Genomic DNA, 111,155 nt, shown 5'->3' with positions numbered 1-111,155 from the left:
GCGAGCACCGCAGGCGGTCCGCATTACTGCCGCGGGGCCGCGCTCACCGCACGATGAATTCCGCATGCAGCGCGCCGGCCGCCTTGATCGCCTTGAGGATATCGATCATGTCCCGCGGCGCGACGCCCAGCGCATTGAGCCCGGCCACGACCTCGGACAGCGAGGTTCCGTCAGGCACCTCGGCCAGGTTGATCCCCGCTTCCTCTTCGATCGCAGCGCGCGTGCGCGGCACGACAACCGTATCGCCGTCGGAAAAGGGGTTCGGCTGCACCGCGACCGGCGCCTCTTCGATCCGCAGGGTCAGATTGCCCTGAGACACCGCGACCCGGGAAATGCGCACATCCTCGCCCATGACAATCGTGCCCGAGCGCTGATCGACGACCACCCGCGCCTTGCGCTCGGGTTCGACAAGAATGTTCTCGATGCGCCCGAGGGCATGCGCCGGCGACGCCATGCGGGTCGCGATGATATCGAGCCGAACGGTGCCGGAATCGAGCATCACCGCCACCTGGCGGCCAAAGGCCCGGTTGATCGCCGTCTCGATCCGGCCGGCGGTGGTGAAATCCGGCTCCCGCAGGGCCAGCCGCAGGACATCGAGTGACGACAGGTCGAAATCCACCTCGCGTTCGATCCGGGCGCCGGCCGGGATGACGCCGGCGGTGGGCACGCCGAATGTCACCTGGGCGGCATCACCTTCGGCCTTGGCACCACCGGAGATCACCGTGCCCTGGGCCACGGCATAGATCTCGCCGTCGGCGGCATTGAGCGGCGTCATGATCAGCGTCCCGCCCAACAGGCTCTTGGCATCGCCGATGGCAGAGACGGTGACATCGATCATGCTGCCCGAACGGGCAAAGGGCGGCAGGGTCGCCGTGACAAAGACGGCGGCGACATTCTTGGGGCGGAATTGCTCGCCGGTCACATTGACGCCGAGCCGTTCGAGAATATTGCTCATGATCTCTTCTGTGAACGGCGCATTCCGCAGCCCGTCGCCAGAGCCGTCTAGGCCCACCACAAGGCCATAGCCCACCAGATCGTTGCCACGGACGCCGTCGAATTCCACCAGATCCTTGATCCGGATCGGATTGGCGCCGGCGACGGCCGGGGCGATCAGGGCGACAAGAAGCAGAAGCCAGGTTCGCAGCATCGGGCTCATCTCATGTAGTCCAGCAGGCTCATGCGTGCGGCGCGCACGGTGACGGCGTAAAGCGTTTCGATCTGGCTCTGCACCGCTTCGAACCGCGTCGCCGTTTCGTATGGGTCGACCGAGAGCAGCGTATTGCGCGCCAGTTCCAGCGTCAGCCCGGCCGCCTCGTTGCGCGCCCTGCCGTCCTCGATGCGGGCCTGGACGACGCCCAGCCCGGCAATCACATCGAGCACCCCGGGCCGCGCCGCGATCAGCTGCGCACCGGCGCTCTCGATCATCTGCACCTGAACATCCTCGGCAAAACCCAGACTTTCATCGGCGGCAAGCGCAGCCATGGCGGTGGCTTTCAGCGTATCGCGAAACGCCGGATCGTCGGCCCGGACCGACAGGCCGAGGCGCAGATCTTCGGAGAGTTGCAGCGGCGTGCCATCGCGCGTCGCACCGAGGTAGCCGCTTGTTTCAAAGCCGCCGCCGCTGCCGAACCAGCTGTCGAACGCGGCCTCCACGCCGGCAAGCGTGCTCGTGCCGGCAAGCGCGCCGCGCAGCGCGGCAAGCATCTCCTCCGGCGCGGCGAGCGCGGCACTGTCGTAAGCGGCCCCGGAAAACAGCGCGCGACCGGCGCTTCGGCTGTTGAGCTGGCCGACCAGGGCACCAAGAGCCTGTTCGGCATCAGCGGACGCGATGCGCAGATCGAGAGGGGAACCGGCCTGTGCCGCGAGCATCAGCCCGGCGGAAAGATCGGCGGAATGATCCCGCACGGCGCCCAGCGCGGCCTGCATCGTGGCGGTCATCGTGTCACTCTCGGCGATCGCGGATCTGTAGCTCTCGAGCATCGAGAGACCGCGCTCGATATCGCTCAGATGGGCATAATCGCCGCGCAGATGGTTGCGGGTGCCCGCCACCCGGCCGGTGGTCAGCTCGGTTTGCAGCCGCATCGATTCCGATTGCAGCCCGGCCTGACGATGACGCAAGACAAAGCCCCGCGACAGGTCGCCAATCGGTGTCAGTGTCATCAGGTCGCCCCCAGCAATACTTCGATCATCTCATCCACCGTCCTCAGCACCTGGGCATTGGCGGCATAGGCCTTTTCGATCTGCATGAGCTTTTGCAGCTCGGTGTCGGTATCGACGCCGCTCCTCAGCTTCTGCTCTGTCAGTTCGGCGCTGCGGGCGGCGGCATAGCTCAGCCGGTCCTCATTGCCGGTCAGATCCGCGGCCACCCCGGACAGAAGCGTCGCGGTCAACGACGCCGCCGTGCCGGACAGGCCGATCTGGCTGCCGGAGGCGACGGGTCTGGCCTCGGCCAGGCGATCGATCATCGACAGCAAAACCGTGCCATCGCCGGAATTTCCCGGCGCCGCCGCCTGAAGCCCGTCGCGCAGGCGCCAGCTTGCGCCGCCGGCCTCCGGGTCGACTTGGGGATTGAGCGCGATGCGGCGGGCAAGGCCGGTTTCATTCACCGGATCAAAGACCTGGCCAGCATCGGTGAACAGTCCGGCCTCGCCGGCGCCGAGCGTCGGATCGAGCCCGCTGTCCTGGAACCTGTCGACCAGGTTGCGGGCGAGTGCATCGATCTCGGTCTGATATCCGGGCAGGGTCTCGTCGCGCAGGTCGAAGAGCGCCGCAAGGCTGCCGCCCCCGATCCGGCTGGCCGCGCCCGAGGCCGGGATGTCAAATCCGTCGACGCTGAGGCCGGACAGGCCGCCGTTCGCCAAGGTCCTGAATTCGGTGACCGCATTGGTTGCGGAAAAGTCGATCCCCGCCGCCACGCCGTCGAGCAGCACGGTGCCGGCGGTGGACACAAGCGCCACGGCGCCATTGTCGCGCGGAAAGACCCGCAGCGGCACGATTTCAGAGATCTTGTCGATGCCATCCTGGCGCAGATCGTGCAGCGACTGGCTGGGCGCGCCGCTGGTTTCGGCGCTGATGATCCGGCTGTTGAGGTCGGCCAGCCTGGCGAGATGCGCGTTGAGGTCCGTGACGGTCTGGCCGATCCTGCCGTCGATCTCGGTGCGCAGCGCCTGAAGCTCCGACGATGTGGCCCGCAGCGCGCCAGCCACCGCGCCGGCCGACGAGACCGCGGCATCGAGCCGGATGGAGAGATCGGGCCGCGCCGCCGCCGAGACCAGCGCGGCCTCGAACCGGGTCATCAGATCCGCGAGCGAGCCGGGGGTTTCCGGCGTGCCAAAGACCTGCTCCACCCGGGCGAGATAGCCGTTGCCGGTGCTCAGTTCCGCCGTGCTGGCCCGGGCCCGGCGCCATTCGCCCAGCAGCGTCGGATCGACCGACCGGGTGACCCCGACCACCCCGACCCCGCCAGCGGCGCCGCTGGCTCGCACCGAGATTTCGAGATCGCGCGTGGCATAGGCCGCGTTGGTGGCATTGGCCAGGTTGGACGAGACAATCTCGGCCGCCAGCGACGACACACGCAAACCCGACAGGGCGTTGGACAGGGATCCAGAGAAGGACATGGCTCACCTCGGTTCCGGCGACAGCGCCTTAGCGTTTGATATTGGTGGTTTCCTGAAGCATCTCATCCACCGTCTGAATGACCTTGGCATTCGACGAATAGGCCCGCTGGGTCTGGATCATCGAAGTCAGCTCGGTCGCCACATCGGTGGTGGATTCCTCCCGCGAAAACGACTTGATGTCGCCGGTCGGGCCTTCACCGGAATCCCAGAGAAAGAACGAGCCGCTTTCCGGCGAGACGCGATAGGTCTGCTGGTCGAGCGCCTGCAAGCCATTGGGGTTGGGCATGTCGACCAGCGGGATCTGATAGAGCAGCTGGGTCACGCCACTGTCGAACAAGGCATGGACATAGCCGTTCTCATCGACTTCGACCGAGTTCATGTTGCCCACCGGCGAGCCGTCCTTGGTGATCGAGATCGGCGCGAAACTGTCGGAGAGCTGCGACAGGCCGCGGGTGTCGCCAACGGCGCCGATGTTGATGTCGATCGGGCCACCCGCGACCGTCACCGGGATCACCCCGGTCACCGGATCATAGGCGCCGCCGGAAATATCGACGACCGAGGCGATGGTGCCGCCGGTCTGGCGGCTGTTGTCAAAGGTGATGGTATATTCACCGACAACCGCGCCGGCCTGGGCGGAATCCGACATCACCACTGTCCATTCGTTCGACGCGCCGCTGGCCGGCACCGTCGGGGTGAAGGTGATGTTGATGCTCTGCGACGTGCCGAGGTTGTCGTAATATTCGACCGAGAGACTGTAGGGATCGCCATTGGCACCGGTCAGGGTGGCAGTGGCCGGCAGGTTGAGATTCATGTCGACCTGGGTTGTCGGGTCGCCGGTCAGGTTCTGGGAAAACTGGATCGGCTCGAGCCCGTCAGCGGTATCGCGCGAAAACGAGGGGATGGTGCCGTCGACGCTGGCCGGCCAGCCCATCACCACCAGGCCGGAGGGCGTGCTGAGATAACCGTCCTCGTCCAGCCGGAACGAACCTGTGGTGGTGAGCAGCATCTCGGCGTCGGGGCCATTGGTGCGCACGTCGCTGCCGGTGGCCACCGGCAGCATGCCCCGCCCCCGCACGGCAAGATCGGTCGGGTTCGACGTGGTGATCAGCGAGCCGCTCTGATCGATCAGCCGCTGCGTGCTGGTCCGCACGCCGCCGGCGGTATAGGAGCGCGAGGATTGCGTCAGCACCAGCGAATGAAACTCGGTATCGACCCGTTTGTACCCATAGGTCGAGGAATTGGCGATATTGTCGGATATGCCGGCAAGTCGCGTGGCATTCGCGGCCAACCCCGCCACACCGGCATTGAGGGAAGAAGAGATCGTCATGGACACGCCTTTCTGCTGCATCGATTGCTTGACGCAACAGATAGACGCCTCCGGCTTAACAGCGCGCTAACAGCTAAAATCCTACGGGCTTTGCTGCCTGAGAAAGATCACCTCGAGCCGGCTGTTGCGCAGTGCCAGCGGATTGTCATCGACGCGGTCGCGGTCGGCGTGGCCGGTCACCCGCGCCACATCTCCGGGCGGAAGCCCTTCGAATTCCAGCATGTTGCGAAACAACTGCGCGCGCTGGACCGAGCGGTCCCAGGCCAGGTTCCGGCGCAGCACGATGGGGCTGGTCGGCACATGGCCCTCGATCGCCAGCGGGTTGTCCACCGTCCTTGCCGCCTCGGCCAGGGCATCGGCCAGCACCGCCAGAACCTCGGTCGGATTGCCAAACGCGTCGAACAAGCGGCTGTCAGGCAGCTCGAAAAGCTCGAGCACCAGGCCCTCGTCGGTGGTCTTCATCACGACGTGCCTGAGCGCGTTTTCGGCCACCATGCTTTCGCCGCCCCTTCCGTAAAGCGCCTCCTTGATGGTGTTGGCCTGCGCTTCGAAAGCCGTGTCGCCGGCGTTCTCGCCAGAGGGATCGATGCCGGTGTCGCCGCGCGCCTTGTCGCCATTCGTCGGATGTTTGTTCGAGGCGCCGGTGCCGTTCTGTGGCAGGGTCTCTTCCGAGAACACGCTGTCGCCGCCAAAGGCGCCGCTGCCGCCGCCCGACACCCGGTTGATCGGAATGGTCGGCGCAAAGTAATCCGCCAGCCCCTTGCGTTGTTTTTCCGTTGTCGCGTTCAACAGCCACATCAAAAGGAAAAATGCCATCATCGCGGTCACGAAATCCGCGTAGGCGACCTTCCAGGCACCGCCATGGTGCCCGTCCCCGCCAACAACCTTTTTCCTTTTGATGATGACCGGCGCGACGTTTCCGTCAGCACTCATGGTCTCACCACCCTGTTTCACCCGGGGACAGGAATAGCAGAGCAGGTGTTACCGCTGACTTAACGTCTACAATTCGCGGGGTTTGCCGGCGCCGGGGCGCAAGCGTTCGTATTTTGTCACAACCGCCAGCAATCGCCCCTGCCCTCATGGACTTGCGGGCCATTGCCGCCTATCACGAAGGCAAGACTATTGGGACGGGGCGATTTCATGCCAAATTCGTTGAAAGCCACCCTGCGGGGAAGCGTCGCCGCGACGCTGGCGGGCCTGACGGCGCTTGCCGCACCCACCGCCACCGCCGAGGGCATTCCATCCTACAACCTCTACGGCCTGCCCGGCCTGATCGACATGCCGACCGCGCGGGTCGCGCCCGATGCCACGCTCTCGACGACGATCGGTGGCGGCGGCACACAGGGCCGTGGGACCCTCAGCTTTCAGATCACGCCGCGGCTGTCGGGTTCGTTCCGCTATTCGCGGATCTCGGATTTCTCGGCCGCCGGCTCGGTCGACGGGGTGTTCTATGACCGCAGCTTCGACCTGCGCTACCAGCTTCTCGACGAGGGCGATCTCCTGCCCGGCGTCGTTGTCGGGCTTCAGGATTTCATCGGCACCGGGCTTTACGGCGGCGAATATCTGGTGGCCACCAAGGAAATCATCCCCGGTCTCGATGTGACCGGCGGCGTCGGCTGGGGCCGCCTCGGCTCTCGCAACCCCTTTGCCGAAACCGGCAATCGGCCCGAAGAGCTGCTGGGCGAAGGCGGGCTGCCAACCTATGACCGGTGGTTCCGGGGCGATGTGGCGGGTTTTGCCGGGATGAGCTACGCGCTGACCGAGCGGCTGGCCTTTTCGGCGGAATATTCCTCGGACACCTACGAAAGCGAGCGGACCCGGGGCGAGCATGACGACGATTCGCCGTGGAATTTCGGCGTCGACTACCGTTTTGACAATGGCGCGCAGCTCTCGCTCTACCATCTTTATGGCAATACCATCGGCGCGCAGGTCACCGTCCACACCAATCCCAAGGACGCCGCCGTTCCCGGTGGCGCCGAAAGCGCGCCTGTCCCGGTGTCACCACGTGCGCCCGGGGCCGCCAGCGATTTGGGCTGGGTCACCGCCGACACCTCGGACTATCGCAGCGCGCTCAATACCGCGATGACGAATGACGGCCTCGTGCTCGAGGGGCTCAAGCTCGAGCCGCGCCGCGCCGTGGTCCGCCTGCGCAACCCGCGGTATGGCCAGGTTCCGCAGGCCATCGGACGCACCGCCCGCGCCATGACCCGGGTGTTGCCCGCCTCGATCGAGAGTTTTGTGATCGTGCCGGTCGTCAACGGCATGGCACTGTCCGCGGTAACCCTCCAGCGTTCGGATCTCGAGGCGCTGGAACACCGCGACAACGCCGAAATCCTGGCCCGCACCGCCATTTCTGACGGGTTCGGCCGGGCGCCCTCGGCGTTTGATGACGAATATCCGCGCTTTGGCTGGGCGATCTCGCCTTATACCGAGTTCTCGTTCTTCGACCCCGAGAGCCCGCTGCGCGGCGATTTCGGGGTGCGTGCCAAGGCAAGCTATCGGCCCACCGCCAACCTGGTGCTTTCGGGCTCGGTCACCAAGCGCCTGGCGGGCAACCTCACCGACATCGATCGTCAGGACGACGATGCGCTGCCGCTGGTGCGGACGGAAAAGGCCCGCTACGCCAAGGAAGGCGACCCGGCGATCGAGCAGCTGACGCTGGCGCACTACGGCCGCGTCGCGCCCAACGTCTACAGCCGCGTCACCGCCGGCTATCTCGAAGACATGTATGCCGGGGTCTCCGGCGAGATGCTGTGGAAACCGGTCGACAGCCGTCTCGCCCTGGGCGTCGAGCTGAACTACGTCAAACCGCGCGATTTCGATCAGCTCTTCGGCCTGCGCTCGTCCGAGACCCGCACCGGCACGATCCCCGATTTCAACGGCCATGTCTCGGCCTACTACGATTTCGGCAACGGCTTTCACGGCCAGCTTGACGTCGGCAGCTATCTGGCCGGCGATCTGGGCGCCACCGTCACCCTTGACCGCGAGTTCGTGAACGGCTGGCGCGTCGGCGCCTATGCCACGGTGACGGACACGAAGTTCGAAGATTTCGGCGAAGGTTCCTTCGACAAGGGCATCCGCATCACCATTCCGCTGGGTGCGGTGTCGGCACAGCCCTCGACCGAGCGCAGCACCTTCGCGATCCAGTCGCTCACCCGCGACGGCGGCGCACGGCTCAAGGTCGACGGACGGCTCTATGAGCAGGTGCGTGATTATCACCAGCCCGAAATGGCCAAGAGCTGGGGCAAGTTCTGGAGATGAGCGTGACAGAGGTGCAAAAACACTCCCGCCGCCTTGGTCTTGGCACGCTGGTGGCGCTTGGCTGCGCCACCCTTCTGGCGGCCTGTTCCGGCGGCGAAAAGCTGGGCAGCGACACCGGTACCCTGGTGCGCAACACCCTGAGCAGCAAGCTAACCGGACAGCAAAGCGCAGGCCCGACCCGGGTCACCGCGGAACAGGCCAGCCAGGCGGCGGCGCAAGCGACGCAACCGCTGGTACTGATCGATTTTCCGCGCATCGAATCCAACGCGCTGATCGCCAAGATCGGCGCCAACGGCCCGATCGACACCTATGCCACCGCCTCGCGCCAGACCGTGAGCTTGCAGAACGGTCTGGCCCGCGGCAGCCGCGGCCTTGGTGGCGATCTGATGTCGGTAAGTTTTGGCGCCCTGCCCAGCCTCATAGCAAATCGTCGCGCCGGCACGATCGCGCGCGAGATGCGATTTCTCAATGGCGAAGACATCACCGTGCGCTACCGCTTTACCTGCGAGGTGCAGGTTGATGGGCCATCGGCCAGCGTCAAAGGCACCACGGCAATGATCGAAACCTGTCGTGAGAACGACACCTGGTTCATCTTCAACAACAAATACCACGTCGATGGCCGGGGCCGGATCGTCCGGTCAGAGCAATGGTTCGGCAATCGGCTCGGGATGGCCAAGCTGCAACAGCTTAGGTTCTGACGGAAAAGTCACACGCCCGGCGCCGGGTCAGCCCGCGCCGAGGCTGCCTTCGGTGGCGGTCTTGTCCCGAACGCTCTTGCCTTCGTGTTCAACCCAGCGGTCGGCAATCAGGCTCGCGGCCTCTGTGTCGTGGGTTTCGACGGCGCGGCGCAGCTCTTGCAGGACATTGGCCATTTCCAGTTCCGACAGATGGGTTTCCTGAGCGCGCAGGATCTTGGGGTGCGGCGTGGTCAGCATGTCGGTGCCGATCAGCAGCTCTTCGCAGAGTTTCTCGCCGGGGCGCAGCCCGGTGAACAGGATCTCGATATCGCCATCGGGATTGGCAGCATCGCGCACGGTATAGCCGGCGTTCTCGATCAACTTGCGCGCCACCTGCCAGATCGAGATCGGCTTGCCCATGTCGAGCACGAAGACATCTCCACCGCGCGCGAAAGAGCCGGCCAGCAACACCAGCCGCACCGCTTCGCTTACCGTCATGAAATAGCGTGTCACATCGGTATGGGTCACCGTCACCGGGCCGCCGTTGGCAATCTGATCCTCGAACAGCGGGATGACCGAACCGGAGGAGCCCAGCACATTGCCGAAGCGCACCATCGAATACATCGTGCGGCCCGGACGCGTGGCGAGATCCTGCACCAGCATCTCGGCCAGCCGTTTCGACACGCCCAGCACGCTTTTCGGCCGCACCGCCTTGTCGCTGGAGATCAGGATAAATCGTTCGGCCCCGTGGCGGCGGGCGGCATCGGCCACGACCTTTGTTCCGATCACATTGTTGCGCAATCCCTCGATGGTGTTGAGCTCGAGCAGCGGCAGATGCTTGTAGGCGGCGGCATGCAGCACCACGTCGATCTCGTTCTCGGCAAAGATCCGATCGACAAGGCCCGGCTCGCAGATCGACCCGAGGACCGGCACGATCTCGACATCGTTCTGAAAGGCGTTCAATTTGCGCTGGATCTTGTAGAGCAGCAGCTCGGAATGATCGAGCAGGATCAGCTTGGCCGGCTGGCACATGGCGATCTGCCGGCTCAGCTCGGAGCCGATCGACCCGCCGGCCCCGGTGACCAACACGCATTTGCCCTCATAGGCATCGCTCACCCCCGGCAATTCCGCCTCGAGATGGTTGCGCCCCAGCAGCTTGGAAAAATCCAGCGGCTTGGTGCTGGTGCGGTTGCCGTGATCCAGCAGCATCTGCGCAAACGACGGCATGATGTGAACTTCGCAGGCCAGATGGCTGAGGCGGCGGGCGATGCGCGCCTTGTCAGCCTCGCTGGCGGCGGGCATGGCCAGGATGATCCGGTCGATCCGCAGCTTTTCGACAAGTGATTCGATTTTGTTCGGGGAATAGACCTTGAAGCCCGAGACGGTCATCCCGTGGGTTCCGGGGTTGTCGTCGATAAAACCGTGCAGCTGCAATTCGATGTCGGAATAGAGCGCGGAGGCAAGCTGTTGTCCGGTGCGCCCGGCGCCGTAGATCAGCACCCGCTTGAGCGCCTTGCCGCGCAGATAGGCCCGGACAACCAACTCGCGCAGCAAGAGCCTGAGCCCCGCGGACGCGATCAGCAGGATCATCGACGCGATGACAAAAAGCTGCACCGAGATGTAGGTGCCGATGGCAATGCTGGTGGCGACACCCGAAAGACCTACCGTCACTGCCATGAAACCGGACTGCAAAACGCCCTTGAGCTCATAGGTGATGAGCTTTTTCCGGTGCAATCCGAGGTAAAGGATGACCGCAAGACCGACCGGGAGCATCACCGAAAGATAGGGCAGGCTGGCCCGCAGAACCTGCAACGTGGGCATCCGGCCGATCAGAAGAGAATTGGCGCCGACAAATGAAAAGACGATCAGCGCGAGGTCGATGCTGGCGATGACGAAGCCCTTCTGGCCCCGGCTCATCCGAACCAAAAGACTGTACAGCATCAATCGACCTCCGGAAAAATTCCGTCTTCGTAATTCTTTACCAGCGGGTTCCGCGCCGACCCGTGGTTAGCATAATAACCGTGACAGGATATATCGTTGATTTCGCTGGCGCCACTCTGCCCGCGGATCCCGCCCCAAGGGCGGCCCGACCGGCGGATTCCCGCCAATCGCCGTTCAGGCACCGCGGGACCGGCCCCTGTGCAGGCTGATCCGGCGAAACACCGTCGCGAACATCAGCCGCAGGTCGAAACAGACGCTCTGCCGGCGGGCATAGATCATGTCCAGCCGCGCCTTTTGCGGCACGCAGCGGCGGGAATAGGCAGCGTCGGTTTCGGCCGAGGTGGCGCAATCTTCCAGAATGCGCGCTTCGTGCCGGTGATAGACCAGCGTCGCCAGACCGGTGATACCGGGACGGCAACTCAGCACCTCGGCATAGATCTCGGGAAACCGTTCGACATACATCCGCAGCGGCGGACGCGGGCCGACAAAGCTCAGATCGCCTTTAAGAACGTTGAACAATTGCGGCAACTCGTCCAGCCGCTTGGCACGCAGAAACCGGCCGATCGGCGTGATCCGCCGGCTCTTGTCGCCGCCGGACACACCGGAATCGGCGCCGGAAACCGTCATCGTTCGAAACTTGAACAGCCGGAACGGCTCGGTCGGCGATTTCATCCGCTCGGACAGGTACAGAACGGGCCGGCCATCCTGTATCAGGATCGCCAGCGCAACGCCCAAGATCAACGGGCTGAGCACGATCAGCAGGAAAAGCGCGCTGACCAGATCGAGGAGACGTTTCTGCGGGGTCATGGCATTTGTCCGATCCTGCGCCATTCGCCGACGATTTCGGCAGCATCGGTGCTGGGCGGGTCCAGCGTCATCAGCGAGGTCAGCCGCCCGACATCCAGCGCCATCACCGGCAGCGCGCCCCGTGGCGCCGGTCGCCAGTCCAATCCGCAGCCGGTGGCCCGCACCAGCTCTTCCATCGCCACCGGCGCGGTCCCGGCCACGTTCAGGATATCGGGCATGCCGGAGACCGGGAGCCGCACCAGCCCATCGACCACACGCGCCATGGTCGCAAGCTGCAAATAGCTGCGCACCGGGCCGCGCCCGTCGGGAAACCGGATCAGCGTCACCGACGGGTTGTCGGCGATCGCCGACAGCAATCCATCCGCCCCGGCCACATTGCCGATGCGCAGGCAGACGGCCTTGGGCTCGGCCCCCAGCAAGGCCTGTTCCATCCGCAATTTCGCGGCGCCATAGGCATTGCGAGGCGCGCATTCCGCGGTCTCGTCGATCGGCGAGAGCGAGGGCGCATAGACCGCCGCCGAAGAGGCATGCAGAACCCGGTCGGCGCCGCAGGCGCGGGCGATGCGCTGTGCCTCGCAGGCAAGCGAGATATTGCCGTTCAGCGCCTCTTCGCCCCCAGATACAGCGCCCCACAGCGCAAGAACGGCATTGCACTGTGGCAAATAGTCAACATCGTCGCCCACTTCGAAAACCTGATCGACGCCCGGCACCATTCGCCGGGATATCCAGAAAAACTCCGTGTTTTCAATCGGCTTCACGTCAAGTTGCCGCCGCAGCAGCCGCGCCACGCGCCCGGTCGCGCCGAGGACGAGGACTTTTTTCTTCTGCTTGCAGCCTGACACGTTGGCGAACCGTTGATTTTCTTGAATTCACGGACTGTTTATCACCCTAAAGTGTCGCTAGAAAGCTGACGATAACAAGCATCGATGTTCGGGGGACGTCTACGTGCACAAGGTATTGCGCTTTTTCGTTGTTGCATTGCTTCTGGGTGTCGCGGCCTGCGGTCCGCTGCCGCGCGGGGCGGCGCTCGAACGCGAGGTCACCCGCCAGACCAAATCCGAAGGCGCCCCGTTCGATCTTGTGCCCGTCACCCGGCTCAACGCTGCCCTGATCTCGAAATGGCCGGTCACCGGCTGGAGCGGCAGTTTCCACTGGATCGCGGCCAGCCGCGGCCCGCAAAGCCAGGTGCTGCGGCCCGGTGATCAGGTGAACATCCAGATCTGGGACAGCCAGGTCAATTCGCTGATCACCCAGGCCGGTTCGAACATCGCGGTGATGGAAGGGCTGGTTGTCTCGCCCAGCGGCGCGCTCTTTATCCCCTATGTCGGCAACGTGGTGGTCAATGGCCTGACCGCCGATGGCGCCCGCGCCCGCATTCAGGACTCGCTTGTGGCCATCGCCCCTGACGCACAGGTGCAGCTCACCGCCGCGCCCGGCGTGGCCCATGCGGTCAGCGTGGTCGGTGGCGTCGCCAGCCCGGGCAATTATCCGCTGCCCGATCGCAACACCTCGATCCTGAGCATCCTGGCCACCGCCGGCGGCATCAACCCGGCTCTGCGCAATCCGATCATCACGCTCAACCGGGGCGCATCCAATTATTCGATCCCCGCCAAGGACCTGTTCGACAGCCCGTCCAAGAACACCCGGCTGCACGGCAATGACAAGGTGATCGTGCAACAGGACGAACGCGCCTTCAGCGCCCTCGGTGCCTCCGGCTCGGAAGAGCTGATCTATTTCCCCAAGGAATATGTCACCGCGCTTGAAGCCGTCTCGCTCATGGGCGGCATCAACGACCAGCGGGCAAACCCCAAGGGCGTGCTGATCCTGCGGGAATATGCCGCGCGGCACATCGTGCTCGAGCCGGCCAATGGCCCGAAACGCCAGCACGTGATCTTTTCGCTCGATCTGACGACGGCCGACGGGTTGTTTGCGGCGCGAAATTTCCTGATAAACCCTAACGATACCGTGTTGGCCACTGAATCGCCTGTCGTTGCGGTGCGCACCGTGCTCTCGCTCTTCGGTGCCGCGCTCGGAACGGCGTCGGATGTGACCACGACCACTCAGACTCTGTCAAACTGAACCTCAAGCACCGGCTCCCGCACGGGTCCCGTGCGGCAAGGAGCCATCGCTGTGCGTGAACGATCCTTTCTGTTGCAAAATGCTCCCTGGCTGGCCGCCGGGGCGCTTCTGGCCTTTCTTTCCAGTTTCGGCCAGACCTTCTTCATCTCGGTCTTTGCCGGCGAAATCCGCGCCGAATTCGGCCTGTCCCATGGCGCCTGGGGCGGGATCTATTCGCTCGGCACCACGCTGTCGGCCGCCGTCATGGTCTGGGCCGGCGGTCTGACCGACCGGTTTCGCGCCCGCGTTTTGGGCTCGGGCGTGCTGGTGCTTCTGGCGCTGGCCTGCCTGTCGATGGCGTTTTCCACCGTCTGGCTGCTGCCACTGGTGATCTTTGCGCTGCGGCTGACCGGGCAAGGCATGACAAGCCATATCTCGGCGGTCGCGATGGCGCGCTGGTTCGTGGCGATGCGGGGCAGGGCGCTGTCGATCGCGGCGCTCGGGTTCTCCTTTGGCGAGGCCTTGCTGCCGATCGTCTTTGTCGCCCTGCTCGGAATGTTCGACTGGCGTCTGCTCTGGCTCGTCGCGGCGATGATCGCTGCCGCCGGCATTCCGCTGCTCCTGCTGCTCCTGCGCCGCGAACGTACCCCGCAAAGCCTTGCCACCAGCGAACAATCCACCGGCATGCAGGCGCGGCAATGGACCCGGGGCGAGGCGCTGCGGCATCGGCTGTTCTGGTTCATGGTGCCGGCGCTTCTGGGGCCGCCGGCCTTCAACACGGCGTTCTTTTTCCAGCAGGTGCATTACGCCGAGGTCAAGGGCTGGGCGCATCTCGATCTGGTGGCGCTGTTTCCGGTCTATACCGCGATCAGCGTCGGCGCGATGATTGTCTCGGGCTGGCTGCTCGACAAGCTCGGCACCGCGCGGCTGATGCCGTTTTACCAGGTGCCGATGGTCGCGGCTTTCGTGTTCTTCGCCTATGCCACAAGCCCGGCCTCGGCGCTGTTCGGCTTTTTCTTTCTGGCCTTGTCCACCGGCGCCAACATGACCCTGCCCAATGCGTTCTGGGCCGAATTCTACGGCACCGCGCATCTGGGATCGATCAAGGCGATGGCGGCGGCGGTCATGGTGCTGGGCTCGGCGCTGGGGCCGGGGCTGACCGGTGTCCTGATCGACGCCGGTGTCGGGATCGAGGCGCAATACATGGGCGTTGCCGGGTATTTCGTCTTTGCCAGCGCGATGATGGCCATCGGCGTGACGCAGGCGCGGCCGGGGCTCAGCGTCGCCGTCTGAGATAGACGTAAAAGGCGCCGCCGCCGCCATGGCGGATATGCGCCTCGCTGATTTGCAGCACCAGCGGCCCTAGCGGCGCCATCCGCAGCCATTGCGGCACCTGATGGCGCAACACGCCGCGGCGTTGCGGGATCGGGCCGTCGTCGGGCCGCGTCTTGCCTTTGCCGGTGATCACCAGAACCAGCCGCATGTCCCGGGCCGAGGCGCGCTGGACGAAGCCCACCAGCGCCGGATGCGCACGCTCGAGCGTCATGCCGTGCAGGTCGATCCGGGCTTCGGGCTTGAGCTTGCCGCGCTTGAGCCGGGTAAAGGCCTTCTTGTCCATCGCCAGCGGATCGGCCGCCAGCGAAGCCGAGATCGACGGCGCCAGCGCATTCCCGGCGGGCGTGGCGCGGGCGTTCTGGCCGACCCGGAACGGCTCGATCCGGGGTTTGGCCTCTTTCGGCGCCGGTTCGGGCTTTTTCGGGGCAGGACGGGTGCTGTCGAGCCCGCGCGCCCGATCGAGCGGCGTGGTCGAACGTGCAACCTGACCCCAAAGCTCCGCTTCTTCCGGTCGCAGCTTGCGCTTGCGAGTCATTGCACCGATTCCGGCAGCAGGGCATAGGCCCGCTGGATCGGCATCAACACCGCCATCCGCCCCGGATCACGCAGACGCCCGGCCCTGCGTCCGGCCTCGTCGCCGGTGCCGACAAAGATATCGGCCCGCTGCGCGCCCTTGATCGCCGATCCGGTGTCCTGGGCGATCATCAGCCGCCGCATCGGCCCCTTGCCATCCTTTTCGATCCAGACCGGCGAGCCCAGCCGCACGATATCCGGATCGACGGCCACCGAGCGCATCGGTGTGATCGACCGGTTCATCGCCCCAAGAGGCCCCAATTCGGCCGGCACTTCCGAGACTTCGCGGAAAAAGACGTAAGACGGATTGTGAAACAAAAGCTCCTGGCCATCGACCGGATTGCGCCGCACCCAGTTCTTGATGACCTGGGCCGAGACCTGATGCGACTGATAGACGCCGCGCCGCACCAGCTCTTGCCCGACCGAACGGTATTCATGGCCGTTCTTGCCGGCATAACCCACCCGCACCACCGATCCGTCATCCAGACGGATGCGGCCTGAACCCTGGATTTGCAGGAAAAACAGTTCGACCGGATCATCGACCCAGGCGATCTCGAGCCCGCGACCATCCATCACCCCAGAGGTCAGGATTTCGCGTCGTGACAGCCAGGGGCGGTTTTGCGCCTCGCCGGGCATGCGGTAGACAGGCCAACGGAATCGCCCGCCGGGATAGCGCGACCCTTCGAGTTCGGGTTCGAAATAGCCGGTAAAGAGCATCTCCTGGCCGTCTTCCATCAGCACCGGCCGGAACATCAGCTCGAAAAAGGCGCGCCCGTCGTCCATGTCATGCGCCAGGGCACAGAGCGCATTCCAGTCCGGGCCATACATATCGATGCAGGTGTTGCGAAAGACGCGCAGCGCCGCATCGTGGTCGTCCTTGTCCCAGCCATCGAGCTGGTCGAAGGACAGAACCTGATAAGAGATCTCAGAAGAGGCGGGAGAGCTTCCCATCGTCAGGCCGATCAAGCCGAGAAGAGACAGCAACCTCCGCATGGCACCGGCTCACTCATCCGTTGCCACGAGCACCCAGTTCGGGTCGTCGGCGCCCATGTTGCGGGCAAAGGTCCAGATGTCTTTCTGTTTCTTGACCTGGGTCTGGCTGCCTTCGATGATCTCGCCAGAATTGTCGCGCACCACCTGGGTCAGCTCGCCGATGAATTTCATGGTGATCTCGGCCCGGTCGGTCGCCTTGTCAAAGGTCGCATCCTGAAGCGTCAACTCGCGCACGCCGACGAACTCGGCCTCGATGGTCAGCCCCTGTTCTTCGCGCGCCTCGACGACTTCGGCAAAGGTTTCATAGACATCCTCTGCGAGGAACGGCTTGATCTCGGCCAGATCGCCACGTTCGAAGCCCATCAGGATCATCTCATAGGCGCCGCGCGCACCACCCATGAATTCCGACACGTTGAACGACGGTTCGACCCGCTTCATCTCGGTCAGCGCCCGCGCCGCCGAAGAACCTTCGGGGACATGATCGGTGATATCGTGGTCCGGCCCGCCTTCGATCACTTCGAAATCGCGTTTGGCGTCTTGTGACGCACCCCCACGAGGCACCGGCGGCTTTTCATAGCCGTCTCGCGTGCCCAGCACGGATTTGAGCCGCAGAATGAGAAATACGGCAATCCCAGCAAGGACAAGAAGCTGGAGCAGGGGCGAATTCATCAGAACCTCATGAGTGACACACTTTGAAAGCGGATGCTGTTGCACTTATGTAAGGCCAAGGTGGGTGCAAGTCCACCACACCATCTTTCACCTTCGGGGTATCGCTACATGTATCTTCTGCTGGCCTTTCTTCTCGTTCCGTTGATCGAGATTGCGCTGTTCATTCAGGTTGGTGGCGCGATCGGTCTGTGGCCGACGCTGGCCATCGTGATCCTGACCGCGATCCTCGGCACAATCATGGTGCGCCAGCAAGGGCGGCATGCGATTGCCAACCTCCAGCGATCGTTTTCCGAATTGCAGAACCCCACAAAACCGCTGGCCGATGGCGCGATGATCCTGTTTTCCGGCGCCTTGCTGCTGACCCCGGGGTTTTTCACCGATGCGCTGGGCTTTGCGCTGCTGATGCCGCCGGTGCGGGCGGTTGTCTTTGACTTCATCAGCAAACGGGTGAAGGTGCAGCGTTTCGAAATGGGCCAGCGCCCTGATCCGCGCCGGCCGCAGCCACGCGACACGGTGATCGACGGCGATTATTCCGAGGTTTCCGAGGAAAACGGCAAGCCCGGCGGCCCTTCGGGATGGAGCAGCCATTGAGCCTGTAGGGCCGGGCTGGTAAAGCACCTCAAACGCATTTGGGGAGACAATCCATGGCCGAAAACGAAACCGAGAACGGCGCAGCCGCGCAGCCGCAACAACAGCAGCAGGCGCAGCAGCCCAAGATGAACGTGCTGGCGCAATATGTGCGCGACCTGTCGTTCGAAAACATCCTGTCGCAAAAGGGCACCACCGGCGAGGTGCAGCCCGACATCCAGGTCGAAGTGAACCTCGATGCCAAGAAGCGGCAGCAGGACAACCAGTTCGAAGTCGCGCTCAAGCTCAAGATCACCTCGAAATCCAAGGCCACCAGCGACGTGCTCTTCCTGCTGGAAATGGATTACGCCGGTGTCTTCCAGATCGAGAACGTGCCCGAGGATCAGCTGCATCCCTATCTGCTGATCGAATGTCCGCGAATGATCTTCCCCTTCGCGCGCCGCATCGTCTCGGATGTGACCCGCGATGGCGGCTTCCCGCCGCTCAATCTGGAAACGATTGATTTTGTTGCACTTTATCGCAACGAAATTATGCGCCGCCAGGCCGCACAGCAGGCCCAGGCGAAAGCCACACCCGACGCATGAGACCGCGGCCGGGCAGCAGCCCGGCCTGCCGCGTCAATACCGGTTCCAGAGCGCGTTTTCGCCCATGCCCTCGACCAAGGCGGCATGGGCGGCGCGCTCTTCTTCTGTCAGCCGCGCGGGCAGGGGGGTTGGCCGGGGATGCGGCTTCCAGACCCCGCCGCCGCTGGCGACATTGGTCTTTTCCACACTGGCCAGCACCAGCCCGGGCTGCCGTCCGCCGATCAGTTCCAGATAGACCTCGGCCAGGATTTCGCTGTCGAGCAGCGCGCCGTGCAGCGTTCGCGCGGAATTGTCGATGCTGAACCGCCGGCACAGCGCATCGAGCGAGGCCGGCGAGCCGGGAAATTTCTTGCGCGCCATGGCAACGGTGTCGATGGCGCGATCCATGGCGATCTGCGGCAGATTGAGCCAGCGCAGCTCGGCATTGAGGAATTTCATGTCGAAGCTGGCGTTGTGGATTACCAGTTTGGCGTCATCGGCGACAAAATCGAGGAAATCCTGCGCAATCAGCTTGAACACCGGCTGGCCGGCCAGAAATTCGTCGCCCAGACCGTGCACCTCGAAGGCCTCTTGCGGCATGCCGCGCTCGGGGTTGATGTATTGGTGGTAGGTGCGGCCCGTGGGCATGTGGTTATAGAGCTCGACGGCGCCGATCTCGACGATGCGGTCGCCGGTTTCGGGGTCGAACCCGGTGGTTTCGGTGTCCAGAACGATCTCACGCATCGGCCAGCCTCACTTTGATATCCCTCAGCACCTCCTGAACCTGCGCGCGGGCATGGCTCAGGGTATCGGTCTCGATCTCGTAATCCGCGCGGCGGCGCTTTTCCGCGATTGGCATCTGATTGGCAAGGATCTGCGCAAATTGCGCCTCGGTCATCGTGCCGCGCGCCAGAACCCGCGCCCGTTGCACCTCTGGCGCCACGAAGACACAGACAACGGCATCCATCTGTGCCGTGCCGCCGGTCTCGTAGAGCAGCGGAATGTCGAAAACCGTGATTTCCGCCACGCTTTGACGGCCGAAATCCGCCCGATCCTGCGCCACCAGAGGATGCACGATAGCCTCGATCCGGGGTAGGGCGCCGGCGTCCTGCGCGATGATCTCTTTCAACGCCGGCCGAGCGACCGCGCCGCCGGAAATCGCCTCGGGCCAGAGCGCACCGATCGGTGCCACCGCCGCGCCGCCGGGGCCGTAAAGCTTGTGCACCGCCGCATCGGCATCCCAGACCGCGCAGCCCTGTTCGGCAAAAAGTGCCGCAGTGGTCGATTTGCCCATGCCGATCGAGCCGGTCAGACCGAGGCGAAAGCTCATCCCAGAACGACCCGCCGCAGCTCCGCGTCCACCTCGGGGCGACGGCCGAACCAGCGCTCGAACCCCGGCACACCCTGATGCAGCAACATGCCAAGGCCATCGACGGTCGGGCAGCCGCGGTCTTCGGCCACCGCCAGAAGATGCGTGCGCAGCGGGTTGTAGACCAGATCGGTCACCACCGTGCCGGGCTGCAACCCGTCGAGCGGCACGCGCAGCTCCGGCTGGCCGGTCATGCCGAGCGAGGTGGTGTTGACCACAAGCCCCGCATCCTCGAGCACATTGCCGGCCTGAACCCATTCCACCACCTGAACCCGCTTGCCGAATTCATATTGCAGCTGTTCGGCCTTGATCCGGGTGCGGTTCGACAACAACACCTTTTCCACCCCGGCGTCGAGCAGGGCTGAGACAACGGCGCGACAGGCGCCGCCGGCACCAAAGACAACCGCCGGCCCGGCCTTGGGATCCCAGCCCGGCGCATTCTGGCGCAAATTCTCAATGAACCCGTAGCCATCGGTGTTGTCCGCCATGATCTTGCCGTCATGGCGCACGATCAGCGTATTGGCGGCGCCGATGATGGTGGCGCGGTCGGTGATGCTGTCGACCAGGTCGAGCACGTTGATCTTGTGCGGGATCGTCACGTTGACGCCGACAAAGCCCATGCGGGGCAGCACCCGGATCACATCGGCCAGATCGCCGGGCGCCACGTCCATCGGAATGTAATGGCCGCGAATGCCGTAGCGGCGCAGCCAGTGGCCATGAAGCTGTGGCGATTTCGATTGGTAGATCGGATGTCCGATCACCCCCGCCAGCGGCACGTTTTCCGTCATGTCGCAATCTCTCCTCGAATCGCCAGCCAATTCAACAGAGGCAGCAGCGGAAGTCCAAGTACGGTGAAATAATCGCCCGAGATCGTGGTGAAAAGGCGGCTGCCTTCCTCCTCGAGCTTGTAGGCGCCCACGGAATGGCGGATCGACGGCCAGTTCCGGGCGACGTAATCCTCTATATAGTCTGGGCTCAGCACCCGCATGCTCAGGGTAACAACACCGACATGGCGCCAGACCGGTTTGCCGTCGTCAAAGGCGACGCAGGCCGAGAGCAGTTTGTGCCGCTTGCCGCTCATTTCCGAGAGCTGCGCGACCGCCGCTTCCGGGGATTCGGGCTTGGACAGCAGCGCGCCCTCGAAATCCAGAACCTGATCGCAGCCCAGAACCAGCGCATCGGGGCGTTTGCCGGCGACCTTGGCGGCCTTCATCTCGGCCAGGAGGTCGGCGATGTCGCGCGGCGCGGCGTCTTCGGCCAGCATCCCCTGTTTCACCGAATCCTCATCCAGCCTTGCCGGCATCACCGCGACCGAGAGCCCGGCGCGGCGCAGCATTTCGGCGCGGATCTCGGACCCCGAGGCCAGAACGAGCGGTTTCGGCATGTGGATGACTCCGTGGAAGGGCGGCGGATGACAGGAGGAATACATGTGTGGGATTCCGAGGTCGAGCGTTCCGGCGCCGGATCCGGGCGATTTTCACCGGATTGACCGGCAAGCGGACACAGAGGGAAAAGGACAAGTGCCGGGCTGTGAAGAGCCGGAACGCCGCCACGCCTGTCCCGCCGGTTATCCCCAAGATTGGCCGTTAACTTTTTGGACACAAGTCGATGATAAAAAACGATTTTTTCACGATTTTTTTCCATCTTTCAAGAAGTTCTCCACCCCCTGGGACCACAGTCCTGCACAGTGTTGATAAATGCTTGGATGACAGCGTAATCCACAGAAAAGCCACGCCCTACACACCACATCAAACCTTCTTTCTTTAATTTCTTGGGAGAGGAGCCGCACCGGAGCCAGCCTGGGGACAAGCGCCTGACGCGCGTCTCGAGCGAGGGCGATTGACTCTAGGGCCGCTCAAAGCTACCTAGGGGCTCCATACCGTCCGGTATGCGATTTTCCCTTTCAGACGATGCCATGGCGCCGACACCGGCGCAGGCCCCGGATTTGCCATGACAGAAGACCACCTGAACCTTGCCGATCTCAAGGCGAAAAGCCCCAAAGACCTTCTTGCGATGGCAGAAGAGCTCGAGATCGAGAACGCCTCGACCATGCGCAAGGGCGAGATCATGTTCCAGATCCTGCGCGAACGCGCGGACGAAGGCTGGAAGGTGTCCGGCGATGGCGTGCTCGAGGTGCTGCAAGACGGGTTCGGCTTCCTACGCTCGCCGGAAGCCAACTATCTGCCGGGGCCGGACGACATCTATGTCTCTCCGACGATGATCCGCAAATTCTCGCTGCGCACCGGCGATTCCATCGAAGGCGAGATCTCGGCCCCGGATGACAATGAACGCTATTTCGCGCTGGTGAATGTCACCGCGATCAACTTTGAAGATCCCGAGCGGGCGAAACACAAGATCGCCTTTGACAACCTGACGCCGCTCTATCCCGACGAGCGGCTGAAGATGGAGATCGAGGATCCGACCATCAAGGACCGTTCGGCCCGGGTGATCGATCTGGTTGCGCCGATCGGCAAGGGCCAGCGTTCGCTGATCGTGGCGCCGCCGCGGACCGGCAAGACCGTGCTGTTGCAGAACATCGCCAGCAGCATCGAAAAGAACCATCCGGAATGCTATCTGATCGTCCTGCTGATCGACGAGCGGCCGGAAGAGGTGACCGACATGCAGCGTTCGGTCAAGGGCGAGGTGATCTCCTCGACCTTTGACGAACCGGCTCAGCGCCACGTGGCGGTGTCGGAAATGGTGATCGAAAAGGCCAAACGGCTGGTCGAACACAAGCGCGACGTGGTGATCCTGCTCGATTCCATCACCCGCCTCGGCCGCGCCTACAACACCGTCGTACCGTCCTCCGGCAAGGTGCTGACCGGCGGTGTCGACGCCAACGCGCTGCAACGGCCGAAACGCTTCTTTGGTGCCGCGCGCAACATCGAAGAGGGCGGCTCGCTGACCATCATCTCGACCGCGCTGATCGACACCGGCAGCCGGATGGACGAGGTGATCTTTGAAGAATTCAAGGGCACCGGCAACTCCGAGATCGTGCTCGACCGCAAGGTGGCGGACAAACGCGTCTTCCCGGCGATCGACATCCTGAAATCCGGCACCCGCAAAGAGGACCTGCTGATCGAGAAACTCGATCTTCAGAAGACCTTCGTGCTGCGGCGGATCCTCAACCCGATGGGGACGACGGATGCGGTGGAATTCCTGCTGTCGAAGCTGAAGCAGACCAAGACCAATTCGGAATTCTTCGATTCCATGAACACCTGAGCCGGAGGCAGATATGGACACGATCTTTGCCCTGGCCTCGGCCCAGGGGAAGGCCGGTGTTTCGGTCATTCGGATTTCCGGCCCGCAGGCATTTGCCGCGGGCCGCTTGCTTTGTGGCACTTTGCCCAGATTGCGGCAGGCCGGGCTGCGGCTGTTGCGCGATGGCGCCGGCGTGCGGATCGACGAGGCGCTTGTGCTGTGTTTTGCCGAAGGCGCGAGCTTTACCGGCGAGGATGTCGTCGAATTGCAGGTCCATGGATCGGTGGCCGTGGTGCGCAAGATCCTGGCCGAATTGGGCGGCGTCGATGGCCTGCGGCTGGCCGAAGCCGGGGAATTCACCCGCCGCGCCTTCGAGAACGAATGTCTCGATCTGGCGCAGACCGAGGGGCTGGCCGATCTGATCGATGCCGAGACCGAGGCGCAACGGCGGCAGGCCCTGCGGGTGCTCTCCGGCGATCTCGGAAAACTGGTGGCGCGGTGGCGCGAGGATCTGGTGCGGGCTGCGGCGCTTCTGGAGGCGACAATCGATTTCGCCGACGAGGAAGTGCCCGTCGATGTCTCGCCCGAAGTCGATGCGCTTCTGGCCGGGGTCGAAACCAGCATCACCCGCCAGGTTGAGGGCGTGGCGGTCTCCGAGCGGATCCGCAGCGGTTTCGAGGTTGCCATTGTCGGCAAGCCGAATGTCGGAAAATCGACCCTGCTGAACGCGCTGGCCGGACGCGAGGCGGCGATAACCTCGGAGATTGCCGGCACCACGCGCGACGTGATCGAGGTGCGGATGGATCTGCGCGGATTGCCGGTGACACTGCTCGACACCGCCGGTCTGCGCGAGACCGAAGACAGGATCGAGGCGCTTGGCGTGGCTCTGGCACGGGGCAGGGCGGAGACGGCGGATTTGCGGCTGTTCCTTCTGGCGCCGGGTGATACACCGGAGCTAGAGGTGCGGCCGGGCGATATCCTGGCGTATTCCAAGGCGGATCTACATCAAGTGGGAGACCACAGGATCTCCGCGATTTCTGGGGAGGGCCTGGATCATCTTGTGGATCGGGTGGCTTCGGTGTTGACGGAACGCAGCGCAGAGGCCGGATTGGCCACCCATCTGCGGCATCGGCAGGGGATGGAGCGGTCGCTCTCGCATCTTTCGACGGCCAAGGTTTGGGTTCGAAATGGACCGGACGGCTATGATATAGGGGCAGAGGAATTGCGCATCGCGATTCGAGCGTTGAGCAGCCTCTTGGGCAGGGTCGACGTCGAAGACCTTTTGGATGAAATCTTCTCGCGGTTTTGCGTCGGTAAATAGGAGTGTTTCACGTGAAACATTTTGACGTCATCGTAGTGGGCGGCGGCCATGCCGGATGTGATGCGGCGCATGCTGCCGCCCGCATGGGGGCCGAGACGGCTCTTGTGACACTGAAGGCGGAGGGTATTGGCGTGCTCTCCTGCAATCCGGCGGTCGGCGGGCTCGGCAAGGGGCATCTTGTGCGCGAAGTCGATGCCCTTGACGGTGTGATCGGGCGCATCGCGGATCGGGCCGGCATTCAGTTCCGGCTGCTCAACAGGCGGAAGGGCGCGGCGGTGCAGGGGCCTCGGGCCCAGGTGGATCGCAAGGTCTATCGCGAAACGATGCTGGCCGAGATGCAGGCCTGCCCCGGGCTGACGATTGTCGAAGGCGAGGTGACCGATCTTGTGATGTCGGGTGAGATCGTGCGCGGCGTCACCCTGGCCGACGGCAGTGAGTTGGCGGCCAAGGCGGTGATCCTGACCACCGGCACCTTTCTGCGCGGGGTCATCCATATCGGAGACGTCTCGTACTCTGGCGGCCGGATGGGCGACGAGGCCTCGAACAAACTGGCCGAGCGGCTGTATGCGATGGAACTTCCCATCGGACGTCTCAAGACCGGCACGCCGCCGCGGCTCGATACCAAGACGATCGACTGGGACAGTCTGGATATTCAACCCGGCGACGAAGATCCGGTGCTGTTTTCCTTTCTGTCAAAGGCGCCGCATCTGCGCCAGGTGCCCTGTGGCATCACCCATACCAATGCACGCACGCATGACATCATTCGCGACAATCTCGATCGGTCGGCCATGTACGGCGGCCATATCGATGGCATCGGCCCGCGCTATTGCCCCTCGATCGAAGACAAGATCGTGCGGTTTGCCGACAAGGAAAGCCACCAGATTTTCCTCGAGCCCGAAGGGCTCGACAGTCAGACGGTCTATCCCAACGGGATTTCGACCAGCCTGCCGGTCGAGGTTCAAGAGGCCTATGTTCGCTCCATCGCCGGGCTTGAGAAGGTCGAGATCCTGCAACCGGGCTATGCGATCGAGTATGATTACATCGATCCGCGGGCGCTTAACTCCCGGCTCGGATTGAAGGGTGTCGAGGGCTTTTTCCTCGCCGGTCAGATCAATGGCACCACGGGATATGAAGAAGCCGCCGCCCAGGGGCTGGTGGCCGGGCTGAATGCGGCAGCATTCGCGCTTGGCAAAGAGCCGGTGTTTCTGAGCCGGTCCGAGAGCTATATCGGCGTGATGATTGATGATCTTATCACCCGCGGCGTATCTGAGCCCTATCGCATGTTCACATCGCGCGCGGAATTCCGGCTGTCCTTGCGGGCGGACAACGCCGATCAGAGACTCACGCCGCTCGGGCTCGATATCGGCTGCGTCGGGGTCGCCCGGCGCGCCGCGTTCGAAGCGAAATCGGAAAAGCTGGACAAGGGGCGCGATCTGCTGCAATCCGCCACCTTCACCCCGCGCGAAGCGGCGGTTGCCGGGATCGGTTTGACCAATGATGGCGCGCGCCGCACCGGCTTTCAATTGCTGGCCTTTCCGGATGTAACCATCGATCAGCTGACGCCGCTTTTGCCGGAAATCGGCGATATGGATCCAGATATTGCGGAACAGCTGTCCAGGGACGCGCTATATGCCAATTACGTCGAACGGCAGCGGCGGGATGTCGAGGCGCTTAAACGCGATGAGAAGATGCAGATTCCTGCGGATTTCTCTTATGATGCGGTCGAAGGCCTGTCGAATGAGCTGAAGTCCAAGCTCATGGCCGCACGGCCGGAAAACATTCTTCAGGCCTCTCGCGTCGAGGGAATGACCCCGGCGGCGCTGACCCTACTGCTCGCAAGGCTGCGGAAATTCGAACAGCGCAGGTCCGCATGAACCCTGCGCTGGCGTCGAGCCTCAATGTTTCACGTGAAACATTCGAGCGGTTGGAGCACTACGTTGCGCTCCTGCACAAGTGGAACCCGAAGATCAATCTGGTCTCCCGCGGGACGTTGCAGGATGTCTGGGAGCGTCATATCCGCGATTCCCTTCAAGTTTTCGAGGCGGCCGAGGGTCTCACCGGCGCCTGGGTCGATCTCGGCTCCGGTGGTGGGCTTCCGGGTTTGGTGGTTGCCCTGGCGCAGCGTCCGGGGTTTTCGGTCACGCTGGTGGAATCCGATCAGCGCAAGGCGGCGTTCCTGCGCACGGTCCTGCGCGAAACCGGGTCCACCGGCACGGTGATCGCAGAGCGCATCGAAGCGACCGAGCCGCAATCCGCCGCCGTGCTCTCGGCCCGCGCTCTGGCGGCCCTGCCGCAGCTTCTTGGGTTTTGCGAGCGTCATCTCGCTCAGGAGGGGGTCGCGCTCTTGCCCAAAGGCATCACTTGGAAAAACGAAGTTGCCGAGGCGCAGAAGTCATTTTCATTTCACTGTGAGGCGATTAAAAGCTGTACCCAAGAAGGCGCCGTCATCCTACGCATAAGAGAGATTTCCCGTGTCTGATCCGATCCGTCCCATCGGCCCGAAAATCATCGCTGTCGCCAACCAGAAAGGCGGCGTCGGCAAGACAACCACCACAATCAACCTTGGCGCCGCCCTGGCGGAGCAGGGCTACAATGTCCTGATCGTCGATCTTGATCCCCAGGGCAATGCCTCGACCGGTATCGGCGTCGTCCCGCAGGATCGCGATCTCACAACCTATGAGCTTCTGCTCGAAGATGTTGCCCTGTCCGAGGCGATCCGGCCGACCGCGGTGGAAAAGCTGGCGATCATCCCGGCGACAGTTGATCTCTCTTCTGCCGATATCGAGCTGATTTCCAACGAAAAACGCAGCTTTCTGCTGCATGACGCCCTGCGCCAGACCGCGATCGATCAATTCGGCTTCGATTTTGTGCTGATCGATTGCCCGCCGTCGCTCAACCTGCTGACTGTCAATGCCATGGTCGCCGCGCATTCCGTTCTGGTGCCGCTGCAAAGCGAATTCTTCGCGCTGGAAGGTCTGTCGCAGCTCATGCTGACGATCCGCGAAGTCCGGCAAAGCGCCAATCCGAGCCTGCGGATCGAAGGCGTGGTGCTGACGATGTATGATGCGCGCAACAACCTCTCGCAACAGGTCGAGATAGACGCGCGCGACAACCTTGGCGATCTTGTGTTCCAGACGCTGATCCCGCGCAATGTCCGCGTCAGCGAAGCGCCGTCCTATTCGGTGCCGGTGCTTGAATATGATACGAACTCCAAGGGTGCGATGGCCTACCGCGCCCTGGCCCAAGAACTGGTAGGGAAAAACGCCCGCCGCGCTGCATAGGGAGAGAGCAGATGAAACAGGAAAAACGTCGCGGTCTGGGCCGCGGATTGTCGGCGTTGATGGCGGATGTCGAGCAGACGCCCGGCGAAACCGGCGAGGCGCCGCGCCGCGCCGACAGGATGATCCCGGTCGAGCGGATTTTCCCCAACCCCGATCAGCCGCGCCGCCAATTCACCCAGGACGCGCTTCAGGAGCTGGCGAATTCGATCGCGGAAAAGGGCGTGATCCAGCCGTTGATTGTCCGCCCGCAAGGCGAAGACCGCTATGAAATCGTTGCCGGCGAACGCCGCTGGCGGGCGTCGCAGATGGCGCAGCTGCACGAGATCCCGGTCATCATCCGCGATTTCACTGACACCGAAGTGCTCGAAGTCGCCATTATCGAGAACATTCAGCGCGCCGATCTCAACCCGGTGGAAGAGGCGATGGGCTTTCGCCAGCTGATGGACCGCTTCGGCCATACCCAGGAAAAACTGGCCAAGGCGCTTGGCAAGAGCCGCAGCCACATCGCCAATCTGCTGCGCCTGCTGACGCTGCCCGACGAGGTGCGCGAAATGTTGCAGCAGGGCGAGCTCTCGGCCGGCCATGCCCGCGCGCTGGTAACCTGCGATGATCCGGTCGGGCTGGCAAAACGGGTGGTGGCCCAGGGTCTCTCGGTGCGCGAAACCGAAAAGGCGGCCAAGCAGGGCGACGCGCCCGAGCCGAAAGCGCCGACAACCGGGTTTCTTGCAGAGCCGAAAGGCAAGGATGCCGACACCCGGGCGCTCGAAGGCGATCTTTCGGCGCATCTCGGCCTCAAGGTCTCGGTCGAGCACAAACCGGGCAGCGAAGGCGGCAAACTGGTGCTGAATTACAGCTCGCTCGAGCAGCTCGACGATCTCTGCCGCAGACTGGCCGGCGAATAGCGCTCAGTCAAAGTCGCGGATCAGCTCGGAAATCACCGCATTGAGGATCGGTCGCCCCGCCGGGGTGACCGAAACCAGCGCGTCACGCCGCTCGATCATGCCAAGCTCTTGCAAATGGGCAAGCCGGGCCGCCGGAATCTCGGCGCCGGTGCGCGCTTTCAGGCGCGCCAGATCAAGCGGTTCTGATGTTCTCAGCCCCATCATGATGTATTCCAACACAATATCTGTGGTGTTCAGCGTACTGCGCATTTCCGCATCGCCCTGCGCCACGGCCGAGAGCCAGACGCCGGGATTGCGCCGCGCCTCGGTGGCAATCCGCGCGCCGTCGAGTGTCAGCCGCCCATGCGCGCCGGGCCCGATGCCGGCATAATCGCCGCCGCGCCAATAAATCAGGTTGTGCCGCGATTGCCGGTCTTCGCGGGCATGGTTCGACACCTCATAGGCCGGCAGGCCGGCGGCCTCGCAAATCTCTTGGGTGAGCGCATACATATCCGCCGAAAGCTCTTCCTGCGGCAGACCGCGCAGCTTGCCGGCCTTGAAACGATCGCCAAAGGCGGTGCCATCCTCGATCGTCAGCTGGTAGAGCGACAGGTGGTCGACGCCCATGTCGAGCGCCCGGCGCAATTCGCTGTCCCACTCGGCAAGGCTCTGATCCTGCCGGGCATAGATCAGGTCGAAACTCATCCGCTCGAAGGTCTCTTGCGCAATGGCAATTGCCGCTTCCGCCTGCGCCACGTCGTGCAGCCGCCCGAGCCGCCGCAGATCGGTGTCATTCAGCGCTTGCACGCCCAGCGAGACGCGATTGACCCCGGCGGCGCGATAGCCGCGAAAACGGCCGGCCTCGACCGACGAGGGGTTGGCCTCCAGGGTGATTTCCACGTCATTCGCCAGGGTCCAGCGCTGCGCCACGCGGTTCAGCACCGCCTCGACCGTCTCGACCTGCATCAGCGATGGCGTGCCGCCGCCGAAATAGACCGAGCGCAGCACGCGGCCCGGTGTCTGCGCGGCGATCCGGTCTATCTCGCTCAGATAGGCCTCGCGCCAGGCGTCATGGTCGATGCGCCGGGTAACATGGGAATTGAAGTCGCAATACGGGCATTTGGCCTCGCAGAACGGCCAGTGGACATAAAGCCCGAAGCCGCCGACCTGCCAGTCCTCAGTCAAAGCAGCCGGCCACGAGTTTGGCGAAGGCATCGGCGCGGTGCGAAATCCTGTTTTTCTCCCAGCGCGCCATTTCGCCAAAGGTGATGTCATAGCCATCTGGCACGAAGATCGGGTCATAGCCATGCCCCTGATCGCCGCGCATCGGCCAGACCACCTTGCCCGGCATCACCCCGGGGAACACTTCGTCATGGCCATCGGGCCAGGCCAGCACCAGGGTGCAGCAGAACTGCGCCAGCCGGGGGTGGGGGGCCTCTATCGCCTCGAGCTCCTCATGCGTGCGGCGCATCGCCATCTCGAAATCGCGGCCATTCGGGGTTTCGGCCCAATCGGCGGTATAGACGCCGGGGGCGTTGCCCAGTGCGGTGATCTCGATGCCGCTGTCATCGGCAAGGGCGGGCAGGCCGGTGGCCCTGGCCGCCGCATGCGCCTTGATCCGGGCATTGCCGACGAATGTGGTTTCGGTCTCCTCGGGCTCATCCAGCCCCAATGTCGCCGCGCCCACAACCTCGACGCCATACGGCGCGAGCAATGCCTGAATTTCTTCTAGCTTGCCCTGGTTGTGGGTCGCGATGACCAGCTTGTCGCCCGAGAATTTCCGGCTCATGCCACCGCCGCTTTCTGCGCCGCAGCAAGTTCCTCGACGCCTTTTTCGGCCAGGTCCATCAGCGCGTTCATCTGATCGCGGGAAAACACAGAGCCTTCGGCCGACATCTGCACTTCGATCAGCTGCTTGCTGCCGAGCATGATGAAGTTGCCATCGACGCCGGCTTCGCTGTCTTCGGGATAGTCGAGGTCGAGCACCGGCTGGCCGGCATAGATGCCACAGCTCACCGCGGCCACAGGATCGGTCAACGGATCCGAGACCACATCGCCGGTCTTCATCAGTTTGTTGACCGCCAGTTTCAGCGCCACCCAGCCGCCGGTGATCGAGGCGCAGCGGGTGCCGCCATCGGCCTGGATCACATCGCAGTCGACAGTGATCTGACGTTCCCCCAGTGCCACCCGGTCGACACCGGCGCGCAGGCTGCGGCCGATCAGCCGCTGGATTTCCACCGTGCGGCCGCCTTGCTTGCCGGCCGAGGCCTCGCGCCGCATGCGGGTGTTGGTGGCGCGCGGCAGCATGCCGTATTCCGCCGTCACCCAGCCCAGGCCCGAGCCTTTGATGAAGGGTGGCACCCGGTCCTCGATGGTGGCGGTGCAGAGCACATGGGTGTCGCCGATCCTGATCATGCAGGAGCCTTCTGCATGTTTCGTGACACCGGTTTCGATTGAAACGGCGCGCATTTCGCTTAAGTTCCGTCCAGACGGTCGCATGATCTTGTCCTTGCTGGTTTCTCCGCCGGGATACGGGCGGGCGGCCTGTTGCGCAACCCTGTCGTGGCGTGGTCCGATGGCAGGAAAGGAAGGGGTCAGAGCCCGATGAGCGACGGCTCGAGAATACTCGAAGAGATGAACGACCGCTCGCGCGAAGTGTTTCGCCGGGTGGTCGAAGGCTATCTGAGCACGGGCGAGCCGGTGGGCTCGCGCACGCTCACCCGCACCCTGTCACAAAAGGTCAGCGCCGCGACGGTGCGAAACGTGATGCAGGATCTGGAATACCTCGGCCTGCTCGACAGCCCGCATGTCAGCGCCGGACGGATTCCCACCCAGCAGGGGCTGCGGATGTTCGTCGACGGGCTGCTCGAGGTCGACGAGCTGGCGATGGAAGATCGCGCCGCGCTCGATCAGACATTGGGCGACAATGCCAGTGATGTGTCGAACCTGCTCGATCGGGTGGGATCGGCGCTCTCGGGGGTGACCCATGGCGCCTCGCTGGTGCTGACGCCGAAACACGAGGCGCCGATCCGCCATATCGAATTTGTCTCGCTGGCGCAGGACCGGGCGCTGGTGGTGCTGGTCTTTGCCGATGGTCACGTCGAAAACCGGATCTTCACTCCGCCGCCCGGCCAGACGCCGAGCTCGATGCGCGAGGCGGCGAATTTCCTCAATGCGCTGATCGAAGGCCGCACCCTCAGCGAGCTGCGCAGCGAGTTCACCAAGGAGATCAAGAAACGCCGGCAGGAAATCGACAGCCTGTCACAGGAACTGGTCGAAAGCGGGCTGGCGATCTGGTCGGACGATGCGGCCGATTCCGCCCGGCTGATCGTGCGCGGACGGTCGAATCTTCTGGGCGAGCAAGGGGCCGAGGAAGACCTGGAACGGATTCGCGTGCTGTTTGACGATCTCGAACGTAAGCGGGACATTGCCGAATTCCTCGAATTGACCGAAACCGGCGATGGTGTGCGGATTTTTATCGGCTCAGAGAACAAACTTTTCTCTCTTTCGGGTTCCTCTTTGGTGGTCTCTCCATATATGAACGCGGATCGAAAGATCATCGGTGCGGTCGGTGTGATCGGCCCCACGCGGCTGAACTACGGGCGCATCGTTCCGATCGTGGATTATACGGCACAGCTGGTCGGCAAGCTGATTTCCGACCGAAGTTAGAGGTGAAGAATGGCAGAGCCGGAGAAAGAATTCCTCGACGATATTGACGAGGCAGAAGCCGAAGAACTTGCAGGCGAGATGGAAGAGATGGACGACGCAGCGATCGAGCTGGACACGCTGCGCGCCGAGCGCGACGCGCTTCAGGACAAATTCATGCGCGCCCTGGCCGATGCCGAGAATTCGCGCAAGCGGGCGCAAAAGGAACGGCATGACGCCGAGCGGTATGGCGGCTCGCGTCTGGCGCGCGACCTGCTGCCGGTCTACGACAACATGAAACGGGCGGTCGAGGCGACCCCGGAAGACCAGAAAGAGGTCGCCGCCGCGCTGATCGAGGGTGTCGAGCTGACCATGCGCGAGCTGGTGTCGGTGCTGAAGAAACACGGCATCGATCCGATCACGCCGCAGGTTGGCGACAAATTCGATCCGCAGCATCATGAGGCGATGTTCGAAGCCCCGGTGCCCGGCACCAAGGCCGGCGAGATCATCCAGGTTTCGGCCGACGGATTCATCATGCACGACCGTCTCTTGCGCCCGGCGCAGGTCGGGGTCTCGTCGAACACCGGCGGGTAAGTTTGAAAGCGCCGCCCCTCGGGGCGGCGTTTTTACGTTCCGGCCTTGATCTGGCGCGGCTCCCGAAAACGAGACCGCCTAGACCAAGCCCTTCAGCTCATAGATCACCTGCAATGCCTCGCGCGGGGACAGCTCGTCGGGATGCAACTCGCGCAGCCGCGCCTCCGCTTCCGATGGCTCGGCCGCAGCCACCGGCGCCGGCGCGGCCGCCATCGCCGAGAACAGCGGCAGATCGTCGATCACCGCCTTCTGCTTGCCGCCCTCACGCTCGCCTTGTTCCAGCGCATCGAGGATCTCGCGCGCGCGGCCGACAACCACCTTGGGCAGCCCCGCCAGTTGCGCCACCTGCACCCCATAAGACCGATCCGCCGCGCCTTTCTTGACCTCGTGCAGAAAGATCACCTCGTTCTGCCATTCCTTCACCGCGACGGTGGCATTCTCGACTCCGGCCATCCGTCCGGCAAGCGAGGTCATCTCGTGGTAATGCGTGGCAAAGAGGCCGCGGCAGCGGTTGACGTCATGCAGATGTTCCAGCGTTGCCCAGGCGATCGACAGCCCGTCATAGGTTGCCGTGCCGCGGCCGATCTCGTCGAGGATCACCAGTGCGCGGTCGTCGGCCTGGTTGAGAATGGCGGCGGTCTCGACCATTTCCACCATGAAGGTCGACCGACCGCGTGCCAGATCGTCCGAGGCGCCGACGCGGCTGAACAATTGCGACACCAGCCCGATATGCGCCTTTTCGGCGGGGACAAAGGCGCCCATCTGCGCCAGCACGGCGATCAGCGCATTCTGCCGCAGGAAGGTCGATTTGCCGGCCATGTTCGGCCCGGTCAGAAGCCAGATCGCCGAGGCGCCATCGGCATCGTTCAGATCGCAATCATTGGCGACAAAGGGATCGCCTTCGCGTTTCAGCGCCGCCTCGACAACCGGGTGCCGCCCGGTTTCCACGTGAAACATCCGGCTGTTGTCCACCACCGGCCGCGTCCAATCCTCCTGCGCCGCCAGTTCGGCCAGCGCGCTGCTGACGTCAAGCTCGCTCAACGCCCGCGCCAGGTCACCCAACGGGCCGGCCGCGTCGAGCACCGCCTGGCGCAGCGCGGCGAACAGCCGTTTCTCGATCTCCAACGCCCGGTTGCCGGCATTGAGGATGCGGGTCTCCAGTTCCGACAGCTCCACCGTGGTGAAGCGCACCTGGTTGGCGGTGGTCTGGCGGTGGATGAAGCGCTCTGACAGGGCGTGCATCTTGTCCGCATGGGTGGCGGTGCATTCGATGAAATAGCCCAGTACGTTGTTGTGCTTGATTTTCAGAGAGTTGATGCCGGTCTCGGTGACATAGTCCTGCTGCATCCTGGCGATCACGCCGCGCCCCTCGTCGCGCAGCGTGCGCGCCTCGTCGAGGTCTTCGTCATAGCCCGGCGCGATAAAGCCGCCATCCCGCGCCAGCAGCGGCGGTTCCGCCACCAGCGCCTGGTCGAGCAGGTCGAGCAGCGCGTCATGCCCCGAGAGCCGCGCCACCGCGTCGTGCAGCCGCGCTGGCAGCGCGGTATCGTCATGGCGCGCGCCGATTTCGGCGGCCTGTTCCAGCGCGTTGCGCACGGCAGTCAGATCGCGCGGGCCACCTCGGTCGAGCGACAGCCGCGACAGCGCCCGGTCGATGTCGGGAACCTTGCGCAGGGCCTCGCGCAGCGCAGAACGAAATTCCGTTTCGTCCAGTGAAAAACCCACCGCCTCGAGCCGCGCGTTGATCTCCGCCAGATCGCGCGACGGGCTGGACAAGCGGCGCTCCAGCAGCCGCGCGCCGCCGGCGGTCACCGTGCGGTCGATACAGGCGAGCAGCGATCCGGCCCGCCCGCCGGAAAGTGCCGCGGTCAGTTCCAGATTGCGCCGGGTCGCGGCGTCGATCTGCATCACCCCGCCGCTGGCCTCTTTCTGCGGCGGGCGCAGCAGCGGCAGTTTGCCTTTCTGAGTGATCTTCAGATAGTCGACCAGCGCGCCCATTGCCGAAAGCTCGGCCCGTTCGAACGTCCCGAAAGCATCGAGCGAGGCCACGCCAAAGACCTCGGCCACCCGGTCCGCTGCCAGTGAGCTGTCGAAGGAGCCGCGCCCCAGCGCGGTCAGCGCCGCGCCGGCGTCGGCCACCACATTCGCCAGCTCGATCTCCTGTGCTTCGGACACCAGCACTTCGGACGGGGCCAGCCGCGCCAGCTCCGGCCCCAGGCGTACCTGCGGCAACGCCATCACGTGAAACGCCCCGGTCGAGATATCCACCCAGGCCAGCGCCGCCGCGTCGCGCACCAGCGCATAGGCGGCGAGGAAATTGTGCCGCCGCGCCTCGAGCAGGCTCTCTTCGGTCAGCGTGCCGGGGGTGACAAGCCGCACCACGTCGCGTTTCACAACCGATTTCGCGCCGCGTTTCTTGGCCTCGGCCGGGCTCTCCATCTGTTCGCAGACCGCGACGCGAAAGCCCTTGCGGATCAGCGTCAGCAGATAACCCTCGGCGGCATGCACCGGCACGCCGCACATCGGGATGTCACCGCCATCATGCTTGCCGCGCTTGGTCAGCGCGATGTCGAGCGCCTCGGCCGCCGCCTTGGCATCGTCAAAGAACAGCTCGTAGAAATCTCCCATCCGGTAAAACAGAAGTGCATCTTCATAACCGGATTTGATCTCGAGATACTGCGCCATCATCGGCGTCACGGTGGATTTGCCGCTGCTCATTCTGCCCCCTTCGGTGTTGCCGCAGACCATAAACTTCCGCGATTGTCGGGAAAAGCCGAAAGGCCCCTTCGGGAATTGCGGCAAAGCTTGCGCTTTGCTTCGCTTCGGGGCTTGGTTACAACCCGCCAGACGGAAACAGGGAGGCCAGTGAATGCCCAAAGCCAAGATCACCCGCGAAGAGGCCCTTGCCTTCCATCTCGAGCCCGCACCGGGCAAATTCGAGATCACCCCCTCGGTGCCGATGACCACCCAGCGCGACCTGTCGCTGGCCTATTCGCCTGGCGTCGCCGTGCCCTGCGAGGAAATCGCCGCCAAGCCGGAAACTGCCTATGACTACACCAATAAGGGCAACCTGGTTGCAGTGATCTCGAACGGCACCGCGGTTCTGGGGCTGGGCAACCTTGGCGCGCTGGGCTCGAAACCGGTGATGGAAGGCAAGGCGGTGCTCTTCAAACGCTTCGCCGACGTCAATTCGATCGATATCGAGCTGGATACCGAAGACCCCGACGCCTTCTGCAACGCGGTGCGGCTGATGGGGCCGACCTTTGGCGGCATCAACCTCGAGGACATCAAGGCACCCGAGTGTTTCATCATCGAGCAGCGGCTCAAGGAAGAGATGGACATCCCGGTCTTTCACGACGACCAGCACGGCACCGCGGTGATCTGTGCCGCCGGGCTGATCAACGCGCTGCATCTGTCGGGTAAGAAGATCGAGGACTGCCGCATCGTGCTGAACGGCGCCGGGGCGGCGGGGATCGCCTGTCTCGAACTGGTGAAATCCATGGGCGCGCAGCAGGACAACTGCATCATGTGCGACACCAAGGGAGTGATCTACCAGGGCCGCACCGAGGGCATGAACCAGTGGAAATCGGCGCATGCCGCCAACACCGATCTACGCACGCTGGAAGAGGCGATGAAGGGGGCGGATGTCTTCCTTGGCGTGTCGGCCAAGGGCGCGGTGACCCAGGAGATGGTGATGAGCATGGCCGAGGATCCGGTGATCTTTGCCATGGCCAACCCCGATCCCGAAATCACCCCGGAAGAGGCGCATGAGGTGCGCGCGGACGCCATCGTCGCCACCGGCCGCTCGGATTACCCGAACCAGGTCAACAACGTGCTGGGCTTTCCCTATCTCTTTCGCGGCGCGCTTGACGTGCATGCCCGCGCAATCAACGACGAGATGAAGATCGCCTGCGCCGAAGCGCTGGCGGAGCTGGCGCGCGAGGATGTGCCCGACGAGGTGGCGCTGGCCTATGGCAAGAACCTGACCTTCGGCCGCGATTACATCATCCCGACGCCGTTCGACCCGCGTCTGATCCACCGCATTCCGCCCGCCGTCGCCAAGGCCGGCATGGACACCGGCGCGGCGCGGCGGCCGATTGTCGACATGGAAGCCTATGAGCTGTCGCTGAAGTCGCGGCTCGATCCCACCGCCTCGATCCTGCGCGGCATCAATGCGCGTGCGCGCGCCAATCAGGCGCGGATGATCTTTGCCGAAGGCGACGATCCCCGGGTGCTGCGCGCCGCGGTGATGTATCAGCGCAACGGGCTGGGCAAGGCGCTGGTGGTCGGCCGTGACGACGATGTAAGGGCCAAGCTTCAGGCCGCTGGCATGGGCGATGCGGCCCGCGAGCTGGAAATCGTCAACGCTGCCAATACCCGCTATCTCGAGACTTACAAAGATTTCCTGTACAGCCGCCTGCAACGCAAGGGTCACGACGAGAAGGATATCCATCGCCTCGCCGCGCGCGACCGGCATGTCTTTGCCGCGCTGATGCTGGCGCATGGCCATGGCGACGGGCTGATCACCGGCGCGACGCGCAAATCGGCGCATGTGCTGGAGCGGATGAACTACGTCTTCGACGCCGATGCCGAGCATGGCGCCGTCGGCGTGACGGCGCTGTTGCACAAGGGACGGATCGTGCTGATCGGCGATACGCTGGTACAGGAATGGCCCGACGAAGAGGATCTCGCCACCATCGCCGAACGCTCGGCCGATGTGGCGCGGCATCTGGGGCTGGAACCCCGGGTCGCCTTTGTCAGCTTTTCGACCTTTGGCTACCCGGTGTCGGAACGGGCGACCAAGATGCTGCTCGCGCCCAAGGTGCTGGACCGGCGCGGCGTGAGCTTTGAATACGAAGGCGAAATGACCGTCGACGTGGCGCTGAACGCCCAGGCGCAAAAGGCCTATCCGTTCTCGCGGCTGACCGGTCCGGCCAATATCCTCGTGGTGCCGGCGCGGCATTCGGCCTCGATCTCGACCAAGCTGATGCAGGAAATGGCAGGCGCCACGGTGATCGGGCCGATCCTCGCCGGCGTCGACAAGTCGATCCAGATATGTTCGTCTGTCTCGACCGCCAATGACATCCTGAACATGGCGATACTGGCCGCCTGCAAGGTGGGGTGAGCGGGCATACGGAAACCCTCCGGTGGAGGGTTTCGCCCGTGACCGGGCGCAGCAGGCAAGGTGAAAGGGGAGCGGCGTGACCATCTTCAACCTCGGCTCGATCAATGCCGATCTCTTCTATCACCTGCCGCATCTGCCGGCGCCGGGCGAGACCCTGGCCTCGACCGAATTTCGCCGCGGGCTGGGCGGCAAGGGCGCCAACATGTCAGTGGCGGCGGCGCGGGCGGCCGGGCATGTGGTGCATATCGGCGCGGTCGGCACGGATGGGCGCTGGGCGGTCGAGCGCCTGTTGGAATATGGCGTCGACACCCGCCATATCGCCGAGCTGGGGGACACCACCGGCCATGCGATCATCCTGATCGACGCGGCGGGCGAAAACCAGATCGTGCTTTACCCCGGTGCCAATGTCGCGCTGGGGCAGGGGCAGGTGACGGCGGCGCTGGCCGGGGCGACCCCGTCGGACAGCCTGATGTTCCAGAACGAAACCAACCTTCAGAGCTTTGCCGCCGGCCTCGGACAGCAGAAAGGCATGCGTGTGGTCTATGCCGCGGCGCCTTTCGATGCCGAAGCGGTGCACGGCGTGATCGACCGGATCGATCTCCTTGTGCTCAATCAGGTCGAGGCGGCGCAGCTGGAGGCAGCGTTGGGGCGGGGGCTGGGCGATCTCGGGATTTCCGATATCGTGGTCACCCTCGGGGCCGAGGGCTGTCGGCATCTGGAGTGCCAGAGCGGCAGCGACCGGCATTATCCCGGGATCAAGGTCGCGGCGGTCGATACCACCGGGGCCGGCGACACCTTTACCGGCTATCTTGTGGCCGGGCTCGACCGGGGCATGCCGATGGAACAGGCAATCGGCCGGGCCCAGCGCGCCGGGGCGCTGATGGTGACCCGGCAGGGCACGGCGGATGTCATCCCCGATCTCAGGGATCTGGAAGACTTCCGCCCCTGATCAACCGCCGACAAAAGGCGCGTCTTCGCCCCAGAGCGCGCGCACGCGATCATCGCGGCCACAGGCCTCGCGGTAACGCTTGTAGGCATCGGCCCGCGAGATATAGCCGAAGCGGGTGAGCGTGGATTTGCTCGATTTGTAGTAATTCTGGTGAAAGTCTTCGGCCAGATAGAAGGGTTTGGCGTCGAGCACCGGGGTCACGATCTCCTGTCCAAGCGCTGCCTGCGCCTCGGCCTTGGCGCGGCTGGCTTCGGCTCTGGCCTGGGCATTTTCGACAAAGACGGCGGTGCGGTAGCTGTTGCCCCGGTCACAGAACTGGCCGCCCGCGTCGGTCGGGTCGATCGAGCGGAAGAACAGGCCGAGCAGCTGCGCGCGGCTGACCTGATCGGGATCATAGCGGATCTGCACCGCCTCGTAATGGCCGGTGCCGCCGCGGGTCACCTGTTTGTAGCTGGGGTTTTCCACGTTGCCGCCGGTATAGCCGCTGACCACCTCTGCCACGCCTCTGACCTTTTCGAAATCAGCCTCGACGCACCAGAAACAGCCGCCGGCGACCGTCAGTACCTCGGTCTCCGCGGCGCGGGCCTTTCCGGAATGCACGATCAGTCCGAGGGCGATCAGGGCTGCCAGCAGCGCTGGCTTGAGCGATGAGAAACGGGACATGGGTGATACCTCCTGCGCCAAGCCTGTTGCAAAAGCGGCACGTCAGGCAAGCCGCCACCGCCCCCTGTCACGCAGAGGTGAGACGGTGTGACCGACCGCATTCGCCAAACATTCCCAGACAACATGAAACTATTGCCGGACCGGCCACGTAGCTGTGAACGCCGGACGCGATCCGGACGTGAAAACAGATTTCCAAGGAGACTTGACGATGACCCGTTTTACACTGAGCCTTGCCGCCGCCACCCTGTCCGCCACCGCTGCCTTTGCCGGCGGTCACGGCATGACCCCCGCCGTCGAGGCGGTTGATCAGGACCTTTCCAATGGCGTCGTGTCGGCCGACAAGGTCACTGCGTCCGAGAACGGCTGGCTGGTGGTGCACCGCACCGACACCGACATGAAGCCGGGCCCGGTTGTCGCTTATGCGCCGATCCGCATGGGGGAAACCATGGATGTCGCCGCCATTCTGCAAGAAGACGTGGCCTCGGGCGACATGCTGATGCTGATGGTTCACAGCGAAGCCGGCGGGATGGAAACCGGCGTTTTCGAATACACGCTCGGCGCCAAGGAAGACGGCCCGATCCGCGTGGATGACAAGCTCGTGATGGGAACCATTACCGCACAGTAGAGTTGGCTTGGCACGCTCGGCAGGGACCGTGAGCCCTGCCGAAGCGTTTTAACGAGTAAGGTGCGGGGCCGTCAGCCCTTCAATCGGCGGTCCCGTGCTGCAAGAAGCTTCAGCCGCAGCGCATTGAGCTGGATGAAGCCCGCCGCATCCTTCTGGTCATAGGCGCCGGCGTCGTCCTCGAAGGTGACATGCGCCTCGGAATAAAGCGAATGATCCGACCAGCGGCCGACGGTGCGCGCCATGCCCTTGAACAGCATCACCCTGACCGTGCCCGAGACATGCTCCTGGCTCTTGTCGATCAGCGCTTGCAGCATCTCGCGCTCGGGCGAGAACCAGAACCCGTTGTAGATCAACTCGGCATAGCGCGGCATGATCGAATCCTTGAGGTGACCAGCGCCGGAATCCAGCGTGATCTGTTCGATGCCGCGGTGCGCCTCGAGCAGGATGGTGCCGCCGGGGGTCTCGTAGATGCCGCGCGACTTCATGCCGACAAAGCGGTTCTCGACGAAATCCAGACGGCCGATGCCATGTTTGCGGCCGTATTCGTTCAGCTCGGTCAGGATCGTTGCCGGGCTCTTGGCGGTGCCGTTGATCGCCACGGCGTCACCTTTTTCAAAGGTGATCTCGATGTATTCCGGCTGGTCCGGCCCGCCGACGGGATCGTCGGTGCGTTGATAGACATAATCCGGTGCCATTTCGGCGGGGTCTTCCAGCACCTTGCCCTCGGACGAGGTGTGCAGCAGGTTGGCATCGACCGAAAACGGCGCTTCGCCGCGCTTGTCCTTGGCGACGGGGATCTGATGCGCCTCGGCAAACTCCAGCAGACGGGTGCGCGAGGTCAGATCCCATTCGCGCCAGGGCGCGATCACCTTGATATCGGGGTTGAGCGCATAGCAGGCCAGCTCGAAGCGCACCTGATCATTGCCCTTGCCGGTGGCGCCGTGGGCCACGGCATCGGCGCCGGTGGCTTCGGCGATCTCGACCAGTCGCTTGGAGATCAGCGGGCGGGCGATCGAGGTGCCGAGCAGGTAGAGCCCTTCGTAAACCGCATTGGCGCGGAACATCGGAAACACGAAGTCGGACACGAATTCCTCGCGTAGATCCTCGATGTGGATCTCCTTGACGCCCATCATCTCGGCCTTCTTGCGCGCCGGTTCGAGCTCTTCGCCCTGGCCCAGATCGGCGGTGAAGGTCACGACCTCACAGCCATACTCGGTTTCAAGCCATTTCAGGATGATCGAGGTATCGAGGCCACCGGAATAGGCCAGGACAACTTTCTTGGGCGCGGACATGGGCGTTTCCTTCTTGAAAGACGCAAGCGCGATACCGGGTTTTCGGGCGCGGGGCAAGGTGGCGGCGTTGACCTTGGTTCGGCTTACGCCCAATGTGCGCCCGAAACCGGTGTCCGAGGAGCGACAGATGAAAGCCTGGTCGATGTTCGTCCATTCCCTGCGGCTTGTGATCAACAATCTCGATGTGGCGCTCAGGGTCTCGCTGGTGCTTTATTCGGTGCAGGCGATCTCGCAGATCTACACCTTTTCGGCCAATAGCGGCGAAATGGTGCAGGGCCCCGACGGAATCCCCTATCCCGACATTTCCGCCGGCGAAGGGTTTGTCATGTTGCTGCTGGGCATTGCCGCGCTTCTGGCGTCGCTCTGGATCGCGGTGGCCTGGCATCGCTATGTGCTTCTGGGCGAAGAGCCGGCGGGCTGGCTTCCGAACTGGCCCGGCGCAGCGATCCCCGGCTATCTCTGGCGCTCGGTGCTCCTGGGGTTGGTGGTGGCGCTGGCGGCGGTGCCGGTGGGCGCGATCAGCGCGGTGATCCTGCCGCCGGTGCTGATGCTGGCGGTCACCGTGGGGGTGGCCTCTTTCGTGTTCTTCCGCCTTTCGCCGATCCTGCCGGCCATCGCGCTGGGCAACAGCCTGGGCTTTCGCGAAGCCTGGGAGGCGACGCGTGGAGAGGCCGGCACCATCGTCGGGCTGGCCGGGCTGATGATCCTCGGCTCGCTGGCGTTGCAGATCCCGACGATGCTGTCCGGCGACCCGAATTCGCTGCTCAGCCTGGTCTATTCCATCGTCGTCGGCTGGTTTGCCACGATGATCGGGATCTCGCTCTTGACCACGGTCTATGGCCATTGCGTCGAGGGGCGCGGCGTCGACTAGGCTTGCCTCGCGGCGAATTCGCCCCATTTTCGCCCGGTATTCACGGTATATGGCGGAGCATGCTTTACCGTGGAGCCCGTGAATGCGAAGAGCCTATGAAAGCCCTGTCTGGACCATGCCCATGCTGACACCCATCCCGTTCCGGCCCGATGAGGCGCACCGGCGGCTCTACCGCAGCGCGCTGGGCCAGTACGCGACAGGGGTCACCGTCATCACCACGATGACCGACGACGGCCCCACCGGGATGACGGTGAATTCCTTCACCTCGGTGTCGCTCGATCCGCCGCTGGTGCTCTGGTGCCTGGCCGACAATTCGCAGCGCTATGACGTGTTCAGCGGCGCCAGGACCTATGCGATCAACGTACTGCATTCCGGGCAATACGAACTGGCGATGGTGTTTGCCAAGGATGGCGGGCATTTCACCGAGGCCAATTCCTTTGCCGGGGCGCTGGGCGCACCGGTGTTGCGCGATGCGCTGGCGGTGTTCGAATGCCGGCTCGAACAGACGGTGGCGGTGGGCGATCATTCGGTGATCGTCGGCCGCGTCGACCAGCTGAGCTATCGCGAGGGCGATCCGCTGATCTTTCAGGGCGGGCATTTTGGCACCTTTTCCGGATAAGCTGCCGGATTTCCTCTCCGAGCCCGAGCTGTGGCCGCAGGGCGCCGGGCGCTGCCTGCTGTTCGCGCAATACGACATCGCCCGTTATCGCGACAGCGATTATGCCGTTGCCGGGCTGGCCCTGCCCGATTTCCTGTCGCGTGCCGTGCCGAAGCGGCGGGCCGAATTCCTCGCGGGGCGGGCGCTGGCGGGGCAGGCGCTGGCGCGGTTGGGGGCGACCGGTGCGGTAGGCCGCGATTCCCATGGTGCGCCGGTCTGGCCCCGGGGCATTCAGGGCTCGATTTCGCACAGTCACGGCATGGTCGGCGTCTGGCTGGGGCAGGGGGCGGCGACCCTTGGTCTTGATCTCGAGGCGCTGGCCGATCCACGCGCCGTGCGCGCGATCTGTCATTCGGTGCTGACGCCGGGCGACAGGGTGCATCTGGGAGCGACGCCGGATGCCGCCGGTGCCACCGCAGTGTTTTCCGCCAAGGAGGCGCTCTACAAGGCGCTGTTTCCGCGCGTCGGGCGGTTTTTCGGCTTCGATCACGCCGAAATCGCCGAAATTCGACCGGATGGACTGGCCTTGCGCCTGACAAAACCCCTATCAACGGGCTGGCCGGCAGGCTGCGTTTTCGAGATTGCGCAGCACTGGCGGGCCGGCACTGTTATCAGCCAATGCGAGATTGCTTCATGACGTCCGATTTGCGCCAATGCGCCCTGCACCTGTTCGACAAGGCGGTCGAGGCCGCCGATCCGGCGATTGCCCTGCGCCGCGCCCTGGCCGCGCATCCGCTGCCGCAACCGGACGGGCAGCTGCATGTCATCGCCATCGGCAAGGCCGCCCCGGCGATGCTGCGCGAGGCGCTGGCGCATCTGGATGGCGCGGTTCCCGCGCTGGCGATCACGCATTACGAAAACGACATGGACGTGCCCGGGGCCGAGGTGATCCGCGCCGCGCATCCGGTGCCAGATGCCGCCGGACTGAGGGCCGGACAAGAGCTTATCTCGCGGTTGTCGTCGCTGGGGCCACAGGATGCCGTGGCTGTGCTGGTCTCTGGTGGCGGGTCGGCGCTGGTGCCCGCCCCGGTCGAGGGCGTGACGCTGGAAGACAAGGCCGAGGTCAACCGCCTGTTGCTGGGCGCCGGGCTCGATATCGTGCGGATGAACCTGGTGCGGCAGCAATTGTCCCGGCTCAAGGGGGGCGGATTGTCGCGCCAGGCCGCGCCGGCGCCGGTGACCGCCTATATCCTGTCGGATGTGATCGGCGACGATCTGCGCGCCATTGCCTCGGGCCCCACCGTCGGCCCGATCGGCACCCGTGCCGAAGCCAGGGCGGTGCTGCAAGAGGCCGGCGTCTGGGAGGCCTGCCCGGCCTCGGTGCGGGCACATCTTTCGGCCGAGGCCCCGACGCCGGAGACGCCGGCGGCGCAAAACCATCTGATCGGTTCGAACCGCAAGAGCCTCGAGGCGATGCTTGCGGCGGCCGAGGGGGGGACGGCGCGGATCGTGTCGGACGCGCTCGAAGGCGATGTGGACGATGCCGCCCAGCAGGTGCTGCGCGCCGCGGCGGCTGCTCCGAAAGGCACGCCGCAGGCGCTGATCTTTGGCGGCGAGACCACGGTCACCCTGCGCGGCGACGGACGTGGCGGCCGCAACCAGGAGCTGGCGCTGCGGGTCGCGCTCTCGGCGGGGAATTTCGATCTGCCGGCCAATTGGCTGTTTCTCTCCGGCGGCACCGACGGGCGCGACGGCCCGACCGATGCCGCCGGCGGTATTGTCGGCCCCGGCACCGCTGCGGCGATCGGCGCCGAGGCGCAGGCGCTGCTGGCCAACAACGACAGCTTCGAGGCGTTGCGCCGGGCCGATGCCCTGCTGATGACCGGGGCGACCGGCACCAACGTGGCCGATGTCCAGGTCTTTCTGATCGGCGCCGACTAACCGGCGCGGCGGGTGGTCAGCCCGCTGGCGAATTCGCTGCGCGCACGGGCATAGGCGTCGCGGATAGCGGCGACGTCCACCCGCTCGCCCTGGCCGGCATTCGCCGCGGTTTCGCCCGCTTGGCACAGCGCCGCAAAGGCCGCGAACCCGAGGTTCAGCGCGCTGCCCTTGAGGAAATGCAGCTGCGCCTCGAGATCGGCCGTTTCGGGGGCAAGCGTGCCGATCACGCCGTCGACCTCGTCGAGGAACAGCTCGACCACTTCGGCAAAATCCTCTTCTCCCACTTCCTCGCGGAGCTCGGAGACCCGGGACCAGTCAATCATTATACACTTCTCCTGGTTACTGGTCAGGGTTCTACGCGCACGAGGCTAAGATTTGGTTGCCGAATCCGCGCGGATTTTCGGAAATTTCCGGCCTTCATTCCGGGTTAAGGCCGACAGGTCATACCGGGGGAAAGGAACACGCAGGACGGAATCAGCGACCATTGGATTTGGCAGCCAGACATACCCTTTCGGCCGGGGTCAGCGCCCGGCGCCCGCGCATTCTGGTTGTCGATGACAGCAAGATGCAGCGCAAGATCCTCTCGGCTTCGTTGCTTCGGCAGGGCTATATCGTCGATGTGGCCGCCGGAGGGCAGGAGGCGCTGGCGCTGTGCGAGGCCAATCCGCCCGATCTGGTGCTCAGCGACTGGATGATGCCGGGCATGGACGGGCTGGAATTCTGCAAGCGGTTTCGCGCGATGGAGCGGGACGGCTATGGCTATTTCATCCTGCTCACGTCTAAGAGCGAGAAAGGCGCGGTGGCGCGCGGGCTCGACAATGGCGCCGATGATTTCCTGACGAAACCGGTCTATGTCGACGAGCTGCGCGCCCGGATCACCGCCGGCGAGCGCATTCTCGAGATGCAGCGCCAGCTGAGCGAGCAGAACCGGGTGATCTCGCGCACGCTGACCGAATTGCAGGGGCTTTACGATGCGCTCGACAATGATCTGATCGAGGCCAAGAAGCTTCAGCAATCGCTGGTGCGCGACCGGTATCGCCGGTTCGGCAATGCCGATCTGTCGCTGCTGCTGCGGCCTTCGGGCCATGTCGGCGGCGATCTGGTGGGGTTCTTCCCGGTCGGCAAGACGCGGCTGGGCATCTATGCGATCGACGTTTCGGGCCATGGCATTTCCTCGGCGCTGATGACGGCCCGGCTGGCCGGCTATCTCTCGGCCACGACCCCGGATCAGAACGTCGCTCTGTATGAGACCGAGGAGGGCGCCTATGCGATGCATCCGCCCGACCAGGTGATCGGGCGGCTCAACCGACTGGTGCTCGAGGAGATGGAGACCGAGCATTACTTCACCATGTTGCTGGCCGATGTCGATCTTGCCTCGGGACGGGTGCGGTTGGCCCAGGCCGGGCATCCGCATCCGCTGGTGCAACGGGCCGACAACAGGATCGAGCTGATCGGTGCTGGCGGCCTGCCGGTCGGGCTGATCGAAGACGCGGCGTTTGACCGGTTCGAGATCGATCTGAACAAGGGCGACCGGCTGCTGCTGTATTCCGACGGCATCACCGAATGCCCCGACGCCGGCGGCGGGTTCTTCGAGGAGGAGGGGCTGATCCGGCTGGCCGGCGATCTGCACCACCTGCCGGGGCGCGAGTTTCTCGAGGCGATGGTCTGGACCCTGGCGGAAAGCACCGGCAGCGAGGATTTCCCGGACGATATCTCTGCCGCCCTGCTGGAGTTCTAGCCCAACAGGCCCGGCGTCGCTCTGACACGGCGGAGCGCGGCGCGGTCCACCGGGTTCGACAGCCAGTGCCCGGCGTCGGCCATCGGCACGACCCGCACCCTGTGACCGGCTTCCTCGGGTGGGCCCAGGCGATGCACCGGGCGGGCAAGGTAGATGGTGCAGAGCTTTTCGGCCCAGAGGTCGTATTCCGACATGAAGACAAATCGCCGCCAGGCCCCGATCCGGCGCGGCGCAGCGATCTTCCAGCCGGTTTCCTCGCGCACTTCGCGATGCAGCGCCGCGACCGGCGCCTCGCCGGGATCGATGCCGCCGCCGGGCAATTGCAGCGGCTCGTCCGATCCGCTCTGCCAAGTCAGCAGCAGCCGGTTCCCGATCGGCAGCAGCGCATAGACCCCGGGGCGCAGCCGGTGGCGCTTGTCCCGGGCTGGTGCGGTGCCGACGCGGCGGATCATGGCATACCCCTTTAATGCTGCGCTTTCACGGCTATATAGAGGCGATATGCCAAATCTGGGCAACAAGGAACTCCCATGATCTCTGTGAATGCCATCGCCTGGGACGATACCGTCCTGCCGTTTCAGCTTGACCGCTCGGACATCCGCGGCCGCGTCGCGCGGCTGGACGGGGTGCTGGAAGGCATCCTGAAACAACACGATTACCCCCCGGTGGTCGAGGCGCTGGTGGCCGAAATGGCGCTGCTGACCGCGCTGATCGGCCAGACCGTCAAGCTGCGCTGGAAACTGTCGTTGCAGGTGCAGTCGAACGGCCCGGTGCGGATGATCGCCACCGATTATTACGGCCCAAGCAAAGAGGGCGAACCGGCGCGCATCCGCGCCTATGCCAGCTATGATGCGGCGCGGCTGTCGGGCAACAACCCCTTTGACCAGCTCGGCGAGGGCTATTTCGCCATCATGATCGATCAGGGGCAGGGGATGCAGCCTTACAAGGGCATCACGCCGCTGGCCGGGGGCACCCTGCGCGCCTGTGCCGAAAGCTATTTCGCCCAGTCGGAACAGCTTCCGACGCGGTTCAACCTGAGCTTTGGCCGCTCGACCGAGCCCGGCGAGGCCGAGCGCTGGCGCGCCGGCGGCATCATGTTGCAACATATGCCCAAGGCCTCGCCCTTTGCCAGCGGCGAAGGCGGCTCCGGCGAGGGCGGGTTGCTCACCGTCGATGATCTTCTGGATGACGAAGAAACGGCAGAGAACTGGAACCGCGCCAATATCCTGCTCGATTCGGTCGAGCTGATGGAGCTGATCGGGCCGCAGGTGCCGCCGACCGATCTTCTGGTGCGGCTGTTTCACGAGGAACAGCCGCGGGTCTATCCGACCCAGCCGGTGCATTTCGGCTGCACCTGTTCCGAGGATCGGGTGCGGCAGAGCCTGTCGATCTATTCCGCCAAGGACATCGAAAAGATGACCACGGAAGACGGCCGGGTGACCGCCGACTGCCAGTTCTGCGGTGCGCATTACGATCTCGACCCCGCCACCGTGGGTTTCGAGGCGAATGACGATTGATCCGCTCGATCCGCTCGTCGCCGCGCTGTCCCGGGATGGCGCGGCCTCGTCGGATTTCGATCTGAACCCGGATTTCAAGCTTCCGCAATCCCGCAAGCTGCGCCCCGCCGGCGTGCTTGCGGGTTTTGTCATGCAGGACGGCGTGCCGCAGGTGATCCTGACCAAACGCTCCTCGGCGCTCAAGCATCACCCCGGCCAGATCGCCTTTCCCGGTGGCAAGCAGGATGAGGGCGACGCCGATGTCACCGCTGCCGCCCTGCGCGAGGCGCAGGAGGAGGTGGGGCTCGATCCGGCGCAGGTCGAGGTGTTGGGCCTCTTGCCGACGCATGAGACGGTGACCAGCTTTCTGGTGACGCCGGTGGTGGCGCGGGTCCGAGGCGATTTCACCCCGCGGCCGGAACCGGGCGAAGTGGCCGAGGTGTTCACCGTGCCGCTCACCCATTTCGCCGATCCGGCGCGGTTTTCCGTGCAATCAAGGCGCTGGCGCGGGCTACGGCGGTCCTATTACACTGTGCCCTACGGCCCCTATTACATCTGGGGTGCGACGGCCCGTATCCTGCGCGGGCTGGCAGACAGGATGGTGGCATGAGGATAACAGGCGACTGGCTGATCACCCCGGCGACCCAAGCGGTCTGCGCGATGCTGACCGAGGCCGGTCATTCGGCCTATTTCGTCGGCGGTTGCGTGCGTAACGCACTGATGGGCGAACCGGTGGCGGACATCGACATCAGCACCGACGCGCGCCCCGAACGGGTGATGGAGCTGGCCCGCGCAGCCGGTTTGCAGGCAGTACCCACCGGCATCGATCATGGCACGGTCACCGTGATCTCGCACAAGGTGCCGCATGAGATCACAACCTATCGCCGGGATGTCGAAACCGATGGCCGCCGTGCCGTGGTGGCCTTTGCCGATAGCATCGAAGAGGACGCCCGGCGCCGCGATTTCACCATGAACGCGCTTTATGCCGATGCCTCGGGCGCGGTGCGCGATCCGGTGGGCGGGCTCGACGATCTCAAGGCGCATCACGTGCGGTTCATTGACGATCCTGCGGCGCGCATCCGGGAGGATTACCTGCGCATCCTGCGGTTTTTCCGCTTCAACGCCTGGTATGGTCGCGCAAAGGGCGGGTTCGACCGCGAGGCGCTGGCGGCGATTGCCGACAACCTCGACGGGCTGGAAACCCTGTCGCGCGAACGTGTCGGCGCCGAGATGATCAAGCTGCTCTCGGCCCCCGATCCGACCCGCGCGGTGGCGGCGATGGACAAGGCCGGCGTGCTGCTGCGCATCCTGCCGGGCGCCGTCATTTCCGCGCTGGGGCCGCTGGTCTATGTCGAGGACGAGGCCGGCCTTGCCCCCGACCCGGTGTTGCGGCTGGCGGCGCTGGGCGGCGAGGATGTGGCCGAGCGGCTGCGGCTGTCGAAGGCCCAGGCCAAGGCGCTTGCCTTCTTTCGCCACGAGGTCGGCGCCGCCACGCCGCCGGCCGAGATCGGCTATCGCCATGGCGCGGAGGAATCGGAGAAGCTGCTCGCCCTGCGCGCCGCGCTCTTGCAGGAACATATCGACCGCAAGGCCTTTGCCGAGATGGAAGAGGGCGCCAACGCGGTGTTTCCGATCCGGGCCGCCGATCTTATGCCGGAGTACGAAGGCCCGGCGCTGGGCGAAAGACTGCGGCTGCTCGAAACGCTCTGGATCACCTCCGGCTTCGAACTGACGCGCGACGAACTGCTGCGGAAGGACTGACCCGCCCCCCCCGGGGGGTGACAAACCGTCACAGTCGGGGTATGAAAGGCGCATCTGAACAGGAGAGTGCAGCATGGAAACAGAGATCAGCTTCCGCCACGGCTAAGCCACGTTCTCTGTTTGCGTGGATGTTCCACGCCATGTCCATCAGTTGCTCAGTTGCTCATTTGCTCGCAGGAGCGCTCCATGTTCAAATTTTTCGAAAATCTTGTCGATCCCTATTGTGCCTACCCCGCCTCGGATCATCCGCCCCAGCGGCTTTGGCCGTTTCTCCTGGCCTATGCGCAGCCGTTCAAACGGGTCTTTGCCGTCGCCGCCGTGATGTCGGTGGTGGTGGCGGTGATCGAGATCGGGCTGATCTGGGCGATGGGCTGGGTGGTCGACATCCTCGCGGGGTCACCAGAGCAGGTGTGGCAGGACTACGGCGGCTGGCTGATTGCGCTGGCGGTCTTCCTGCTGGTGCTGCGGCCGGTGTTGCAGGCGGTGGATGTGGCGCTGCTCAATAATACCATCCTGCCGAATTTCGGCACGCTGATCCGGTTTCGTGCCCATGCCCATGTGTTGCGCCAGTCGGTCGGCTGGTTCGAGAACGATTTTGCCGGCCGCATTGCCAACCGCATCATGCAGACGCCACCCGCCGCCGGCGAGGCGGTGTTCCAGGTCTTTGACGCAATCACCTTTTCGCTGGCCTATGCGGTGGGCGCCGTGGTGCTGCTGGGGCAGGCCGACTGGCGGCTGTCCTTGCCGCTGCTGGCCTGGCTCGGGTTGTACGGTCTGCTGATCCGCTGGACGATCAGGCGCGTCGGTCCCGCCTCGCAGGCGGCAAGCGACGCCCGCAGCGAGGTGACAGGCCGGGTGGTGGATGCCTACAGCAACATCCATTCGGTCAAGATGTTTGCCCACCATGGCCGCGAGATGGACTTTGCCAAAGAGGCGATCGAGCGCGCGCGCGGGACCTTTCAGGCCGAAATGCGGATCTTTACCATCATGGATGTGGTGCTGACCCTGCTGAACGGCTTTCTGATCGTCGGGGTGGTCGGCTGGGCGCTCTGGCTCTGGATGCAGGGGCTGGCCAGTGTCGGCGCGGTGGCCGCCGCCACGGCGCTGACCCTGCGGCTCAATGCCATGACCGGCTGGATCATGTGGGCGCTGACCTCGTTCTTTCGCGAGCTGGGCGTGGTGAGGGAAGGCATGGAAACCATCGCCCAGCCGATCGCCCTGCGCGACGGGCCGGAGGCCACGCCCTTGCAGCTCGGCGACGGGCGGATCGAGCTGGACCGGCTGTCGCATCATTACGGACGCGGGCGCGGCGGGCTGGACCGGATCAGCCTGAGCATCGCGCCGGGCGAAAAGATCGGGCTGGTCGGCCGGTCGGGCGCCGGAAAATCGACGTTGGTGAAGCTGCTGCTGCGGTTCTATGACGCCGAAAGCGGCCGCATCCTGATCGACGGGCAGGACATCTCGCAGGTCACCCAGGACAGCCTGCGGCGACAGATCGGCATGGTGCAACAGGACAGTTCGCTGCTGCACCGCTCGATCCGCGACAACCTGCTGTATGGCCGCCCCGACGCCACCGAAGCCGAGATGATCGCCGCCGCCAAACAGGCCGAGGCCCATGCGTTCATCCTCGATCTCGAAGACCAGAAAGGCCGGCGCGGCTATGACGCGCAGGTCGGCGAACGCGGCGTCAAGCTGTCCGGCGGGCAACGGCAGCGGATCACCCTGGCGCGGGTGATCCTGAAAGACGCGCCGATCCTGCTCCTGGACGAGGCGACAAGCGCGCTCGACAGCGAGGTCGAGGCGGCGATCCAGTCGACGCTTTACGGCATGATGGCCGGCAAGACGGTGATTGCCATCGCGCACCGGCTTTCGACGATTGCCCAGCTCGACCGGATCCTGGTGATGGATGACGGCCGCATCGTCGAACAGGGCAGCCATGACGACCTTTTGGCCCGCGGCGGGCTATATGCCGGGTTCTGGGCGCGCCAGTCCGGCGGGTTCCTGGCGGTCGAAGACCAGAGCAAGACGGAAGAAACGGAGGCAGCGGAATGACGGCACCATCCTGGATCGATCCCTTTGCCGAGGCGGATACGCCGCCGCCGCGCAGCCTTGGCGCCTTTTTGCGCTGGGCGCTCAGGGGCAGCTTCGGCGTGATCGGCATCGCCGGCGCGACCTCGGCCTTTGCCGGGGTGCTCGAGGTGCTGGCGGCGATGACCCTGGGGCTGGTGGTGGACGCGGCGCTGAACGGCACGGCCGAGAGCGTCTTTGCTGAAAACCTCTGGTTGCTGATCGGTGTCACGCTGTTTTTCCTGCTGCTGCGACCGCTGGTTCTGATGGCCTCGGCCTGGCTGCAATCGATCGTGTTGCAGCCCAATCTGCTCAGCCTCGTGCTGTCGCGGCTGCATCGCTTCACGCTGGGGCAGGATGTCACCTTTTTCGACAATGATTTTGCCGGCCGGATCGCGCAAAAGGAGATGCAGACCGCCCGCGCCATCACCGATGTGGTCGTCGAGGTGGTGCATACGGTGCTCTTTGCCCTGGCTTCGGTGGTGGGCTCGATCCTGCTGCTGGGCACCGTCGATGCGCGGATCGCCCTTGGGCTCCTGCTGTGGATCGCCGGCTACCTGCTGATGATCCGCTATTTCATGCCGCGGATCCGCCTGCGCTCCAAGGCGCGGGCCTCGGCGCGGGCAATGGTGACCGGCCAGGTCGTCGATACGGTGACCAACATCAAGACGGTCAAGCTGTTCGCCCACGCCGATCACGAGGATCAGGCGGCGCTGGGCGCGATGGCGCGGTTTCGCGACCGACAGCTCGATTTCGGCCAGGTCTCGGTGCAGTTCCGGTTCTGGCTGATGGCGCTGGCCGGCGTTCTGCCGGTGCTGCTGGTGGGCGGCGCGCTCTGGTACTGGTCGCGCGGGCTGGTCAGCGCGGGCGATATTGCCGCTACCGGCGCGGTCAGCCTGCGGCTGGCGCAGATGACCGGCTGGGTCTCGTTCACGCTGATGGGCCTCTATGCCAATGTCGGCGAGGTCGAGGACGGCATGCGCACGCTGACCCCGCCGCATGGGCTGACCGATGTTGCCAATGCCACGCAGCTAAAGGTGACCGACGGTAGGATCGCCTTTCGCGACGTGGATTTTGCCTATGGCCGCGATATCGGCGGGGTCGAGCACATCCGCCTTGAAATCGCGCCGGGGGAAAAGCTTGGCATCGTCGGCGCCTCGGGGGCCGGCAAATCGACGCTGGTGGCGCTGCTCCTGCGGCTCTACGACGCCGAAAAGGGCGAGGTCTGCATCGACGGGCAGGACATTGCCGGCGTCACTCAGGAGAGCCTGCGGCGCCAGATTGGCATGGTCACCCAGGAAACCGCCATGTTCAACCGGTCGGCGCGCGACAACATCGCCTATGGTCGGCCCGACGCCACCGAGGAAGACATCATCGCGGCGGCGGAACGCGCCGAGGCGCATGATTTCATCCTCGATCTCGAGGACCACGAGCATCGCACCGGCTATGACGCGCATCTGGGCGAACGCGGGGTCAAGCTGTCGGGCGGCCAGCGGCAGCGGATCGCGCTGGCCCGGGCCATCCTCAAGGACGCGCCGATCCTGGTGCTGGACGAGGCGACAAGCGCGCTGGACAGCGAGGTCGAAGCGGCGATCCAATCGGCGCTGGAACGGGTGATGGAGGGCAAGACCGTGCTGGCCATCGCCCACCGTCTCTCGACGATCGCGCGGATGGACCGCATCGTCGTGCTCGACAAGGGCCGGATCGTCGAAGAGGGGAGCCACGAGGTGCTGCTCGACAAGGGCGGGCTCTACGCGCGCTACTGGGAGCGGCAGTCGGGCGGGTTCCTCAACCTGGTCGAAGCCGCGGAATGAAGCGGATCACGATCGTCGGCCAGCCGGGCGGCGGCAAATCCATCCTGGCCCGGCTGATCGGTGTGCGTCCGGGCCTGCCGGGGCATGTGTTGCGCTCGCCGCGGGCGGTGCGGGCCTTTCTCGCCTCTCTCGACAGCGCCGGCGATTGCAGGCAAAAGCCCGGGCATGACCCAGCATGACATACTCCGCCTCGGCCATCAGGGCGACGGCATCGCCGAAGGCCCGCTGTTTGCGCCCCTGACCCTGCCCGGCGAGACCGTCAGCGGCACCGTTGAGGGGGACCGGCTGCGCGACGTCAGAATCCTCGCACCCTCGGAGCATCGCGTGGCGCCGCCCTGCCGCCATTTCAAGGCCTGCGGCGGCTGTCAGCTGATGCATGCCTCGGATGACTTCGTCGCCGGCTGGAAACAGGACATCGTCATCCGCGCGCTGTCGGCCCAGGGCATCGAGGCCGCTTTTCGCCCCATCGCCACCTCGCCGGCGCAGAGCCGCCGGCGGGCGACCTTTTCCGCCCGGCGCACCAAGAAAGGCGCGATGGCGGGTTTTCACGGCCGTGCCTCGGGTGTGATCGTCGAGATCCCCGATTGCCACCTGCTGCATCCCGATCTGCTGGCCGCACGCCCGCTGGCCGAAGCGCTGGCGGCCTTGGGTGGCAGTCGCAAGGGCGAAGTGTCGGTACAGATCACCCTGTCAGAGGACGGGCTGGACGTGCTGGCCCGGGGCGGCAAACCGCTGGATCGCGCGCTCGAGGTGGCGCTGGCGGAGCTGGCCGGCCAGCAGCGGATCGCCCGGTTGGTCTGGGAGGACGAGCCGATCGCCATGCGCACCCCTCCGGGCCAGCGCTTTGACGGCATCCGTGTCGTCCCGCCGCCCGGCGCCTTTCTTCAGGCCACCGCCCATGGCCAGGCGGTGCTGACGGCGGCGATGATCGAAGCGGTGGGCGGGGCCGGCCATATCGCCGATCTCTTTGCCGGCTGCGGCACGTTCGCCCTGCCGCTGGCGCGCGGCGCCGAGGTGCATGCGGTCGAGGGCGAGGCCGCGATGCTGCGGGCGCTCGACGGGGGCTGGCGCAAGGCCGAGGGGCTGAAGAAGGTCACCACCGAAGCCCGCGACCTGTTTCGCAACCCGCTGCTGCCGCAGGAGCTGGAGCGGTACGACGCGCTGGTGCTCGATCCGCCGCGCGCCGGGGCCGAGGCGCAGGTGCGCCAGATCGCGGAAAGCAAGGTGCCGGTGCTGGGCTTTGTCTCCTGCAACCCGGTCACTTTCGCGCGCGATGCGGCGGTGCTGCGGGCCGGCGGCTATCTGCTCGACTGGGTGCAGGTGGTGGACCAATTCCGCTGGTCCAGCCATATCGAGCTTGCAGCGCGGTTTTCGCGCGCACATATCTGACGCCGGACAAAAGGGGCAGGCAGATGCGGGACAGACTGGCGGCATGGCTGGAACAGGCATGGGTGCGCAACACGATCATCGGGGTGATCCTGTTCAACGCGATGATCCTCGGGCTCGAGACCTCGGATCCGCTGATGGCGCAGGCCGGCCCGCTGATCGTGGCGCTCGACATGGCCTGCCTAGCGGTCTTCGTGGTGGAACTGGCGCTCAAGATGTACGCCCAGGGCCTCGGCTTCTTTCGCCGGCCGTGGAACATTTTCGATTTCGTGATCGTCGGCATTTCGCTGGTGCCTGCGGCGCAGGGCCTTTCGGTGCTGCGCGCCCTGCGCATCCTGCGGGTGCTGCGCCTGCTGACCGTGGCGCCGCGCCTGCGCCGGGTGGTCGAGGGGTTTCTGACCGCGCTGCCCGGGATGGCCAGTGTCTTCCTTCTGATGGCGCTGATCTTCTATATCGCGGCGGTGATGGCGACCAAGCTCTTTGGCGACAGCTTCCCCGACTGGTTCGGCGATCTTGGCGCCTCGGCCTATTCGCTGTTCCAGATCATGACGCTGGAAAGCTGGTCGATGGGCATCGTGCGCCCGGTGATGGAGGTCTATCCCTACGCCTGGGCGTTCTTCGTGCCCTTCATCATGGTCACCACCTTCGCGGTGGTGAACCTTCTGGTCGGCCTGATCGTCAACTCGATGCAGGACGCCCACAGCGAAGAGGATACCGCCGCCACCAACACCTATCGCGACGAGGTTCTGGTGCGGCTTGAGGCGATCGAGAAACGGCTGGAAGACGCTCAGCGCCGATAAAGTCTCTTCGCGGCTGATTTGCCCCATGGTATAAGGGGAAAAAATCAAAACCGGGGCAGTGCAGATGCGGGTTCTTCGAGCAATCCTGTTGGTATCCTTGGCCCTCACGGCCACGGCGTGCAGCAAGTTCTATACATATACCGGCCCCGAGGTCACCCGCGTGGTCGTCGACAAGGGTGCGCGCAAGATGTATCTGCTGCATGACACCCAGGTGCTCGAACAATATGACGTGGGCTTGGGATTTGCGCCCGCCGGCCACAAGGCGCAGGAGGGCGACGGCCGCACCCCCGAGGGCGAATACCGCATCGACCGGCGCAATCCCAACAGCAGCTTCTATCTCTCGATCGGCATCGATTACCCGAATGAAGAGGACATCCGCCGCGCGCGGGACGCCGGGGTCAGCCCCGGCGGCGACATCTTCATCCACGGCCGACCGTGGAAGAACCGCAAGGGCGGGCGCGACTGGACGGCGGGCTGTATCGCGGTGAGCAATGCCGAAATGCGCGACATCTATGCCATGGTGCGCAATGGCACGCCGATCACCATCCGGCCCTGATCAGGCGGGTTCGCTCTGGCTGGCCTGGATCTCTTCCCAGGCCTTGTTGATGTCGATCAGGCGCTTTTCGCTCATCCGCACCGCCTCTTCGGGTACGCCGCGTGCGATCATCCGGTCGGGGTGGCTGTCGCGGACCGCCTTACGCCAGATCCGGCGGATCTCGGCCAGCGGCATGTCGGGGCTGACGCCGAGCACCGAATAGGGATCCTTGTCGGCATCCGGGACAAAGCGGGTGCGCAGGGCCAGAAACTGGCGATCATCCAGCCCGAAAATCGCGGCCACATTGCGCAGGAATTCATCCTCGGCCGGATGATAGCTGCCATCGGAGACGGCGATGTGAAACAGCCCCTCGAGCAGGTCGGTCAGCGGCGCGCGGGTGTCATCGAACATCGCGCGCACGCGGCGGGCGTAATCCTCATAGCCGGCGACGTCCTGCCGCGCGAGGTTGAAGACACGGGCGGCCTGCGCCTCGTCCTCGGGGGCGATGAAAAACACCTCACGAAAGGCCGTGACCTCGACCTTTTTGACCAGCCCGTCGGCCTTGGCCATCTTGGCGCCCAGGGCGATGACGGCGATGGTAAAGGCCACGCTGCGTTCCGGCGGGGTGCGCAGGCGGTCAAAGACGTCGCTCAGCGGTTCCCCGCTGGCAAGCGCGGAAAGGGCGGCGGATATGCGAGACCAGATCGACATGCGACAAGCCTATACCGCAGCGCGGCATAAGTCAGTGTGACAATCATAACATTTTTTGCAGCAGAACCAGGTCCATCCAGCGGCCAAACTTGTGTCCGACCTCCGGCAGCCGCGCCACCTCGGCAAAGCCGATCGCCTTGTGAAAGGCGACGCCATCGGGATTTTCGCCGCTAACGCCGGCAAAAAGCGAATGCACCTCGCGGGCGCGTGCGTGGTCCTCGAGCAGTGCCATCAGCCGCCGCCCGACGCCGGTGCCGCGCGCCTCGGGCAGAAGGGCGATGGAATGCTCTTTGGTATGGCGATAGCCCGGCCCGCTGCGAAACGGGAAGTAACAGGCATAGCCGATGATCCGGTCGCCGTCGCAGGCCACGAAATAGGCGCCACCATCGCGGATCGCGGTGACGATATCGCGGGTGGATTTCTCGGCGGTGGTAAAGGTGATGGCGGTGTCGCGGATCACCGGATTGACCAGATCGACAATGCCGCGGGCGTCGCGCGGCGTAGCCGGACGGACGATCATCGCAAGGTTACCGGGCCGGCCGGGCCCGTCAGGCGCGCCTCAAGATGCGCCGATCCGGGCTGAAACTGCACGCGGGCGTCCATCAGATAGGGCGCCAGCCGCTGGTGCAACCGGTCGGCCTCGGGATGCGCGACCGTGAGCGTTTCGAGCGTGCAGCCCGAGGATGGCAGGGTCTCGCCCGGCGGGGTCGGGCTGTCCCACTGGATCAGGGCCGGAAAGCAGCCATCGAAGGGCAGGTGCCCGTCCGGCGGCACCGCCATGCGCCATTTCAGATCGCCGCGCTCCAGGGCCACGATCTCGCCCGCCTCGGGCAGGTCGCGCACCAGCGTCGACAGGTCTTCGGTGCGGCAAATCCAGGTTGTCAGCCGCGGCGCGCCGACAAAGTCATCGAGGCCGAACCAGCGCGGATAGGCCGGCACCCGGGCCGCGGGGTCGATCGAAATCGCCTCCAGATAGAGCCCCTCGGCCAGCCCCAGCAGGTGGTTGTGGGTGCCGAAATATCGGTGCGCGCCCCCCGGCCGCAATGCCATGCCCAAGGCCGCCTGCACATGGGCCGCGGCGGCATCGCGGGTTTCACCGGAGATTGCGATGTGATCGAGTTTCATGTCTGCGCCCCCGGCGGGGATCATGGCAGAACGGCCCGAGGTTGCCAGAGGCAAACGGCGCCCGGACATGAAAAAGCCCCCCGGAAAAACCGAGGGGCTCGAAACACGGGCCGAAGTGCGTTAGTTGACGGCCTTGGCGTCAACCACGTCTTTCTCGATCGCCTTGGTGCCATTGGCAATCTCGATCCGGCGCGGTTTCAGCGCCTCGGGGATCTCGCGCTCGAGGTCGATGTGCAGCATGCCGTTTTCATGGCTGGCGCCCACCACCTTGACGTGATCGGCCAGATGGAACCGGCGTTCAAAGGCACGGGTGGCGATGCCGCGGTGCAGATAGCTGCGCTCTTCGTCCTCTTCGGCCTTGCGGGCCGAAACTACAAGCGCCTTTTCCTTCACCTCGACGTTCAGGTCCTGATCGGCAAAGCCTGCGACGGCGATCGAGATGCGATAGGCATCTTCGGCGGTCTTTTCGATGTTGTAGGGGGGATAGGTCTGCGACTGGACATCATTGGCCAGAACGCGATCCATCAGGTCGGCCATTTGGTCAAAACCGACGGTTGCACGGTAAAGCGGTGCAAAATCAAAGCTACGCATGGGTCATCCTCCATTGAGCGATACCATTATGTTGCGCCTTCCCTTGGGGACAGGCGCGTCAGGCGTCCAGACCCGTTGTGGCGTCCGGACAGGGCTGATTTGGGGATGGATTTCGCGGTTTCAAGAGGGTCGGAACCCCGCCTCGAACGAAAGATCACGCAAGCGTGATCGCAGTCGGCATCGGCTCAGGGGCGGATGAACTTGGCCCCGCCCGGCCGCGTTCTGTCAGAGGCCTGCCGGAACAGCGACTGGGCCTTGAGCTCGACCATCAGCACCGCCAGCGGCTCCGCCAGCGAGGTGCCGAGCGAGACCGGCGTGCCGTTCGATTCCGCCTTGGCCGAGATCAGCGACACGATCTGCGGCTCGCCGCTGGCCAGCGAAAATACCGGCGCGCCCGAGGCCCCGAAATCGGCATCGCAGGACATCACCAGCACGCCGCGCCGCCGGTCGACCACTTCGCAGGCCTCTTGCAGCGAGGGCGCCTCGGCGCGGTCATGGGCATAGCTCACCACGCTGATCCGCGCGCCCGGCCCGGGCCGGCCGGCGGTGTCGAACGGCGCCACCTCGGTGGTGCGGATCGGCCGGGCCAGTTGCAGTAACGCCACGTCGTTCCTGACCTGGGCGGCATCGGTGTTGCGCGAGAACCGATAGCGCGGGTGCAGCACCGCGTGTTTCACCGCCCGATAGGCCGAGGCGCGACCATTGCGCAGCCCGGCGCTGAAGCGGATTTCCGACGCGGTGAATTTGCGGCCGGTGGTCTTGTCATAAAGGCAATGCCCGGCGGTCAGCACCAGGTCGGGGGCCACCAGCACCCCGGTGCAGAACCCGGAGGTGTCAAAGTCGATCCGGCCCACGGCCTCCCATCCCCGGCTTTCGTCGCCGGTGTTGAGCTGTCGCAGGCGATGGATGTCAGCCCAGGCCGCCGTCGCCGAAAGCAGCGCGGCGAAAAGCAGGAAAAGGATGCGCACGGTCTGCCTCCCGATGGTCTTTTCACCGGGCTATCAAGCACTTTGGGCGAAAATGCGGCATTTTCGGTGTATCATTCCGGCGCGAGCGCGGGCGGCGTCGGCCCACCGGTGGCCCAATCCAGAAGCTCGACCGTATGCACCACCGGCACACCGGTGCCGCTGCCAATCTGCATCATGCAGCCGATGTTGCCGGCGGCGATCACATCCGGGCTGACCGCCTCGAGTGTCGTGACCTTGCGCGCCTTGAGCTGGCCGGAAATCTCCGGCTGCATCAGGTTGTAGGTGCCGGCCGAGCCGCAGCACAGATGGCTGTCGGCCGGTTCGGCGACTGTGAAACCGGCGCGTTTCAGCAAGGTCTTGGGATGGGTCTTGATCTTTTGCCCGTGTTGCAGCGAACAGGCGGCGTGATAGGCCACGCAGAGCCCCTTGTCGGCGCTTTCCGGCAGGTCGAGCGTCATCAAGAGCTCGCTGATATCCATCGCGAGCTCTGACACCCGTGCCGCCTCTGCCGCCAGCGGATCGTTGCGGAACATATGGCCGTAATCCTTGACCGTGGTGCCGCAGCCGCTGGTGTTGATGACAATGGCATCCAGGCCCGCGCCGTCGATCTCGGCCGTCCAGGCGCGGATGTTCTTTGCCGCCGCGGCATGGCTCTCGCCGGTTTTGCCCATGTGATGGGTCAGCGCACCGCAACAGCCGGCGCCGCGGGCCACCACCACTTCGCAGCCCAGTCGGGTCAGCAGGCGGATGGTGGCGTCGTTGATATCGGTGTTGAGCGCCTTCTGCGCACAGCCGGTCATCAGCGCCACCCGCGTCTTGCGCGGCACCTCGGGCGCAAAGCTCTGCGGATCGTCGTTGCGGCTGACCGGCGGAATGCGCTTCGGCGCCATCTCCAGCATGGCGCGCAGCCGCGGATCGGGCAGCAAGCGCGCAAAGGGCCGGCCGATTTTGGCGCCCAGCAACGCCAGCCGGAACCGCCCCGGATAAGGCAGGATCCGCGCCAGCAGCCAGCGCAGCGCCCGGTCACCCCAGGGCCGGTCGTAGTGTTCCTCGATATAGGCCCGCGCGTGATCGACCAGGTGCATGTAATGCACGCCCGACGGGCAGGTCGTCATGCAGGCCAGGCAGGACAGGCAGCGGTCGATGTGCTTGACCGTCGTCGGGTCGGGCACCCGCTCGTTCTCCAGCATGTCCTTGATCAGGTAGATGCGGCCGCGCGGGCTGTCCAACTCGTCACCCAGCACCTGGTAGGTGGGACAGGTGGCAGTGCAAAAGCCGCAATGCACGCAGGCGCGCAGGATCTCGTTGGCGCGCGCGGTGCCGGGATCCTGCAACTGCTCTTCGGTGAATGTCGTCTGCATCTGTTACCCCATCAGCCCCGGATTGAGGATGCCCTTCGGATCGAATTTCGCCCGCAGCCCGGCCTCGAGCGCGGCCAGCGGCGCGGGCTGCGGCTGGAACACCCCGGCCTCGGCCCGCCGTGCCGCCGAGGCCCGGAACAGCGTCGCATGGCCGCCGGTCAGGGCCGCGCGCACCGGCGTCCCGTCGGGCACCAGCACCCAGACCAGCCCGCCGCCCCAGTCGTATACCGCCTCGGCCCCGTCCAGCCGCGCGACGATCTCCGGCGCCTGGCTCGGCGTGACCGAAAGCCGCCAGACCTCGCCGGCGCGCCCGTGAAACGGCGCCACGTCGCGAATATACCGCCAGCCGGCCGCGGTCCGCTCGGGATCGCGCTCCACGGTGAAATCGCCGATATCGGCCAGCAGCTTCTGCAATTCTCCGCAGCGATAGGCGACCGAATCCGCCAGCCCCTCGACCCGGATCATCGTCACCGGCGCCCCGTCGAGACCGCGCTGCAAATGCGCCGCGCCGCTGACCTCCCAAGGTGCGCCAAGGGCGCGCGACAGGGCCGAAACCGCCTGCACGTCGCTCAGCCCTTCGCACAGCAGCACCCCCCTGGCCTCGGCCTCGGGCAGCACCTTGAAAGAGACCTCGCTCAGCACGCCCAAGGTGCCCCAGGACCCGCTCATCAGCTTCACCAGGTCGTAACCGGTGACATTCTTCATCACCCGCCCGCCGTTCTTGACGATGCGCCCGGCGCCATCGACAAAGCGCACTCCCAGCATGAAATCCCGACAGGCCCCCGCCGTCACCCGCCGCGGCCCGCTGACATTGGCCGCCACGACGCCGCCGATGGTGCTTTCGCCCTCGGTGCCCAGAAGCCCGCGCCAGTCGCCCGGTTCAAAGGCCAGCCGCTGGCCTTCCGCCGCCAGCGCCGCCTCGATCTCGGCAAGCGGCGTTCCGGCCCCGGCCACCATGGTCAGCGCGCCGGGTTCGTAAAGCCGGATGCCCGACAGCCCGCCGGTCTCCAGCATGTCACCCGCAATCGCGCGCCCCACATCCCGCGTCCCGCCGCCGCCTATCCGCAGCGGCGCTTCGGCCGCCGCAATCATCTCCGCCAGTTCGGCCTCGCTGTCAGGTCGCATGATCCGTCTTCTTCTGTTTGAGATTGCCTTCGGGCAGGCCCGAGGCCGCATTCACGCCGCCGCCGGCCGCCCGCGCCGCGCCTCGGAGGCATCAAGCGGAAACACCTTGGCCGGGTTGAGCAGCCAGGCCGGATCAAACACATCCTTCACCGCCATCTGCGCTTCGAGATCCGCCGCCTCGTACTGGTGCCACATCAGGTCGCGTTTCTCGATGCCGACCCCGTGCTCGCCGGTCAGACAGCCGCCGACCTCGACACAGAGCTTCAGGATATCCGCCCCGAAGCGCTCGCAAAGCTCGAGATCGCCGGGCTTGTTGGCGTCATAGAGGATCAGCGGATGCATGTTGCCATCGCCGGCGTGAAACACATTGGCCACCTCCAGCCCGTAGTCGCGGCTCATCTCGCCAATCCGCTGCAACACCTGCGGCAGCGCCGACACCGGGATCGTACCGTCGAGACACATGTAGTCGTTGATCTGCCCCATGGCGCCAAAGGCGCTCTTGCGCCCGAGCCAGATGCGCCCGGCCTCATCGGCATCGCGCGCCTCGCGCAGCTCCAGCGGGTCATGGCGCCGGGCAATCGCCTTGATCCGGGTCAGCTGGTCGTCGATCTCGGCCTCCGAGCCCTCGACCTCGACGATCAGCAGCGCCTCGCAATCGGGATAGCCGGCCTGGGCGAAATCCTCGCAGGCGCGGATGCAGGGCCGGTCCATGAATTCGATCGCCACCGGCAGGATCCCGGCCTTGATGATATCCGAGACACAGGCCCCGGCCACGGCATTGCTGTCAAAGGCCATCAGCACCGGGCGCGCGCCCTCGGGCTTGGGCAGGATGCGCAAGCTGGCCTCGGTCACCACGCCCAATTGCCCCTCGCTGCCGCAGATCACCCCCAGAAGGTCGAGCCCGCCGGCGTCCATATGCGCGCCGCCGATCTCGACCACGCTGCCATCCATCAGCACCATGGTGACGCCGAGCAGGTTGTTGGTGGTCACCCCGTATTTCAGGCAATGCGCCCCGCCGGAATTCATCGCGATATTGCCGGCAATGGCGCAGGCGAGCTGGCTCGAGGGATCGGGGGCGTAAAAGAACCCGTCCTCCTCCACCGCGCCGGTCACGCTCAGGTTGGTGCGCCCGGTCTGCACCCGGATCACCCGGTTGGCAAAATCGGTCTCCAGCACCGCATTCATCCGCGCCACGCCCAGGATGACGCAATCCGCCGTCGGCAGCGCGCCCCCGGCCAGCGAGGTGCCGGCGCCGCGCGGCACCACCGGCACCGACATCCGGTGGCAGATGCGCAGCACGGCGGCCACTTCGGCGGTGTCCCGCGGCAGCACCGCCGCCATCGGCGGGCAGCGATAGGCCGAAAGCGCATCGCATTCATAGGCCCGCAGTTCCGCCAGCTGATGAATCACGCCCGTCGGCCCCAAGGCCTCGGTCAGCCGCGCCACAAGCTCGGTTTTCAGCGCCAGCCGCTCTGGCCGGGGAGGGGGCATATCCATGGTGCTCTCCTGATATTGGTAAGAAAATATAACCAATTAACCCAAAGTGCAACCCGCTTGTCGCGCAGCCCCTCTTTCGCTTGCGCGCGGCCGCGGCTACGGTGCTGCGATGACCTGGACCGACCGCCTCTTTTTCTTCACCGCCTGGGACTACGCCGCGCTGACGCTGCTCTTCGTTGCCTGGATCGGCATCGGTTTCGTGATCGAAAACCCCGGCAAGCGCGGCTCGGTCTCGCATCTCACCGCCGAATACCGCCGCGTCTGGATGGAGCAGATGGTCACCCGCGATCCGCGCATCTTCGACAGCCAGATCCTCGGCATCCTGCGGCAGGGCACGGCGTTTTTTGCCTCGGCCTGCATGATCGCCATTGGCGGCATGCTGGCGCTGATCGGCAATGCCGAACGCCTGGCCGGCGTGGCCCAGGATCTCACCCTCGACACCGCGCCGATCATCGTCTGGGAACTCAAGCTCCTGGTGGTGATCCTGCTGGCGGTCAACGGCTTCCTGAAATTCGTCTGGTCGCACCGGCTGTTCGGCTACTGCGCGGTGATCATGGCGGCGGTGCCCAATGATCCGGCCGATCCGGCGGCCTACCCCCGGGCGCGCAAGGCGGCGGCGCTCAACATCACCGCCGCACGAAGTTATAACAAGGGATTACGATCAATTTACTTCGCCATGGCCGCGACGGCATGGCTATTGGGCGCGGTTCCTCTCATACTGGCGGTGCTCTTCACGCTGGCCGTGGTCTACCGCCGGGAATTTGCCTCGCAATCGCGCGAGGCGCTGCTTGCCGACGAAGGTCAGACCGCGCAAACACCGGAGATCCGATGATCCGCGCCGCCATTGCCGCCCTGCTTCTCATGCTGCCACTCACCGCCCGGGCCGCCGAACCCGAGATTGTCAAGGTCCAGGTCAGCAAGCCCGACATGGGCTGGCTCTTCGAGGTCACCCTGCGCCATGCCGACACCGGCTGGGATCACTATGCCGATGGCTGGGAGGTGCTCGACCGCCACGGCAACCGGCTGGGCTTCCGCAGGCTGACCCATCCGCATGTCAACGAACAGCCCTTCACCCGCTCGCTGCGCGGCGTGATGATCCCCGATGGCATCCGCATGGTGATGATCCGGGTGCATTGCACCGAGGATGGCTGGTCGTCCCGCCCGATCAAGGTCAAGCTCTCGCCGGCGGGCCGCGGCACCTACTGATATCTTCCTCTTGCCGAAAATACCCTCGGGGGAGTCCCGCAGGGACGGGGGCAGCGCCCCCCCCGGTCCTAGCGGCGCCCCTCGCGCAGCCAGGCGCCGACGATCAGCCCCGAGGCCAGCAGCAGCACCAGCCAGGGCGGCAGCAGGGCAACCTGGGTCACGTCGCGGGTCTCGAAGGCGCCGCGCGGGGTCAGCCCGATCCAGCCACGCCCCGCCGCCGGCCGGCCTTCGCGCACGTTGCGAATCCGCGGCAGACCGTCGTCGAGCGGCATCACCCCGCCGCGCAGGCTGTCGATTTGCGGCGCCAGCACCGCGCCGGTGGCGATCGTCTGCTCGAATTCCTTCGGTGCCGCCGGCCCCAGGCCGATCACGCTCTCGAGATCGCCGTCGCGCAGCCGGTAGAGCCCGATCTCCGGGCCTTCGTAGACCGCTTCGAAGCGGCCCGGGCTGACCTCCTCCAGCTCGAGCACCACCTCGGCGCCGTCCGGCCCGGTCACCGTCACCGGCCCGGCCGCTTCGTCCAGCGTGCGGCGGATGATCCGCATGGTCTGGCCGCTGGCCTCGGCATAAAGCGTCTCTTCCTCGAGTTCGGGCTCCTTCATCATCCAATGCGCCAGCCGCCGCAGCAATTCGAGCTGCGGCCCGCCGCCCTCGAAACCGCGGCTCCAGAGCCAGGCATGGTCCGAGGCCAGAAGCGCCACGCGGCCCTCGCCGACCCGGTCCAGCACCAGCAGCGGCCGGTCCTCGACGCCGGACATCAGGATATCGCCGCGTTCCGGCTCGACTTCGATCTGGCGCAGCCAGCGGCCCCAGGTCTCGGGATCGCCCAGCCCCACGGTGACCGGGTGGCGCGCGCCCTGTTCGGTGACCCTGGGCGCATAGCCCTGTTCGATCACCCGTGCCGTGGGTGCGGCCGGCACCACCTCCGACAGCGGCGAACGATAAAGCGAATCGGCGCTGGCGAAATCCGGGCCCGAGGCGATCAGCACCGCGCCGCCCTCTTCGACATAACGCGCCACGTTGTCGAGGTAGATCGCCGGCAGGATGCCGCGCCGCTTGTAGCGGTCAAAGATGATCAGGTCGAAGTCGTCGATCTTCTCCAGAAACAGCTCGCGGGTGGGAAAGGCGATCAGCGACAGCTCGCGCACCGGCACGCCATCCTGCTTTTCCGGCGGGCGCAGGATGGTGAAATGCACCAGGTCGACCGAACTGTCGGATTTCAGAAGGTTGCGCCAGGTCCGGCCGCCGGGATGCGGCTCGCCCGAGACCAGCAGCACCCGCAGCCGGTCGCGCACGCCGTTGATCTGGATCAGCGCGGTATTGTTGCGCCCGGTCAGCTCGCCCTCGGCCTCCGGCACGGTGAATTGCAGCACGTTGCGCCCGCCATGCGGCAGGGTGACCGGGATCTCGATATCCTCGCCCAGCGGCACGTCGAATTCCATCGGTTCGCCGCCATCGACCGAGACATGCAGCGGCGTCCGGGCCGCCTCGGGCGCGGCGCCGCTGTCCTCGACCCGCAGAGTCAGGGTGACCGGCTCGCCGAGGATGGCAAAGGCCGGGGCGTTCGACACGATCAGCCGCCGGTCCCAATCGTCGTCATGGCCGGTCATCAGCAGGTGCATCGGCGCCGGAAGCTGCGTCGCGCGGGCCATGTCATGCACCCGGCCGTCAGAGAGCGCGATCACCCCGGCGATCCGCCCGCGCGGCTCTTCGGCCAGGGCCGAATTGAGCGTGGTCATCATCTGGGTGCCGAGATCGCCCTCGCCATCGCCGACGCGCACCCGCCGCACCTCGGTATTGTCGCGGGCCGAAAGCTGCGCCTCAAGCGTTTCGGCGGCCTGCGCCGTCACCTCGGCGCGGTCGTCGAGCTGCTGCGAGGCGCTCTGATCCTCGACCAGCATGACGATATCGGTCAGTGGCGCGCGGTCTTCCTCCTGATAGGCCGGCTGCGCCAGCGCGGCGAGCACCACCAGGCCGCCGAGAAGCCTGGGGCCCCAGCCGGAAAGTCCGCGCCAGAGCGCCAGCCCGGCGGCAAAGAGCACCAGCAGGCCGACGCCCGCCAGCACCGGCCAGGGCAGCATCGGGTCGAAGATGAGCGTTCCGGTCATTGGCCCAACCTGTCGAGCAGAGCAGGCACATGCACCTGGTCGGATTTGTAGTTGCCGGTCAGCACATGCATGATCAGGTTGACGCCGAAGCGATAGGCCAGCTCGCGCTGGCGTTCGCCGGAATAGCCCCGGCCGACCGGATAGATCGGGTTGCCGCTCTCGTCCATCGCCCAGGCCGCCGCCCAGTCGTTGCCGCCGATCACCACCGGCGTCACCCCGTCATTGAGATTGCGGAACGGCATGCCCTCGATCCGTTCGGCATCCGGCGGCGCGGCCTCGACCCAGACGTCGCGGCCGACATGACGGCCGGGGAAATCCTGCAAAAGATAGAAGGTGCGGGTCAGCACGTGATCTTCCGGCACCGGCTCCAGCGGCGGAATGTCGAGCGGCTGTGCCAGCCGTTGCAGCCGCTGGCCGTTGGGCGAGGCGGCGCCAAAGCCGGCGATATCGGCATCGCGGGTGTCGAACAGGATCATCCCGCCGGAGCGCAGGTATTCGTTCAGCTTGGCATAGGCCTCATCCGAGGGGATCGGCTGATCCGCCGCCACCGGCCAGTAGAGAAAGGGAAAGAACGCCAGTTCGTCGGTCTCGAGATCGACGCCGATCGGCTCTGCCGGTTCGACCGAGGTGCGGAAGAACAGCGTTTCGCTCAACCCCGTCAGCCCCTCATAGGCCATCTGGTCGAGCTGCGGATCGCCGGTCAGCACATGGCCCAGCACCACCTCCGAGGTGACCGCCAGGGCGAAATCGTCGGTGCTCTGGGCGGCGGCCGGGGGCGGGCTTGCGCCCAACGCCAGAAGCACCACGGCGGCGGTTCTCATCCCGCCGGTGAGCCGTCCGGCCAACGCCAGCGAGGCCACCACATCCACCGCCAGCAGCGCCAGGGCGAGGCTCAGCAACAGTCCCGCCAGCGGGGTTTCCCGCGGCCGGCTCAGCCCTTCGACCGGGATGCGCGCCGGCCAACTGGCGGCGGCAAGCTCGGTTTCGGCGGTGATCACGTTGCGCGCCAGCCGGCGGTCTTCGCTCTGATAGAGACCGGGCAAGAGATCGGGACCAAGCCGGGCGGCCACCAGCTCCGGCCAGTCGACACCGGGCCGGGTGCCGGCATCTTCCAGCGCGCCGAAGGCATCCATCACCTGCAACGGCTCCCATGTGGTGCCTTCGAGGCTTTCGGCATCTGGGGTCGTGGCCGAGGAGGAGACCGCCAGCCGGTCGAGCATCTGCACGAAGAGCCCCGACAGCGGCAGCGTCGACCATTCGGCATTGGCAGTGACATGCACCAGCACCACCTGCCCCTGATCGATCCGCTTGCGGGTCACCAGCGGCGTGCCGTCGGCCAGTTGCGCGATCACCCGGTCGGCCAGCACCGGATCGGGCTGCGCCATGACCTGAGCGCTGACCCGCACGTCCTCCGGCACCGGCAGCCCGGCAAAGGGGCTGTCCTCGGCAAAGGGCGCCAGCGCTTTGGGCTCGCCCCAGGACATGGCGCCGCCGACGGTGCGGCCGCCTGCGCGCAGGCGCACCGGCATCAGCGCATCTTCCTCGGCGCGGCTCACGTCAGAGGCGGCAAGCCGGGGCCCGGCAAAGCGCAGCAGCAGCCCGCCCTTTTCCACCCAGGCGAGCAGCGCCTCTTCCTCGGCCGGGGCGAGGGTCGCCACATCTGCCAGTACCACCACATCGGGGTTGGCCGGCAGGATGTCACCCAGCGCGCCCTGCAACAGGTCGGCATTGGGTTCCAGCGCCTTTTCGAGATAATGCAGCGGCGAGAGCAGCTCGAGCCCCTCGCGGTCGTCCCGGCCGGCGATCAGCGCCACCTCGCGCCGCCTGAGGGAATCGTCGGACAGCGCCACCGCGCCGGCCGAACGCTGGCCCTCGACCTCGAAGTGGGTGATCCTTCCACGCAGCTCGGCGGGCAGCGACAGCGAGACCTGCGCCTCGGCGGCGCCATCGGCAAATTCCGCCCCGGCGCGGGCCAGCACGGCGGCATTGCCCGAGGGATCGCGGCCATGGGCGGCAATATGCGCGGCATAGCTGCCGGCGGTCTCGACCCGCCACAGCGTCAGCTCGATCGCCCCGTCGGCAAAGCCCGGCGGCGCCATCACCACCAGCGGCCGGGCCGATTGCACCACCCGCACCGCGCCACGCGATTCCAGCGCCGCGAGGAAATCGGCGCGTCCGTCATGCGCCAGCCCGTCAGACAGCCAGAGCGTGTCAAAGGCGCCGTCATCCAAGGCCGCTTCCGCCTCGGCATAGAGGTCTTGACCGGGCAGCCAGGGCTCCGGCGCCAGCCCCGGCAGGCGCGACCGCCAGGTCTCGGCGGCCTGGAACTGCAACGGCTCGGGGTCGCTGACCCGGAGCATCGCCACCGTCCGCCCGTCGCGCTGCGCCTCGAGCAGCAGCGCCTCCAGAGCCTCCTGCTGCGCCGCCCAGTCGCCGGCGCTGGCCCAGCTTGCATCCATTGCGATGAGCAGCGGCCCGGAGCCGCGTTCGCCGGCCTCGCGCGGGTTGAGGATCGGCCCGGCAAGGCCGAGGATCACCGCCGCCACCGCCAGGATGCGCAGCAGAAGCAGCCACCAGGGGGTGCGGTCGGTGACCTGATCGTCGTCTTTCAGGCCCAGAAGCAGGACCACCGCCGGAAACATCCGCCGGATCGGTGCCGGCGGCACCGCGCGCAGGATGATCCAGAGGATCGGCAGCGCCAGAAGCCCCAAAAGCAACCAGGGGGACAGGAACCCTATACCAAACAAAGTCATCGCACGCCTTCCATCGCCCGATAGAGCCAGAGCAGCGCCTCATGCGCCGAGCGGTCGGTGTGGTGCACCGCATATTGCCAGCCGGTCGCCCGCGACACCTGCGTCAGCCAATCCTTGCGGTCCGCCAGCCGCTGCAAATACCGGGCGCGCAGTTCGCCCGCCTTCAACGTCTCATGCTGCACCGTCTTGCCGACGCTTTCGAATATGGTGCGGCCCCGGAAGGGAAAGGCCTCTTCGCTGGGGTCGAGCACTTGCAGGATCACGCCGCGCACCCCGCGGTCGGCCGCCTTGGTCAACGCCGCCTCGACCGGGGCGCTGTCGGCAAGGAAATCCGAGATGAAAATCGCCCGGGCGTGCGGCAGCATCAGCCGGGCTTCCGGTTCGGCGTAATCCTCGGGCTGGTCGGTGGAAAACGCCTGCGCCAGCCGCAACAGCTGGGGCTCGCCGCGACGCGGCGGCAGCACGCCACCGGTCAGGCCGACCCGTTCGCCGCCGCGGATCAGCAGCACGGCGGTGGCCATGGCAATGAGCCGTGCCCGGTCGCCCTTTTCCGGCAAGGCCGTGTCAGAGGCAAACCGCATCGAGGCCGCCTGATCGACCCAGAGCATGACGCTCTGGGCGATCTGCCATTCGCGTTCGCGCACATAGGTGCCATCGGACCGGGCCGAGCGGCGCCAGTCGATGCTGCGCCGCCGGTCGCCGGGTTGCGCCGGCCGGTATTGCCAGAAATCGTCGCCCATGCCGGCGCGCCGCCGGCCGTGTTCACCCAGGAGCACCGTGCCGGCCAGATGCTCGGCCTTGGCCAGAAGCGGCGGCAGGGTGGCCGCCTCGGCCTCGGATCTTGCGCGCAGATGGGCGGGGCTGTGGCTCACGCAGCCGCCTCGGCCCGCATCAAGCCTGTTGCGGTCTCGTCGATCAGGTCGCTTAGCGACATTCCGCGTGCCCGCGCTGCGAAATTGAGCGCCATGCGGTGGGTGAGCACCGGCCGCGCCATGTCGAGCACATCCTCGACCGAAGGCGCCAGCCGGCCATCGATCAACGCCCTGGCGCGCACCGTCAGCATCAACGCCTGCGCGGCCCGCGGGCCGGGGCCCCAGGCGACGTTTTCGCGCACCTTGTCAGAGGCTTCCGGCTCATCCGGCCGGAAGGCCCGCACCAGGTCGAGGATCATCTCGACCACGCTTTCGCCCACCGGCATGCGCCGCAGCAGGGCCTGCGCCGCGATCAGCTCTTCGGCGGTAAAGACCTCATGCGCCGCTTCCTCGGTGGCGCCGGTGGTGGCCAGCAGAATGTCGCGCTCGGTGTCGCGGTCGGGGTAAAGCACGTCGATCTGCACCAGAAAGCGGTCGAGCTGCGCCTCGGGCAGCGGATAGGTGCCTTCCTGCTCGATCGGGTTCTGCGTGGCCAGCACGTGGAACGGCGCCGCCAAGGTGCGGTTTTCGCCCGCCACCGTCACCTGTTTCTCCTGCATCGCCTGCAACAGCGCCGACTGCGTGCGCGGGCTGGCGCGGTTGATCTCGTCGGCCATCAGGAGCTGGCAGAACACCGGGCCCTCGATGAACTTGAAGGCCCGGCTGCCGTCCGACGAGGTTTCCAGAACCTCGGAGCCGAGGATGTCGGCAGGCATCAGGTCGGGGGTGAACTGAATGCGGTTGCCATCGAGGCCCATGACGGTCGACAGGGTTTCGACCAGCCGGGTCTTGCCCAGGCCGGGCAGGCCGATCAGCAGCGCATGGCCGCCACAGAGCAGCGCCGAAAGCGTCAGGTCGACCACCCGCTCCTGGCCGATGAACCGCTTGGTGATCGAGGCGCGTGCAAGGGCGAGCTTGTCTTCCAGCGCCTCGATTTCGGCGACGAGATCGGGGACGTCATTCATGAAAAAGGCTCCTTGCACACTTTGTCCTTGGCTGTGAGTGTATCGTTGAAACGGGAAATGGCAAAAGCAATGACGTCACAAAATCGCGTGCAGCCCTCGGCCGAGGGGATCGCCGCTTCGGCCAAGGCGGCGTCGCAGGGCAAGGGCCTGCCGCCGGTGCATCTGTGGAATCCGCCGGATTGCGGCGATCTCGACATGCGGATCGCGCGGGATGGCACCTGGTTCTATCTCGGGACGCCGATCGGCAGAAAAGAGCTGGTGCGGCTGTTTTCCACCATCCTGCGCAAGGACGGCGCGCGCTACGTGCTGGTGACGCCGGTCGAAAAGGTCGGAATCACCGTCGACGATGCGCCGTTTGTGGCGGTGGATTTCGAGGTTGCCGGAGAGGGCCGCGACCAGGTGCTGACCTTCGAGACCAATGTCGGCGATTTCACGGTGGCGGGGCCGGAGGCGCCGATCCGGGTGGAGCGCGATGCCGAGACCGGCGAGCCTTCGCCTTATGTGTTGGTGCGGGCCGAGCTGGAGGCGCTGATCGACCGGAAGAGTTTCTACCGGCTGGTCGAGATCGGCGCGCATCACGAGGTCGAGGGCGAGCGCTGGTTCGGGCTGTGGTCTTCTGGCACTTTCTTCCCAGTGATTCCGTCTGCCGAGCTTCCCTGACCCCGTCCCGGACGTGATCCGGGACCTCTTGGCGCGGGAGGCCCCGGATCAGGTCCGGGGCGCGCCCGCCAAAGTCGCCCCGATCAATGCGCCTCCGCCCAGTTGGCCCCTTGCCCGGCATCCGCCACCAGCGGCACGTCGAGCTTCACCACCGGGTCTGCCGCGCCTTCCATCACCGCGCGCGCCACCGAAATCAGCTCTTCGGCCGCCGCCGCATCCACCTCGAACAAGAGTTCGTCGTGCACCTGCAACAACATCCGGGCCGGCAGCCCCGCAATCGCCTCGGGCATGCGGATCATCGCCCGGCGGATGATATCCGCCGCCGTGCCCTGGATCGGCGCGTTGATCGCCGCGCGTTTGGCGAATCCGGCGTGCGGCCCCTTGGCGCCGATCTCGGGTGTGTGTATCTGCCGCCCAAAGAGCGTTTCGACGCGCTTGTGTTCCTTGGCGAAGGCCACGGTCTGATCCATGTATTCCTTGATCCCCGGGAACCGCTCGAAATAGCGGTCGATGAAGCCCTGGGCATCGGCGCGCGGGATCCGCAGGTTGCGCGCGAGGCCGAAGCCGGAAATGCCGTAGATGACGCCAAAGTTGATCGCCTTGGCCTGCCGCCGCACCTCGGGTGTCATCTCGTCCAGCGGCACGCCGAACATCTCGGACGCGGTGGCGGCGTGGATGTCCTGGCCCTCGCGGAAGGCCTCTTTCAGCGCGTCGATGCCGGCGATATGCGCCAGGATGCGCAGTTCGATCTGGCTGTAGTCGAGCGAGACCAGCACATTGCCCGGCTCGGCCACGAAAGCCTCGCGGATGCGGCGGCCTTCCTCGGTGCGGATCGGGATGTTTTGCAGGTTCGGGTCGGTCGAGGCGAGACGCCCGGTGTTGGCCCCGGCAATCGAATAACAGGTGTGCACCCGCCCGGTGTCGGGATGGATATGCTCTTGCAGCGCGTCGGTATAGGTGGATTTCAGCTTCGACAACTGCCGCCAGTCCAGCACCCGCGCCGGCAGGTCGTGCAGCGTCGCCAGATCCTCGAGGATATCGGCGCCGGTGCCATAGGCGCCGGTCTTGCCCTTCTTGCCGCCTTCGATGCCCATCTCGTCGAACAGGATCTCGCCCAGCTGCTTGGGCGAGCCGACGTTGAACTTGCGCCCCGCCAGCTCGTGGATCTCGTCCTCCAGCGCCGCCATCTTCTGGGAAAAGGCGTTCGACATGCGCGAGAGCGTGTCGCGGTCGACCTTGATGCCATGCATCTCCATCTCCGCCAGCACCGGCACCAGCGGCCGTTCCATCCGTTCATAAACCCGGGTCACGCTCTTGCGGTGCAGTTGCGGCTTGAAGGCTTGCCAGAGCCGCAGCGTGATGTCGGCATCCTCGGCCGCATAGCCGACGGCCTTGTCGATCGCGACCCTGTCAAAGGTGATCTGGGCCTTGCCGGTGCCCAGCAGCTCCTTGATCGGGATCGGGCTGTGCGACAGGTAGCGTTCCGAGAGCGCGTCCATGCCATGATTGTGCAGCCCGGCGTTCATCGCATAAGACATCAGCATGGTGTCGTCGATCGGCGCCACGTTGATGCCGTTGCGGGCCAGAATCTTGGCGTCATACTTCATGTTCTGGCCGATCTTGAGCACCGCCGGATCCTCGAACACCGGCTTCAGCAGCGCCAGGCATTCCTCGAGGTCCATCTGCCCCTCGGCCAGATCGTCCGAGCCGAAGAGATCGTCGGTGCCGGCGGCGCGATGGGCCAGCGGGATGTAGCAGGCCTGTCCCGGCGTGACACAGAGCGAGAGGCCCACCAGATCGGCGCGCATCTCGTTGAGCCCGGTGGTCTCGGTGTCCACCGCCACATAGCCCCGGTCGTTGATCCGGTCGATCCAGAGCTGAAGCGCCGCGGCGTCGCGCACGCATTCATAGGTCTCCGGGGCGATAGGCACCTGCTCGGCCTGCGCCTCCGGCGCCTCTTGCACCGGCTCCGGGATCGCCGGCGCCTCGACGCCCAGCTTGTCGGAAATGCGCTTGGTCAGGGTGCGGAATTCCATCTCGGACAGAAAGGCCAGCAGCGTCTCGGCATGCGGGTCGCGCACTTCCAGATCGTCCAGCGTGAAGGGCAGAACCATGTCGCAATCAAGCTGCACCAGCTTCTTGGAAATCTCGATCTGTTCGCGTTTCTCGATCAGGGTCTGGCGGCGTTTCGGCTGCTTGATCTCGGCGGCGCGGTCGAGCAGATCCTCGAGCGAGCCGTATTCGTTGATCAAGAGCGCGGCGGTCTTGATGCCGATGCCGGGCGCGCCGGGCACGTTGTCGACGCTGTCGCCGGCCAGGGCCTGCACATCCACCACCCGCTCCGGCCCGACGCCGAATTTCTCCATCACGCCCTCGCGGTCGATGCGCTTGTTCTTCATCGGGTCGAGCATGTCGACGCCGTCGCCCACGAGCTGCATCAGATCCTTGTCAGATGACAATATGGTCACCCGCCCCCCGGCCGCGCGCGCCTGACAGGCGAGGGTGGCGATGATGTCATCGGCCTCAAAGCCTTCCAGCTCCTTGCAGGCGATGTTGAAGGCCTCGGTGGCGCGGCGGGTCAGCGGGATTTGCGGCCGCAGATCCTCGGGCATGGCCTCGCGATTGGCCTTGTAAAGATCGTAGAGGTCGTTGCGGAAGGTATGGCTGCCCTTGTCGAAGATCACCGCCACATGGGTCGGCGCATTGGGGCCGGCGTTGTCCTCGACGAACTTCTGCAACATGTTGCAGAACCCCGAGACCGCGCCGATCGGCAGCCCGTCGGACTTGCGCGTCAGCGGCGGCAGCGCGTGATAGGCACGAAAGATATAGGCCGATCCGTCGATCAGATGCAGATGGCATCCCTTGCCGAATTGTTGCGACATTGCGCATCCCTCCACTGGCGTCGGCCCGTTTCATGCCACGCCCGGCCGGGCAAGGCCAGCCGCCCTCTGCGTCTCTTTTTCGGTTCCGCGGTTTCCGGCCTCAGCCGTGCTGCGCCAGCTGCCGGACCGAGAGCATGCGCGCCACTAGCAGGATGATGCCGCCGAGCACCGCGAAGGCGGCAATCAGCCCGGCGATGTTGATCAGCACCTGCACCAGCCCCTGTTCGGGGATGTCGAGGAAGAAATAGGGATAGACCCCGTCGAACGCGGCGCGGCCCAGCGCATAGAAGCAATAGACCGCCGGAAAGGCCAGCCAGGCGGGCAGGGCCGCCGGGCGGGCGCGTTCTTTCGGTTCAAAGGCCAGCCAGTGCAGCACGAACCAGATCGGCACCACGGTATGCAGCATCTCGTCGAGCAGCAGCTCCAGCCCGGCATAATCGCTGAGATGGGCCAGCAGCGCGTGATAGACGAGGCCGACGGCGGCAATCGCCATCACCAGCCCGCCGCTGATCCGCCCGTCAAGCCGACCGCGCAGGGCGATCAGCCCGGCGGCCAGGGCCACGGCGGTATTGGTCCAGATGGTGAAATAGCGATAGATCCCCCAGAGCGCCTCGGGCAGCGTGGTGCCATTGGCTTCCATGTTGAGCGCGATGCGGGTGGCGAGCGTTGCCACCACCGCCAGTGCCAGAAGCCCCGCCGAGACGCGACGCAGCGTCATTTTTCCGCCGCCTCGGCGAAATCGCGGTGCACGTATTTGGTGTCGCAATAGGGGCATTCGACCCAGCCGGTCTTGGCCGGGATCATCAGCCAGACGCGGGGATGGCCCAGCGCGGATTCGCCGCCGTCGCAGGCAACCCGGTTGGCGGCAACGATCTTGGTTTCGGGCGGGGCGATGGTCATGTCAGTCTCGCTTGTTTCCGGTCGGCGCGGCGGGCCGCGCAATCGGGCTGCATGATAGCGATCCATGGCGCTTCGGCAAGAGCTTCGGCCCGGCCCGCTTGACCTCGCAGGCGGCCGCGCCATGTCCTTGGCCACGTGCAGCACGAAAGGCGGGACAGGATGGAGCAGGACGAAACCGGGATCGAACAGGTTGACGCGGACGTCGGCAACATCTTTGAAAAGATCGATACTTGGCTCGACGGCTTCTTTCGCCTGCTGCCGAACCTCGCGGTCGGCCTTGTCGTGCTCTTGCTGTTCTGGTTTGCTGCCGGCTGGATCGGCCGCCTTCTGGCGCGCGCGGGCCACAAGCACGACCGCCCGAGCCTGGGCGACGTCGGCGGCGCGCTGGTGCGCTGGGCGATCATCATCGTCGGCGTCATGCTGGCGATCACCATCATCGCGCCCTCGGTGACGCCGGGCGATCTCTTTGCCGGCCTCGGCATCTCTTCGGTGGCCATCGGTTTTGCCTTCAAGGACATCCTGCAAAACATGCTGGCCGGCATCCTGATCCTGCTGCGCCAGCCCTTCGAAGTCGGCGATCAGATCGTCTCGGGCGGTTTCGAAGGCACGGTCGAGCGGATCGAGACCCGGGCGACGCTGATCAAGACCTATGACGGCCGCCGCGTCGTCATCCCCAATGCCGACATCTATACCGATGCGGTCACCGTCAATACCGCCTATGACACCCGGCGCTCGCAATATGACATCCAGATCGGCTGTTCCGACGATTTCGACCGCGCCTGCAAGATCATGGTCGAGACCTGCACCCAGGTCGACGGCGTGCTGGGCGATCCGGCCCCCGAGGCGCTGCCCTGGTCGATGGATGCCGACGGCAACACGGTCCGGCTGCGCTGGTGGACGAAATCGCCGCGCGCCGACGTGGTGCAAGTCTTTGCGCGGGTGATCAAGGAGGTCTACAACGCGCTCGATGCCAAGGGGGTCGACATGCCCTATCCGACGCGGATGGTGCTGTTTCACGACCAGACCGAAGAGACCGACGGCGACCGCAACGCGCAGCGCGAAGGCTGGCCGGCCAATGCCGATGGCAAAAATCCCCGTGCGGCGCGGATCGAAACCGCGCTGTCGCGGCGGGGCGACGCCGGCGACAAAGCGGAGACGCCGGCCTGATTGCCGGTTTAAGCCGGGCCTCAGGCACGGTATCCCAAGGGCGTCACGATCAAACGGAACTCTGCATGACCCAGTCAGCCATCGAGATTCGCGGCTTGAAAAAGACCTATGCCGCGCAAAAGAATGCCCCTGCCAAGGAGGCGCTGAAAGGGATCGATCTCGATATCCCCGAGGGCTCGGTCTTTGGCCTGCTCGGCCCCAATGGCGCGGGCAAGTCGACGCTGATCAACATCCTCGCCGGGCTGGTGATCAAGACCGCGGGCTCGGTCAAGATCTGGGGCTTCGACCAGGATGTGAACCCGCGCCAGTCGCGCGCCGCCATCGGCGTGATGCCGCAGGAGCTGAACCTCGATCCGTTCTTTGCCCCGCGCGCCGCGCTCGAGGTGCAGGCCGGGCTCTACGGCGTGCCGAAATCGGAACGGCGCAGCGACGAGATCCTTGCCATGGTCGGGCTCGAGGACAAGGCCAATGCCTATGCCCGAACCCTGTCGGGCGGGATGCGGCGGCGGCTGCTGTTGGGCAAGGCGCTGGTGCATCATCCACGCATACTCGTGCTCGATGAACCGACCGCTGGGGTCGACATCGAGCTGCGGCAGATGCTTTGGGACAACGTGCGCAAGCTCAACCGCGAGCGAGGCATGACGATCATACTGACGACGCATTACCTCGAAGAGGCCGAGGAAATGTGCGACGAGATCGCCATCGTCAACCACGGCGAGGTGGCGGCACGGGATTCCACCGCCAACCTGCTGGGGCGGCTGGATGCCAAGGCGATGGTCATTCACCCCGAAGGCGCGGTCGAGACCCTGCCCGAGGCGCCGGGGCTGGATGTCAGCCGCAAGGGCGATGCGATCTTCGTGCAGTACCGCAGCCAGGACACCAGCGCCGAGGACGTTTTGGGCGCGGTGCGGGCCGCGGGTATCCGCATTCGCGACGTCAAGACCCAGGAGGCCGATCTCGAAGACGTCTTCCTGTCGCTCACCCGGTCGCGGGCGGCGGTTTGACGGCGTTCAGGAGCCGTCTTCGGACAGGTTGATCGCGGCGGCGGCGATATCCTCGATCGGTTGCAGGCCGGCCGGGCCGGTGGCGATCGCGGCATCTGGCCGATAGCCCGGCGCGCCGGGGGCACCCAGAACCATGGTCCACCAGATCTTGCCGTTGGATTCCTGGAAGTAGGCAAAGCCCATGTCGCGGGCATCGGGCGCGAGGATCACGTCGCGCGTGCCCGGCTCTTCCATCCAGGCGGCCAGGGTTTCCAGCTCGGTCTCATAGGTTTCCGAGATCGCCTCGCCCAGCATCCGGCCGCGATAGCCGACCCGCGCCACCCGGTCGATCGGCGAAGAGCCGTCAGAGCCGAAGTGCCAGGGCCGGTTCTGCACCGACATGTCGCGCGCATGGGTGGCGGCGGCGGCGTTGAGCTGGGCGTTGAGCTGCACGTTTGCCAGCCCGCGCGCTTCGCGCAGAGCGTTGACCGCGTCGAGCATGCGGAACTGCACCCGGCCTTCGTCGCCGGCGCCGAGGCGATAGACCTTGGGCAGCGGCTTGCCGTCGGGGCCAAGCTGCGGCGGGCCCGAGGGCGTCGTGGTGCAGGCCGCAACCAGAAAGACCAGAGGCAGAAGCAGGACTGCGAAACGTTTCATGACTGGATCCACCCGAAATTCGTTTTGTCCGACTTATCCGGAAAGCAGTGGCCTTTCAAACCCACCTCGGCGGCGATCCGCGCGCTGACGGCGGTTTGATTTGCGACTGAGGCTTTCGCGCACTAAAATTGTCGTGATCATGACGGCGTTTGCGAGGAACGGGATTATGACCAAGACTTCAGCGACTCAGTTGAATCGCCGCGCCTTCGTGGCCGGTTCCGCCGCACTGATCGGCGCGCCCGCACTGGCGCAGACCCAGGGCAGCATCGAGATCGAGCAGGATATCTCCCCGGCGGTGCGGCGCAATATCTCGAGCTTTCGATCGCTCGACTGGCGGCCCTATTTCAATTCGCTCTCCAACGGCGCGATCCTCGTCGACATCACCAGCCGGGCGCTGCACTACTGGTCGCAGAACGGCGAGACCTACCGGCTTTATCCCACCTCGGTGCCGCTGACCGAAGATCTGACGCGACGCGGCCGCACCTCGGTGATCCGCAAGGTCGAGGGGCCGGAATGGCGCCCCACGCCGTCGATGAAAAAGCGCAATCCCGAGTGGCCGGATTACGTCGGTCCGGGGCCTGACAATCCGCTTGGAACCCATGCGCTCTATCTGAGTTGGACCTACTACCGTATCCACGGCACACATGACACGCGCAAGATCGGCCGTCGCTCGTCGAACGGCTGTATTGGCCTTTATAATCAGCACATTGCGGAACTTTTCAGCCGGGCCAAAGTGGGCACACAAGTGTTGCTAATTTGACGACAAATCGGCGCTCTGCGAGAGCCCACAACAAAGATGAGTTTGCAATCCCCCAGATAAGCTGCTTAGAAAAAAACCACGAGGTAAGTCTTGGGTGCTTGCCGCAACCAGTATGGTTAAAGAGCGGTAAGTGAATATCTGGAGGATATGATATGAAGAAACTCGCACTCGCAGCGGCCCTGTCCGCAGCAGCTTCGACCGCATTCGCCGGTTCGTATGCAAAAGACGACGTCATCATCGAAGCACCGGTGATCGTTGAAGAAACCACGCAAGCATCCACGTCGGCCGGTATCCTGGTTCCGCTGATCCTGCTTGCCCTGGTTGTTGCTGTCGCTTCGGCTGACTAAGCACGACCTGATCGAAAAAAGAGAAAGCGGCGTCCTCGGGCGCCGCTTTTTCTATTCTGCATCGGGCCGGTTCGGCGCCGGCCGCCCGGTCAGTCGAGCCAGCCGCCGAGGTTCTCGCGGATCACCGTGCTCAGCGCCGCGATATGCGCCGGATCGTCGTTCAGGCAGGGCACATAGGTAAAGCGCGCGCCGCCGGCTTCTTCAAAGCTCTCGCGGATCTCTTCGTTGATCTCTTCCAGCGTCTCGATGCAATCGGCGGAAAATGCCGGCGCGATCACCGCGATGTTCTTTTTGCCGTCCTCGCGGGCCAGCCGCGCCACCTCGTCCACCGTGTAAGGCCGGAGCCAGTCCTCGGGGCCGAACTGCGACTGAAAGGTGGTGGTGATCTCGGTATCCGCCCAGCCCAACCGTTCCTTCAGCAGGCGCGTCGTCTTCTGGCATTGGCAGTGGTAGGGGTCGCCTTCCATCAGATAGCGCTTGGGCACCCCGTGGTAGGAACACACCAGGATATCCGGCCGCGTCTCGAGATCGGCGTAGCGCCGCTCGACCGATTGCGCCAGGGCGTCGATATAGGCGGGATGTTCGAAATAAGGATCGACGATGCGCGCCGTGGGTTGCCATTTCTCCTGCATCAGCGCCCGAAAGAACTGATCGTTGGCGGTGGCCGAAGTGGCCCCGGCATATTGCGGATAAAGCGGGAAAAACACGATCTTGGTGCAGCCGGCGGCGACCATCTCGCGCACCTTGGACCGGGTCGAGGGGTTGCCGTAGCGCATGCAGAATTCGACCATCACCCGGTCGCCGTACTGGTCGGTCAGGGTCTCGCGGATCGCGGCGGTCTGGGCCTTGGTGATCGTCATCAGCGGGCTTTCGTCGGCCTCGGTGTTCCAGATCGTGCGATAAGCCGCGCCCGAGGTGAAAGGCCGCTTGCTCAGGATGATGAGCTGCAACAGCGGCTGCCATTTCCACGCCGGATAGTCGATCACCCGCTTGTCTGACAGGAATTCGCCCAGATAGCGGCGCATCGACCAGTAATCGGTGCCGTCCGGCGTGCCGAGGTTGGCCAGAAGGATGCCCACTTTCTGCGCCGGGATCGCGGGGTGGTCTTTCGGGGCATGGGCCGGGCAGGTGGCTCCGGGCTGGCTGGTGTCGCGCATCAGGGTCTCCGCTGGCATAGGATCGGGAGACAGATAACGACTGTCCCCCCGCCGTCAATCATTCAGCTTGGTTTCGCGCGTTGCCAATGCGTCAGCCAGCCGCGCCTTGGCCGATCCCGGCCGCAACGGCTGCGGCTGGCTCTCGTCGGGCGCCCAGCCGGTGAGCACGATGATTTCGAAGGTGGCGGGGATACGGCCGCCGGCATCGGCATGGGCCTCGGCATAGATCTCGGCGGCGCGGAGCAGCACCGCGCGGCGGGTCGGATGGCGCAGCCGCGCGTCCAGCGCATTGGCCTCGCCCATCGCCCGCAGATCGCGCATCAGGTGCAGCGCCGAGGCATAGGTCACGGTGAGCGCAAAGGCATCGGCCACCGGCAGGGCAAAGCCCGCGCGCTGCAACAGCCCGCCCATGTCGCGGATCTCGGCCATCGGCGCGATGCGCGGCGACAACCCTCCGGTGACCTCGGCCTCGGCGGTGGCAAGGCAGGCGCGCAGCTCTTGCAGGGTGCGGCCGCCGAACAGCGAGGCAAGAAAGAAGCCATCGGGCCGCAGTGCGCGGCGACATTGGATCAACTGGCCGACCGGGTCTTCGGCCCAGTGCAGCGCATGGCTGTGCAGGATCAGGTCATGCGCCTGCTGATCAAGCGCCAGGGTGTCGCTGTCGGCCACCAATCGCGCCCCGGGCAGCGTGCCCCGCCAGATCTGCGGCTGGCCGGTGACGATCGCCGGCGCCGTAAAGGTTCTGTTAACCAATGTCAGCCGATCCTGAAGGTCGTCGCGCGCGGTCTGAAACAGGAACAGCGCCTCCTGACGGGCGCGCTGGCGGTTGCGGGCGAGGGCCGCGGTATCGGTGAGGCGTGGCTGCATGTGGGGTAGATAGAGCCATGGGAGAGATTGTTCAAACCGCTCTGCGGATGATCTATCCGCCGCAATGTCTGATCTGCCGCGAGATGGTCGAAAGCGATTTCGGTCTCTGCGGGGCCTGCTGGCGCGACACGCCGTTTCTGGGCGGGCTGGTCTGTGACGGCTGCGGCACGCCCCTGCCGGGCAGCAACCCCGACGAGATCGCCCACTGCGATGCCTGTCTGGCCTATCCGCGCGGCTGGGATCGGGCCCGCGCGGCGCTGCTCTATCATGATAATGGCCGGCGGCTGGTGTTGGGGATGAAACACAATGACCGCAATGACATCGCCCGCATCGGCGCGCTCTGGCTGGCCCGCGTGCTGCGGCCGCTGATCCTGCCGCAGATGCTGGTGGCGCCGGTGCCGCTGCACTGGCTGCGGCTGATGTCGCGCCGCTACAATCAATCCGCGCGGCTGGCCAGGGCGCTGGCGGGCGAGCTGGGTCTGTCCTACTGCCCCGATCTGCTGCAACGGGTGCGGCGCACCCGCAGTCTTGGCCGGATGACGGGGGAGGAGCGGCGCGCCGTGCTGGCGGGCGCGATCCGGCTGCACCCCGGACGGCGGCATCGGGTGGCGGCGCACCGCCCGGTGCTGCTGATCGACGATGTTCTGACCACCGGCGCGACGCTCTCGGCCTGTGGCGCGGCGCTGCGTGCGGCGGGCGCCGGGCCGATATGCGCCGGTGTACTGGCAAGAGCGGTGCGGGAGGACTAGGTAAGGGGCAACAGCAAAGGAAAGCCAGAATGCCCCGGATTGAAATCTACACCTCGCCGCTCTGCGGCTTCTGTCACGCCGCCAAACGGCTGCTGGACCAGAAGGGCGTTGCCTATGACGAGATCGACGTGCTGCAAAACCCCGACCGCAAGCCCGAGATGATCCAGCGCGCCAATGGCGGCCGCACCGTGCCGCAGATCTTCGTGGGCGAAACCCATGTCGGCGGCTGTGACGACCTGTTTGCGCTGGAACGCTCCGGCAAGCTTGACCCGCTGCTCGACGCCGCCTGATGCGCAGCGCGCTGCTGCAACTGTCGTCCACCGACGATCCGGCGGAAAACCTCGCCATCACGGCGGCGCGGATCGAAGCCGCGGTGGCCGAGGGCGCGGGGTTCGTTCTGACGCCCGAGGTGACGAATTGCGTCTCGGCCAGCCGGACCCGGCAGCAGGCGGTGCTGCAACAGGAGAAAGACGACATCACCCTCGCCGGATTGCGCGATCTGGCGGCGCGGCGGGGGATCTGGCTCTCGATCGGGTCGCTGGCGTTGAAAACCGGCGCGGCCGACGGGCGTTTCGCCAACCGCTCCTTCCTGATCGGACCGGCGGGCGACATCGTCGCGCGTTATGACAAGATCCACATGTTCGACGTGCAGGTCAGCGAGACCGAGACCTATCGCGAAAGCGCGGGCTTCCGCCCCGGCACCGCGGCGGTGGTGGTCGAGACGCCCTTTGCCACCCTCGGCCTGAGCATCTGCTACGATCTGCGGTTCCCGCAGCTTTACCGCGCGCTGGCCCATGCCGGGGCCGAGGTGCTGCTGGTGCCATCGGCCTTTTCGCCGGTCACTGGCGCCGCCCATTGGCAACCGCTGCTGCGTGCTCGGGCGATCGAGAGCGGGGCCTGGGTGCTGGCGGCGGCGCAATGCGGCACGCATGATGCGGTGCGTGGCAAACAGCGCACAACATATGGGCATTCCATGGCAGTGGCGCCCTGGGGTGAGATCCTGGCCGAGGCCGGCGAGGCGCCGGAGGTGCTTTGGGTTGACCTGAGCCGGGAAGCGGTGGACAAAGCCCGCGAGCGGGTGCCCTCGCTCACCGATGACCGTGACTTCACAGGACCCTGATGGCCGATCAGACTGCCAATGGCCTCGCGGTGGCGCTGTTCTCGGAGCTGTTTACCGCCGATCAGATGTTGCGCAACCGGCTCAGCCGGATGCTGCCCAAAGGCATGGAATTGTCGCATTTTTCGGTGCTCAACCACCTGGCGCGCTTCAAGCAGGAGCGGACGCCGGCGCAGCTTGCCCGGTCGTTTCACGTGACCCGGGGGGCGATGACCAACACGCTGAGCAAGCTCGAGGCGGCCGGGTTCATCCATATCCGGCCCGATTGGGACGACGCCCGGTCGAAGCTGGTGACGATCTCGCCGGCCGGGGTGCAGGCGCGGGATGCGGCGCTGGATGCGATCACGCCGCTGATCACCGATCTGGTGGGCGAACTGGGGCAGGAGCGGGTCCGGGCGGCGCTGCCGATCCTGCGCGACCTGCGGCTGAAGCTGGAAGACGAAGGCTGAGCGGGCGTCCTTGGGCCGGTGGCGGAGCGAGGGGCCAGCCCCTCGCGCTCCCCGCGGTATTTGAAGCAAGAGGACAGGGCGGGGGTATCAGGCCGGTTTCAGGCTGGTGGTGACATAGTTCACGCTCAGGTCGCGCGACGAGATCGACCAGCCCCAGGTGACCGGGTTGAAGACGAAGCCCTTGCGGTCGACCGGGTTCATGCCGGATTTCTTGAGCAGTTCGAACAGCTCTTCGGGGGTGATGAATTTCGACCATTCATGGGTGCCCCTGGGCAGCCAGCGCATCACCCATTCGGCGCCGAGGATGGCCATGGCAAAGCTCTTGGGGTTGCGGTTTATGGTCGAACAGATCTGCATGCCGCCGGGTTTCAGCAGGCGCTGGCAGGCGGTGAGATAGGCCGGCGGATCGGCGACATGTTCCACCACCTCCATGTTGAGCACCACGTCGAATTGTTCGCCCTGCTCCACCATCGCCTCGGCGGTGACATGCCGGTAGTCGATCTCGAGCCCCTGCTGTTCGGCGTGCAGCCGCGCCACCGGGATATTGCCGGCGGCGGCATCGGCGCCGACCACGGTGGCCCCGAGCCGCGCCATCGGTTCGCAGAGCAGCCCGCCGCCGCAGCCGATGTCGAGCAGGCGCAGCCCCTCGAAGGGGCGCGGCGCGCTCAGGTCGCGCGAGAACTCGCCGGCGATCTGGCTGGTGATATAGTCCAGCCGGCAGGGATTGAGCATGTGCAGCGGCTTGAACTTGCCGGCGGGATCCCACCATTCGGCGGCCATCGCCTCGAATTTCGAGATTTCCGACGGATCGACTGTGGTCTGGGCGGTTTGCATGGCATGCTCCCTATGGTCTTTCGGTCCCTCGGTCTCATATAGGATGATTATGGACAAGTTCTCAGGCCAAAAGCGCGCAGTGCAATATCTCTATCCGCAGATCGATCCCTTCGATCAGCGCATGCTCGACGTCGGAGATGGCCACAAGGTCTATGTCGAGCAGTCCGGCCGGCCCGACGGCCTCCCGGTGGTGGTGCTGCATGGCGGCCCGGGCGGCGGATGCAGCCCGGCGATGCGGCGCTATTTCGACCCCCGGGTCTATCGTGTCGTGCTTTTCGATCAGCGCGGCTGTGGCCGGTCGCGGCCGCATGCCAGCGTCGAACACAACACCACCTGGCATCTGGTGGCGGATATCGAACGCATCCGCGAGGTGCTTGGCATCGGCCGGTGGACGGTCTTCGGCGGCAGCTGGGGCGCCACCCTGGCGCTGATCTATGCCGAGACCCACCCGGAGGCGGTGCGGGCGCTGGTGCTGCGCGGCGTTTTCATGATGACCCAGGCCGAGCTCCGCTGGTTCTATGGCGGCGGCGCCGGGCAGTTCTGGCCCGAAACCTGGCAGCGCTTTGCCGACCTGATCCCCGAGGACGAGCAGGACGACATGATCGCCGCCTATCACAAGCGGTTGTTTTCCGGCAATCTTCCCGAGGAAACCCGTTATGCCAAGGCCTGGTCGGCCTGGGAGAATGCGCTGGCCTCGGTCTATTCCTCGGGCCATGGCGGCGAGACGCCGGGGGAGTATGCCCGCGCCTTTGCCCGGCTCGAGAATCACTATTTCATCAATGGCGGTTTCCTGGATTACGACGGCCAGATCCTCGACCAGGTGGACCGCATCGCGCAGATCCCCGGCGTCATCGTGCAAGGCCGTTATGACATGATCTGCCCGCCGCGCCGCGCCTGGGAGCTGTCGCGCCGCTGGCCCAATTCCGAGCTGCGGATGATCCGCAATGCCGGCCATGCGCTGTCGGAGCCGGGCATCTCGGCGGAACTGGTGCGGGCGATGGACCATCTGGCCGAGCGCTGATTTATCAAACCGGTTTACATTTGAGAGGGGATCGCTAGGCTTTCCCAACCACTCACCATACCGGGATGACCTGCCACGTGCCTGGCGTCTTGAAAATCGTACTTCAGCGGCTCGCTCTGGGCCTTGTCACGCTCTTTGTGGTTTCCATCGTCATTTTCGTCGCCGTCAACGCGCTTCCGGGGGATTTCGCCCAGGTGATTCTGGGTCAGGGCGCCACGCCCGAGGCGGTGGCGGCGATCCGGCGCGACCTGGCGCTGGACGAACCCCTGGTGACGCGTTACGTCGGCTGGCTGGGGGCCATCCTGACCGGCGATCTGGGCACCTCCTTCGCGCAGCTCAACTTCCAGTCCTCGCTCGGCGGTGGCGAGATGAAGACCGTGGCTTCGCAGATCGCGCCACGCTTTGCCAATACGATCTTTCTGGCCGGGGTGACGGCGGCGATCGCGGTGCCGGTGGCGGTGGCGCTGGGGGTGCTGGCGGCGCTCTATCGCGGCTCGGTGTTCGACCGGTTCACCAATATCTTCACGCTCTCTTCGGTCTCCAGCCCCGAATTCTTTCTGGCCTACATGCTGATCCTGTTCCTGGCGGTGCTCAATCCGATGCTGCCGTCGCTGTCGAACATCTATGACGGCATGGCGTTTTCCGAACGGCTCCGGGCGACCATGCTGCCGGCGCTGACGCTGACGCTGATCGTGCTGGCGCAGATGATGCGGATGACGCGGGCGGCGATCATCAACCTGCTGGCCTCGCCCTATATCGAGATGGCGCGGCTCAAGGGCATCAGCCCGATGCGGGTCATCGTGCGCCACGCGCTGCCCAATGCGCTGGCGCCGATCATCAACGTCATCGCGCTGAACCTGGCCTATCTGATCACCGGGGTGGTCGTGGTCGAGGTGGTCTTTGTCTATCCCGGCATCGGCCAGCTGTTCGTCGATGCGGTGAAAATCCGCGATATCCCGGTGGTGCAGGCCTGCTGCCTGATCTTTGCCGCCGCCTATATCCTGCTGAACCTGACGGCGGATATCCTGTCGATTTTGTCCAACCCGCGTCTGAGGCATCCGAAATGACCGCTCTGCTTTACGTTTCGGGCGCGCTGCTGGCCTGTCTGGCTCTGGGCTGGCTGGGCCGCCGGATTGCACAGACAACCACCGGCAATGCGCCACGCTATCGCGACATGCCGTTGGCGGTGGCCTTCGGGTATGCGTTTTCGGCGCTGCTTCTGGGGCTTGGCGTCTGGTTCTACTTTCAGCCCACGGCGACCGAGGCGGGCATTCCGCGCGCCAGCGTGATGTTCTTTCGCTGGGCGGTGCAGGGCTTTGTGATCTTCGCGCTGGCGGCCTTTGTCTTTCGCCTGGCGGGCCGGCATGTCGGCCCGGCGGGCAGCCGCAAGATGTTCCGCAACATGCCGCTGACCGCCGCCTTCGGCATCCTGATGATCCTGATCTATGCCGTGGTGGCGATCTTTGCCGGCCAGATCGCGCCGCATGGCCAGGCCGAGGTGTTCAACGCCGTCAACGTTCTGCCCGGCGGCAACCCGGCCACCGGCGGCAACCCGGAGTTTCCGCTGGGCACCGACCAGATCGGCCGCGATCTGCTGTCGCGACTGATCTATGGCGCGCAGAACACCGTCGGCATCGCTTTCATCACCACCTTGCTGGCCTTTTTCATCGGCGGCAGCCTCGGCTTTCTGGCGGCGACGCTGCAAGGCTGGCTCGACCAGTTGCTGAGCCGCGGCGTCGATGTGTTGATGGCGATCCCCTCGCTGATCTTTGCGCTGCTGCTGATGACCATCGCCAGCGCCTGGGCGGGATCGGAGAAATGGCTGCTGACGGTCTATATGGTGATCATCATCGCGGTGATCGATTCGACGCGGGTGTTTCGTCTGGCGCGCGCGGTGGGTCTGAACATCGTGGTCATGGATTACATCGAGGCCGCCAAGCTGCGCGGCGAGGGGCTGCGCTATCTGATCTTTGACGAGATCCTGCCCAACGCCCTCGCGCCGCTGCTGGCCGAGTTCGGCCTGCGCTTCTGCTTTGTCTTCCTGACCATCGCCTCGCTGTCGTTCCTTGGCGTCGGCATCCAGCCGCCGCTGGCGGATTGGGGCACCATGGTGCGCGATCTGGCGCAGTTCATCAATTTCGCCGCCTTTTCGCCGCTGACCGCGACGCTGCCGCTGCTGGCCGCCGGGGCGATTGCGCTGCTGACCGTGGCGGTGAATTTCGTGGTCGACTGGATGCTGCACAAGTCCTCGGGGTTGAAGGAATGAGCCGCCTGCTGACGATCAACGACCTCGTGCTCGAGGGCCGCAGCGACGAAAGCTGGAGCCGGATCGTCAATGGCGTGAGCCTGACGCTCGACAAGGGCGAGGTGCTGGGATTGATCGGCGAAAGCGGGGCCGGCAAATCCACCGTCGGGCTGGCCGCCATGGGCTTTACCCGCGACGGGGTGCGGATTGCCGGCGGCTCGGTCGAGTTCGACGGCATCGACCTGGTCAATGCCTCGGCCAATACCAAGCGCAACCTGCTGGGCAAACGCATCGCCTATGTGGCGCAATCCGCCGCCGCCAGCTTCAACCCGGCGCATCGGCTGATCGACCAGCACACCGAAGGACCGGTGGTGCATGGCGTCATGGGCCGGGGCGAGAGCGCCGAGGACGGTATCGAGCTTTACCGCCGGCTGCGCCTGCCCAACCCCGAGGAAATCGGCTTTCGCTATCCGCATCAGGTCTCGGGCGGGCAGTTGCAGCGGGCAATGACGGCGATGGCGATGTCCTGCCGGCCGGATCTCATCATCTTTGACGAGCCGACCACCGCGCTCGACGTGACCACCCAGATCGAGGTGCTGGCGGCGATCCGCAAGATCGTCGAGGATTTCGACACCGCTGCGATCTACATCACCCACGATCTGGCGGTGGTGGCGCAGATGGCCGATCGGATCAAGGTGCTGCTCAAGGGGGACGAGGTGGAAGAGGCCACGACCCGCGAGATGCTCGACCATCCGCAGGAGGATTACACCAAGAGCCTCTGGGCGGTGCGCGAGTTCCAGCATGCGGAAAAGCCGCTGGCGCCCAAGGGGGCAGTGCCGGTGATCTCGGTCAGGAATGTCACCGCCGGCTATGGCAAGATCGACGTTCTGCAAGACGTCAGCTTCGACATTCACGAGGCCCGCACCGTCGCTGTGGTGGGCGAGAGCGGATCGGGCAAATCCACGACCGCGCGCTGCATCACCGGGTTGCTGCCGCCCCGTCAGGGGCAGATCCTGCTCGATGGCGAGGCGCTGCCGCCGGACTATCGCAAACGCTCCAAGATGCAGCTTCGCCAAGTACAGATGATCTATCAGATGGCCGATACCGCGCTCAATCCGCGCAAGACCATCGCCCAGATCATCGGCCGGCCGGTGCAATTCTACCTCGGCCTGCGCGGCAAGGAGAAGCGTCGCCGGGTGAACGAGCTGCTCGAGCATATCGAGCTCGACCCGGCGCAATTCGCCGGCCGGCTGCCGGGCGAGCTGTCCGGCGGCCAGAAACAGCGCGTCGGCATTGCCCGCGCCCTTGCGGCGGAACCCAAGTTCATTATCTGTGACGAGGTGACATCGGCGCTCGATCAGCTTGTGGCCGAGGGCATCCTGCGGTTGCTGGCGCGGCTTCAGGACGAACTGCAGCTCAGCTACATGTTCATCACCCATGACCTCGCCACCGTGCGGTCGATCGCCGACGAGGTGGTGGTGATGAAGGATGGCGTGGTGGTGGAACAGGGGCCCAAGACCGAGATGTTCACCCCGCCGCATCATGCCTACACCGATCTTCTGCTGTCTTCGGTGCCCGAGATGGATCCGGACTGGCTCGACAAACTGCTGGCAGAACGTGGAGTTGATAACATCGGCGATGCCGCTGTTGATAAGATGTAGGGCGAATCGCGCACGAGGGGCGGGATTTCAAATAACAAAAACAGGGAGACGACAATGACAAGATTGACACGACGCGGGCTTCTGCGCACCGGTGCCGCTGCCGGTGTTCTGGCCGCCTCGGGCCTGCCGCTGAAGGCCCAGATGAAGCGTGGCGGACGGCTGCGCGCGGGCCTTGCCGGGGCCAATACCTCGGACAACTGGGATGCACGCACCCATACCGACGCCTTCATGCAGAACGCCTCTCAGGGGGCGGTGTTCGATGCGCTGACCGAAGTGGCCGCCGATGGCACGCTTGTGGGCGAACTGGCCGAAAGCTGGGAGGCCAGCCCCGACGCCAAGACCTGGACTTTCAACCTGCGCCAGGGCGTGACCTTCCACAACGGCAAGGCCTTTGGCGCCGACGACGTGATCGAATCGCTGCAAATGCACGTCGCCGAGGATTCGAAATCCGCCGCCAAGCCGATTGTCTCGGCGATCACCGAAATGAAGAAACTGGGCGAGCACCAGGTGCAGCTTGTGCTGGCGGCGGGCAATGCCGATCTGCCGTATCTGCTGTCGGATTATCACCTGATGATGTACCCGGCCGGCCAGATCGACGAGGCGATCTCCAAGGGTATCGGCACCGGCCTTTATCAGGTGGTCAGCTTCGATCCCGGCGTGCGGTTCGTCGGCAAGCGGGTCGACAGCCACTACAAAGGCGATGCCGCCGGTTTCTTCGACGAGATCGAGTTCATCGCGATCAACGATCCCACGGCGCGGATGAACGCGCTGCTGACCGGCCAGGTCGAGACGATCAACCGCGTCGACGTCAAGACCGAGGCGCTGCTCAATGCCAACCCGCTGGTCAGTATCCAGGAGGTGACCGGCAATCGGCATTTCACCTTCCCGATGCTCACCAATGTCGCGCCGTTCGATGACGTCAACGTGCGCCGCGCGCTCAAGCACGGCATCAACCGCCAGGAGATGGTCGACAAGATCCTGCTCGGCCACGGCAGCATCGCCTATGACACGCCGATCGGCCCCGCCAACCAGTATTACGCCGCCGATATGGAGCCGATCCCCTATGACCCCGACAAGGCCGCCTTTTATCTGAAAGAGGCCGGCATGGATCAGCTCAATATCGATCTGTCGGCCTCTTCGGCGGCCTTTGCCGGCGCGGTGGATGCCTCGCAGCTCTATCAATCCTCGGCGAAACCGGCGGGCATCAACATCAACGTCGTGCAGGAACCGGCGGATGGCTACTGGTCGAACGTCTGGCTGAAGAAACCCTTCAGCGCCGCCTTCTGGTCGGGTCGCGCCACCGAGGACTGGATGTTCTCTTCCGCCTACGAGGACGGCGTGCCGTGGAACGACAGCCAATGGGGCACCGAGGACAGCGAGCGCTTCCAGGAACTGCTGGTGACGGCGCGCGCCGAACTCGACAGCGACAAGCGCCGCGAAATGTACACCGAGATGCAGATGATCCTGCGCGACGACGGCGGGGTGATCATCCCGATGTTCGCCAACTGGGTGCAGGCGGTGTCGAACAAGCTGTCGGTGCCGGGCACGGTGGGCAACCTCTGGGGCATGGACAACGCAAGGATGGCCGAGCGCTGGGCAATGGCCTGAGAGGTGTGAAGCGCCCGCCCGCGGGTTTCGCGGGCGGGGTCTCGGCCCCTCCGGCCGGGCATTGTCCCCGCCGCGCATCGCCGGACCGCAGCCCCGGAGATGCGCGGCTCATCTTGAGGCCGCGCACCCGCGCCCCGGGCCTGACCCGGGGCCTCACGCCCTGATCATAGCACGTAGCGGCTCACATCGGTCGAACGGGTCAGCTCGCCGAGGTTCTTCTCGACAAAGTCCGCATCCACCGTCACCGACTGCCCGGCGCGGTCGGGCGCATGGAAGCTCAGCTCTTCGAACACCCGCTCCATCACCGTGTAGAGCCGCCGCGCGCCGATGTTCTCGACGCTGTCGTTGACCTCGAAGGCGATCTTCGCGAGCTGCGCGATACCCTCTTCGGTGAAATCCACCGCCACCTCTTCGGTGCCCATCAGCGCCGTATACTGCCGCGTCAGCGCATTGTCGGTCTCGGTCAGGATGCGGACGAAATCGTCTTCGGTCAGCGCCCGCAGGTTGACCCGGATCGGCAGACGGCCCTGCAATTCCGGCAGCAAATCCGAAGGCTTGGCGATGTGGAAGGCGCCGGAGGCGATAAAGAGGATGTGGTCGGTCTTGACCGCACCATGTTTGGTGCTGACGGTGGTGCCCTCGATCAGCGGCAGCAGGTCGCGCTGCACGCCTTCGCGGCTGACATCGCCGCCGCGCGCGTCCTTGCGGGCGCAGACCTTGTCGATCTCGTCGAGAAAGACGATGCCGTTCTGTTCCACCGCTTCCAGCGCCGCCTTGTTGACCGTCTCGTCGTCGAGCAGCTTGTCGGCCTCTTCGGAAATCAGCACGTCATAGCTCTCGCGTACGCTCATCCGCTTGCGCACGGTCCGGCCGCCAAAGGCCTTGCCGAAGATATCGCCGAGGTTCATCATCCCCATCTGGCTGCCGGGCTGGCCGGGGATGTCCATCATGCCCATCGGGTTGGAATGGTCGGTCAGCTCCAGCTCGATCATCGTGTCGTCGAGCAGCCCGTCCTTGAGCTTCTTGCGGAACATGTCGCGGGTGCCTTCGCGGGCGTCCTCGCCGGCGATTGCAGCGATTACCCGGTCCTCGGCGGCCTGATGCGCCTTGGCCTTGACGTCCTCGCGCATCCAGTCGCGGGTCTGGATGATGGCGGCATCGACGAGATCGCGGATGATCTGCTCGACGTCGCGGCCGACGTACCCCACTTCGGTGAATTTGGTGGCCTCGACCTTGATGAAGGGCGCCTTGGCCAGCTTGGCGAGGCGGCGGGAGATCTCGGTCTTGCCGACGCCGGTGGGGCCGATCATCAGGATGTTCTTGGGATAGACTTCGTCGCGCAGGTCATCGGCCAGCTGCTTGCGCCGCCAGCGGTTGCGCAGCGCCACGGCCACGGCGCGTTTGGCATCGGCCTGACCGATGATGAACCGGTCGAGTTCCGAGACGATTTCGCGGGGAGTGAGGTCTGTCATGTTGTTGGGTCGTCGAGGATCCAGGCCTCGACCTCCTGATTGTTTTCTTCGATCAATCCGCCGCGCGCGCCAATCTCGATCAGCAAGGTGCGGCAGTCTTCTGCTTCCATTCCGGTTTCAAGGCAAAGCCGCGAAATCGTGCGCCATCCTGTCGGGGCGACCTTTCGGTCCTTCAGCATGGCTTCCAGCCGCGTCCGCCGGGGTTTGGCCCAGGTCTTGCAGTGTTTCCAGTCCCGGTATTCCTGAAGAAGGATGGGGCCGATTACACCGCCGACAAGACCGCCAAGAATTGCGGCAAGAAGCTCGGTCATGCCGAAATCGTCTCCACCGTCAGGTTGCCATTGGTATAGACGCAGATGTCGGCGGCGATTGCCATCGCCTTGCGCGCCACCTCTTCCGCCGAAAGGTCGGTCTCGATCAGCCCGCGTGCCGCCGCCAGGGCGTAGTTGCCGCCCGATCCGATGGCGGTAACGTCATGCTCGGGCTCGAGCACATCGCCGGCGCCGGTGATCACGAACATCTGGGCACCGTCCGAGACGATCAGCATCGCTTCGAGCTTTTGCAGGTATTTGTCGGTGCGCCAGTCCTTGGCCAGCTCGACACAGCCGCGCGCCAACTGGCCCGGCGTGCTCTCCAGCTTGGCCTCGAGCCGTTCGAGCAGCGTGAAGGCATCGGCGGTCGAGCCGGCAAAGCCGCAGACCACATCCGAGCCGCCGGGGCTGATGCGGCGCACCTTGCGGGCGGTGCCCTTGATCACGGTCTGGCCAAGGCTGACCTGTCCGTCGCCGGCAATCACCACCTGGCCGCCCTTCTTGACGCCAATGATCGTCGTGCCGTGCCAGCCGGGGAATTCTTCGCTCATGGGGCCTCCTGGGGGGCTTGCTTCGGGTTTCGGCCTATATGGAACCCGGGGACAGCCCATGCAAGGGGCCGGGCCGGTCGCGCCCCATGCAAAAGGGCCGCCGGATGGGCGACCCTTTCACGTGCGAACCTGGGGCTGATCTCAGCCGATGTTCTCTTCGATCCAGCCTTGCAGCGCGGCCTTGGGCGCGGCGCCGGTCTTGTTGGACACCGGCTCGCCGCCCTTGAAGATGAACAGGGCGGGAATGCCGCGAATGCCCAGCTTGGCAGCGGTGTCGGGGTTGCTGTCGACGTCGACCTTGGCGATCTTCACCTTGCCGTCGTACTGCGCCGAAAGCTCCTCGAGCGCCGGGCCGATCTGTTTACAGGGGCCGCACCACTCGGCCCAGAAATCCACCACGACGGGGATGTCGGAATTGCGGACTTCGGCGTCGAATGTCTCGTCGGTTACGGCAACGGTGGCCATGGGCTTTCTCCTGATGAGTCGTATGGGTCGCTTGGAGGGCGAAAGTAAGTACGCCCCCCGGTGGCGTCAAGGCGATGTAGTGCGCGCCAGCGCGGCCGTCACAAGATCGTGTGGCAGGGTCATCAGCGCGGCCGACCGGGTCCAGAGAATGGCGGTTTCGATTTCGTGCTTTGGATAGAGATGCTTAAGCATTTCGGCATAAGCGCCCATCTGCCGCAGCAGCGCCTCCGGCGTGGCGTCGGGGCGGTCGGGCACGGTGGCGTTGGTCTTGAAATCCACCGCCAGAACGCGGGTCTCGTCCAGGATCAGCCGGTCGATCACCCCATGCATCCGGCCGAGCCCGGGCACATCGGCGCTCACCGCCACCTCGGACAGGGTGCCGGGGGCAAAGAGCGCGGCCAGACCGGGGTTCGCCAGAACCGCGCAGGCCTCGTCATGCGCCAGGGCGCGCAGCGCGTCCCCGGGCCGCCGGTCGCGGGCGGCCTCGGGCAGATCGGACAGCCGTTCGAGCGCCAGATGCACCAGCGTGCCGTGGCGCTTTGCCGCCTCTTCGTCCTGGCCCAGCATGCCCGCCAGCGCATGGGCGCCGCCGAGATCGGAGGGCGCGCGGGTTTCTGCTGGCGCAGGCAGCGCCGCGGCCGGGCAGGTGGCCCAGGCCGGCAGGACAACGGCGGCAGGGTCTTCCGGCGGCTCGGGCACTGCGGCGACGCGCGGCCAGTCGCCACTTTCATACCGCAGCCCTGCGCCAAAGGCGAAGGTCTGCGGTGCGGCATTGGCGGCGCTCATCGCCGTTTCGACGCCGGCGTACCAGCTCTCGCCATCCTTGCCGAGATCGCCCGCCGCCGCCACGATCAGCCAGGTTTCCGCCCGGGTCATCGCCACATACAACAGCCGGTCGCGTTCCTGCCTTTGCCGCTCCTTGGCCGCTTCCAGCGCGTTCGACATGGCGCGGGGGCAGTCGGTGGCGGCGCTTTTCCACACCGCCGTTTCGCCCATCGGCAGCAGGGCGTCGCGCAGCTGCACGGTCCGCTTGGCGGTGTCCGGCAGGATCACGATTGGCGCTTCCAGCCCCTTGGAGCCATGCACCGTCATCACCCGGATGCGGTCGCCGGCGGCGTCCATCTGGCGCTTGATCTCGAGATCGTCGGTCTCCATCCAGATCAGGAAGCCGGTGAGGCTGGGGATCTCGGTCTTCTCGTAGGCCAGCGCCTGGCTGAGCAGAGCGTTGATGCCATCCTCGGCCTCGGTGCCGAGCCGCGCCAGCAGCTTCTGCCGGCCGTCATGCCGCGTCAGGATGCGCTCGATCAGATCATACGGCCGCATGAAATCGGCGGCGTTCTGAAGATCGGTGAGCATTGCCCAGAGTTCGGGGAAGTCCGCCTGCCGCGCCGCCAGCTCGCGCCAGAGGTATTTCTGTTCGCGGCCCTGGGCCAGCTGGTAAAGCTGCCCCTCGTCCCAGCCGCCCAACGGCGATTTCAGCACCGTGGCGAGGCTCAGATCGTCCTCCGGCAGTGCCAGCCAGTTCAGGAGCGCCGCCAGATCGCGCACGGCCAGCTCGGCCCCGACCTTGAGCCGGTCGGCCCCGGCAATCGGCAGCGCCTCTTCCTTGCAGGCGCGGATGATCTCGGCAAAGAGATCCGAGCGGCGTTGAACCAGGATCAGGAAGTCGCCCGGGGTCACGGTGCGCCCGGCCCAGCCATGCGGCTCCTTTTTCCACGGGATCGGGGTGTTTTCGGCAAGCATCCGTTTGATCTCGCCGGCAATCCTTCGGGCGAGGGTGACATTGTGGTGGGTGTCGGCGGGCAGGTCGACGGGATCGTCCCAGTCGCCCTGTTCGGCATCGCTGGATTTTTCGACCAGCGGCCAGAGATCGACCCGCCCGCCCATGTCGGATTTGAACGCGCGGTGGGTTTCCTCGCGCGAAAAGCCCGAGCGGGCGCGGGCTTCGAACAGGGTATCGACCAGCCGCAGGATCGCCTCGGCCGAGCGGAAGGAAAATTGCAGCGTGGTGTCCTGCAACGGTTGATCGGCGGCGCGCAGGCGGGTGGCGAATTCGGCCTTCATCCGGTCGAACTCGGCTGGATCGGCGCCCTGGAAGGAATAGATCGATTGCTTCTTGTCGCCGACCACAAATATCGTGCGCGGCGTCTCGGCCCGGGCGCCTTCGCCGCTGGTGAACTCGCGTGCCAGCTCTTCGATCACCCGCCATTGCACCGGGCTGGTGTCCTGAGCCTCGTCGACGAGGATGTGATCGATGCCGCCATCAAGCCGGTAGAGCACCCATTGCGCCACCTTGCGATCGGTCAGAAGCGCCAGCGTCTTGTGGATCAGGTCGTCGAAGTCGAGCCAGCCGCGGGCCAGCTTGGCGGCTTCGTAGCGCGGCAGGAATTCGGCGGCAAAGGCTTGCAGGGCCTGGGTTTTCCCGACCGCCGCCAGGGCGCAACGGGCATCGCGCGCCGCCTCGACCCGGCGCATCAGGTCTTCGAGCCGGTCCATGACGTCGGCCAGCGCGCCCTCGCGCGGCCCCTTGGTGGGAAAGCCGCCGATCTTGGCGCTGTAGGGCCCGGCCTTGGCGCTGGCACCATTGAGTAGCACGCCCTCCAGCACCGCCAGCGCGCCCAGGTCGGGCGCGGTGATCGTCCGCAGTTTCGCCGCCGCCTTCTGATCGTTGGCGCCGCTGCCGGCCAGAACATCCGCGATCTGATGCAGCATCTCGAGCTCGCCGCCCAGAAAGACCTGATCCAGCAGCCAGTCCTCGCCAGCCGTCTCCGGCAGGCCGAAAAGCGCATGCAACTCGGTCCGCGGCAGGCGCCGGAACAGCAATTGCCGGTGGCGCACCACCTCGGTGGTGATCTCGGCGAAATCGGCGGCGGTGAGATGCGCGGCCAGCGCCTCGACCGTTCCGGCGGCCGCGCCGTCGGCCATCTCGTCGACGATCTCGGCCTGGAGCAGCGCGGCGGCGCGGTCCTCCATCTCCTTGAATTGCGGCGAAACCCCGGCCTCGAGCGGAAACCGTCGCAGGATGGCGGCGCAGAACGAGTGGATGGTCTGGATCTTGAGCCCGCCCGGCGTTTCGATGGCGCGGGCAAACAGCGTGCGGGCGCGGCGCAGCGCATCCTCGGAAATATGCCCCTCGATCCCCAGATCGTGCAGCGCGTGATGCAGCGCCGCGTCGTCCTTCATCGCCCAGTCACCCAGGCGCTGGAACAGCCGGTTCTGCATCTCGCTGGCGGCGGCCTTGGTGTAGGTCAGGCAGAGGATGTGTTCGGGCAGCACGCCCTGCAACAACAGCCGCGCCACCCGGTCGGTGAGCACCCGGGTCTTGCCCGAGCCGGCATTGGCGGCCAGCCAGGTGGAACGGTCGGGGTGCGCCGCCTCGATCTGGCGCTGGGTGGCCTCGTCGCGTTGGGTCATGGCACGGGCCTCGCATCGGGCAGGTCGGTCAGCTCCCATTCGCCAAAGCGCGCAAGCTGGTCGTAATCGCCGACGTCACCGGCCTTTTGCATGGCGCGGCGCGCGGTAAAGCCCTGGATCTCGTCCATGTAGCGCGCGATCAGCGTCTCGAACTGTGCCCAGACGGCGGCGGGCGGCGCCTCGGCCAGCGGCGCCTCGCGGTTTTCCGGGCTGGAGCCGAGGCCGAGATAGACCGCGCGCGCGACCTGTGCCGGCGCCAGCCCCTCGAAGCCGCCGGCCTCGGCCACCGCCGCCTCGAGCAGCAGTTGCTTGTCGAAATGTTTCTGTTCGGCCGGGCCGGGGGGCTTGCCGGTCTTGTAATCATAGAGCAGCAGCCGCCCGTCCTCGCGCGCCCGATCGATGCGGTCGGCCTCGCAGGTCAGACGGAAGCCCAGGCGCGGAATGTCGCGGCCGCCCTTGACTTCGAAGCGGATCGGCAGCGCCTCGGCCTGCCTTTCGGTCTCGTCCGCGATGAAGCCATCGGCCACCCGCGCCATTCGCGCCTGCCACATCGCCCGCGCCGAAGGCCAGGGCACCTGCGCGCCCAGAATCTGGGCGGTGGTCGCCAAAAGCTCGGCCCGGCTGAGCCTGTCCGGGTGTTTCACGCTGGCGTCGACGAAATCTTCCAGCACCTTGTGCGCGATGATACCGCGCAACAGCGCGTCGGGCGCCTTGGCCAGACTGTCGAGCGGGCGCAGGCGCAGCACATGTTTAGCATAGATCGCATAGGGATCGCGGATCAGCCGCTTGATCTCGGTCACCGAGAGCTGTTTCGGTCGCGCCTCGGCGGGCGGCTTCGGCGAGGGGCGCGTCGCCGGGGCGGCGGGGGTGACCTTTTCGACGGCATGGGCCAGCGCCAGCCACGACTGGCCGCGCGCCTGCATGCCGGCATGGGCCTCGCGCCCGGTATTGCCCAGCCCGCGCAGCAGGTTGGTCAGCCGGTTGAGCCAGCGCGAGGGCACGGTTTCGGCATCGTCAGAGCGTACCGCGCGGGTTAGCCAGACCTCGCGTGCGCCGACCGCCTGTTGGAAATCATGCGCTGAAAGGCCGATCCGCCGCTCGGGCAGCAAGAGCCCCGCCTTGTCGCGCAGCACCCGGTTGAGCCAGGGGTCGGGCGTTGGCGGCTCCGGCCAGGAGCCTTCGTTCAGCCCGCCGAGGATCAGCAGATCCGCGCCCATGACGCGGGCCTCGAGCGTGCCCCAGATACGGATATGCGGATGGCCGAGGTCGCGGTCGCGCTGTTCCTCGCGCCCGAGCACCGCGCCGAAGAGATCGACGTAATCGCGCGCCGAGAGCGTGCCGCCATGCGGCGCGGCCTCTTCCAGCTTGCGCACCAGTGCCAGGGTCTCGATGCCGGCGACCTGCACCCAGAGATTGCCGGCGCCGTCGCGCGTGTTCCCCGCCGCCAGCGCTTCGGCCAGCGTACGGTGTCGCGCCAGCCACTCGGTGAGCGGCAGCGGCCCCCGCCCGTCCTGCCCGCAGAGCCGCACCAGCCAGGCGCCCCAGTCCGGCGCCTTGCGGTCCTCGGCAAAGCGCGTGAGCATCGCCGCATCGGGGAAGGGCGGGCCATGGCGGCGCAGGTGCAGCTCCAGATCGCGGGTCAGCCGCAGGTGATCGTTGCGGCCGTCGCCGGAATGGCAGAGCGGGTGTTTCAAGAGCGTCAGCAGCGCCGGCGCATCCAGCGGCGCGGCGAATAGCGCCGCCACATGCCGCAGGAACCGGCCCGGCGCGGTCAGTTGCAGCGGGATGCCGGCGCTGTCGTCGGGGATGATGCCCCAGCGGTCGAGCGTGGCGGAGACCTGCCGGGTAAGCTGACGGTCGGGGGTGATCAGCGCGGCGCTCTGGCCGGTTTCGGCGGCCTGACGCAGACGCAGCGCGATGGTCAGCGCCTCCTCCCGCCGGCTTTGCGCCTCGATCAGGGTGACATCCGCGCAGGCACGGTCCAGCTCGCTGAGCTTCGGGCCTTCGGCAAGCCAGGCGTCGGTAACCGGGGCCGGGCGAAGTGCCAGGGAAATCAGCCGGTTGCGTGGCGGGCAGGGGGCGGCGACCCGGTGCCAGTGGTGCACATCCTCGGGGCCACGCTCCAGCGCGCGCATCAGCTTGGCAAAGCGGTATTGCGGGTGGTCTTCGGAGACCAGCGCCTGGTCCAGCGCCGCCCAATTGGCCGGTTTCATGTCGAAATCGAAGCCCGGCAACACCAGCGCGCCCTGCGGCAGATGCGCCACCGCCCGCATCAGCGCCGAGGCCGCCCCGCGCGAGCCGGTCGAGCCGGCGAGGATCACCGGATGCTCCGGCGGATCGCTCTGCCAATGCTGCGCCAGCGCCTCGGAGATCATCCGCAGCCGCGCGGTGCCATCCGGCGCGTCGGTCTCGGGATCGAAGAATTGCTGCACGATCGCCAGGAAATCGCGGGCGCGCTGCCAGTGGCCGGATTGGTCGGTGACGTCGAGCGCCTCGATATCGGCGGGGGTCACGCCTTCGCCCTGCATCTCGTCCATCAGCCCGGCCAGCGAGTCCGCCAGATCAAAGAGCGCGGCGCGCGGGGCCATGTCGGGCTGAGCCTCGAGCAGGCCGGAGACCAGCTGCACCAGCTCCAGCCGGCGTTGCAGCGGCGCGACCGGTTCGGGGATCTCGGCAGTCCAGGGCGGCTCGACCTCGGAAAGCACGCGAATTCGGGGCAGGATGCGGGGCGGGCCGGCATCAAAGATCGCGCGGATGCGGCGGCGCATGCGCTCGGTGTTGACGATCAGCTCGACCCGCGCCAGCGCCTCTGGCGGCTGGCCCTGGCACCGCGCCAGAAGCCCATCCACCAGCGCCTGGGGAAAATCCACCCCGGGGGGCAGGCCAAAGACGCGGGGGGCGGCGAGGCGCTCAAACATAGGCCAGCATGTCCTCTGCGATTTCAATGGCATCGGGGTGGCCGACGTCGCACCAGTCGCCCCGGTAGGCAAGGCCGTACATCCGCCCCGCCGCGAGCATCGGCCGCCAGAGATCCCACATCGAGAACACCCGCGCCTCGATCTGCGCCAGCCCCTCGGTCTTGATGATCTGCACCCCGGAATAGACCGCACCGGGGCCGCGGCTGAGCCGGCCGTCGTCGCCGATCAGGAAATCGCCCTTGCCCTTGTGGCCATGCACCTGTGCCCGGGGCACGCAGAGCAGGAGCGCGTCCATCCGCTCTGCATTCCACGCAGCGCAAAGCGCATGCAGCGGATTGGGGCCACGCCAGACCGCATCGGTGTTGAGAGTAAAGACCGGCCCCGCGCCGAGCAGCGGCAACGCCTGTTTCAGCCCGCCGCCGGTTTCCAGCACCTGCGGCGCCTCATGTGAAATCGCCACCCCCGAGCCGTTCAGATGCGCCGCCAGCATGTCGCTGCGATAATGCGCATTGGCGACCACCCGGGGCAGGCCCAGCGGCGTCACCAGCTCGAGCGCATGGTCAATCAGCGTGCGCCCCGCCACCTTGACCAGCGGTTTTGGCCGGTTGTCGGTCAGCGGCCGCATCCGCGTGCCCAGACCGGCGGCAAAGAGCAGGGCGGCCTCGGGCTGGCTCATGCCGGCACCACGGGGCTGGGCAGCGGGGCGAGGGCCTCGCGGATCGGCGCCAGGGCGGGATGCGCCATGTCGGCCTGAAGATGGCGCCAGACGCGGGGTTGCAGGGCCAGGTATTGCGGTTTGTGGCGGGTCGCCGCAAGGCGGGAAAAGATGCCCAGTATCCGCAGGTTGCGCTGGGCGCCCAGCAGAGCATAGGCGGCGCGGAACTTGGCGCTGTCGGCGCCGGTGCGGGCGATGAAAAAGGCGATGATCTCCTCCTCGGTTCCGGGCGAGACGTCGCGGCGGGCGTCTTGCAGCATAGATACAAGATCATAGGCCGGATGGGTGGCGAATGCGTCCTGAAAATCCAGCAGCCCGACCTGGCGGTCGCCTTTCCGGTCGGACAGAAAGACCATGTTCTCGGCGTGGAAATCGCGCAGGGCGAGCACCGCCGGCTGCGCGGCCACCGGGCGCAGCGCCTCGGCAAAGGCCGCCTGCACCGCCGGCAGCTGGCCGGACTGTCCGGGCGCATAGAAGTCGAAGGCCGGGGCGATCATGGCCGCCAGGGCTTCGGCCGTCATCGGGGTCAGGCCGCCCGGCAGCGGTTTGCCGTGCAGCCGGGCCAGAAGCGCGGCCGCGGACCGGTAGAGCGGCAGCTCGCGTGCGGGGTCGTCGGCCATGACCCGGGTGAACAGCGCGTCGCCGAAATCCTCGAGCAGCAGGAAGCCGGCCTCTTGATCCTCGGCCCAGAGCGCGGGGGCGGAAAAGCCGTAGTGATAGAGATGCTCGCGGATCGCGAGAAAGGGCTGCACCGGTCCGCAGGTGGCGGGATCGGCGTCCATCAGGATGAGGCTGCCGGTGTCGCCGGATATCCGTTCGTAGCGCCGGGCCGAGGCGTCGCCGGCCAGCGCGCGGCGCGTCCAGCCCGCCCGCCCGGCTCGCGCGAGGAAGTGCAACAGCGCCTCTTCACGGCTCATGCGGCGAGCGCTCCGGGCAGGTCATCCCAGCGTGGCGCGCTCCAGCTCAGGGTCAGGATGCGGGAATTTTCGGCCTGGCCGGGCTCGAATTTCAGGTGCAGCGCATTGGCCGGGATCAGCGGGCCCAGCCGGTCCGGCCATTCCACCAGGCAGATCGCCGCCTCGAAGGCCTCGGTCAGACCCAGTTCCTCGACCTCTGAGACATCGCCCAGCCGGTAGAGATCGCTATGCCAGATCTCGCAGCCCTGGGTCTCGTAGGTCTGAACCAGGGTAAAGGTCGGCGAGGGCACGTCTTCGGGCAGCGGCAGGCGGCTCTGGATCAGGCAGCGCGAGAAATGCGTCTTGCCGGCGCCGATGCCGCCTTCGAGCAGGAGCACGTCGCCCGCCATCAGCCGCGCCCCCAGCCTGGCGGCAAAGCGGCAGGTGGCCTCCGGCGAGGTCAGGCACAGGGTCAGCATCTGCGTGGCGTTCATGGCCGGACATTACCGCGCACGTCGCCCCGTGCAACCCATGAAACCTCAGATTGTGGCCGATCATCGGCCGACCGGCAACCGGTCGCTCGTTTCCGGCGCGTCGGGCGACAGGCTGGGGCGGGTGAAGGAGACCAGCGTCGCCCCGCCGGACAGCGGTTCGGCGCAGAAGACCAGCCGGCCCTGTTGCTGGTGCAGCACCTCGGCCCTGCGCGGCACCCTTTCGCCGAAGGAGGTGACAAAGCCCTGCAACCCCTCCCACGCCGGGCAGGCCACGCATTCCGATTGCCAGATGCGCAGCACGTCGGGCACCGTGGTTTCGGCAAAGCTGCTGTCGGGATCAAAACGCCACATCTGGCGAAAGGCTTCGTTTGAAAAGGTCAGGATGCCAAGCTGAGAGAATACCGCCAGCGCCTTTTCCTGACGGTCAAGCACCGCGTGGCTGGTTTCCAGCTCGGCCCGGAACCGCCGGGTGAGCGAGATCTCGGCGCTGATATCCTCGAACAGAAAGGCGATGGCGCCGTCGGGATGCGGTTTGCCGGTGATCCGGTAGGTCAGCCCCGAGGGCAGGTTCCAGGTCTTGGAATAGCGGCCGTCGCGGGCGGCGGCGATCAGCGCGCCGATCTTGTCGCGCCAGCTGGCATAATTTTTCGGCTCCGGCATGATCTGGTGTTCGCGCAGATAGTCGAAGAACGCCGCCAGGCTGGGCTTGGCGGTAAGAAAGTCCACCGGCATCGACGTCAGATCGAGCAGCGCCGGATTGAACAGCGCCAGCCGCTGGTTACGGTCGAAAATCGCCAGCCCGGTCGAAAGATGGGCAAAGGTTTTGCTCAGGGTCTGGACGAAATTGCGCTGCGCTTGCTCGGCATGCACCACGGCGTCGATATTGCTGGCATAAGACAGCAACCCGCCGGGCGTCTTGCGGCTGGTGACCGCAAACCAGTTGGTGGCCGCGCCTTCGCCCGGTTGCAGCGGCACGCGCAGCGGGGCCTCGGGCGGGCCATCCTCGGGAAGGGCAAACAGCGGCTCGTCGCCGGGTTGCGTGGCGCCGGCCTGCGCGGCGAGGCGGCTGTAGGCGTGGTTGTGCCAGCTCACCCGGCCAGCGTCGTCGACCAGCCAGATCGGCGTCGGCGCCTCGGCCACCGCATTGCGCAGAAAGCGCAATTCGTTGGCCCGATCAAAGGAAATCTGCCGGTCGAACTCCTCGGGCGCATTGTCGAGCAGGGAGACGTGCACCCGGTCGCCGACCCGGGAAAACACCAGCCGCCCGCCATCGTCCTGCGCCAGCGCGGCATAGGTGCGGCGGCGCTCGGCCATGGCGGCAAAGACATCGCCGGGCCGGTCGGGCAGATCGCCAAAGCGGGCGCGAAACACCGCGCGCAGATCCTGCCAATGGTCGCCGGCGTCCGATCCGGCCTGCTGGGCCAGCACCGAGGCCGGTCCGGTGGCATCCACAAGTTCGGTGTCGCAAAACACGAAGCAGGTCCGGTCGTCGGCCGGGGTGTTCAGGGAAACAGGACCGGCGCGGCGCAGGGCCACCGCCGTCAGCAGTGTCCCGAGCAGGCTGCCGAAGAGCAGCACCGTGATTTCGGGGATGGTCAGGTCGACAGGCATCGAATCTCTCCCTCGCCTCACCATCGGACGCCAGGGTTAACAATGTCTTAAGTGGTCTTGCTGCCCCGCCGGTCAGATCTCGATCGGCCGGTTCTCTCCCAACGGCTCCGATCCTGCGCCCAACTGGGCGTCAAGCTTGCTGCGGGGCCAGATCACCTCGACCACGGCGCCGCATTTTTCGCCCGCCGCACCGCGCGGCTCATAGGGATCGGAGGCATTGGCAAAGCTCAGTTCGGCGCCGGAGCGTTCCAGCAGAGTCTTGGCGATGAACAGCCCCAGACCCATGCCTTCGTACCCCGGCCGGCGCTTCCTGTCGGCCTCGGCGCGCCGCCGCCGGACAAAAGGATCGCCGATCCGGCCCAGCAGTTGCGGCGGATAGCCGGCGCCGTCATCGACGATGCGCACCGAGATCAGGTCATCGGTCCACATGGTATCGATCCAGACCGTCCCGCGCGAGAAATCGACGGCGTTCTGCACTAGATTGCGCAACCCGTGGATGATCTCGGGTTTGCGGCTGACGGTGGGTACGGTGAATTCGCCGCCCGGGCCCGGCGCATGTTCATAGTGAATCGTCTTGCCGCGTTCCTCATGCGGCTCGGCGGCCTCGCGGATCAGTTCCGACAGCGGCGCGCGACGAAGCTGAATGTCCTCCTTGCCGGCGCGGCCCATCGACCGCAGGATATCGCGGCAGCGGTCGGCCTGGGCGCGGATCAGCAGCGCATCTTCCTTCAGGTCGGGGCGGTCGTCCAGCTCTTCGGCGATTTCGGCGCTGGCCAGCTTGATCGTCGCCAGCGGCGTGCCCAGCTCATGCGCGGCGGCGGCCACCACGCCGGCCAGATCGGTCAGCTTCTGTTCGCGCGCCAGCGCCATCTGGGTGGCGGTCACGGCGTCGGACATGGTGTGCAGCTCGCTGGTGACCCGGCGGGAATAGACCGAGAGAAAGATCAGCGCGATCACCATGGCCAGCCATTTGCCAAAGACGAAGATGTTGGGTGTGCGCAGCAGAAAGCCCTCTTCGGTTCGCAGCGGCAGGTGATAGACGGCCAGCAACGAGACCATGAGGATGGCGGTGGCGGCGATGAAGATCGTCGGCCGGGTGTTCAGAACCGCCGCCGAGATCAGCACCGGACCGAGCATCAGGATGGCAAAGGGATTGTGCAGCCCGCCGGTGAGAAACAGCAGGAACGCCAGCTGCAACAGGTCAAACAGGCCCATCAACATGTTCTCGGTCGAGCTCAGGCGCTTGTTTTCCGGAAAGATCGCGATCGCCACGAGGTTGCCCACCACCGACAGGCCGATGGCGAAATAACACAGCCCGATCTCGAGCGAGAGGTTGAACCAGCGCTGGGCGACGATCAGGGCGGTGAGCTGACCGAAGATGGCGGCCCAGCGCAGCATGATCATGGTCCGCAGGCGGACCCAGTTGCCTCTGCGGTGCTCGGTCAGGAAGTCCGATCCCAAATCCGTCATCTGCTACGTTTTGCCCCTTGATCCCCAACCCGAGATTGATACGTCTCCCGCGAGTTTCGATCAATCATCATCATGTTACAGGAGAAGCCGATGGGCCGCATCGCCGCCTTGTTTGCCGGAGTAGCCGTGATCGCATTTGGCGGCGTCGTGGGGTACAAGTATTTTCAGGGCGACGCGTCGGGCGATCCGTTCGCCCAGTGCCGCAGCACGGCCGTGGCCGGCGGCACCGATGCCATCGGCGGGCCCTTCACCCTGATCAACAGCGCCGGCGCGTCGGTCACCGACGCCGATGTGATCACCGAACCCTCGATCCTCTATTTCGGCTATACCTTCTGCCCCGATGTCTGCCCGCTGGATTTCGCCCGCAACGCGCAGGCGGTCGATCTGCTGGCCGCGCAGGGCCACAGCGCCACGCCGGTCTTCATCACCGTCGATCCCGAGCGCGACACCCCCGAAGTTGTAGGCGATTTCGCCTATAACAACCATGAAAAGGCCATCGGCCTGACCGGGACGCAAGAACAGGTGCAGGTGGCCAGCCGGGCCTATCGCACCTATTACAAGGCACAGGACAAGAGCGACGAATATTACCTCGTCGATCATTCGACCTTTTCCTACCTGGTGCTGCCCGAGCATGGCTTTGTCGAGTACTTCCGCCGCGACATCTCGCCGGAAGACATGGCGGCGCGCACGGCCTGTTTCATCGAGGCGGCCGGGTGAGCGGGAACCCGGCTGTGACCACGGTGCAGAACTTTCGTGCATTAACTTGCCAGCTGCTACCTTTTGCGCCGGTTTGCAGGTTTGACACGACCGGGGACACTCTCAATAATCGCGTGAAACGGTGAGCAACCGATCGGGAGGAGCGACGATTTGGCCGAAATGACGGGGCACGAACTGGGCGAAGACAAATCGCTTTTGCTGGTCGACGATGACGAACCCTTTCTGCGGCGGCTGGCCAAGGCGATGGAAAAGCGGGGGTTCGATGTCGAGACCGCCGGATCGGTCGCCGCCGGCCGCGCCATTGCCACCGCCCGGCCGCCCGCCTTTGCCGTTGTCGACCTGCGGCTCGACGATGGCAACGGGCTCGATGTCGTCGAAGTGCTGCGCGAACGCCGGCCCGACAGCCGGGTCGTGGTGCTGACCGGCTATGGCGCGATTGCCACCGCCGTGGCGGCGGTCAAGATCGGTGCCACCGATTATCTCTCGAAACCCGCGGATGCCACCGATATCACCAATGCGCTGCTGGCCAAGGGCGACGACCTGCCGCCGCCACCGGAAAACCCGATGTCGGCCGACCGGGTGCGCTGGGAGCATATCCAGCGGGTCTACGAGCTTTGCGACCGCAACGTGTCCGAGACCGCGCGGCGGCTCAACATGCATCGCCGGACCTTGCAGCGGATCCTGGCGAAACGCTCGCCAAAATAGCCGCGGGCGCGCCCGGGACCGGCGCCGGAGTGAGGGGGCACCCCCTCACACTTCCCGCGGTGTCTTCGAACGGAAGAAGCCGGGGATCAGCAGAGTTGCAGCAGCGCCGCGTGTCGGGCGGTGAAATCGTCGCGCACCTCGCGCGGGGGGCGCAGGGTGATCGACAGGCCCTCGATCAGGGTCTTGTCGGGGCGGCCAAAGAAACCGTTGGCCTCTTTTTCGGTGAACCCGGCGATCTGGGTGGCTTCCATCCAGGCGCTGACGCGGTCGGCGCGCTTGATCTGTTTCTTGACGCTGACCGGCAGGGCAGCGGGCAGGCCGAAACGGATGTGGATGGCGGCGGTGAGCCGGCTGTCGAGCTCGCCGTAGCTGGCGCCGACGGCGGCCTTGACCGGCGAGATCATGTCCCCGATCACATATTCCGGCGCATCATGCAGCAGCGCGGCAAGCTGCCAGCGGATCGGCGCGCGCGGGTTCATTCGGCGGAACAGCGCCTCGACCAGCAGCGAATGTTCGGCCACGGTATAGGCGAAATCGCCCATGGTCTGGCCGTTCCAACGGGCGACAAAAGCCAGGCCATGGGCGATATCCTCGATTTCGATGTCCATCGGCGTCGGATCGAGCAGGTCGAGCCGGCGGCCAGAGAGCATTCTTTGCCATGCGCGCGGGGGTTTGGGGGGCATCTGGTGTCTCCGTTCGGGCATCGGTCCTAGCCCGGTTGCGGCTGCGCTGCAAATCCAAACCCACGGCCGAGCACGAGATCGTCACCCGGTGTTAATGGAACCAAAGGGCCGGAGTGCGCATTTGTATACCAGAGAACCCCGGGCCTGCGTGCCGGCTTGCATGAGGCCCCGACCAAGGAGAAGCCCCATGTTCAAACGTCTTTTTACCGCCTCGCTGGTTTTTGGCGCCGTCGCCCTCGGCCCGCCTGCCCTGGCGCAATCGACCTGTATGCCGCGCGACAATCTGGTCGATTCGCTGAACAGCAAATTCTCGGAAACGCTCGCCGGTGGCGGCTTGCAGACCGAGCAGCGTCTGACCGAAGTCTGGCGCTCGGCCGATTCCGGCACTTTTACCATCATAATGACCCGCCCCGATGGCATCTCTTGCGTGCTGGCCGCCGGTCAGAACTGGCACGACAGCGCAGCCGTCCCGGCCGGCGTTTCTGGCTGACACCCCTCACCTTGCCCAGAGAGGGCACCGGTGCTATTTGCCGTCCGACGCTATTACCGCAAGGACCGCAGATATGACCAGTGACTTCAAGGTACGAGATATTTCGCTCGCCGACTACGGTCGCAAAGAGCTGGATATCGCCGAGACCGAAATGCCCGGGCTGATGGCCCTGCGCGAAGAATATGGTGCGGCCAAGCCGCTGAAAGGCGCCCGCATCGTCGGCTCGCTGCACATGACGATCCAGACCGCCGTGCTGATCGAGACGCTGGTGGACCTGGGCGCCGATGTGCGCTGGGCCTCTTGCAACATCTTCTCGACCCAGGACCATGCCGCCGCGGCCATCGCCAAGGCCGGCGTGCCGGTCTTTGCCGTCAAGGGCCAGTCGCTGGAAGAGCACTGGGATTACCTCGACAAGTCCTTTGCCTTCCCCGATGGCGCCAACATGATCCTCGACGATGGCGGCGACGCCACGCTCTATGTGCTCCTGGGCGCGCGGGCCGAGGCCGGCGAGGATATCCTCGCGGTGCCGGGCTCGGAAGAGGAAGAGGTGATCAAGGCGCAGATCCAAAAGCGCATGAAGGAAAGCCCCGGCTGGTTCACCAAGACCCGCGACGCGATCAAGGGTGTTTCGGAAGAAACCACCACCGGCGTCCACCGGCTCTATGATCTGCACAAGAAGGGCCAGCTGCCTTTCCCGGCGATCAACGTCAACGACTCTGTCACCAAGTCGAAATTCGACAACAAGTACGGCTGCAAGGAATCGCTGGTCGACGGCATCCGCCGCGCCACCGACACGATGATGGCCGGCAAGGTCGCCGTGGTCTGCGGCTATGGCGACGTCGGCAAGGGCTCGGCCGCCTCGCTGCGCGGTGCTGGCGCCCGGGTCAAGGTGACCGAGGTCGACCCGATCTGCGCGCTGCAGGCGGCAATGGACGGCTTTGAAGTGGTTGTGCTGGAAGACGTGGTTCAGTCAGCGGACATCTTCATCACCACCACCGGCAACAAGGACGTGATCCGCATCGAGCACATGCGCGAGATGAAGAACATGGCCATCGTCGGCAACATCGGCCACTTCGACAATGAAATCCAGGTGGCGAGCCTGAAGAACCACAAGTGGACCAATATCAAGGAACAGGTGGACATGATCGAGATGCCCTCGGGCAACAAGATCATTCTGCTCTCCGAAGGTCGTCTCTTGAACCTCGGCAATGCCACCGGTCACCCGTCCTTCGTGATGTCGGCGTCCTTCACCAACCAGGTGCTGGCGCAGATCGAGCTCTGGACCAAGGGCGAGCAATACGGCAACCAGGTCTACATTCTGCCCAAGCATCTGGATGAGAAGGTGGCCAAGCTGCACCTCGCCAAGATCGGCGCCAAGCTGACCGAGCTGGCGCCCGAGCAGGCGGCCTATATCGGCGTGACGCCGGAAGGCCCGTTCAAGCCGGAACATTACCGCTATTGAGCCACAGCGCGCTCCCTCGGACCCCGGGGGAGCGCGCCCTTCTGCCGCCATCGGGCGGCCCGCTGCGGCATCTGTGCCACGCGCTCCCCGAAGGGGGAAATCCCCACCCATATTAACCGTTGCCAGACCGCTTTGAGTGTCTGATGCTGCGCGGGGCCAAGCCAGAGCCCGGATGTACGGGACAAAAAGGGGAGACACTCATGGGAAAACGCGACGATCTTATTGCGCAATATGCGGATGATCTTCGGACGAAATGCGGGACCGAGCCGGATATGGATCTGTTGCGCAAAGTGACCATCGGATGCGGCCCGGCGATCTACAACGCCGATGCATCGACGGTCGCGGGCACGCAGCCCGAGGAGTTGCAGACCGTCAAAGACAATTTCCTGGTCAAGAAGCTGGGCCTTGGCGACGGGCCGGAGCTGATGGATGCAATCACTTCGGTGATCGAGACCTATGGCCGCTCCGAGCGCAACAAATACCGCGCGGTGGTCTATTATCTCCTGACTAAGCACTTTGGCAAGGAATCGGTCTACGGTTGAGCCAAACCGATTTGACGAATATTCGGAGAGGCGTTTCGCAAGGAAGCGCCTTTTTCATTTCCGGTTGTCGAAAAAAACCGGCAATGCCGGGGCTTGGTGGCGAAAGGGCAAGGCCGCGCCGGATGCCCTTGTTTTGTTGACCCGTCTGGCGGATGGACGGAGAACATTTACTATCCATTGAATGGAACGAAGCCACCGGCTTCCAGCCGGTCCGCTTCAGCTGACGAATGAGGGCTCCCCCGGGATTTGAGACCGCCCGAAGGGTGAAGTCTCAAATCCCGGGGGAGCCCTCATGAGCTATTCTACAGCCAGCCATACCACATTTTACCATCGGTATCACGTCGTCTGGGCCACGAAATATCGGTTCAAGGTTCTGCAAGGCACGATGCGGGAACGTCTTCGCGAGATCATCCGCCAAACCTGCGCAGAACTCGACGTGCACATCGTCAAGGGCGTCGTGGCGCGTGACCATGTCCACATGTTCATCAGTGTGCC

At 65.4% G+C, this 111,155-nt stretch carries 107 protein-coding genes; 53 read left to right on the top strand and 54 right to left on the bottom strand.

Annotation, left to right across the window (positions count from 1 at the left end; genetic code table 11):
- Positions 1-43 precede the first annotated feature (43 nt).
- From BMW90_RS10560 to BMW90_RS10540, 5 genes are all read right to left on the bottom strand, one after another.
- Positions 44-1,147: a flagellar basal body P-ring protein FlgI gene (locus tag BMW90_RS10560; RefSeq protein WP_074836523.1), complete on the bottom strand. Its 1,104-nt coding sequence runs from the start codon at positions 1,145-1,147 to the stop codon at positions 44-46.
- Between the two features lie 5 nt (positions 1,148-1,152).
- Positions 1,153-2,160, bottom strand: a complete 1,008-nt coding sequence (locus tag BMW90_RS10555; RefSeq protein ID WP_074836522.1) for a flagellin — start codon at positions 2,158-2,160, stop codon at positions 1,153-1,155.
- Positions 2,160-3,617 carry a flagellar hook-associated protein FlgK gene (gene flgK / locus BMW90_RS10550; protein WP_074836521.1) on the bottom strand — a complete coding sequence of 486 codons (1,458 nt, stop codon included), beginning with the start codon at positions 3,615-3,617 and terminating at the stop codon, positions 2,160-2,162. Before flgK ends, BMW90_RS10555 begins: the two co-directional genes overlap by 1 nt.
- A gap of 28 nt (positions 3,618-3,645) precedes the next feature.
- Entirely contained in the window at positions 3,646-4,944 is a 1,299-nt protein-coding gene (locus BMW90_RS10545; protein WP_170850535.1) for a flagellar hook protein FlgE, read from the bottom strand.
- Between the two features lie 81 nt (positions 4,945-5,025).
- Positions 5,026-5,877: a flagellar motor protein MotB gene (locus BMW90_RS10540; RefSeq protein WP_074836520.1), complete on the bottom strand. Its 852-nt coding sequence runs from the start codon at positions 5,875-5,877 to the stop codon at positions 5,026-5,028.
- A gap of 207 nt (positions 5,878-6,084) precedes the next feature.
- Here BMW90_RS10540 and BMW90_RS10535 point away from each other — a divergent pair, with 207 nt between their 5' ends.
- Together BMW90_RS10535 and BMW90_RS10530 are read left to right on the top strand one after the other, a co-directional pair.
- Positions 6,085-8,205, top strand: a complete 2,121-nt coding sequence (locus tag BMW90_RS10535; protein ID WP_074836519.1) for a YjbH domain-containing protein — start codon at positions 6,085-6,087, stop codon at positions 8,203-8,205.
- 2 nt (positions 8,206-8,207) lie between these two features.
- A complete protein-coding gene (locus tag BMW90_RS10530) occupies positions 8,208-8,903 on the top strand; it encodes a YjbF family lipoprotein (protein ID WP_170850534.1) in 696 nt (231 codons plus the stop codon).
- Between the two features lie 27 nt (positions 8,904-8,930).
- On the opposite strand, the gene BMW90_RS10525 is transcribed toward BMW90_RS10530, so the two are convergent.
- The 3 genes from BMW90_RS10525 to BMW90_RS10515 form a co-directional block, all read right to left on the bottom strand.
- A complete protein-coding gene (locus BMW90_RS10525) occupies positions 8,931-10,823 on the bottom strand; it encodes a nucleoside-diphosphate sugar epimerase/dehydratase (RefSeq protein WP_048533573.1) in 1,893 nt (630 codons plus the stop codon).
- A 174-nt stretch (positions 10,824-10,997) separates the two neighbouring features.
- Positions 10,998-11,630, bottom strand: coding sequence for a sugar transferase (locus BMW90_RS10520; protein WP_074836517.1), 633 nt, complete (start codon positions 11,628-11,630; stop codon positions 10,998-11,000).
- Entirely contained in the window at positions 11,627-12,472 is an 846-nt protein-coding gene (locus BMW90_RS10515; RefSeq protein WP_074836516.1) for an NAD-dependent epimerase/dehydratase family protein, read from the bottom strand. The genes BMW90_RS10520 and BMW90_RS10515 overlap by 4 nt, the downstream gene beginning before the upstream one ends.
- A 103-nt stretch (positions 12,473-12,575) precedes the next feature.
- On the opposite strand from BMW90_RS10515, the gene BMW90_RS10510 reads away from it, so the two are divergent.
- Positions 12,576-13,709 carry a polysaccharide biosynthesis/export family protein gene (locus BMW90_RS10510; RefSeq protein WP_074836515.1) on the top strand — a complete coding sequence of 378 codons (1,134 nt, stop codon included), beginning with the start codon at positions 12,576-12,578 and terminating at the stop codon, positions 13,707-13,709.
- Positions 13,710-13,760: 51 nt separating this feature from the next.
- Positions 13,761-14,981 (top strand): MFS transporter, encoded by a 1,221-nt coding sequence (locus BMW90_RS10505; protein ID WP_074836514.1) that lies wholly within the window; start codon positions 13,761-13,763, stop codon positions 14,979-14,981.
- Here the strand turns inward: BMW90_RS10505 and BMW90_RS10500 are convergent.
- The 3 genes from BMW90_RS10500 to BMW90_RS10490 are packed head-to-tail and all read right to left on the bottom strand — an operon-like array spanning position 14,965 to position 17,258.
- On the bottom strand, positions 14,965-15,558 hold the full coding sequence (locus tag BMW90_RS10500) for a Smr/MutS family protein (protein WP_074836513.1): 594 nt from the start codon (positions 15,556-15,558) through the stop codon (positions 14,965-14,967). The two genes, BMW90_RS10505 and BMW90_RS10500, sit on opposite strands and share 17 nt — an antisense overlap.
- Complete coding sequence (gene mltA, locus BMW90_RS10495) at positions 15,555-16,589, bottom strand: murein transglycosylase A (protein ID WP_074836512.1); 1,035 nt, start codon at positions 16,587-16,589, stop codon at positions 15,555-15,557. Before mltA ends, BMW90_RS10500 begins: the two co-directional genes overlap by 4 nt.
- Before the next feature lie 9 nt (positions 16,590-16,598).
- Entirely contained in the window at positions 16,599-17,258 is a 660-nt protein-coding gene (locus tag BMW90_RS10490; RefSeq protein ID WP_048533567.1) for a Tim44/TimA family putative adaptor protein, read from the bottom strand.
- A 108-nt stretch (positions 17,259-17,366) separates the two neighbouring features.
- Between BMW90_RS10490 and BMW90_RS10485 the strand changes: the two genes are divergently transcribed.
- Positions 17,367-17,849, top strand: coding sequence for an FxsA family protein (locus BMW90_RS10485; RefSeq protein WP_048533566.1), 483 nt, complete (start codon positions 17,367-17,369; stop codon positions 17,847-17,849).
- 53 nt (positions 17,850-17,902) lie between these two features.
- Positions 17,903-18,430, top strand: coding sequence for a protein-export chaperone SecB (secB, locus tag BMW90_RS10480; RefSeq protein ID WP_048533565.1), 528 nt, complete (start codon positions 17,903-17,905; stop codon positions 18,428-18,430).
- 33 nt (positions 18,431-18,463) lie between these two features.
- Here secB and dnaQ read toward each other — a convergent pair whose 3' ends face one another.
- From dnaQ to BMW90_RS10460, 4 genes are read right to left on the bottom strand one after another with little or no spacing between them, the layout of a single operon-like run.
- On the bottom strand, positions 18,464-19,153 hold the full coding sequence (gene dnaQ, locus BMW90_RS10475) for a DNA polymerase III subunit epsilon (RefSeq protein WP_048533564.1): 690 nt from the start codon (positions 19,151-19,153) through the stop codon (positions 18,464-18,466).
- Positions 19,146-19,739: a dephospho-CoA kinase gene (coaE, locus tag BMW90_RS10470; protein WP_074836511.1), complete on the bottom strand. Its 594-nt coding sequence runs from the start codon at positions 19,737-19,739 to the stop codon at positions 19,146-19,148. The genes dnaQ and coaE overlap by 8 nt, the downstream gene beginning before the upstream one ends.
- Entirely contained in the window at positions 19,736-20,566 is an 831-nt protein-coding gene (locus BMW90_RS10465; protein ID WP_074836510.1) for a shikimate dehydrogenase, read from the bottom strand. Before BMW90_RS10465 ends, coaE begins: the two co-directional genes overlap by 4 nt.
- Complete coding sequence (locus BMW90_RS10460; protein WP_074836509.1) at positions 20,563-21,162, bottom strand: Maf family protein; 600 nt, start codon at positions 21,160-21,162, stop codon at positions 20,563-20,565. Before BMW90_RS10460 ends, BMW90_RS10465 begins: the two co-directional genes overlap by 4 nt.
- 566 nt (positions 21,163-21,728) lie before the next feature.
- Here BMW90_RS10460 and rho point away from each other — a divergent pair.
- From rho to BMW90_RS10430, 6 genes are read left to right on the top strand one after another with little or no spacing between them, the layout of a single operon-like run.
- Positions 21,729-23,000 carry a transcription termination factor Rho gene (gene rho, locus BMW90_RS10455; RefSeq protein ID WP_048533561.1) on the top strand — a complete coding sequence of 424 codons (1,272 nt, stop codon included), beginning with the start codon at positions 21,729-21,731 and terminating at the stop codon, positions 22,998-23,000.
- A 13-nt stretch (positions 23,001-23,013) separates the two neighbouring features.
- Positions 23,014-24,300, top strand: coding sequence for a tRNA uridine-5-carboxymethylaminomethyl(34) synthesis GTPase MnmE (gene mnmE / locus BMW90_RS10450; RefSeq protein ID WP_074836508.1), 1,287 nt, complete (start codon positions 23,014-23,016; stop codon positions 24,298-24,300).
- Positions 24,301-24,311: 11 nt separating this feature from the next.
- On the top strand, positions 24,312-26,174 hold the full coding sequence (gene mnmG, locus BMW90_RS10445; RefSeq protein ID WP_074836608.1) for a tRNA uridine-5-carboxymethylaminomethyl(34) synthesis enzyme MnmG: 1,863 nt from the start codon (positions 24,312-24,314) through the stop codon (positions 26,172-26,174).
- Positions 26,171-26,779, top strand: a complete 609-nt coding sequence (rsmG, locus tag BMW90_RS10440) for a 16S rRNA (guanine(527)-N(7))-methyltransferase RsmG (protein ID WP_074836507.1) — start codon at positions 26,171-26,173, stop codon at positions 26,777-26,779. Before mnmG ends, rsmG begins: the two co-directional genes overlap by 4 nt.
- A complete protein-coding gene (locus BMW90_RS10435) occupies positions 26,772-27,581 on the top strand; it encodes a ParA family protein (protein WP_074836506.1) in 810 nt (269 codons plus the stop codon). Before rsmG ends, BMW90_RS10435 begins: the two co-directional genes overlap by 8 nt.
- A gap of 11 nt (positions 27,582-27,592) precedes the next feature.
- Positions 27,593-28,483, top strand: coding sequence for a ParB/RepB/Spo0J family partition protein (locus BMW90_RS10430; protein ID WP_048533557.1), 891 nt, complete (start codon positions 27,593-27,595; stop codon positions 28,481-28,483).
- A 3-nt stretch (positions 28,484-28,486) separates the two neighbouring features.
- Here BMW90_RS10430 and hemW read toward each other — a convergent pair whose 3' ends face one another.
- From hemW to rph, 3 genes are read right to left on the bottom strand one after another with little or no spacing between them, the layout of a single operon-like run.
- A complete protein-coding gene (hemW, locus tag BMW90_RS10425; RefSeq protein ID WP_074836505.1) occupies positions 28,487-29,677 on the bottom strand; it encodes a radical SAM family heme chaperone HemW in 1,191 nt (396 codons plus the stop codon).
- A complete protein-coding gene (gene rdgB, locus BMW90_RS10420) occupies positions 29,640-30,251 on the bottom strand; it encodes an RdgB/HAM1 family non-canonical purine NTP pyrophosphatase (RefSeq protein WP_048533555.1) in 612 nt (203 codons plus the stop codon). The genes hemW and rdgB overlap by 38 nt, the downstream gene beginning before the upstream one ends.
- Positions 30,248-30,961 (bottom strand): ribonuclease PH, encoded by a 714-nt coding sequence (gene rph / locus BMW90_RS10415; RefSeq protein ID WP_048533554.1) that lies wholly within the window; start codon positions 30,959-30,961, stop codon positions 30,248-30,250. Before rph ends, rdgB begins: the two co-directional genes overlap by 4 nt.
- Before the next feature lie 105 nt (positions 30,962-31,066).
- On the opposite strand from rph, the gene hrcA reads away from it, so the two are divergent.
- Together hrcA and BMW90_RS10405 are read left to right on the top strand one after the other, a co-directional pair.
- Complete coding sequence (gene hrcA, locus BMW90_RS10410; RefSeq protein ID WP_048533553.1) at positions 31,067-32,131, top strand: heat-inducible transcriptional repressor HrcA; 1,065 nt, start codon at positions 31,067-31,069, stop codon at positions 32,129-32,131.
- Between the two features lie 9 nt (positions 32,132-32,140).
- Positions 32,141-32,701 carry a nucleotide exchange factor GrpE gene (locus tag BMW90_RS10405; protein WP_048533552.1) on the top strand — a complete coding sequence of 187 codons (561 nt, stop codon included), beginning with the start codon at positions 32,141-32,143 and terminating at the stop codon, positions 32,699-32,701.
- 78 nt (positions 32,702-32,779) lie between these two features.
- On the opposite strand, the gene mutS is transcribed toward BMW90_RS10405, so the two are convergent.
- On the bottom strand, positions 32,780-35,419 hold the full coding sequence (gene mutS / locus BMW90_RS10400) for a DNA mismatch repair protein MutS (protein ID WP_244526481.1): 2,640 nt from the start codon (positions 35,417-35,419) through the stop codon (positions 32,780-32,782).
- A gap of 151 nt (positions 35,420-35,570) precedes the next feature.
- Between mutS and BMW90_RS10395 the strand changes: the two genes are divergently transcribed.
- A complete protein-coding gene (locus BMW90_RS10395; RefSeq protein ID WP_048533551.1) occupies positions 35,571-37,826 on the top strand; it encodes an NADP-dependent malic enzyme in 2,256 nt (751 codons plus the stop codon).
- Between the two features lie 76 nt (positions 37,827-37,902).
- Positions 37,903-38,775: a ribokinase gene (locus BMW90_RS10390; protein WP_074836504.1), complete on the top strand. Its 873-nt coding sequence runs from the start codon at positions 37,903-37,905 to the stop codon at positions 38,773-38,775.
- Here the strand turns inward: BMW90_RS10390 and msrA are convergent, their stop codons facing one another.
- A complete protein-coding gene (gene msrA / locus BMW90_RS10385) occupies positions 38,776-39,438 on the bottom strand; it encodes a peptide-methionine (S)-S-oxide reductase MsrA (protein ID WP_074836503.1) in 663 nt (220 codons plus the stop codon). It abuts the gene before it with no gap.
- Positions 39,439-39,646: 208 nt separating this feature from the next.
- Here msrA and BMW90_RS10380 point away from each other — a divergent pair, with 208 nt between their 5' ends.
- Positions 39,647-40,063: a DUF7282 domain-containing protein gene (locus BMW90_RS10380; protein WP_048533548.1), complete on the top strand. Its 417-nt coding sequence runs from the start codon at positions 39,647-39,649 to the stop codon at positions 40,061-40,063.
- Positions 40,064-40,134: 71 nt separating this feature from the next.
- Here the strand turns inward: BMW90_RS10380 and BMW90_RS10375 are convergent, their stop codons facing one another.
- Positions 40,135-41,355, bottom strand: coding sequence for an argininosuccinate synthase (locus tag BMW90_RS10375; RefSeq protein ID WP_074836502.1), 1,221 nt, complete (start codon positions 41,353-41,355; stop codon positions 40,135-40,137).
- 127 nt (positions 41,356-41,482) lie between these two features.
- On the opposite strand from BMW90_RS10375, the gene BMW90_RS10370 reads away from it, so the two are divergent.
- The 4 genes from BMW90_RS10370 (at position 41,483) to BMW90_RS10355 (ending at position 44,765) form a co-directional block, all read left to right on the top strand.
- Positions 41,483-42,226 (top strand): hypothetical protein, encoded by a 744-nt coding sequence (locus tag BMW90_RS10370; protein WP_074836606.1) that lies wholly within the window; start codon positions 41,483-41,485, stop codon positions 42,224-42,226.
- 121 nt (positions 42,227-42,347) lie between these two features.
- Entirely contained in the window at positions 42,348-42,845 is a 498-nt protein-coding gene (locus BMW90_RS10365; protein ID WP_211568864.1) for a flavin reductase family protein, read from the top strand.
- Complete coding sequence (locus BMW90_RS10360; RefSeq protein ID WP_074836500.1) at positions 42,826-43,521, top strand: 4'-phosphopantetheinyl transferase family protein; 696 nt, start codon at positions 42,826-42,828, stop codon at positions 43,519-43,521. Before BMW90_RS10365 ends, BMW90_RS10360 begins: the two co-directional genes overlap by 20 nt.
- Positions 43,518-44,765 (top strand): glycerate kinase type-2 family protein, encoded by a 1,248-nt coding sequence (locus BMW90_RS10355; RefSeq protein WP_074836499.1) that lies wholly within the window; start codon positions 43,518-43,520, stop codon positions 44,763-44,765. Before BMW90_RS10360 ends, BMW90_RS10355 begins: the two co-directional genes overlap by 4 nt.
- On the opposite strand, the gene BMW90_RS10350 is transcribed toward BMW90_RS10355, so the two are convergent.
- Positions 44,762-45,088, bottom strand: a complete 327-nt coding sequence (locus tag BMW90_RS10350; RefSeq protein WP_048533542.1) for an Hpt domain-containing protein — start codon at positions 45,086-45,088, stop codon at positions 44,762-44,764. The two genes, BMW90_RS10355 and BMW90_RS10350, sit on opposite strands and share 4 nt — an antisense overlap.
- Positions 45,089-45,255: 167 nt before the next feature.
- Between BMW90_RS10350 and BMW90_RS10345 the strand changes: the two genes are divergently transcribed.
- On the top strand, positions 45,256-46,503 hold the full coding sequence (locus BMW90_RS10345) for a PP2C family protein-serine/threonine phosphatase (protein ID WP_274561908.1): 1,248 nt from the start codon (positions 45,256-45,258) through the stop codon (positions 46,501-46,503).
- Here BMW90_RS10345 and BMW90_RS10340 read toward each other — a convergent pair.
- Complete coding sequence (locus BMW90_RS10340; protein WP_048533540.1) at positions 46,500-46,955, bottom strand: NUDIX domain-containing protein; 456 nt, start codon at positions 46,953-46,955, stop codon at positions 46,500-46,502. The genes BMW90_RS10345 and BMW90_RS10340 overlap by 4 nt on opposite strands.
- Positions 46,956-47,030: 75 nt before the next feature.
- On the opposite strand from BMW90_RS10340, the gene hslO reads away from it, so the two are divergent.
- The 9 genes from hslO (at position 47,031) to BMW90_RS10295 (ending at position 56,380) form a co-directional block, all read left to right on the top strand.
- A complete protein-coding gene (gene hslO / locus BMW90_RS10335) occupies positions 47,031-48,017 on the top strand; it encodes an Hsp33 family molecular chaperone HslO (protein WP_048533539.1) in 987 nt (328 codons plus the stop codon).
- Complete coding sequence (locus BMW90_RS10330) at positions 48,007-48,606, top strand: CoA pyrophosphatase (protein WP_074836497.1); 600 nt, start codon at positions 48,007-48,009, stop codon at positions 48,604-48,606. Before hslO ends, BMW90_RS10330 begins: the two co-directional genes overlap by 11 nt.
- Positions 48,603-49,757 carry a CCA tRNA nucleotidyltransferase gene (locus BMW90_RS10325; protein ID WP_074836496.1) on the top strand — a complete coding sequence of 385 codons (1,155 nt, stop codon included), beginning with the start codon at positions 48,603-48,605 and terminating at the stop codon, positions 49,755-49,757. The genes BMW90_RS10330 and BMW90_RS10325 overlap by 4 nt, the downstream gene beginning before the upstream one ends.
- A 186-nt stretch (positions 49,758-49,943) precedes the next feature.
- Positions 49,944-51,809, top strand: a complete 1,866-nt coding sequence (locus tag BMW90_RS10320) for an ABC transporter ATP-binding protein (RefSeq protein ID WP_074836495.1) — start codon at positions 49,944-49,946, stop codon at positions 51,807-51,809.
- Entirely contained in the window at positions 51,806-53,638 is a 1,833-nt protein-coding gene (locus BMW90_RS10315; protein WP_074836494.1) for an ABC transporter ATP-binding protein, read from the top strand. Before BMW90_RS10320 ends, BMW90_RS10315 begins: the two co-directional genes overlap by 4 nt.
- Positions 53,635-53,817 (top strand): hypothetical protein, encoded by a 183-nt coding sequence (locus tag BMW90_RS10310; RefSeq protein WP_074836493.1) that lies wholly within the window; start codon positions 53,635-53,637, stop codon positions 53,815-53,817. The genes BMW90_RS10315 and BMW90_RS10310 overlap by 4 nt, the downstream gene beginning before the upstream one ends.
- A complete protein-coding gene (locus BMW90_RS10305; RefSeq protein ID WP_074836492.1) occupies positions 53,804-55,027 on the top strand; it encodes a class I SAM-dependent RNA methyltransferase in 1,224 nt (407 codons plus the stop codon). Before BMW90_RS10310 ends, BMW90_RS10305 begins: the two co-directional genes overlap by 14 nt.
- Before the next feature lie 23 nt (positions 55,028-55,050).
- Entirely contained in the window at positions 55,051-55,824 is a 774-nt protein-coding gene (locus tag BMW90_RS10300; protein WP_074836491.1) for an ion transporter, read from the top strand.
- Positions 55,825-55,888: 64 nt separating this feature from the next.
- On the top strand, positions 55,889-56,380 hold the full coding sequence (locus tag BMW90_RS10295) for a L,D-transpeptidase family protein (RefSeq protein ID WP_048533531.1): 492 nt from the start codon (positions 55,889-55,891) through the stop codon (positions 56,378-56,380).
- On the opposite strand, the gene BMW90_RS10290 is transcribed toward BMW90_RS10295, so the two are convergent.
- The 8 genes from BMW90_RS10290 to BMW90_RS10255 all read right to left on the bottom strand — a co-directional run bounded on the left by BMW90_RS10290 (position 56,381) and on the right by BMW90_RS10255 (position 63,737).
- Positions 56,381-57,070, bottom strand: a complete 690-nt coding sequence (locus tag BMW90_RS10290; protein WP_074836490.1) for a molecular chaperone DjiA — start codon at positions 57,068-57,070, stop codon at positions 56,381-56,383. It lies immediately after the preceding gene.
- A gap of 43 nt (positions 57,071-57,113) precedes the next feature.
- Entirely contained in the window at positions 57,114-57,590 is a 477-nt protein-coding gene (locus tag BMW90_RS10285; RefSeq protein ID WP_139211317.1) for a GNAT family N-acetyltransferase, read from the bottom strand.
- Entirely contained in the window at positions 57,587-58,195 is a 609-nt protein-coding gene (locus tag BMW90_RS10280; protein ID WP_074836489.1) for a VOC family protein, read from the bottom strand. Before BMW90_RS10280 ends, BMW90_RS10285 begins: the two co-directional genes overlap by 4 nt.
- A 120-nt stretch (positions 58,196-58,315) precedes the next feature.
- Positions 58,316-58,786 carry an Hsp20 family protein gene (locus BMW90_RS10275; RefSeq protein WP_048533529.1) on the bottom strand — a complete coding sequence of 157 codons (471 nt, stop codon included), beginning with the start codon at positions 58,784-58,786 and terminating at the stop codon, positions 58,316-58,318.
- A 185-nt stretch (positions 58,787-58,971) separates the two neighbouring features.
- Positions 58,972-59,754: a trypsin-like serine peptidase gene (locus BMW90_RS10270; RefSeq protein ID WP_083416014.1), complete on the bottom strand. Its 783-nt coding sequence runs from the start codon at positions 59,752-59,754 to the stop codon at positions 58,972-58,974.
- Positions 59,755-59,825: 71 nt separating this feature from the next.
- Entirely contained in the window at positions 59,826-61,115 is a 1,290-nt protein-coding gene (gene glcF, locus BMW90_RS10265) for a glycolate oxidase subunit GlcF (RefSeq protein ID WP_074836487.1), read from the bottom strand.
- Between the two features lie 3 nt (positions 61,116-61,118).
- Entirely contained in the window at positions 61,119-62,240 is a 1,122-nt protein-coding gene (locus BMW90_RS10260) for an FAD-binding protein (RefSeq protein WP_074836486.1), read from the bottom strand.
- Positions 62,241-62,291: 51 nt separating this feature from the next.
- Positions 62,292-63,737 carry an FAD-linked oxidase C-terminal domain-containing protein gene (locus tag BMW90_RS10255; protein ID WP_074836485.1) on the bottom strand — a complete coding sequence of 482 codons (1,446 nt, stop codon included), beginning with the start codon at positions 63,735-63,737 and terminating at the stop codon, positions 62,292-62,294.
- Between the two features lie 109 nt (positions 63,738-63,846).
- Here BMW90_RS10255 and BMW90_RS10250 point away from each other — a divergent pair, with 109 nt between their 5' ends.
- Complete coding sequence (locus BMW90_RS10250) at positions 63,847-64,569, top strand: DUF599 domain-containing protein (protein ID WP_048533524.1); 723 nt, start codon at positions 63,847-63,849, stop codon at positions 64,567-64,569.
- A complete protein-coding gene (locus BMW90_RS10245) occupies positions 64,566-64,943 on the top strand; it encodes a hypothetical protein (RefSeq protein ID WP_048533523.1) in 378 nt (125 codons plus the stop codon). Before BMW90_RS10250 ends, BMW90_RS10245 begins: the two co-directional genes overlap by 4 nt.
- A 68-nt stretch (positions 64,944-65,011) precedes the next feature.
- Here BMW90_RS10245 and BMW90_RS10240 read toward each other — a convergent pair whose 3' ends face one another.
- Genes BMW90_RS10240 through BMW90_RS10225 form a run of 4 tightly spaced genes read right to left on the bottom strand, consistent with a single transcriptional unit; the run spans position 65,012 to position 71,680 of the window.
- On the bottom strand, positions 65,012-67,051 hold the full coding sequence (locus BMW90_RS10240; protein WP_074836484.1) for a hypothetical protein: 2,040 nt from the start codon (positions 67,049-67,051) through the stop codon (positions 65,012-65,014).
- Positions 67,048-69,804 (bottom strand): DUF4159 domain-containing protein, encoded by a 2,757-nt coding sequence (locus BMW90_RS10235; protein ID WP_074836483.1) that lies wholly within the window; start codon positions 69,802-69,804, stop codon positions 67,048-67,050. Before BMW90_RS10235 ends, BMW90_RS10240 begins: the two co-directional genes overlap by 4 nt.
- Positions 69,801-70,676: a DUF58 domain-containing protein gene (locus BMW90_RS10230; RefSeq protein WP_048533520.1), complete on the bottom strand. Its 876-nt coding sequence runs from the start codon at positions 70,674-70,676 to the stop codon at positions 69,801-69,803. The genes BMW90_RS10235 and BMW90_RS10230 overlap by 4 nt, the downstream gene beginning before the upstream one ends.
- Positions 70,673-71,680 carry an AAA family ATPase gene (locus tag BMW90_RS10225; RefSeq protein WP_048533519.1) on the bottom strand — a complete coding sequence of 336 codons (1,008 nt, stop codon included), beginning with the start codon at positions 71,678-71,680 and terminating at the stop codon, positions 70,673-70,675. Before BMW90_RS10225 ends, BMW90_RS10230 begins: the two co-directional genes overlap by 4 nt.
- Before the next feature lie 69 nt (positions 71,681-71,749).
- Here BMW90_RS10225 and BMW90_RS10220 point away from each other — a divergent pair, with 69 nt between their 5' ends.
- Positions 71,750-72,340, top strand: a complete 591-nt coding sequence (locus BMW90_RS10220) for a DUF1285 domain-containing protein (protein ID WP_048533518.1) — start codon at positions 71,750-71,752, stop codon at positions 72,338-72,340.
- Between the two features lie 83 nt (positions 72,341-72,423).
- Here BMW90_RS10220 and polA read toward each other — a convergent pair whose 3' ends face one another.
- The 3 genes from polA to BMW90_RS10205 all read right to left on the bottom strand — a co-directional run bounded on the left by polA (position 72,424) and on the right by BMW90_RS10205 (position 76,122).
- Positions 72,424-75,222 carry a DNA polymerase I gene (polA, locus tag BMW90_RS10215; protein ID WP_074836482.1) on the bottom strand — a complete coding sequence of 933 codons (2,799 nt, stop codon included), beginning with the start codon at positions 75,220-75,222 and terminating at the stop codon, positions 72,424-72,426.
- A 100-nt stretch (positions 75,223-75,322) separates the two neighbouring features.
- Positions 75,323-75,940 carry a Pr6Pr family membrane protein gene (locus BMW90_RS10210; RefSeq protein ID WP_048533516.1) on the bottom strand — a complete coding sequence of 206 codons (618 nt, stop codon included), beginning with the start codon at positions 75,938-75,940 and terminating at the stop codon, positions 75,323-75,325.
- Positions 75,937-76,122: a zinc-finger domain-containing protein gene (locus BMW90_RS10205; protein ID WP_048533515.1), complete on the bottom strand. Its 186-nt coding sequence runs from the start codon at positions 76,120-76,122 to the stop codon at positions 75,937-75,939. The genes BMW90_RS10210 and BMW90_RS10205 overlap by 4 nt, the downstream gene beginning before the upstream one ends.
- A 159-nt stretch (positions 76,123-76,281) precedes the next feature.
- Here BMW90_RS10205 and BMW90_RS10200 point away from each other — a divergent pair, with 159 nt between their 5' ends.
- Positions 76,282-77,289: a mechanosensitive ion channel family protein gene (locus BMW90_RS10200; RefSeq protein ID WP_244526480.1), complete on the top strand. Its 1,008-nt coding sequence runs from the start codon at positions 76,282-76,284 to the stop codon at positions 77,287-77,289.
- A 65-nt stretch (positions 77,290-77,354) separates the two neighbouring features.
- Positions 77,355-78,293, top strand: a complete 939-nt coding sequence (locus BMW90_RS10195) for an ABC transporter ATP-binding protein (RefSeq protein WP_048533513.1) — start codon at positions 77,355-77,357, stop codon at positions 78,291-78,293.
- A 6-nt stretch (positions 78,294-78,299) separates the two neighbouring features.
- On the opposite strand, the gene dalA is transcribed toward BMW90_RS10195, so the two are convergent.
- The gene (gene dalA / locus BMW90_RS10190; RefSeq protein WP_083416013.1) at positions 78,300-78,929 is read right to left on the bottom strand and encodes a divisome-associated lipoprotein DalA; all 630 of its coding nucleotides are present in this window, start codon (positions 78,927-78,929) and stop codon (positions 78,300-78,302) included.
- Between the two features lie 166 nt (positions 78,930-79,095).
- On the opposite strand from dalA, the gene BMW90_RS10185 reads away from it, so the two are divergent.
- Positions 79,096-79,689, top strand: coding sequence for a L,D-transpeptidase (locus BMW90_RS10185; protein WP_074836481.1), 594 nt, complete (start codon positions 79,096-79,098; stop codon positions 79,687-79,689).
- A gap of 152 nt (positions 79,690-79,841) precedes the next feature.
- Positions 79,842-80,036 (top strand): hypothetical protein, encoded by a 195-nt coding sequence (locus BMW90_RS10180; protein WP_048533511.1) that lies wholly within the window; start codon positions 79,842-79,844, stop codon positions 80,034-80,036.
- A gap of 89 nt (positions 80,037-80,125) precedes the next feature.
- Here BMW90_RS10180 and hemH read toward each other — a convergent pair whose 3' ends face one another.
- Together hemH and BMW90_RS10170 are read right to left on the bottom strand one after the other, a co-directional pair.
- Positions 80,126-81,193: a ferrochelatase gene (gene hemH / locus BMW90_RS10175; RefSeq protein ID WP_048533510.1), complete on the bottom strand. Its 1,068-nt coding sequence runs from the start codon at positions 81,191-81,193 to the stop codon at positions 80,126-80,128.
- A gap of 54 nt (positions 81,194-81,247) precedes the next feature.
- A complete protein-coding gene (locus tag BMW90_RS10170; protein ID WP_074836480.1) occupies positions 81,248-82,060 on the bottom strand; it encodes a methyltransferase domain-containing protein in 813 nt (270 codons plus the stop codon).
- Positions 82,061-82,077: 17 nt separating this feature from the next.
- Between BMW90_RS10170 and BMW90_RS10165 the strand changes: the two genes are divergently transcribed.
- The 4 genes from BMW90_RS10165 to BMW90_RS10150 are packed head-to-tail and all read left to right on the top strand — an operon-like array spanning position 82,078 to position 84,375.
- Positions 82,078-82,809 (top strand): ComF family protein, encoded by a 732-nt coding sequence (locus BMW90_RS10165; RefSeq protein ID WP_074836479.1) that lies wholly within the window; start codon positions 82,078-82,080, stop codon positions 82,807-82,809.
- Between the two features lie 29 nt (positions 82,810-82,838).
- Entirely contained in the window at positions 82,839-83,099 is a 261-nt protein-coding gene (gene grxC / locus BMW90_RS10160; protein WP_048533507.1) for a glutaredoxin 3, read from the top strand.
- Positions 83,099-83,929, top strand: a complete 831-nt coding sequence (locus BMW90_RS10155) for a carbon-nitrogen hydrolase family protein (protein WP_074836478.1) — start codon at positions 83,099-83,101, stop codon at positions 83,927-83,929. The genes grxC and BMW90_RS10155 overlap by 1 nt, the downstream gene beginning before the upstream one ends.
- Complete coding sequence (locus tag BMW90_RS10150; RefSeq protein WP_048533505.1) at positions 83,929-84,375, top strand: MarR family winged helix-turn-helix transcriptional regulator; 447 nt, start codon at positions 83,929-83,931, stop codon at positions 84,373-84,375. Before BMW90_RS10155 ends, BMW90_RS10150 begins: the two co-directional genes overlap by 1 nt.
- A gap of 87 nt (positions 84,376-84,462) precedes the next feature.
- On the opposite strand, the gene ubiG is transcribed toward BMW90_RS10150, so the two are convergent.
- Entirely contained in the window at positions 84,463-85,209 is a 747-nt protein-coding gene (gene ubiG / locus BMW90_RS10145) for a bifunctional 2-polyprenyl-6-hydroxyphenol methylase/3-demethylubiquinol 3-O-methyltransferase UbiG (RefSeq protein ID WP_074836477.1), read from the bottom strand.
- A 49-nt stretch (positions 85,210-85,258) separates the two neighbouring features.
- On the opposite strand from ubiG, the gene pip reads away from it, so the two are divergent.
- The 5 genes from pip (at position 85,259) to BMW90_RS10120 (ending at position 91,744) form a co-directional block, all read left to right on the top strand.
- The gene (gene pip / locus BMW90_RS10140; protein ID WP_048533503.1) at positions 85,259-86,230 is read left to right on the top strand and encodes a prolyl aminopeptidase; all 972 of its coding nucleotides are present in this window, start codon (positions 85,259-85,261) and stop codon (positions 86,228-86,230) included.
- Positions 86,231-86,307: 77 nt separating this feature from the next.
- On the top strand, positions 86,308-87,297 hold the full coding sequence (locus BMW90_RS10135; RefSeq protein WP_139211315.1) for an ABC transporter permease: 990 nt from the start codon (positions 86,308-86,310) through the stop codon (positions 87,295-87,297).
- On the top strand, positions 87,294-88,496 hold the full coding sequence (locus BMW90_RS10130) for an ABC transporter permease (RefSeq protein WP_170850533.1): 1,203 nt from the start codon (positions 87,294-87,296) through the stop codon (positions 88,494-88,496). Before BMW90_RS10135 ends, BMW90_RS10130 begins: the two co-directional genes overlap by 4 nt.
- On the top strand, positions 88,493-90,136 hold the full coding sequence (locus BMW90_RS10125) for an ABC transporter ATP-binding protein (RefSeq protein WP_074836475.1): 1,644 nt from the start codon (positions 88,493-88,495) through the stop codon (positions 90,134-90,136). The genes BMW90_RS10130 and BMW90_RS10125 overlap by 4 nt, the downstream gene beginning before the upstream one ends.
- 54 nt (positions 90,137-90,190) lie before the next feature.
- The gene (locus BMW90_RS10120) at positions 90,191-91,744 is read left to right on the top strand and encodes an ABC transporter substrate-binding protein (RefSeq protein WP_048533500.1); all 1,554 of its coding nucleotides are present in this window, start codon (positions 90,191-90,193) and stop codon (positions 91,742-91,744) included.
- 164 nt (positions 91,745-91,908) lie between these two features.
- On the opposite strand, the gene hslU is transcribed toward BMW90_RS10120, so the two are convergent.
- From hslU to regB, 11 genes are all read right to left on the bottom strand, one after another.
- On the bottom strand, positions 91,909-93,216 hold the full coding sequence (gene hslU / locus BMW90_RS10115) for an ATP-dependent protease ATPase subunit HslU (protein WP_048533499.1): 1,308 nt from the start codon (positions 93,214-93,216) through the stop codon (positions 91,909-91,911).
- Positions 93,213-93,527 (bottom strand): hypothetical protein, encoded by a 315-nt coding sequence (locus BMW90_RS10110; protein WP_074836474.1) that lies wholly within the window; start codon positions 93,525-93,527, stop codon positions 93,213-93,215. The genes hslU and BMW90_RS10110 overlap by 4 nt, the downstream gene beginning before the upstream one ends.
- Positions 93,524-94,078 carry an ATP-dependent protease subunit HslV gene (gene hslV / locus BMW90_RS10105; protein ID WP_048533497.1) on the bottom strand — a complete coding sequence of 185 codons (555 nt, stop codon included), beginning with the start codon at positions 94,076-94,078 and terminating at the stop codon, positions 93,524-93,526. The genes BMW90_RS10110 and hslV overlap by 4 nt, the downstream gene beginning before the upstream one ends.
- A 141-nt stretch (positions 94,079-94,219) precedes the next feature.
- Entirely contained in the window at positions 94,220-94,543 is a 324-nt protein-coding gene (trxA, locus tag BMW90_RS10100) for a thioredoxin (RefSeq protein WP_048533496.1), read from the bottom strand.
- A gap of 66 nt (positions 94,544-94,609) precedes the next feature.
- Positions 94,610-97,957, bottom strand: coding sequence for a double-strand break repair helicase AddA (addA, locus tag BMW90_RS10095; RefSeq protein ID WP_074836473.1), 3,348 nt, complete (start codon positions 97,955-97,957; stop codon positions 94,610-94,612).
- The gene (gene addB, locus BMW90_RS10090; RefSeq protein WP_074836472.1) at positions 97,954-100,875 is read right to left on the bottom strand and encodes a double-strand break repair protein AddB; all 2,922 of its coding nucleotides are present in this window, start codon (positions 100,873-100,875) and stop codon (positions 97,954-97,956) included. The genes addA and addB overlap by 4 nt, the downstream gene beginning before the upstream one ends.
- Complete coding sequence (locus BMW90_RS10085) at positions 100,868-101,551, bottom strand: nucleotidyltransferase family protein (protein WP_074836471.1); 684 nt, start codon at positions 101,549-101,551, stop codon at positions 100,868-100,870. The genes addB and BMW90_RS10085 overlap by 8 nt, the downstream gene beginning before the upstream one ends.
- Positions 101,548-102,507 carry an aminoglycoside phosphotransferase family protein gene (locus BMW90_RS10080; RefSeq protein WP_074836470.1) on the bottom strand — a complete coding sequence of 320 codons (960 nt, stop codon included), beginning with the start codon at positions 102,505-102,507 and terminating at the stop codon, positions 101,548-101,550. Before BMW90_RS10080 ends, BMW90_RS10085 begins: the two co-directional genes overlap by 4 nt.
- Positions 102,504-102,980 (bottom strand): tRNA (adenosine(37)-N6)-threonylcarbamoyltransferase complex ATPase subunit type 1 TsaE, encoded by a 477-nt coding sequence (gene tsaE / locus BMW90_RS10075; RefSeq protein WP_074836469.1) that lies wholly within the window; start codon positions 102,978-102,980, stop codon positions 102,504-102,506. Before tsaE ends, BMW90_RS10080 begins: the two co-directional genes overlap by 4 nt.
- A gap of 60 nt (positions 102,981-103,040) precedes the next feature.
- On the bottom strand, positions 103,041-104,591 hold the full coding sequence (locus BMW90_RS10070) for a PAS-domain containing protein (RefSeq protein ID WP_074836468.1): 1,551 nt from the start codon (positions 104,589-104,591) through the stop codon (positions 103,041-103,043).
- Between the two features lie 72 nt (positions 104,592-104,663).
- Positions 104,664-106,061, bottom strand: coding sequence for a sensor histidine kinase RegB (regB, locus tag BMW90_RS10065; RefSeq protein ID WP_074836467.1), 1,398 nt, complete (start codon positions 106,059-106,061; stop codon positions 104,664-104,666).
- A gap of 90 nt (positions 106,062-106,151) precedes the next feature.
- Between regB and BMW90_RS10060 the strand changes: the two genes are divergently transcribed.
- Complete coding sequence (locus tag BMW90_RS10060; RefSeq protein ID WP_074836466.1) at positions 106,152-106,778, top strand: SCO family protein; 627 nt, start codon at positions 106,152-106,154, stop codon at positions 106,776-106,778.
- Positions 106,779-106,937: 159 nt separating this feature from the next.
- Positions 106,938-107,483 (top strand): ActR/PrrA/RegA family redox response regulator transcription factor, encoded by a 546-nt coding sequence (locus BMW90_RS10055; protein ID WP_139211333.1) that lies wholly within the window; start codon positions 106,938-106,940, stop codon positions 107,481-107,483.
- A gap of 86 nt (positions 107,484-107,569) precedes the next feature.
- Here BMW90_RS10055 and BMW90_RS10050 read toward each other — a convergent pair whose 3' ends face one another.
- Complete coding sequence (locus BMW90_RS10050; RefSeq protein ID WP_048533487.1) at positions 107,570-108,166, bottom strand: HD domain-containing protein; 597 nt, start codon at positions 108,164-108,166, stop codon at positions 107,570-107,572.
- 187 nt (positions 108,167-108,353) lie between these two features.
- Between BMW90_RS10050 and BMW90_RS10045 the strand changes: the two genes are divergently transcribed.
- The 4 genes from BMW90_RS10045 to tnpA form a co-directional block, all read left to right on the top strand.
- The gene (locus BMW90_RS10045) at positions 108,354-108,656 is read left to right on the top strand and encodes a hypothetical protein (RefSeq protein ID WP_074836464.1); all 303 of its coding nucleotides are present in this window, start codon (positions 108,354-108,356) and stop codon (positions 108,654-108,656) included.
- 73 nt (positions 108,657-108,729) lie between these two features.
- A complete protein-coding gene (gene ahcY, locus BMW90_RS10040) occupies positions 108,730-110,118 on the top strand; it encodes an adenosylhomocysteinase (protein WP_074836462.1) in 1,389 nt (462 codons plus the stop codon).
- A gap of 200 nt (positions 110,119-110,318) precedes the next feature.
- On the top strand, positions 110,319-110,660 hold the full coding sequence (locus BMW90_RS10035; protein ID WP_048533484.1) for a DUF2853 family protein: 342 nt from the start codon (positions 110,319-110,321) through the stop codon (positions 110,658-110,660).
- Between the two features lie 292 nt (positions 110,661-110,952).
- Positions 110,953-111,155 (top strand): IS200/IS605 family transposase (tnpA, locus tag BMW90_RS10030; protein ID WP_139211311.1); only part of this gene is annotated, 203 nt, incomplete at its 3' end.

It is taken from the genome of Marinovum algicola (assembly GCF_900109145.1).
In the GTDB taxonomy this organism is placed as follows: domain Bacteria; phylum Pseudomonadota; class Alphaproteobacteria; order Rhodobacterales; family Rhodobacteraceae; genus Marinovum; species Marinovum algicola.
Note: the sequence above shows the minus strand (reverse complement) of the source record. Positions and strands in the feature narration are given on the sequence as shown.

Coding starts and splice junctions, on each gene's coding strand:
- hrcA (WP_048533553.1), top strand. CDS start 31,067: ATGAGCGACGGCTCGAGAATACTCGAAGAGATGAACGACCGCTCGCGC.
- BMW90_RS10120 (WP_048533500.1), top strand. CDS start 90,191: ATGACAAGATTGACACGACGCGGGCTTCTGCGCACCGGTGCCGCTGCC.
- hslV (WP_048533497.1), bottom strand. CDS start 94,078: ATGAGCGAAGAATTCCCCGGCTGGCACGGCACGACGATCATTGGCGTC.
- BMW90_RS10295 (WP_048533531.1), top strand. CDS start 55,889: ATGCGGGTTCTTCGAGCAATCCTGTTGGTATCCTTGGCCCTCACGGCC.
- BMW90_RS10150 (WP_048533505.1), top strand. CDS start 83,929: ATGGCCGATCAGACTGCCAATGGCCTCGCGGTGGCGCTGTTCTCGGAG.
- msrA (WP_074836503.1), bottom strand. CDS start 39,438: ATGTCCCGTTTCTCATCGCTCAAGCCAGCGCTGCTGGCAGCCCTGATC.
- BMW90_RS10555 (WP_074836522.1), bottom strand. CDS start 2,160: ATGACACTGACACCGATTGGCGACCTGTCGCGGGGCTTTGTCTTGCGT.
- mltA (WP_074836512.1), bottom strand. CDS start 16,589: ATGCGGAGGTTGCTGTCTCTTCTCGGCTTGATCGGCCTGACGATGGGA.
- BMW90_RS10365 (WP_211568864.1), top strand. CDS start 42,348: ATGCTGACACCCATCCCGTTCCGGCCCGATGAGGCGCACCGGCGGCTC.
- BMW90_RS10085 (WP_074836471.1), bottom strand. CDS start 101,551: ATGAGCCAGCCCGAGGCCGCCCTGCTCTTTGCCGCCGGTCTGGGCACG.
- BMW90_RS10240 (WP_074836484.1), bottom strand. CDS start 67,051: ATGACCGGAACGCTCATCTTCGACCCGATGCTGCCCTGGCCGGTGCTG.
- BMW90_RS10350 (WP_048533542.1), bottom strand. CDS start 45,088: ATGATTGACTGGTCCCGGGTCTCCGAGCTCCGCGAGGAAGTGGGAGAA.
- BMW90_RS10155 (WP_074836478.1), top strand. CDS start 83,099: ATGCGCAGCGCGCTGCTGCAACTGTCGTCCACCGACGATCCGGCGGAA.
- BMW90_RS10285 (WP_139211317.1), bottom strand. CDS start 57,590: ATGATCGTCCGTCCGGCTACGCCGCGCGACGCCCGCGGCATTGTCGAT.
- dalA (WP_083416013.1), bottom strand. CDS start 78,929: ATGAAACGTTTCGCAGTCCTGCTTCTGCCTCTGGTCTTTCTGGTTGCG.
- addB (WP_074836472.1), bottom strand. CDS start 100,875: ATGTTTGAGCGCCTCGCCGCCCCCCGCGTCTTTGGCCTGCCCCCCGGG.
- BMW90_RS10035 (WP_048533484.1), top strand. CDS start 110,319: ATGGGAAAACGCGACGATCTTATTGCGCAATATGCGGATGATCTTCGG.
- BMW90_RS10535 (WP_074836519.1), top strand. CDS start 6,085: ATGCCAAATTCGTTGAAAGCCACCCTGCGGGGAAGCGTCGCCGCGACG.
- rdgB (WP_048533555.1), bottom strand. CDS start 30,251: ATGAGCCGGAAATTCTCGGGCGACAAGCTGGTCATCGCGACCCACAAC.
- BMW90_RS10185 (WP_074836481.1), top strand. CDS start 79,096: ATGACCAAGACTTCAGCGACTCAGTTGAATCGCCGCGCCTTCGTGGCC.
- BMW90_RS10330 (WP_074836497.1), top strand. CDS start 48,007: ATGACGATTGATCCGCTCGATCCGCTCGTCGCCGCGCTGTCCCGGGAT.
- hemW (WP_074836505.1), bottom strand. CDS start 29,677: ATGCCTTCGCCAAACTCGTGGCCGGCTGCTTTGACTGAGGACTGGCAG.
- BMW90_RS10245 (WP_048533523.1), top strand. CDS start 64,566: ATGATCCGCGCCGCCATTGCCGCCCTGCTTCTCATGCTGCCACTCACC.
- glcF (WP_074836487.1), bottom strand. CDS start 61,115: ATGCAGACGACATTCACCGAAGAGCAGTTGCAGGATCCCGGCACCGCG.
- BMW90_RS10070 (WP_074836468.1), bottom strand. CDS start 104,591: ATGCCTGTCGACCTGACCATCCCCGAAATCACGGTGCTGCTCTTCGGC.
- BMW90_RS10055 (WP_139211333.1), top strand. CDS start 106,938: ATGACGGGGCACGAACTGGGCGAAGACAAATCGCTTTTGCTGGTCGAC.
- BMW90_RS10355 (WP_074836499.1), top strand. CDS start 43,518: ATGACGTCCGATTTGCGCCAATGCGCCCTGCACCTGTTCGACAAGGCG.
- BMW90_RS10305 (WP_074836492.1), top strand. CDS start 53,804: ATGACCCAGCATGACATACTCCGCCTCGGCCATCAGGGCGACGGCATC.
- coaE (WP_074836511.1), bottom strand. CDS start 19,739: ATGAGCTTTCGCCTCGGTCTGACCGGCTCGATCGGCATGGGCAAATCG.
- BMW90_RS10280 (WP_074836489.1), bottom strand. CDS start 58,195: ATGAAACTCGATCACATCGCAATCTCCGGTGAAACCCGCGATGCCGCC.
- hemH (WP_048533510.1), bottom strand. CDS start 81,193: ATGCGCGACACCAGCCAGCCCGGAGCCACCTGCCCGGCCCATGCCCCG.
- pip (WP_048533503.1), top strand. CDS start 85,259: ATGGACAAGTTCTCAGGCCAAAAGCGCGCAGTGCAATATCTCTATCCG.
- hslU (WP_048533499.1), bottom strand. CDS start 93,216: ATGACAGACCTCACTCCCCGCGAAATCGTCTCGGAACTCGACCGGTTC.
- BMW90_RS10205 (WP_048533515.1), bottom strand. CDS start 76,122: ATGACCATCGCCCCGCCCGAAACCAAGATCGTTGCCGCCAACCGGGTT.
- addA (WP_074836473.1), bottom strand. CDS start 97,957: ATGACCCAACGCGACGAGGCCACCCAGCGCCAGATCGAGGCGGCGCAC.
- BMW90_RS10165 (WP_074836479.1), top strand. CDS start 82,078: ATGGGAGAGATTGTTCAAACCGCTCTGCGGATGATCTATCCGCCGCAA.
- flgK (WP_074836521.1), bottom strand. CDS start 3,617: ATGTCCTTCTCTGGATCCCTGTCCAACGCCCTGTCGGGTTTGCGTGTG.
- BMW90_RS10405 (WP_048533552.1), top strand. CDS start 32,141: ATGGCAGAGCCGGAGAAAGAATTCCTCGACGATATTGACGAGGCAGAA.
- hslO (WP_048533539.1), top strand. CDS start 47,031: ATGATCTCTGTGAATGCCATCGCCTGGGACGATACCGTCCTGCCGTTT.
- BMW90_RS10525 (WP_048533573.1), bottom strand. CDS start 10,823: ATGCTGTACAGTCTTTTGGTTCGGATGAGCCGGGGCCAGAAGGGCTTC.
- BMW90_RS10045 (WP_074836464.1), top strand. CDS start 108,354: ATGTTCAAACGTCTTTTTACCGCCTCGCTGGTTTTTGGCGCCGTCGCC.
- BMW90_RS10180 (WP_048533511.1), top strand. CDS start 79,842: ATGAAGAAACTCGCACTCGCAGCGGCCCTGTCCGCAGCAGCTTCGACC.
- BMW90_RS10315 (WP_074836494.1), top strand. CDS start 51,806: ATGACGGCACCATCCTGGATCGATCCCTTTGCCGAGGCGGATACGCCG.
- BMW90_RS10260 (WP_074836486.1), bottom strand. CDS start 62,240: ATGCGACCTGACAGCGAGGCCGAACTGGCGGAGATGATTGCGGCGGCC.
- trxA (WP_048533496.1), bottom strand. CDS start 94,543: ATGGCCACCGTTGCCGTAACCGACGAGACATTCGACGCCGAAGTCCGC.
- BMW90_RS10250 (WP_048533524.1), top strand. CDS start 63,847: ATGACCTGGACCGACCGCCTCTTTTTCTTCACCGCCTGGGACTACGCC.
- BMW90_RS10560 (WP_074836523.1), bottom strand. CDS start 1,147: ATGCTGCGAACCTGGCTTCTGCTTCTTGTCGCCCTGATCGCCCCGGCC.
- ubiG (WP_074836477.1), bottom strand. CDS start 85,209: ATGCAAACCGCCCAGACCACAGTCGATCCGTCGGAAATCTCGAAATTC.
- secB (WP_048533565.1), top strand. CDS start 17,903: ATGGCCGAAAACGAAACCGAGAACGGCGCAGCCGCGCAGCCGCAACAA.
- BMW90_RS10380 (WP_048533548.1), top strand. CDS start 39,647: ATGACCCGTTTTACACTGAGCCTTGCCGCCGCCACCCTGTCCGCCACC.
- mnmE (WP_074836508.1), top strand. CDS start 23,014: ATGGACACGATCTTTGCCCTGGCCTCGGCCCAGGGGAAGGCCGGTGTT.
- BMW90_RS10225 (WP_048533519.1), bottom strand. CDS start 71,680: ATGAATGACGTCCCCGATCTCGTCGCCGAAATCGAGGCGCTGGAAGAC.
- rsmG (WP_074836507.1), top strand. CDS start 26,171: ATGAACCCTGCGCTGGCGTCGAGCCTCAATGTTTCACGTGAAACATTC.
- rph (WP_048533554.1), bottom strand. CDS start 30,961: ATGCGACCGTCTGGACGGAACTTAAGCGAAATGCGCGCCGTTTCAATC.
- BMW90_RS10125 (WP_074836475.1), top strand. CDS start 88,493: ATGAGCCGCCTGCTGACGATCAACGACCTCGTGCTCGAGGGCCGCAGC.
- BMW90_RS10395 (WP_048533551.1), top strand. CDS start 35,571: ATGCCCAAAGCCAAGATCACCCGCGAAGAGGCCCTTGCCTTCCATCTC.
- dnaQ (WP_048533564.1), bottom strand. CDS start 19,153: ATGCGTGAGATCGTTCTGGACACCGAAACCACCGGGTTCGACCCCGAA.
- BMW90_RS10255 (WP_074836485.1), bottom strand. CDS start 63,737: ATGGATATGCCCCCTCCCCGGCCAGAGCGGCTGGCGCTGAAAACCGAG.
- BMW90_RS10210 (WP_048533516.1), bottom strand. CDS start 75,940: ATGACGCTGCGTCGCGTCTCGGCGGGGCTTCTGGCACTGGCGGTGGTG.
- BMW90_RS10275 (WP_048533529.1), bottom strand. CDS start 58,786: ATGCGTAGCTTTGATTTTGCACCGCTTTACCGTGCAACCGTCGGTTTT.
- ahcY (WP_074836462.1), top strand. CDS start 108,730: ATGACCAGTGACTTCAAGGTACGAGATATTTCGCTCGCCGACTACGGT.
- BMW90_RS10200 (WP_244526480.1), top strand. CDS start 76,282: ATGGAGCAGGACGAAACCGGGATCGAACAGGTTGACGCGGACGTCGGC.
- BMW90_RS10170 (WP_074836480.1), bottom strand. CDS start 82,060: ATGCAGCCACGCCTCACCGATACCGCGGCCCTCGCCCGCAACCGCCAG.
- polA (WP_074836482.1), bottom strand. CDS start 75,222: ATGTCGCAACAATTCGGCAAGGGATGCCATCTGCATCTGATCGACGGA.
- BMW90_RS10485 (WP_048533566.1), top strand. CDS start 17,367: ATGTATCTTCTGCTGGCCTTTCTTCTCGTTCCGTTGATCGAGATTGCG.
- mutS (WP_244526481.1), bottom strand. CDS start 35,419: ATGAGCAGCGGCAAATCCACCGTGACGCCGATGATGGCGCAGTATCTC.
- BMW90_RS10460 (WP_074836509.1), bottom strand. CDS start 21,162: ATGCCGAAACCGCTCGTTCTGGCCTCGGGGTCCGAGATCCGCGCCGAA.
- BMW90_RS10465 (WP_074836510.1), bottom strand. CDS start 20,566: ATGACGGAAAACGTGCCGCTGGCGGGGGTGATCGGACATCCGATCTAC.
- BMW90_RS10490 (WP_048533567.1), bottom strand. CDS start 17,258: ATGAATTCGCCCCTGCTCCAGCTTCTTGTCCTTGCTGGGATTGCCGTA.
- BMW90_RS10110 (WP_074836474.1), bottom strand. CDS start 93,527: ATGACCGAGCTTCTTGCCGCAATTCTTGGCGGTCTTGTCGGCGGTGTA.
- BMW90_RS10235 (WP_074836483.1), bottom strand. CDS start 69,804: ATGACTTTGTTTGGTATAGGGTTCCTGTCCCCCTGGTTGCTTTTGGGG.
- BMW90_RS10300 (WP_074836491.1), top strand. CDS start 55,051: ATGCGGGACAGACTGGCGGCATGGCTGGAACAGGCATGGGTGCGCAAC.
- BMW90_RS10060 (WP_074836466.1), top strand. CDS start 106,152: ATGGGCCGCATCGCCGCCTTGTTTGCCGGAGTAGCCGTGATCGCATTT.
- BMW90_RS10540 (WP_074836520.1), bottom strand. CDS start 5,877: ATGAGTGCTGACGGAAACGTCGCGCCGGTCATCATCAAAAGGAAAAAG.
- BMW90_RS10310 (WP_074836493.1), top strand. CDS start 53,635: ATGAAGCGGATCACGATCGTCGGCCAGCCGGGCGGCGGCAAATCCATC.
- rho (WP_048533561.1), top strand. CDS start 21,729: ATGACAGAAGACCACCTGAACCTTGCCGATCTCAAGGCGAAAAGCCCC.
- BMW90_RS10520 (WP_074836517.1), bottom strand. CDS start 11,630: ATGACCCCGCAGAAACGTCTCCTCGATCTGGTCAGCGCGCTTTTCCTG.
- BMW90_RS10220 (WP_048533518.1), top strand. CDS start 71,750: ATGACGTCACAAAATCGCGTGCAGCCCTCGGCCGAGGGGATCGCCGCT.
- regB (WP_074836467.1), bottom strand. CDS start 106,061: ATGACGGATTTGGGATCGGACTTCCTGACCGAGCACCGCAGAGGCAAC.
- BMW90_RS10500 (WP_074836513.1), bottom strand. CDS start 15,558: ATGACTCGCAAGCGCAAGCTGCGACCGGAAGAAGCGGAGCTTTGGGGT.
- BMW90_RS10195 (WP_048533513.1), top strand. CDS start 77,355: ATGACCCAGTCAGCCATCGAGATTCGCGGCTTGAAAAAGACCTATGCC.
- BMW90_RS10375 (WP_074836502.1), bottom strand. CDS start 41,355: ATGTCCGCGCCCAAGAAAGTTGTCCTGGCCTATTCCGGTGGCCTCGAT.
- BMW90_RS10130 (WP_170850533.1), top strand. CDS start 87,294: ATGACCGCTCTGCTTTACGTTTCGGGCGCGCTGCTGGCCTGTCTGGCT.
- BMW90_RS10340 (WP_048533540.1), bottom strand. CDS start 46,955: ATGATCCGCCGCGTCGGCACCGCACCAGCCCGGGACAAGCGCCACCGG.
- BMW90_RS10050 (WP_048533487.1), bottom strand. CDS start 108,166: ATGCCCCCCAAACCCCCGCGCGCATGGCAAAGAATGCTCTCTGGCCGC.
- BMW90_RS10430 (WP_048533557.1), top strand. CDS start 27,593: ATGAAACAGGAAAAACGTCGCGGTCTGGGCCGCGGATTGTCGGCGTTG.
- BMW90_RS10320 (WP_074836495.1), top strand. CDS start 49,944: ATGTTCAAATTTTTCGAAAATCTTGTCGATCCCTATTGTGCCTACCCC.
- BMW90_RS10290 (WP_074836490.1), bottom strand. CDS start 57,070: ATGTCGATCTGGTCTCGCATATCCGCCGCCCTTTCCGCGCTTGCCAGC.
- grxC (WP_048533507.1), top strand. CDS start 82,839: ATGCCCCGGATTGAAATCTACACCTCGCCGCTCTGCGGCTTCTGTCAC.
- BMW90_RS10080 (WP_074836470.1), bottom strand. CDS start 102,507: ATGAGCCGTGAAGAGGCGCTGTTGCACTTCCTCGCGCGAGCCGGGCGG.
- BMW90_RS10370 (WP_074836606.1), top strand. CDS start 41,483: ATGAAAGCCTGGTCGATGTTCGTCCATTCCCTGCGGCTTGTGATCAAC.
- BMW90_RS10325 (WP_074836496.1), top strand. CDS start 48,603: ATGAGGATAACAGGCGACTGGCTGATCACCCCGGCGACCCAAGCGGTC.
- tsaE (WP_074836469.1), bottom strand. CDS start 102,980: ATGAACGCCACGCAGATGCTGACCCTGTGCCTGACCTCGCCGGAGGCC.
- BMW90_RS10545 (WP_170850535.1), bottom strand. CDS start 4,944: ATGACGATCTCTTCTTCCCTCAATGCCGGTGTGGCGGGGTTGGCCGCG.